Source organism: Hymenobacter monticola (assembly GCF_022811645.1).
Taxonomy (GTDB): Bacteria; Bacteroidota; Bacteroidia; order Cytophagales; family Hymenobacteraceae; genus Hymenobacter; species Hymenobacter monticola.
The window spans coordinates 396,629-511,672 of the sequence record NZ_CP094534.1; the positions used below are offsets into that span (position 1 = coordinate 396,629).

A 115,044-nucleotide genomic window follows, 5' to 3' on the forward strand; every position below is an offset into this window, starting at 1 on the left:
ATCTCACGTGCTATAGTGCCTGAACCGATTGGTTTACTGCCGCACGCGAGATGCCTCGGCTCCGCGCGGCACGACGTTCCGTAGGTTTTTGCAATTTCTACTTATGCCGGAGCCAGGCCGCTGGCGGCGGGGCCATTCAGCAGTTCGCCCAGCGCCGTGAAGCGGGAGCCGTGGCAGGGGCAGTCCCAGCTTTTTTCGAGGTTGTTCCAATGCACCACGCAGCCCAGGTGCGGGCATATGGCCGAGCACTCGTGGGTGGTGCCCTGGTTGTCTTTGTACACGGCCACCTTGCTCAGGCCGCGGCGTAGCACAGCCCCCTCCCCCACCGGGATTTCCTCGGTGGTTTTCACGTCGCCGCCGGTCAGCAGGTCGGTATACTCGAAGGCCACGTTCACGTTTTCCTTGATGAACTCCAGGGCGCTTTCGGGCTTCGCCGTGATGCGGCCCGGGTCGTACAACTCAGCCCAGGGATTGGGCCGGCCCTGAATAAGGTCCGTAATAATCATCGGGCCCAGCGTGCCGTGCGTCATGCCGTGGCCCGAGTCGCCGGTGATGATGAACACGTTGTCGGAATCGAGTGGGTTGCGGCCGGCGTAGGCAAGCCCGTCCTGCGGCTCCATCACCTGGCCCGACCAACGGTAGTCGAAGTCCTTCACCATCGGGAAACGGTCGCGGGTCCACTCCTCCAGGCAGCGCAGGCGGGCTTCGGGGTGCTCGTCCTGGCCGGTTTTGTGGTCTTCGCCGCCCACTATCAGCAGGTCGTAGTTGGCCGCGCCGCCGCGGGGGCCGGCTTCCACTTCCTGCAGGCGCACGTAGTGGTAGGGGTCGGCCGTGTCCCAGTACAGGGCTTTCGTGATGCTGCCTTTCGGCACGCGGGCGGCCACCACGTAGGTGCGGTAGGCGGCCTGCTTGGTGTGCATCACCACCCGGTCGTTGAAGGGCGAGTTGGTGGCTACCACAATGCCTTTGCGGGCCTTCACCTCGGCGCCGTCGGCGGTGAGTACGCGGGCGTTGGCCCCGCCGTGCACCTCACTCACGCGGGTATTGGTATGAATGCGCCCCCCTTTTTTGGTGATGGCGGCGGTGAGGCCCACTAGGTATTTGAGGATGTGAAACTGGCCCTGCGCTGGAAACTTCAGGCACTCGCCGGGCTCAAAGCCGGTGGTGCCGGCCTCGGAGAGGTGTTCTACTTTGGTAAGGCCCGCGCGGTGGGCGGCTTCCAACTCCTGGCTCAGTTCCTTGCTGCTGCCGTTGGCGGGCAGGAACAGGTAGCCATCGAGGCGGGTGAAGTCGCAGTCAATTTTCTCTTTTTTGACAATGCCCTCAATCGCGGCAATGGCCGTGGTGTGGCTGTCGGCGGCCAGGCGGGCGCCTTCCTGCCCAAACAGGTTTTCGAGGGTGGTGTACCGGTCGTCGAGGGCGTTGGAGAGGTGAGCGGTGGTGCGGCCGGTTTCGCCGCTGGCCAGCTCGCCGTCTTCGAGCAGCAGCACGTCGAGGCCCTCGCGCGTCAGCAGGTAGGCCGTGGTGAGGCCGGCGATGCCGCCGCCCACTATCACCACATCGGCCGAGGCGTTTTCGGTGAGGGGCTCGAAGGTGGGCAAGGTGGGCGCGGTGCCAAACCACGAAGTGGTGGTGGTGCCGGAGGTGCGGGCGGGATTGGGAAACTTATTGGGCATAGCGGAAAGGAAAAAGGCGTTTCCTTCTTACGCCCGGCCCGGCAGCAGCGTTAGGTTGAGCTTACTCGGCCGAGCGCTGAAATAGCCGTTTCCAGCCTATGGACGGGCTTTTTGCGCTTCCCGGCTGGCTGCCCCACCGAAAAGTGTGGGCCTCAACCGATACGGCCACGGTAAGCGGTGCATTGAGGCATGAAAATTGTCGTTGCTTAAACGTTTATTGTGGCTAATTTGCCCCCAGGTAGCCAGGTAACTGACTATTTTCTTCACCACCCCTTCATTCTTTCACCCCTCATCACCCAATGAGAACAAAAATTACGCAACTGGCCTTCCTTCTCGCCCTGCTGGGCCCGGGAGCGCTGCGCACCGCCCAGGCGCAAACCGTGTATGTGCCGGCTACCGTAACCGGCTACAACGCCGACGTGGTGGCCGAAGGCATCACCACAGGCCCTAATGCCGGCGGCCCCGGCACTGTGGCCAGCCAAACCACCAACACCGTGGACCGCGGCAACTCGTCGGTGCGCTGGTGCTTTGCCACCACCAACTACCAAAACCCCGCCGGCCAGCGCCCCACCCGCGGCCTGCCGCAGTCGGGCCTCATCACCAGCATCAGCACGCCCGGCCTCACCTACCAGATGGGCCCTTTTAGCGGCAACAACTCGCTGCGCATCGACGGCAATGGCTCGGGCACGCTCACGCTCACCAATCCGCAGCCGTGCAGCGAGGTGATGGTGCTGGCCACCGAAGGCAACGGCAGCAGCGCCCCCAAGTCATTCACCGTTTTCTTCACCGATGGCAGCCGGGAAGATTTCCCCAACATCGTAGTGCCCGACTGGTTTGGCGGCACCATCACGCCGGCCATCATCGTCGGCAGCCGTGTAAACCGGCCCGACGACGTGATTGACAACCAGGCCAACGACCCGCGCATCTACGAGGTGCGCTTGTCGTTGCCCGTAACCGCTTACAGCAAGTCGGTGGAAAGAGTGTTCGTATCTAAGCAGTCAACCGACCCGGTGCTGAACGTGATGGGCATCAGCCTGGGCTCGAACTGCCTGGGCGTGCCCACCGGCGGCACGGCCGTGGCCAACCCCGCCAGCGTGTGCCCGGGCCAGCAGGTGGTGCTGGGCCTCACGGGGGCTTCGGCCACGGGCGGCATCACCTACCAGTGGCAGGCCTCCACTGATGGCGGCACCACCTACACCAACATCGGGGGCGCCACCTCCACCTTCTTCACCGTGACGCCCTCGGTGACGACCCGTTACCGGGCGGTGGTGACCTGCCGCCTGCAATCGAGCAACTCCTCGGCCGTGACCGTGACGGTGCCGCCCACCGTGGCCACGGTGGCCTACCCGGCCGGACCTTTCTGCCAGGGCAACGCCGGCGGCCCCGTCCAGACGGTGACGCCCACCAGCTTTACCCCCATGGGCGGCACCTTCACCAGCGCCGCGGGCCTGGTGCTCAACGCCGCCACCGGCGCCGTGAACCTGACGGCCTCCACGTCGGGTACCTACACCGTGACCTACACCATTCCGAACTCCTGCCAGGCCGTGGCCACCACGTCCATCACGCTGGTGCGCACGGTGGCCGCGCTGGCCTACCCGGCCAGCACCTACTGCCGGGTGGGCAGCAGCGGCGCGCCCACGTTCCAGCCGGCGGGCGGCACGTTCACAGCCACGCCGGCCGGGCTGGCCCTCAACGCCAGCACGGGCCTCATCGACGTGGGCAACTCCACCGCCGGCACCTACACCGTGAGCTACACCAGCAGCGGCGCTTGCCCGGCCACGGCCACCACCTCGCTCACGGTGAAAAGCGACGCCGTGCCCAAATTCCCCAACGTACTCACCCCCAACGGCGACGGCCAGAACGAGGAGTTGAAGCTCAGCATCAGCGACGTGACCGGCTACCGCCTCCGCGTGTTCAACCGCTGGGGCCGCAAGGTATACGAAGGCAACGACGCCGCCAAGGGCTGGAAAGCAGAGGATAACAGCGCCGGCATGTACTACTACCAAGTGGAATACACCGACTGCGCCGGCCGTCGACAGGAAAACAAAACCTGGATAGAGGTGGTGAAGTAGAGAACTTCCTCCCTGAAAAAAGAAGACCCCGGAGCGCTGCTTCGGGGTCTTCTTTTTTCAAAGCAGTTGGCTGCTTAATAGAGTACGTCGTTTACGGGCACAATCTTGGGGGGCAGCTCGGTTTCTTCCAGCAGCTCGCGAATATCAATTTCGATGCTGCGGCAGATGGACGTCATGGGCACGTCGTAGAGGTCGTTTTCGAAGGGGTTTTCGCTGGTGTGGCCCACCAGCTCGATGACGTTGAACACCCACGACACCAGCACCGAAAACGGCACCATCAGCCACACGTGGTACTGGCCCAGGGCAATGCGGTGGTCGAATTCCTCGACCAGGCCCAGCGGCAGCACGGCCGCGAAAATCCAGACGAAGGCAAAGCTGAAAAACGCAAACTGGCGCGGGAAAGGCGTGTTTTTAATGCGCTCGCAGCCGCCTTGGGCATTGAACAAGTCCTGAATGGTCTGCATCAGGGCCACCTGGCGAAACTCGGTAAGCAGGCTCTGTTTCACCAATTCGCGCAGCTCCACGCTTTGGCGGCGCAGCAGGTGGGTGGGGGGGTTGCTGAGGTTTTTGGCCGTAGCGGCTTCGTCGGGGGGCAGGAAGGGCGCCACTTCGGTGTCCCAGAGCTCGGCGGTTTGGCGGCGCAGGTGCAGGCGCAGGGCGTTGCACCAGGCCACGTGGCGGTACGACAGGCGGCGGTGCAGGGCCGTCAGCTCGGGGTGGTCGCGGGGGTCGGCGTTGCCTTCGGGGTGCACGAAATCGAACACCCGAATGGCCCACACGCGGCTGGTGTTCACGATGCTGCCCCACAGCTGCCGGCCCTCCCAGAACCGGTCGTAGGAGCCGTTGCTCTTAAAGCCGATGTAGAAGGCCACGGCCGTGCCCAGCAGCGCCACCGGTTGCCACGGAATGTCAAGAAAGTGAAAGTCGAGTGGTCCGTAGAGCAAACAGACCAAGGTATTGTAAATGGTGAATATCACCAGGCTGCGCCAGGTAAGCCGCCAAACGACGCTCCACCGGAGGTTTTTACGTATGTACATTACCGACCTAAACCGGGAAAGAAGAGGGGTTGTTGCGCTTCAGAAATTAAAGTCCGATTAATTCGGCAGGGCCGCGATGCACTTCAGCTCGATGGCAATGGGCGTGGGCAGGCAGTTGATTTCGAGGGTGGTGCGGCAAGGCTGGGCCGTGGCGAAGTACTCGGCGTAGAGGCGGTTATACACCGGAAAGTCGTCTTTCATGTTGGTCAGAAACACGGTCACGTCCACGAGGTCGTCCCACTGGGCGCCGGCTTCCTCCAGAATGTAGCGCACGTTCTGGAACACGGCGTGGCACTGGCTTTCGAAGTCGTACTGCAGGATGTTGCCGGCTTCGTCCAGCTCCACGCCGGGGATGGCCTTCTGGCCGCGCTGCCGCGGGCCCACGCCGGAGAGAAACAGCAGGTTGCCCACGCGGCGGGTGTAGGGGTAGGCGCCCACGGGCTCGGGGGCGCGGGAGGTGGCGGCGGACTCAGCCATGCGAAAAGTAAAATATGATGTGACAAGGCGAAAGTAAAACGCCGGGCCGCACGTCAGCCCATTTAACGGCTTCGGCTGGCAAGGTTTTTTCAGTGGGCTGTGTTCTGCGTACCGTTATTTGCACACATCCCCGACGAATTTATTCAGCTATTCGCATGAAAATCCTGCTTCCTCTACTGCTTTCCTGCGCCCTCGGCTTCGGCGCCCAGGCCCAAAAGCTCAAGATGCCGCCCAAGCCCGCCAGCGGCACCGTGTACGACTCGGTGGCCCAGCCGGCCGTGCCCATCGGCGGCACCGAGCGCTACGCCCAGTTCCTGGCCGACCACCAGAAATACCCCGCCAGCGCCATGCAAAAGGGCATCCAGGGCACGGTGAAAGTGAGCTTCATTGTGGAGAAAACCGGCACCGTGAACGAAGTAAAGGTTGAAAAGCCTCTGTCGCCGGAGCTGGACGCCGAAGCCATCCGCCTCATCAAAAGCGCTCCGAAGTGGACGCCGGCCCGTCACCACCGCAACGAAGTGGTGCGTCAGCGCGTGGTGGTGCCCGTGTCGTTCGTGATGTCGCCGGGCAGCACCGTCACGGTGGGCGCGGCCAGCAAGGAGCGGCCCATCCTCACCTCGGCCGCTGATATTGCCGCCTCGGCCAACCCCAACGTGCGGCCCGTGGTGGCCCCCGACCGCCCCACCCAGCCTGTGGGTGGCACCCAGGCCTTCTTCGATTGGATTGAGAAAAACCAGAAATACCCCCTGCTGGCCAAGCAGCGCAAGATTCAGGGCAAGGTGATGGTGGAGTTTATGGTGCAGCCCGACGGCAGCCTCACCGACGTGCGCGTGGCCCGCAAGATGGGCTCGGGCCTCGACGAAGAAGCCCTGCGCCTCATCAAAGCCGCGCCCAAATGGGAGCCCGCCATGTTTCAGGGCAAGCCGATAAAGCAAAAGATGCTTTTGCCTGTTTTATTCCAGTTGTAAGCAACTCCCCTCCTTTTTTTGAGGAGGGGATGTTCGCGCGAAGCGCGGACGGGGGTGGTGAAATCGTTGAACGATGGCCGAACGACGTGCGATGGCCTTGTTCGGATGTCGTTCAACGAGCGTAACCACCCCAATTTTTGCTACGCAAAAATGTCCCCTCCTTAAAAAAGGAGGGGAGTTTGACGTTCTCAACTTCCTGCTTCCCATGATTCCCTCGCTCATCCTCGCCACCTCTCCCACCCTGCTCTGGGCCCACCAAACCCGCTACCGCGAAGCTGCCCAAAGCCTGGCGAACGACCTGTTCGATTTCCTCGACGACGACCTAAAGCCGTATGTGCTGCTGCTGGCCCTGCCCGCCGACCCCACGCAGTGCGCCCGCTGCCTGGAGCCCGAAGACTGCGGCCTGCCCAGCGAGCCGTTTGATGGGGCCGTGGCGCGGGGTAGGGTCATTCAGCTCACCACGCCCCCACCCTACGTGGAAAGCGCCGACGTATCGGCCGACATGGTGCGGCGCAAGCACGAGGTAATCGGCATTCGGGAAGCCGTGCAGGAAACCCTGGACCTCTTAGACGAGAGCGCGCCGCACCAGCACTTTGCCGGCTGGCCCGTGGAGATGCACGGCCATTTTGTGGTGACGGTGCTGCGCCTGCAGCGCAAGCCGCTGCGGGCCTACCCTTCGCTGCGCCCGCACCGCTTCTATACCAGCGGGCGGCCGCTGGCGCCTTCGCTGCTAGTGGCGGCCATGCACCGCTTCAACGACGAAACCGTGAAGGCGCTGAAGGAAGCAGCCGCCGGCATGGGCTTTTTCGTGCGGCCCCGCGAGAGCGAGGAGCTTCTGCGCAGCGCCGGCAAGGCCCTGATGGACACGCCCGCCCAGGCCTTGGGGCTCGACCCGGCCGTGACGCAGCTCTTCAGCACCTGCAATACCATCAGCAGCCTGCGCTACGAGGGGGCCGAGGGCGTGGGCAAGCTGCTGCTGGCCCGCCGCGGCCACCCCAACCTGGAGGAAATCTTCGCCCTCACCTGCCCCACCGACCTCACCGACTTCCGCGCCGTGCGCAAGCTGCTGGAGATGACCACGCCCGACGTGCACCTGCTGGCCGACGGCAACAGCGTGTACGCCCTGGGCCGGCAGGTGGGCCACTACGACGCCGAGCGCGAAGACCTGTTCGTCATCAGCTTCGTGACGCACTACGCCTGGGAGCTGCAGCACGCCGGCCACGTGCTGCTGCGCTCGCACTACGGCCTGCCCGGCCTGCCCCACACCCGCCTCAACCGTACCGGCTTCCGCAAGGCCCTCAAGCGCACCTTCGCCCTCACCGACCACACCAAGGTAGAACGCCTCTGGGACGTAGTGCTCGAAGCCAGCCGCCAACCCCACGGCACGCTGCTCGTCATCACCACCGAAGCCCTGGCCGAAGCCGACCGCCTCAAGCTGCAGTGCACGCTCATCGAGCCCGTGCCGCTCACGCCGCTCATCACCCGCCTCGTCACCAGCATCGACGGCGCCGTGTTGCTCGACCCCGAGGGCTACTGCTACTCCATCGGCGTGATTCTGGACGGCCGTGCCTCCGGCCGGGGCGACGGCGCCCGCGGCGCCCGCTACAACTCGGCCCTGCGCTACGTGGAAAGTTCGGAGCATCCGTGCATTGCCATCGTGGTGAGCGAGGACGGCTTGGTGGACGTGATTACGTCGGAGAAGGAGTAGGCGCGGGGCCACCTGTCATTGCGAGGCGAAGCCGAAGCAATCCGTCCTGTTCTCAGCGACCAACCTAATAATGTGACAAAGCCCTCTTAAGCTACCAATTCTTCCCAGGCCGGATTATTCGCACTAATCAACGCCAGTTTTTTTAACTCTAGAGCCAGCCTTAAGCTGTTTCTCGCGCGCTATGGCATCGGCATCGTGCCGTACGTTTCAAAGTATACCAGCTTGTGCACGTTGTATTTCTTGGTAAAGCCTTCGTGCGTTCCTGCTTTGTGTTCTGCAATGCGTCGCGCTAAATCATTAGTCACGCCAATGTAGAGCACAGCGTGGTTGGCGTTGGTCAGCAGATAGACGTAATAGGTGTGCATGTCAGGGCTTTGTCACCCTAGAAGGCTGGTCGCTGAGAACAGGACGGATTGCCACGGGCTGCGCCCTCGCAATGACAATTCCGTCCCCTACCGCTTCGCCCGAAACGACCAGGTGAGGCGGAACACGGCCACCACGTCGCCGGCCTCGTCCACGCCGGTGCTGGTGCACTCCACGGTGCGGCCTTCACCGGTGGCGCGGCTTTCGGCCACGGCCTGGGCGATGCGCGGGCCGTCGGGGCAGGTAAAGGAAATCAGGCCCACGGCTTTCTTTTTGAAGTCGCCCTGCAGGCCCACCACCAGCATCGAAACCGGGCCACCGGCCTGCACGTGCATCATGGCCTGAATGCCGCTGGCCAGCTCGGCCGCCATGGCCAGGCAGGCGAAATAGATGCTGCGAAACGGGTTTTGCGTGAGGTACTTGTAGCGAACGGTGACGGTGGCGGCCTCCGGCGTGAGCTGCGTGAGGCGCAGGCCCGCCAGCCAGGCCATGGGCAGCTTTTGCAGCAGGAATAACCGCAGCTTCAGGGGATTGAGCACCTGGCGGCGGAAGGCAGCAGCTTGCGGGGTATCGGCGGAGGCGGTGGGCATGGAGCGAAGGTACGGGTTTGTCTTTGCGAGCGCAGCGCAGCAGCTGAAAGCCAGCGCAGCTAACCCATCCTGCCAAAACCAGCACCACTACATGCCAATCGGCCGAGTTATTCACCCCGGCGCGGCAGACTTAATCGAAGGCCAAAGTGATACAGCCGGCCGCTTAGGAAAGGCGTTCTGCTCACTTGTTTTTGGCTTTGGACTGCCCTCTTTTCGGCGGCGTTGCAACCGGCTCTGGCTGCGCGGCCGCGGCCGGGTAAACGGCCAGCTCCTGGTAGCCAAACGTAGGGTCAGGCTCGCGGCGAAACTCCAGCCCGGCCAGCTCGCTGAGCACGATTTCGGCCGTGGTGTACACCCGGCAGCCATCGAGCAAATGCCCACCGATTGTGCGGCCGGTGCTGTCGCTCACGGCCAGGTGCAGGTGCGAGCCGTTGACGGACAGCGTGCCTACCAGTGACACAATCTCGAAGTGGCCGCGGTACACGCTGGGGCCTTCCTGGTTGGCCAGCCGCAGCGTGGCCACCGTGAGGCTGCCCACGCACGTCACCATGGCGCCCGCCCGGATGTTGTGGGCTTTGGCAAAAGCGTTGAGGCTTTGGCGTAGGTCGTCGCCCGGTCGCAGGCGCAGGGCGTGGGTTTTCAGCGCGGAAGTGGAAGCGGCAGACACGGCGGGCGCAGTTTGGGCCAGCGCAGGGCTAGCCAGAAGGCAAAGGAGAAGCAGGCGAAACACGGGGCAAGGTAAGAGTTAGCCGCGCATATGCTTCGTTCAGGCATGAGACCTCACCCCCGCCCCTCTCCCCAGGGAGAGGGGTGCCAGTCGACTTCTTTTAAAGCAAAACCGGTGCCCCCTCTCCCTATGGAGAGGGGGTCAGGGGGTGAGGCGCCCGTGAGAACGAAGCCCACTACTTGATAAACCGCACCGTGCCGTAGCGCACCTTAATATTCACATTCCCGGCGTTGCGGGCCGGCACGGCACCGCCGAATACGCCCAGCACGTCGCTGGTTTGGGGGCCGTTTTCCTGCGAGAGCACCCGCACGAAGTTCTTATCCACCAGCAACTGCCCCTGCTCGGTGCTCACATCGAAGCGGAAGCCCGGCGCCTCGGCAAAGCCCAGGCGGATAGTGCTGAAACCGCCGTCGAGGTTTACCTGGCGGAAGTTGGCACCCATGTCGCGCACCACGAAATCGGGGCTGTAGCGCACGGCCATGTCCAGGCCTTCGCTCAGCCTATCCACCGTAAAGCGGGAGTAGCCCGACGAGCCGCGCAGGTTGCGTACGGTGCCCAAGGCCACGTCGCCGTACTTGCTGTGCACGGTGAGGTCCTGCACGGTGCCGATGTCAATGTCGGAAAAGTTATTGCGCAGGTCCACCGTAGTGCCTTCGTCGAGGCGCAGGCGGGCATAGCTGGCGTCGATGCTGGCGCGGCCGGCGAAGGCCACGGTGCAGTCGCCGTTGCCGATGCGCAGCAGGTTACGCGGCCCGTCGAGGCGGCCGGCGCGCAGGGTTCCGTAGTCCACGGCCAACTCGGTGGGCCCGGTCAGGTCGCCGGCAATGGCCACCTCGCCGAAGTTGTTGTGCACGCGCAGGGCAGTGGTGCGGGGCAGCCACACGGTGTAGTTCACCTCGTAGCGGCAGCCGCCCGGCCGGCCGCGCAAAGCCGGGCCAAACTGCGTGCTTACGGCCACGCCACCGGTGCGGGCGTCGTAGTCGAGCCACTGCACGCCCAGCGCGTCCAGCACCTGGCGGGCACCAGCCTCGGTTTCGGAGCGCGCCACCAATTCGGCGTCCACTTTGATTTCGCGCTTGTTCCAAGTATTCACCTGCACCCGACCGTAGCGGGTTTCGAGCGAAAAGGAACGGCCGGTTTTGGGCACAGCATAGCTGCGACTCAGGCGCCGCCGCTGCTCGGCCTGTAGGATGCTGCTGGCCTGCTCTGTGTCCTGGACGGGCAGCGGGTTTTGTTGGCCGCTTTGCTCGTACTCGGCCACCACGGCCACGTAGGTCTGCATCCGGGTGAAGGCCTGCGGCCCCACCACCCACTGCGTGGCCTGGGCGCGGCCGGGCAGCGAGCCCAGCAGCCCCAGCAACCCCACCATCAGGCCCAGCACCCAGCCCGGCGCGGCGTGAACGGACTTGCTCATTCGGCCTGGCGCCGGCTGTCGGCCAGCACGTAAGAACTGGTGTTGCGCTCTTCGGCGAGGGCACCCGCCCCCAGGTGCAGCTGCTGGTCGAGGATGTCGAGGCGCACCTGCAGGTTGCGGTTCATGGCCGTGAGCACGGCGTCGGGCTGCGGGTGGTTCAGCAGCTCGGCCTTGAGTTGGCGGTAACTCGAATCGAGCGACACCAGCTCCAGCTGCCAGTCGGCGGTCACGCTGGCCATGCCGGGGCCTTTCAGCTCACTTAGTTCTTGCTGGCGCCGGGCCAACTGGTTGGTGTAGTAGGCTTCCATGCCCCACACGGCCCGCACGAGCTGGCTGTCGGCGCCGGTGGTGCGCTCGGCGGCGGCCATGGCCAGCGGGTTGCCGCCCTGGTAGAGCGCGGCGTCGGCTTCGGCAGTTGCATTACTGGTGCCCGCTTGGGCCGGGACTGCGGCTACTTCTGCCGCAGGAGAATGCGATTTCCAAGCCTCGCTGGCGCCGGCGGCAAATACCAGCAGGGCCAGCGACGCGGCCACACCGTAGCGCTGCAGCCAGTTGGCGCGGGGGGCCACTGCCGGGATTGCGGCGGGCTCCGTGGCTAGGCGCAGGGTGGGTGCGGCCACGGGTTCGTTGAGTTGCTGCTCCAGCGCGGCCCACAGGTCGGGGCGCGGCTCGTGGGTGTCGAAATCGGCGCGGTGCCGCTCGACGAAGTTTTCTAAAGAATTTGGCTTATTCGTGTTCATGAAAGGGTTACAGACGCACGGTTCTTCCAGGTTTCAGGGGGCTGCGGAGGTATAATGGGTGGCCGCTGCCAGGCGAAAAAGGATGAAGAGTAGGTGGAAATAGGTAATAAATAGGTAACGGTATTGGCTTAACTCAGGCCGCGCTGGGCGGCCAATTCGCGCAGTCGCACCCGGGCCCGGCTGTACTGCGACTTAGAAGTAGATTCGGAAATGCCCAGGATGCCGGCAATTTCGAGGTGGTCGTAGCCTTCGAGCAGGTACAGGCTCAGTACTACGCGGTAGCCGTCGGGCAGTTCCTGAATGCAGCGGCGCAGCACGTCGGCGCGGTAGTGGGTGTCGGCCTCGTCGTCGGGCGAAAGGCCGGCGGCTTCGGCGGGCTCCTCGTGGTGCTGCTCGCCCAGTGGCACCAGCGCCAGCCGCCGCTGCCGCAGGCAGTTGATGCTTTTGTTGACGACGATGCGCTTGAGCCAGGCCCCGAAGGAGGAGTCGCCCTTGTAGCTGCTCAGCTCCCGGAACGCGCTCAGAAACGACTCTTGGAGCACGTCCTCGGCCTCGGCGTAGTCGCCGGTGATGCGCAGGGCCGCGTTGAACATGGCCTTGGCGTAGCGCCGGTAAATTTCGGCCTGGGCCTGGCGGTCGTTCAGGCGGCAGCGCTCCACCAGCGGGGCATTGATGTCAACGTAGGCAACGGCGGCTTCCATGTGCAGAGAAAGGCGGGGTTTGAAATGCTTAAGCGGGTGAAGGACTCCGGCCCGGGCGGCAGGGTTGCAGGGCGGCGCAGACCAGCGGAGGCGAAGTGCAATTTACTGGTTCTTTACCTTTGACGTCTTATCCCTGCTCATTTCCTTTCCCATGCGCCCCCGCCGACTTCTCTCCCTGCTCCTGCTGCCTGCCCTGTGGAGCTGCAGCACCTCCGACACCAACCCCATTGTCGACTTCGGCGAAGGCGAGGGCATCACTTACCGCGACGGCAATAATTTCCCGATGGGCCCGCGCGACTACACCGACTGGACGACGGACGCCACCTGGAACAAGCCGGAGCGCGACCTGTTTGCCGACGCCAACGTGGACCTCAACGGCGCGCAACGTACGGCGCTGATTTCCTTTGCCACCGCTTACCCCAATCCGGCCCCGGCGGGCGTGGCAACGTGGACGTTGCAGACCCAACGCGGCGCCGGCAGCGGCGTCAATCCATTCACCGTTCGGGCCGTGGTGGTGAACCGGCAGTATCAGGTGCTGCAGCGGTTTGGTCCCCTTGGCTTCGGGTTTGCAGCAAGTTTCCGGCTCGATTATGCCGCTATCGGCCTCAGCCCGCGCGAGCTGTACCGGCTCTACTATGTGGTAACGGACGCCAGCGGGCTGGTGTACAAAGGCCACGGCGACGTGCGCCACGAGCCACAACAGTAGGGCCGGGCGCCCGGCTTGGCTGCAGCACGCCCGCTTTTCGCTGGTTTGTTGCCAATTTTACAGTCGAATTATTCGCTATGCCCCTCAAATCCCTACTTATTACCGGCGGCGCCGGTTTCGTGGGCTCGGCCCTGGCCCTGCGCTTCCGCGAGGCTTACCCCGAGTGCCGCATCTTCGCCCTCGACAACCTCAAGCGCCGCGGCTCGGAGCTGAACCTGCCGCGCCTGCGCGAGGCCGGCATCGAGTTTGTGCACGGCGACATCCGCAACAAGGAGGATTTCGACGCCCTGCCCGCCGTGGAGGCCGTCATCGAAGCCTCGGCCGAGCCCTCGGTGCTGGCCGGCCTCACCTCGGCGCCCGACTACCTGATAAACACCAACCTGGCCGGCACGGTGAACTGCCTGAACTACGCCCGCCAGCACAACGCAGCGTTCGTGTTCCTGTCCACGAGCCGGATTTACCCGATTAACCAGATTGACAAAATCCGGACTGTGGAGGCCGACACCCGCTTCGAGGTGAGCTCCGAGCAGCCCATTGCCGGCATCTCGCCCCGCGGCCTGGCCGAGGACTTCCCCCTGGAAGGCTACCGCTCGCTCTACGGCGCCACCAAGCTGTGCTCGGAGTACCTGATTCAGGAATACCACCACTTCTACAACCTGCGCACGGTCATCAACCGCTGCGGCGTGCTCACCGGTCCCTGGCAGATGGGCAAGGTCGACCAGGGCGTGGTGGTGCTGTGGGTGGCGCGCCACTTCTGGCAGCAGCCGCTGGGCTACTTCGGCTTCGGCGGCACAGGCAAGCAGGTGCGCGACATTCTGCACGTCGACGACCTGTTCGATTTGGTGCAGTACCAGCTCGAAAACCTCGACCAGGTGAACGGCCAGACCCTGAACGTGGGCGGCGGGCGCGATATCAGCGTGAGTTTGCAGGAACTGACGGCCATCTGCCAGCGCGTGACGGGCCACACCGTGCCCATCAGCTCGCAGGTGGAGAACCGGCAGGCCGACATCCAGCTCTACCTCACCGACAACTCCCGCGTGACCAACCTCACCGGCTGGGCGCCCAAACGCTCGGCCGAGCAGATTGTGACCGACGTGTATCACTGGCTGCGCGACAACGAGGCGCAGCTGAAACCTATTTTAGGCTAGCCCCCTTTTCTGACATCGTATGAAAATAGCACTCATAACCGGGGCCGGGGGCCTGATTGGCAGCGAAGCCGTCGAGTTCTTCGCCGACAAGTTCGACCTCATCGTGGGCATCGACAACAACCTGCGGAGCTACTTTTTCGGTGAGCATGCCAGCACCGACTGGAACCGCGCCCGCCTGCAAAGCACCTTTGCCAACTACCGCCACCACGCCGTCGATATCCGCGACCAGGCCGCGCTAACGGCCATTTTCCAGGAGTATGGCACCGATATCGCCCTTGTGGTGCACACGGCCGCCCAGCCCAGCCACGACTGGGCCGCCCGCGAGCCCTTCACCGACTTCACGGTGAACGCCAACGGCACGCTGAACCTGCTGGAAATGACGCGCCAGCACTGCCCGGAAGCCGTGTTCATCTTCACCTCTACCAATAAAGTGTACGGCGACAATCCCAACTTCCTGCCCCTGGTGGAGCTGGAAACCCGCTGGGAAATCGACGAAAGCCACCCCTACTTCGCCCACGGCATCGACGAAAAAATGAGCATCGACCACACCACGCACTCGCTCTTCGGGGCCAGTAAGGTGGCGGCCGATGTGCTGGTGCAGGAATACGGCCGCTACTTCGGCATGAAAACCGCCGTGTTCCGCGGCGGCTGCCTCACGGGGCCGCGCCACTCGGGGGCGCAGCTGCACGGCTTCCTGTCGTACCTGATGAAGTGCGCCATCACCGGGCAGCACTACACCGTGTTTGGCTACAAGGGCAAGCAGGTGCGCGACAACATCCACTCCCACGACCTGGTGAACATGTTCTGGCACTTCTACCAGCAGCCGCGCACCGGCGGCGAGGTGTACAACGCCGGCGGCGGGCGCTTCGCCAACTGCTCGATGCAGGAAGCCATTGTGCTGTGCGAGGAAATCACGGGCAACAAGATGAGCTACTCCTACTCGGAGCAGAACCGCGTGGGCGACCACATCTGGTACGTGTCGGACGTGCGCCGCTTCCAGCAGCACTACCCCGGCTGGCAGTTCGAGTACGGCCTGACGGCCACCCTCACCCAGATTTTCAACGAGCTGCGCCAGCGCCAACCCGCCCCTTCGGCATGAGTGAGCCCACGTCTCCGGTCGGGCTGCCCGATGTAGCCGCAGCCGCCACGGCCGCTCCGCTGCTGAGCGTGGTCATTCCGGCCTACAACGAGGAGGAAAGCATCGGCGAAACCCTGCACAGCCTGCACGCCGCGCTGCTGGCCGAGGGCATTGCCCACGAAATCGTTGTCACCAACGACAATTCCAAGGACAACACCCTGGCCCGACTCGAAGAGCTAGCCCGCGAAATTCCGACGCTGGTGTACTACACCAACGCCGGCCCCAACGGCTTCGGCTACGCCGTGCGCTACGGCCTGGAGCGCTACCGCGGCGACTGCGTGGCCGTGATGATGGCCGACCTCTCGGACGACCCCGCCGACCTGGTGCGCTTCTACCGCAAAATGCAGGAGGGGTACGATTGCGTGTTTGGCTCGCGCTGGGGCAAGGGCGGCCGGGTGGTCGACTACCCGCCCCACAAACGGGTTATCAACCGCATGGCCAACGCCATCGTGAAAACGGTATTCCGGCTGAAATACAACGACTGCACCAACGCCTTCAAGCTCTACCGGCGCCACACCATGGAAGGCCTCAAGCCCTTCCTCTCACCGCACTTCAACCTCACGCTGGAGCTACCGCTCAAGGCCATCGTGCGCGGCTACTCCTACGCCGTAGTGCCCAACTCATGGACCAATCGCAAATACGGTGAGAGCAAGCTCAAAATCAAGGAGATGGGCAGCCGCTACTTCTTTATCATGATGTACTGCCTGATTGAAAAGTATTTCTCGCAGGGCGATTTCCGAAAGAAGCAGGAATAGATTTCTCAACGTGACGCCTCACCCCGGCCCCTCTCCAAAGGGAGAGGGGCGCCAGACGCCAGGAGCAAGACCGGTGCCCCCTCTCCCTTCGGAGAGGGGGTCAGGGGGTGAGGCCCCACACCCGGACAAGACAGCTCTCTTTACAAAAAAAGGCCGCCCGGTTTCCCGGACGGCCTTTTTTTACGTCGAAGCCATCATTAAATATCAAACTTAATGCCCTGCGCCAGCGGCAATTCAGTGGAGTAGTTGATGGTATTCGTCTGGCGGCGCATGTACACCTTCCAGGCGTCGGAGCCAGACTCGCGGCCGCCGCCGGTTTCCTTCTCGCCGCCGAACGCGCCACCGATTTCGGCCCCGCTCGTGCCGATGTTCACGTTGGCAATGCCGCAGTCGGAGCCCGCAGCGGCCAGGAAGGCTTCGGCCTCGCGCATGTTCAGGGTGAAAATACTGCTGCTCAAGCCCTGGCGCACGTCGTTTTGCAGCTCAATAGCTTTCTCCACGCCGCCGCTGTACTTGATGAGGTAGAGAATGGGCGCGAAGGTTTCTTCCTGCACCGTGTGGTAGTGGTTTTCTACCTCCACCAGCGCGGGCTGCACGTAGTGGCCGCCGTGCAGCTCGGCGCCGCTCAGCACCTGGCCGCCGGTGAGCAGCTTGCCGCCTTCGGCCTGCACTTTCTCCAGGGCCTCGCTGAACATCTTCACCGCATCGGCGTCGATGAGTGGGCCCACCAACGTGCCTTCCTGCAGCGGGTGGCCGATGGGCAGCTTGGGGTAGGTGGCCAGCAGGCGGTTTTTCACTTCCTCAAACACGCTGTCCTCGATGATGACGCGACGGGTGCTGGTGCAGCGCTGCCCGGCCGTGCCCACCGCCCCAAACACGATGGCGCGGATGGCAATGTCGAGGTCGGCATTCTTAGTGACGATAATGGCGTTGTTGCCGCCCAGCTCCAGCAGGGCGCGGCCCAGGCGGGCGCCTACCACCTCGCCTACTTTGCGGCCCATGCGGGTGCTGCCCGTGGCCGATACCAACGGCACGCGCTTATCCGCAGCCATGGCCGCGCCAATGTCGGCCCCGCCCACAATCAGGCTGAATACGCCTTCCGGGATGTCGTTTTCTTCGAGCACCTCGCGGATGATGTGCTGCACGGCCACGGCCGTAAGAGGCGTTTTTTCGGAGGGTTTCCAGATGCTCACGTCGCCGCACACGGCGGCCAGCATGGCGTTCCAGCTCCACACGGCCACCGGGAAGTTGAAGGCCGAAATGATGCCCACCAGGCCCAGCGGGTGGTACTGCTCGTACATGCGGTGCGCCGGGCGCTCCGAGTGCATGGTGAAGCCGTGCAACTGGCGCGAGAGGCCCACCGCAAAGTCGCAGATGTCAATCATCTCCTGCACCTCGCCCAGGCCTTCCTGCAGGATTTTGCCCATCTCGGCGCTCACCAGCTTGCCCAGCGGCTCCTTGTATTCGCGCAGCTTGTTGCCAATCTGCCGCACGATTTCGCCGCGCTTGGGCGCGGGCACCAGCCGCCATGTTTGGAAAGCCTCCTGCGCGGTTTTGATGACGGTGTCGTAGTCGTCGAGGGTGGCGAAGGCCACGCTGGCAATGCGGCGCCCGTCGGCGGGGGCGTTGATGACGCGGCGCTCGGCGTTGGCCTGGCCGCCCCAGGTGCGGCCGGTGCTGTAGGCGGCGTTTTCAGACTCCACGCCTAGCTGGCGCAGCACGTCCTGAATGCCGTGGGGGTCTTCGTGGGGATGCGCCACGGTAACGTCGGGCGCGGTGGCTTCTTCGAGGGCCTGCTTCATGTCGATGAGGGGGGTGGGATGATGCAGGCGCAAAGCTACAGCTTGCCAACGAACGGGGCAGCCTATTCGCTGCCCGTGCTTCCGTCCCTCGATTTCCTTTGCCAACGGGTCAGCCCGGCCGCTCTTTTTACTCGTTGGAAGGCAGCATGCCGGCCCGCTCCTGCTGGTCGTGCAGCCAAGCCATGGCTTCAGCCTCGTCGTCGTAAAACAGGGGGTACGAGTCGATGGTCGCAGAATGGCGCAGGTGCTGCTCCATCTCGGCGCTTTGCGCGGCCTGTCGCTGGTGCGGCCCCGACAGGTACGCCGTGAACAGCGGCCCACCCAGTTCGGCGGCCACCTTCGGCGAAAACTGGTCGCGGAACCACTCGTTCAGGTCGGGCCCATCCAGGGGGCGGCGGCGCAAATCCAGCAGCCAGAAGCGGCAGTTGCCGTGCTCCTTGGCCGCGGCCAGCATCACCCGATAGGTTTCCTGCACCTCGGGCGGCGGCATGGCCTGCAACCACCGCCCAATGAGAACCCCTAAATCGGAACGGTATTCGAGCGAAAAGGCATTGGCGGGAAAGGCAGGCACGGCAGGATGGGAATGGCGAACAGTGCTATATACGCCAAGCCAAAGACGAGGTTAACGCCCGGGCATCCTCCCGCCTACTGCCTGTGGCCCTGGCCGGCCATAAAAAAGCCCCTTTCTGTGCCAGAAAGAGGCCTTCGCTTGGACAAGGCAGGGCACGTACTATCCCACTTTTCGCAGGGCCACCCGCTCCTGCTCCAGGTCAACGAGGTTGTTGAAAACGTCCAGGCTGTCGCGCCGCAGGTTGCGCACCTCCTCATCGGAGAGCTGCCGGACTTTGGTTTGAAAATCTTTGTAATAAGCCACAAACACGGCCAGTTCGGGCACCCGGTTTTCGTAGGGCACCATGTTTTCGAGCACTTCGCTGAAGAAGTGCGGGCTGTGCGTGGTCACAAAAAACTGGTTTTCCTGCTGCGTGGCGATGCGCTCGGCCAGTTGCGACACGTACTGCGGATAGGAGTGCGCCTCGGGCTCTTCCAGCAAAATCACCGTGTTGCGGTTCGATTCCATGGCGGCCAAGTAGAAGCCGTAGCGCTGCAGCGTGTCGCCGCTGCCCGAATACGGGTAGGCAAAGCTGAGGCCGTCCACCTCTTTCATCACCTCGAACCGGCCGGTGTCGGGGCGCACCCGCATGCGCAGGCCGCGCTCGGCAAAGAGGCTGGCAAACTCGTGGCGCAAGGCGGCGTGCTGCTCCAGCACCTGCACCAGGTTGTTGCCGTGCGGCGGGCGCAGCGAGACGTCGGGGTAATGACGGTCGATATGGCCGCCGGGCTTGTAGCGGTACGATTTCACCGCGCGCGGCTGCCAGGTTGGGCTCGATGCCACGAAGTGACCGTCTTCGCCGGGCTGGTCCAAGTGGCCGTGGCGGTCAAACTCGGTATAGAGAAACCCCGGCTCGGGCATGGGCGTGGCCGTGGCCAGGTGCGGATACAGCCGGTCAAGCAGCAGGGCGTCGTCGCCGGAGCGGGTTTTGCTGCGGCCTTCTAGCAGCGGCAGGCCCAGCTTGGCCCGTAGCAATCGGTACATGGCCTGGCTAAACACGCCGTACCGGAATCGTTTGCTTTTGCTTTCATGCCCCAGCAAGCAGATATCGCGGTCAGTCTCAATGCGTACGGGGTGCGTCATTACCCCGTCATGAAAGAGGTGCGCCGGCTTCTCATAGCGCACAAAGCTGCTCAGGAATTTCTTCTTCTTTTCAAACGGAAAACTACCCAGCAGGCTCATGGCCTCCAGCACCGTCGATTTTCCCACATTGGGCTGGCCAATGATGAGGTTGACGCGCCGCGGATGCAACACGGCGCTCCGAATCGACTTGAAATTCTGGATATAAAGGGTGTTAATGACGTTTTCCATTCACTTGTGTTGGCCAGCAAGCCAATGCGCTTACCGTTTGAAACCGGCAGTAAAATTTCCCAAGTTGGGACTAATACTTACGATAAAAATCGGCTAACAGACTTGAACTGCTAAGCCAATTGCCAGTATTTCAACGGAAATTTGTCGAAGTTATGCCTATTATTTAGTCTTTTCTATAAGTGTTGCCAAATAAATTTTTACCAATAATTTTAGCCGAAAAGCTCTTCGGAAAACCGTCCTGCCTTAGTGCAAAAAAAAGCCCCTACCGGTTTGGCAGGGGCTTTTGCAACGCAGAAAGATGTTATTCAGCGCCGATGGGGTAGTAAGCCTTGCGGCCGTCCGGGTACATGCCTTCTACCAGCACGCCCGAGCCGTTGCGGCCCTGCTCCAGATACGCTTTCACGTCGGAAGGCTTGGTGACCGGGTTGCGTTCAATGCGGGTAATGATGAAGCCATCGGCCATGCCCGTTTCGCGCAACGCGCTGCCCTTGATGCCGCTCACCTTGGCGCCGCCTTCCAGGCCCAGCTTGGCCAGCTCACGGGCCGGCACAGCCGAGATGGTGGCGCCCTCGTACTTGATGGACGCCACGGCGTCTTCGCGCACCACGGCGGTGGTGCCGGTTGTGTTGCGCAGCACCGCCTCGGTGGTATTGGGGGTGCCGCCGCGCAGGTAGCTCACCTTAATCTTGTCGCCGGGGCGGAAGCGTGCCACTTGCTCTTGCAACTGCGATGACGTGTTCACGGCCACCCCGTTGATTTGGGTGATGATGTCGCCGGTTTTCAGGCCGGCAGCGGCGCCAGCGCTGTTTTCGCTCAGGCCCTGGATATACACGCCGTTCAGGGTGTTCAGCTTCTTCTCGGAAGCCAATTTGGCGTCAACTTCCTGAATCTGCACGCCGAGTAAAGCGCGCTGCACCACTTTGTATTTCAGCAGGTCGTCCACCACTTTGCTGGCCAGCGCGCTGGGAATGGCAAAGGAGTAGCCTTCGTAGCTGCCGGTGTGCGAGGCAATGGCCGAGTTGATGCCGATAAGGTCGCCGTTGAGGTTGACCAGGGCACCGCCCGAGTTGCCGGGGTTCACCACGGCATCGGTCTGGATGAACGACTCCAGGCCCATGTTGTCCTTGCGGTTCAGGATGCCGATGTTGCGGCTCTTGGCCGAAATGATACCGGCCGTCACAGTCGAGTTCAGGTTGAATGGGTTGCCCACGGCCAGCACCCACTGGCCCACCTTCACGTCGTCGGAGTTGCCGTACTTCACGAAAGGCAGGTTGTCGGCTTTCACCTTCAGCACGGCCAGGTCGGTGGTGGGGTCGGCGCCCACCAGCTCGGCGTCGAACTTGCGCTTGTCATCGAGCACTACCTCAATCTTGGAAGCTTTGTCGATGACGTGGTTGTTGGTCACGATATAGCCGTTGGCGGCAATGATAACGCCCGAGCCGGAGCCCTGGCCGCCACCCTGGGGCTGCTGCTGAAACTGGTCAAACTGGTCGCCGAAGAACTGGCGCAGGAAAGGGTCCATCTGCTGCCGGCGCGTGTCGGTGGGCGCGGCGGCGTATTCGGTCATCACGTGCACCACGGCCGGCGTCACGGCAGCGGCGGCGGCCACGAAGTTCAGGCCTTCGGGCACGGTGTAGGGCGTGCTCCGCATCTCGGACGTGTAACGCACCTGGGGGTTGGCGGCTACAGCCTGGGGCGCCACTTGGGCGGGCTCCAGCAGCTTGTACCCCCCCACGGCCACACCGCCGCCCAAAATGGCGGAACCGAGCAGGCCGAGCATCATTTGTTTTGCTTGCATGGGGTAAGGGAAAATGGAAAAAGGTGAAACCAGGTATTGTGAGGGCTAATTTAACGAGAACCGCATGAAAAGCGGATGAGTCAAACCAGCAATATTGCTATCAACGCAGAAAGGATTCGCTTTAGCGCTCCAAGGTTGCTTTTAGCAGAAAATAGGCCAAATCAGGTTAGATATGAGCTTAACACCAGCACCGGCAAAAAAGGCACCCCGTGGGGTGCCTTTTTTGCGTAAGTGGCCGGCAATTAGCGAATTTCAATGTGCTGCTTGGTCACTTTGTCGGTGTCGAAGGGCAGCGTGACGCGCAGGATGCCGTCGGTCAGCTCGGCGCCAATGGCCTTCACGTTCACCGTGTCAGGCAGGCGGAAGCTGCGGCTGAAGGTGCCATAGTTGGTTTCGAGGCGCCGGAACTTGGGCGCGGCGGGTGCCTCGGGGGCTACCACGGCGGGCTTGTTCTCGTCGGCTTTGTTTTCATCGCCGGCGTTGGCTTCGGTGGCGGTAGCGGCGGCTTCTTTGGCAGCGGCGGCCGGGTTGGCGCGCTCGCCCGAAATCACCAGCTGGCCGTCGTGGAATTCAATGTTGACCGCTTCCTTCTTCAGGCCGGGCAGGGCCAGGTGCAGCTCAAAGCCTTCGGCGGTTTCGAGGATGTCGGCAGCCGGCGTGAAGGCGGGGGCAGGCTGCGCCGCGTTGGTTTGCGGGGCTTGCAGCATGTCGGCCAGCATGGCGCTCAGGGCACGGCTGGGGCGGAGAGAAGGGCGGGTGTTATACAGCAGGGTTGCCATGGTTGATATAGAAGTTTGAAGTGAAAGAATGACTGCCGGCTAGCGGCGTACACTCGCTTTCATTCAAATCTGTACCAAACCAATTTTCATCGCATTTTCAAGACAAAATGTCTATTTCTGCGATAATCATTCACTCAATCTTGCTGCACCCAGTGCAAGAAAGACAGCCCACACCTTCCAAACCGCATAAATCCGAAAAACATCAGCCTGAAAATATGTCACTACGACGAGCAGCCGTTAGCTAGTGCTGCGTGGGCAGTTGCTGCCGGCTGGCAGCATCCTGGCCGTTGAGGAAGGTGAAACGCACCTCCAATCCCACCACCGGCGACACGGCATTGGCCCGGCCGGCCGGGATGGTCACGTTGCCGTCGATATCGAACTGGTCTTGCCCAAACGAGTAGCCCGTCTGGCGGGCCACCCACGGCGTCGCATCGAGCCAGTTGGTGAGGCGCACGCCCACTTCGCCGCGCAGGCTGGTGTAGTCAATGGTGCGCTCTTTGGCATCGGTGTCGGCGCGCAGCAGGCGCACGTGGGCAAGGGCCTCGTAGCTCAGGCGCGGCCGAATGGCGAGACGGCCAAGCGAGACGATTTTTTCCAGGTCGACGCGCAGGCGGGCGTTGGTGCGGCCACTGACGCCGGTGGCACCCGGAATCTCGCGCTCCAGGCTCAGGCGCTGGCCGAAGGTGAGCGGCCCGATGGGGCTGCGGTGGCGCAGCAGCACCTCCGGCACCAGCGTATAGGTTTTGTAAGCCGAAACGTAGGCCGCGGTGGCACCGATGCTCCAATGCTCGTTCCAGAAATGCTCGTAGCCCACGGCAAGGCGGCGCTCATCGAAGCCCAGCACCCGGCTGGAATTGGGCAAGCCGTTGTTGTCGGTGAGGTTCTGGCCGCGCAACGAGAAGAGAAGGTAGTCGTTGCCGGGCAGCGCCACTTCGGCCTGCGCCTCCGGCCACAGTTGCCAGCCGAAAACGCTGCGACGGGTTTGAGCGGCGGCCGGCAGGGCGAGGAGCGCGCCCAGCGCGGCGCCGATGAAAAGGTGCTTCATGGGAGGGCTTACAGTTGTAAGAATTAGAGCTTGGATTCGTCCAGAACGATGTAGAGACGCATATTTGCGTCTCGTCGCCTGCGCCTTATGGGCCGTTTGGTTTCGGGTGCCATCGTTCAACGACGAGACGCAAATATGCGTCTCTACCTCTTTCAAGCCAGTTCGACCAACTCTTACTGGTTAGCGGCCAGCTCCTGCACGGCCAGCCAAGCCATGAGGCCCGGGCCAGTGGCGAGGGCCTGCTCGTCGATGTCGAAGGTGGGCGTGTGCACCGAGGCGGCAAAGCGGCCGTCTTCGTGGCGGGTGCCGAGCCGGTAGAAGCAAGCTGGCGCGGCCTGCGAGAAGTAGGCAAAGTCTTCGGCGGCCATCCACTGGTCGAGCTCCACCACGTTCTCGGGGCCCAGGTACTGCTCGGCGGCCGCGCGCACACGGGCCGTGAGGGCGGGCTCGTTTTCGAGGTAGGGGTAGCCGTGCCGGATTTCGAGTTCGCACACGGCGCCCATGCTCGCGGCCAGGCCCTCGCAAAGCTGGCGCAGGTGCTGGTGAGCTTCAGCGCGCCACTCCTCGTTGAGGGTGCGGAAGGTGCCTTCGAGGTACACCTCGTTGGGAATGACGTTGGTGGCGCCGTTGGCGATGACCTTGCCGAAGCTGAGCACCGACGGAATCTTCGGGTTGGCGCGGCGGCTGACAATCTGCTGAGCGGCCACGATGATGTGGGCCGCTACCAGCACGGGGTCGAGGTTCATCTCGGGCATGGCGCCGTGGCCGCCCTTGCCTTTGATGGTGAGATAGAGCTCGTCGGTGCTGGCCATGTAGCGGCCGGGGCGCAGGCCAATTTTCCCGGCCGGCAGGTGCGGAAACACGTGCTGGCCCAGCACGTGGCCCACGGCTGGGTTTTCGAGCACGCCTTCTTGTATCATCAGCGAAGCACCGCCGGGCAGCCGCTCCTCGCCCGGCTGAAACATCAGCTTGATAGTGCCCTTAAACTCCCCCTTTAACTCGTTGAGGATGCGGGCAGCGCCCAGCAGGGAGGCCGTGTGCACGTCGTGGCCGCAGGCGTGCATCACGCCGGGGTTGGTCGATTTGTACGGCACGTCGTTGGCCTCCGTGATGGGCAGCGCGTCCATGTCGGCCCGCAGGGCAATGGTGGGGCCGCCGGGCTGGCCTTCAATCAGGGCCAGCACACCGGTGTTGGCAATGGGCTGCGGCGTGAGGCCCAGCTTCCGCAGCTCCTGCGCGACGAAGGCAGCGGTGTTGGTTTCCTCGAACGACAGCTCCGGGTGGGCGTGCAGGTGGCGCCGGATGGCCACGGTGTCGGCCGCGTACTGGGCGGCGAATGCTTGAATGCGGGGGATGAGGTCGGACATGGCGAGGTTGAGCGGTCAAACTCCCCTCCTTACCAAGGAGGGGATGTTTCAGCAAAGCTGAAACGGGGGTGGTTGTGGGCGTTGAACGGTTTGTGTGGGAGTCGTTCAGGCGGGTCGTTCAACGCCCACAACCACCCCAGCGTCCGCTTTGCGGCCGCGTCCCCTCCTTGGCTACGCCGACCTTCGGTTGGTAAGGAGGGGAGTTTTCGTTCTGCTTCTCCCCTACGGGTTCTTGTTCAGCAGCACCTGGGTGGGCTCCAGCTCCAGCTTGGGGGTGAGGCCGCGCAGGCGGGCCAGGCCGCGGGCGGCGTCGAGCTTGGTGAGGTAGTCGCCGATGTAGAGGCGGTACACCGGCGACTTGAACACGATGTAATCCGTTTCGTCGGGGTAGCGGCCGATGATGGTGCGCCGAATGGCCATCACCTTGTCGCGTTCCAGGCCCAGGTACACCAGGATGCGGTAGCCCTGGGCATACTTCACATTCTGGTTGGTGTAGGCCTGGTCACGCAGGCGCTGTTCCACCTGTGGGTTCACGTGGGCGGTGGGCGGCACGGCCGTTTTGGGGGCGGCCGGCGCGGCGGTGGCCGCGGCCGGCTTGGGCACCGCAAACACCGGGCGGTACTTGCTCACGTCTTCGGCCGGCATGGGCGCGGGTGCCGCTGCCGTAGCCACGGGCTTGCGGGTGGTGTCGGGCGGGGTGCTGGCCTGGGGGGCCTGCTGGGCTGTGCTGGCGCAGGCTACCAGCGAGAGCAGCGCGGGCAAAAGCAGCACTTTAAGCAACGGTCGGGTCATTATTTTCAGCAATGAGGGCCACACTGTTGGACGAGCCGATGCGGTCGGCCCCGGCAGCTACCAGGGCCTCGGCCGCCGCGCGGGTGCGGATGCCGCCGGCGGCCTTGATGCGCATGGTTTCGGGAAGCACCCGGCGCAGCATCTCCACGTCGGCCACGGAGGCCCCGCGGCTGGCAAAGCCGGTGGAGGTTTTCACGAAATCAGCCTCGCCGGCCACACAGAGCCGGGCGGCTAGTTCCATTTCCTCCTCGGTGAGCAGGGCGGTTTCGATGATGACCTTGAGCAGGGCCGAGTGCACGTGGCAGAGGTCGGCCAAATCCAGGATTTCATCCTGAATGGCGGCCGTGCGACCCGATTTCAGGGCCGAGATGTTCAGCACCATGTCCAGCTCCGTGGCCCCATCATAGAGCGCTACCTCGGCCTCCTTGAACTTGACGCTGGAAGCTGAATAGCCCAGCGGAAACCCAATCACTGTGCAAATGCCCACGGCCGTGCCGGCCAGCTTGCCGGCGGCCAGGGCCACGTAGCACGGCGGCACGCACACGGTGGCAAAGCCGTGGGCCACGGCCTCGTCGCAGAGCTGGAGTATCTGGGCCTCCGTCGCGTCGGGGCGCAGCAGGGTGTGGTCGATTTGGGCGGCAAGGTTCATGGGGCAAAGGTAACGGGTAAGGCCGCCCCTCCCCTACTCCACCACGAGGCGGCGGGTTGCGGTGGCCGCGCCGGCCTGCACTTGCACGGCGTAGAGGCCGGGCGCGAGGCCCGTCAGGTCCAGTTCAGCTTTGATACCGGTAACTGTAAGGATGCGCACGGGACGGCCCAGGGCGTCGAGCACGGTGAGCGTGGCCGGGCCGGTGCCGACGGGCAGCAGCACGGTGGCGCGGCCGTGGGCGGGGTTTGGAAAGAGGCTTACAACCGCCTTGGCAGGTGCAATGACTGTCGCCGAAGTCAGCGATGCATCGGTGAGGGTCGCCAAAAAACCCAGGCTTCCGTTCGCTGGGCCGGACAATTGTAGCGGGCCAAAGCTGGCCGGCAGTTCGGAACTGCCGCCTAAGTAGAGCAGGCCGGTGCCGGCCGCAACTATGGGGCCGGCAAAATCGAACCCTACTCCCCCGAACTGCTGGGCCCAGGCGAAGCTCGCCGTGGTGCCAGCGTCTGTGAGCTTGGCAATGAGGCCATCGGTGCGCATGGGCGTATTCAGCACAGTGCTGCCAAAGGTGGCCATCCCACCGATTGTTCCGGCCAGATACACACTGTTACCGCTGATGGCCAAGCCGGCTGGGTCGTCATCGCCGCTGCCACCGCCACCCACGGCCCAGGCAAACCGGCCCGTAGGTCCGGCATCAAGCAGTTTTGCCACAAATATGTGACGACGGCTGGTGATGGGCGGGGTGAACAACTGAATGTTGCCGAAATCGGTGGGCCCGGTGTAGTTGCCTGCCACATACAGCGTACCGCGGCCATTGGTGACAAGTACGGTGGCGTTCTGGTGGTCGGGGCCGCTTATCGGCTGAACCCAGACAAAACTGGCAGTAGCGCCCGCATCGGCGAGCTTGGCCACAAAGCCGTCGTGAAACTGCACGCTGGTCAGGCTGCTGGCGCCGAAACCAGCCGTCCCGTTAAAATAACCCGCGATGTACACGCTCGGGCCATCGACAACCAAAGCCCGGGCGTCGGTGAGGGAAGCCCCGGAGACTTGCCGCACCCAAGTAAATGAGCTGGACGCCCCGGCGTCGGTGAGCTTGGCCACGAAGCCATTGGGCAGCACGTTACTGCCGGAGCCGGTCGTCAGCACGGTGCTGCCAAAGCGCGCCGCGCCGTTGAACTGGCCCGCCAGGTACACGTTGTTGCCATTTGCCGCCAGCGCGTAGGCCCCGTCGCTGTAGGCGCCGCCGAAACCTTGTGCCCAGCCGAAGGCAGCCGTAGCGCCGGCATCGGTGAGTTTGACCACGAAGCCATCAGAATTGCCCGAGCTGACATTCACCAGCCCAACGGACCCAAAACCCGCATTGAGACTGTTGAAATACCCCGCCAGATAAATGGCATTGCCTTGCACGGCCAATGCCACGGCCCGGTCTTCGGCTGCGCCACCTGCCCGCTGCGCCCAAATGAAAGAACCGGTGGCCGGGCTCCATTTGGCCACAAACACGTCGGTATTGCCCGCACTGGTTAGCGTTGTGGCTCCGAAAACGGCCGTGCCGGTAAAGGAGCCGGCCATCAACACATTGCCATCTCCATCGACGGCGGAAGCACTCACGCTCGTGTCGCTGCCCGGGGCCTGACCGATGGCTACCGCCGTTTGCCAGGTTGGGCCCTGAGCGTGTGCCGCCGGTACGGCTAACGGCAGCGCTCCAAAGCCCAGCAAAACACCAATAACGAATCGAAGCAAGTACCAATGTTTCATCGGGAACAGGACGCAAAAAAAGAGGCGAGCAGCAGCGCCAGCATTGCCAAAGCTACACGGAGCCGCTGGAACCTGGAACGCCCCAACCAAACGGCCGAGACGTGCCAACTTTGGGGCTTGCCTACTCTACTACCAACCGCCGGGTGGCCGTGGTGCCGCCCGCTTGCACCCGCACGGCGTAGAGGCCGGGCGCGAGGCCAGTCAGGTCGAGGTCGGCTTTCGAGGCAGTGGCTATTTGGGTGCGCACGGGGCGGCCCAGCGCGTCGAGCACGGTGAGGGCGGCCGGGCCGGCGCCGGCCGGCAGCTGCACGGTGGCGCGGCCGTGGGCGGGGTTGGGGAAGAGACCGATGCTCTCGGGGCGCAGAACAGCCGTGGTGGCCGTGAGGGTGGGGTCGGCAATAGATGCCAAAAAGCAAAATGGAGTGCCCGGTGGTGTAGTGACTGGGCCGTTGAGTGTCAAGTTATCAAAATTGGCTGTTCCACGTGCCGAACCGGCCACATACACTTTACTGCCGCTCAAGACAACGGCGTATGCTATATCACTGTCCACACCGCCAGCCCGCTTTACCCAATCATAGGTACTACTATTGCCTGCATCCGTGAGCTTGACTACGTAGGCATCCAACGAGCCCGCACTTGTCGAGTTAATAGCTCCAAAAGAGGCGGTTGCACCAGAAAAACTCCCACATACATACACGTTGTTTCCCTGCACAGTTATGGCGTTGGCATCATCGTAAGTGGGGCCGCCCGCCCGCTGGGCCCAAGTATACCCGTTGCTGCTGCTGCCCGCATCGGTGAGCTTTGCGATGAATGCATCGGAACCGGTAATACCGCTACTATTTACCAATACGCTGTTTCCAAACGTCACGGTACCAGAGAAGCTTCCAGCTACGTATACCTGCGAACCAGTCACCGCCAAGGCATATGCCGTAGCTCCCCCCCTATTTGCCGAAGCGGCACCTGCTGTGCCGTCCACCCACGTAAAAGCGCTGGTGTTGCCTTGGTCGGTCAATTTTGCGACGTACATGCTCCGCCCGGTCAATGCAATGGCATCAAATGACGTTGAAGCGCCTTCGAATAAACCGATTATATACAAGGTGGTTCCGTTAGCCACTATTCCAGAAGCATTGCAATCTGTTGCGCTCCCACCGGCCGTTTTAGTCCACACAAAGCTGCTGGTGTTTCCCGAATCGACGATTTTAGCGACGTACATACTATACTTAATACTAGATACCGGAACCACGGTTATACTGCCAAATGCGGCCGAAGCCCCAAGCAACTGCCCAGTTATGTACACATTGTTCCCGCTTACGGCGATGCCATTGGCGTAATCTAGCCCTCGGCCGCCTGCCTGCTGCACCCAAACGAAGCTGCTGGTGATGCCCATATCGATTAATTTGGCCACGTAGATATCAGAGCCTGAATAAGCGAGGTAATTATTCAGCGTGATGCTACCGAATGTAGCGACAGGCCCAGTGAAATACCCCGTTATGTATATGTTATTTCCATTTACCGCTATTGCTTTAGCGTAGTCATATCCGACACTACCCGCCTGCTGTGCCCAAACAAAACTACTGCTGCTGGTGCTCCATTTGGTTACGAAAATGCTGGTGGTAGTAGATGCAAGCGTTGTGGTGCCAAAACTGACGGTACCGGTGAATGTCCCCAGAATATATATGTTTCCATTTGCATCGACGGCTGTGGCATTGGCGACTGAATAACTTCCGCCAGCTTGGCTACTCGCCGCAGCAGATTGCCAACTTGGCGTTTGTGCGAATGCGCTTGACCCGATTAACAATAAGGCCCAAAGCAATAGGGTGAAAAGGTAATTCATTAAAGGTCAGACAAAAACCAAGGTGGTGGAATAGCACTGCTGGTAAATATAGCAACTCGTTATGTTTAAAGTAATTCAAACAAAAACGCCCCGACCAACCGGCCGGGGCGTTCCCATTTTCAGCAATTAAGTCCGCTTAATCCACCAGCACGGCGCGGCCGCTTTCCACGTCCTGCTCCACGGCTTTGTACTTCACGTCGCGCACCACGCGGCCGTCCATGTACTGCACGTTCACCTTGTCGTTGCGGTTGGCCACTTTCTGGCTGCGCACGGGCACCTGCTTTTCGGCGGGCAGGTCCTGCGGGCCCATGTCTTCGGGGCCGGCGCCGAGCGAATCGAGGTTGCTTTCGTGCTCCACGGTGAAGTTGGTTTGCTGCTCCTCGTCTTCGAGGTAGTAGTCCTGCTCCTCGTTGGTGCCCACGGCACCTTGCTGCACCGGCACGTCGGCGTGGAAGAGGAAGGTGGTGGTTTCCTCGTTCACCTTGGCAATCATGCGCTTAAATAGCTCGAAGCTCTCGAACTTGTACACCAGCAGCGGGTCTTTCTGCTCGTACACCGCGTTTTGCACCACCTGCTTCAGGTCGTCCATCTGGCGCAGGTGCTGGGTCCAGGCCGTGTCAATCACGCTCAGCACCACCACTTTCTCCATCTGGCGCAGAATGTCGTGGCCGCCGGTGGCCTGGGCGCGGCGCAGGTTGGCAATGGCCTGCACCTGCTTCTTGCCGTCGGTGAAGGGCACGGCAATGTTCTCGTAGGGCGAGCCGTTGCTCAGCAGGTCGTTCACCAGCGGCAGGTTGGTGGCCGCGATGTGCTCGTTCTTGCTCTGGAAGTAGCCCAGGGCTTCGTCGTACAGCTTCTGGGTAAGGGCCGGCAGTTGCAGGCTGCTCAGGTCCTGCGCCGTCAGGAAGGTGTCGTAGCCAAACACCTTGATGACGTTGAGCTTGAAATCCTCGAAGTCGCCCGTGATTTTGTGGCCGCTGGCGATGTCCTCACTCACGTCGTAAATCATGTTGAGGATGTCGACTTCCATGCGGTCGCCGTGCAGGGCGTTGCGGCGGCGCTTGTACACCACTTCGCGCTGGGCGTTCATCACGTCATCGTACTCCAACAGGCGCTTGCGCGTGCCGAAGTTGTTTTCCTCCACTTTCTTTTGGGCGCGCTCAATGGAGTTGGTAATCATCGAGTGCTGAATCACTTCGCCCTCTTCCATGCCCATGCGGTCCATCAGCTTCGCAATCCGGTCGGAGCCGAACAGACGCATCAGGTTGTCCTCCAGGCTCACGAAGAACTGCGAGGTGCCCGGGTCGCCCTGGCGGCCGGCGCGGCCCCGCAACTGGCGGTCGACGCGGCGGCTTTCGTGGCGCTCGGTGCCGATGATGGCCAGGCCGCCCGCCTCGCGCGAGGTTTCGCGCAGCTTGATGTCGGTGCCGCGGCCGGCCATGTTGGTGGCGATGGTCACGGTGCCGGGGTAGCCGGCGGCGGCCACAATCTCGGCTTCGCGCTGGTTCTGCTTGGCGTTGAGCACCTGGTGCTGGATGCCGCGCAGCTTGAGCATGCGCGACATCAACTCAGAGATTTCTACGGAAGTCGTACCTACCAGCACCGGGCGGCCGGCTTCCACCAGCTTCTGGATTTCCAGGGCCACGGCGTTGTATTTCTCACGCACCGTCTTGTACACCTGGTCATCGGAGTCTTTGCGGCTGATGGCGCGGTTGGTCGGAATCACCACCACGTCGAGCTTGTAGATTTCCCAGAACTCGCCGGCCTCGGTTTCAGCCGTGCCGGTCATGCCGCCCAGCTTGTGGTACATGCGGAAGTAGTTCTGCAGCGTCACCGTAGCGTAGGTCTGCGTCGCGTCTTCCACACGCACGTTTTCCTTGGCCTCGATGGCTTGGTGCAGGCCGTCGGAGTAGCGGCGGCCTTCCATCACGCGGCCGGTTTGCTCGTCCACGATTTTCACCTTGCCGTCGTCGGTCAGGATGTACTGGTCGTCCTTCTCGAAGAGCGTATAGGCCTTCAGCAGCTGGTTCACGGTGTGCACCCGCTCGCTCTTCTCGTTGTAGTCGCTCATCAGCTTGTCTTTCTGCTGGAGCTTCTCCTCGGCCGAGAGGGCGGCGTTTTTCTCGATGTCGGCAATGGCCATGCCGATGTCGGGCATGATAAACAGCTGCGGGTCTTCGCCCTGCGCCGTAATCAAATCCAGGCCTTTTTCGGTCAGCTCAATCTGGTTGTTCTTCTCATCAATGGTGAAGAACAGCGGCTCGTCGGCCTTGGGCATCTGGCGCGAGTTGTCGGCCAGGTAGTGGTTTTCGGTGGCTTGCAGCACCGCCCGGATACCGGGCTCCGACAGGTACTTAATGAGCGGCTTGCTCTTGGGCAGGCCGCGGTGCGCGCGGAACAGCATGAGGCCGCCCACGCCGTTTTTGTCGCCTTCCTCCACGCCGGTTTTGCCTTCGGCGATGAGCTTACGGGCCTGCACCAGGTAGTTCTGCACCACCTTCTTCTGCTCATCCACGAGGCGCTGAATGCGCGGCTTGAGCTGGTAGAACTCGTGCACGTCGCCGCGCGGCACCGGGCCCGAGATGATGAGCGGCGTCCGCGCATCGTCAATCAGCACGGAGTCCACTTCGTCCACCATGGCGTAGTGGTGCTTGCGCTGCACCAGCTCCTCGGGGTCGCGCGCCATGTTGTCGCGCAGGTAGTCGAAGCCGAATTCGTTGTTGGTGCCGTAGGTGATGTCGGCTTGGTAAGCGTTGCGGCGCTCCGGCGTGTTGGGTTGGTGCTTATCGATGCAGTCCACGGTAATGCCGTGGAACTCGAAAAGCGGCGCGTTCCATTCCGAGTCGCGCTTGGCCAGGTAGTCGTTGACGGTAACGAGGTGCACGCCGCGCTTCGACAGCGCGTTGAGGAACGACGGCAGCGTCGAAACCAGCGTCTTGCCCTCACCCGTGGCCATTTCGGCAATTTTGCCCTGGTGCAGCACCACACCACCAATCAGCTGCACGTCGTAGTGCACCATGTCCCAGGTGATTTCGGCGCCGGCAGCCGTCCATTTGTTGGCCCAGATGGCCTGGTCGCCCACAATCTGGCAGTTAGGGTGCGTGGCGGCGTATTCGCGGTCGTGGGCGTTGGCCGTCACCACCAGTTGGCCGTTTTCCTTGTAGCGGCGGGCCGTGTCCTTCACGATGGCGAAAGCCTGCGGCAGCACCTCCAGCAGCACGGCTTCGAGGTCTTTGTTGCGCTGTTTTTCCAGCGCGTCAATCTGCTCGAAGATGGCTTCTTTGGAGGCCACATCGAGTTGGGGCTGGCTGTCGATTTGCTGGTGCAGGCCGCCAATCTGCCCATCGAGGCCGGCGAGGCGCTCGGCAATGCGGGCGCGCACGGCGTCGGTCTGCTCGCGGAGCTGGTCGTCGGTGAGGCCGGCCAGTTTGGCATATTCGGCATTAATCAACGCCACGTAAGGCGTGATTTCTTTCAAGTCACGCTCTGCTTTGGAGCCGAATATTTTGGCGACGGTCTTGCCTAGGAAGTCAAACATCAGGTAGTATTTTAGCGAATAGCGCCGGAGCGCACCCCAAATTTACGGAGGCTTCCGCTAAAACCGTCCCAAAAAGGAAATTGTGCCATGCTGGCATGATGTAGCGCGGACTCTGCGAGTCCGCGCATGGCAGAACGTTCGCCCGAGCGCGGACTCGCAGAGTCCACGCTACACTAGTACACGGTGATGCCCTATTTCCCGAATACAGCGGCTCAGCGCGTCTTCCAGCGACGGCAGCACCATTCCCTTCTCGCTCCGTAGCATGCTTTGCAGCGGCCGGGTCGCAGACAGGCCAAACGCAGCCATGGGCCGCGGCACCACGAAATCAGTCGAGAAGCCGGCCCGCTCGGCGGCCATTCGGGCTAATTCGGCCCACGTGCAGGCGCCATCGTTGGTAACGTGCCAGATGCCGCTGGCTTCATCCAGAAGCAGGTCCAGGGACGTATTCACCAAATCGGGCACGTAGGTGGGCGAGATGCGCACATCATCGGCTGCTTCGAAGCGTTGCTTGTCGCGGGCCGCTTCCAGGGCGAAATGCACGAAGTTGAAAGCATCCCAGCCGCTGAAAAAGGCACTGGTGCGCACCACCAGCGCCTGCGGGTGCACGGCCAGCACGCGCTGCTCGGCAGCCAGCTTGCTGCGGCCGTACACATTCAGCGGGTTGGGCTTGGAGGACTCGGTGTAGGGTCCCTCCTGCTGCCCATCGAACACCAAATCCGACGAAAACGTGAGGAAAGGCAAGCCGCGTGCGGCACAGGCTGTGGCAAGTACCGAGGGGCCAGTTGCATTCTCGCTAAAGCACTGCCCCGCGTCACTTTCGGCCTCATCAACGCGCACGTAGCCGGCTGCATTCACCACGGCCCAGGGCCGAATGGTGTCGAGGGCTTTCTCCACCGAAACCGGGCTGATGATGTCCAGCTCGTCGCGGCCCAGCGCCACCGTAACCAAGCCGCGGGTGTGGCATATGCGGCCGAAGGCCCGGCCCAGCGTGCCGTTGGCCCCCGCAATCAGCAGGGGCCGGATATTTTCTTCAGGAACATGCTCAGGAACGAAATCAGGCCGCATAACGCAGTTTTTCTTTGGTGAGAGGCCGCACGTCTTTCAGCGTTTTAACCCGGCTGTGAGGCTGTGGCTCGATGGATTTAGCGGGCGCGGTGCTGGACTGGAAATGCACGCGGCCGGGGCGTTGCCACCAGCCCATGCTTTGCAGCACCGGATGCCCGAACGGCTGGCCGTGCGCCAGGCTGCGCACCAGCTTGGCCAGCAGCGTGGGGCGCAACTGCCCGCTGCGCACGTCGAAAACGCCGGTTTCGTAATGCCCGACGTTGCGGGTGAGCAGGCTGTTCCAGTCGAAGGCGCCAAACAGCGACCAAACCGTGACGGCGCGCACATCGGCCCCTTGCTCGCGGGCCTCCTGGGCCGATTCCCACACGTAGTGCAGCCAGCGCACCTGCTCCTCGCGCGTGCAGTTGAGGTGGGCCTCGGTGATGGAAACCGGGATGTTGTAGCGCTGCCAGGCTTGGAGCAGCAGGCTGGTCACGCCGGCCAGCGACACGCGGCCCACCCGCACGGCCTCGATGTCGGAATAGCGCTGCCTGCCATTGTCGGCCACGTGGCAAGGCCAGTAGTTGTCGACGGCCTCGTCCAGAAACCGCTCGCTCGTGAGGTAGTGGTTCAGGCCCAGCACATCGGGCGGGCAGGGGTTGTCGAGCCAGCTTTGCAGCTCGGCTTCGGTGGCGCCGTGCTGGCGCAGGTAATGCCAGAAAAAATGTGAGGGATTGACGCGGCCGCACAGAATGTCGAAGCTCAACCAGCGGCGGTGGTTTTCGAAATTGGCCTGGTAGCGCATGGCAGGCGTGCTGTGCACCTGGGCCAAGTCCTCGGTTTGCACCAGTTGGGCGTGCGGAATGATTTCGCGGATGGCCGCCATAGCCTGCCGGGTAGCATCGAGTTGGTTGAGCAGGGCGCGCACGAAGGTGCGGTCGTCGGTGGTATGTGGGTACCAGTGGCCGTAGAGGGCGCTGAAGCGGGCCGTGGTCAGCGGCTCGTTCACGGGCGTGAAGTGCGTGAGCCAGGGGTAGCGCCGGGCCACATTGGCCGCGTGCAGGGCCAGGCCCGGAGCAAAGCTGTCTTCGTGCAAAGCCGTGTGGCGGGGGCCGCTGCCGTGGTGCACCAGGCCAATAATAGGGTTGATGCCCAGCTCACGCAAGCGCGGCAGGCGGGCATCGGCCCAACTCCAGTCGCAGGCGTCGGGGTTGTCGGGGCAGGTGTGCTCCCACAGCACGGGGTAGCGCAGGGTTTTCAGGCCGAGGTCGGCCAGGGCGTCGAGGTCCGACACCCGGTCCCAATGGCCGCTGCGGCTGAGTTGGTCCGAGTAGGTGTCGCCCACGCGGCAGTGGCTGCACTCGACGCCGCCCCATAGTTCAAGTCGATTCATAGCAATGGGAATAGGTAGAACAATGGCTCGAAATAGCGTTCAGCTTGGTTCGGGCTTAAATCAAACTGCCACCCCAACGCAGATGCGCGGGGTGGCAGCTTGGGCTTGGAAAGGCGGAATTCTTGGTTTCTATTCCTGTTTCGGCGAGCGGCTTACCAGCTTCTCAACCAAAGCAGTGCTGCCCGAGATGGCCGGACGAACGGGCTTGGCGGCGTCTTCTTTCTCTGTCAGCTTTTTGTAAAGCGTCAGGGCCTGGGCCACTACCTGGTCCATGTTGTAGTACTTGTAGGTAGCGAGGCGGCCCACGAAGTGCACATTCGGCGTCTCATCGGCCAGCTTCTTGTACTTGTTGTACAGCTCGGCGTTTTCCGGCATTGGAATGGGGTAGTACGGGTCGCCTTCGGCTTGCGGGTACTCGTACACGATGGCCGTCTTGGGGTGGTCCTGGCCGGTAAGGGCTTTGAACTCCGTGATGCGGGTGTAGGGGTGCTCGTTGGGGTAGTTCACCACAGGCGCGGCCAGGTGCTTCTCCTTGTTCAGCGTCTCGTGCTTGAACTCGAGCGAGCGGTAGGGCAGCTTGCCGAACTTGTAGTCGAAATACTCATCCACCGGGCCGGTGAAAATCATTTCCTTGAAGGGAATGAAGTCGATTACCTCGTGGTAGTCGGTGTTCAGCATCACCTTGATGTTCGGGTGGTTGAGCATGTTCTCAAACATCCGGGTGTAGCCGTGCAGGGGCATGGCCTGGTAGGTGTCAGTGAAATACCGGTCGTCGCGGTTGGTGCGGGTAGGCACGCGCGAGGTCACCGACTTATCCAGCTGCGAGGGGTCGAGGCCCCACTGCTTGTTGGTGTAGTTCTTGAAGAACTTGTTGTACAGCTCGCGGCCGACTTTGCTCACCACCACGTCTTCCGACGTTTTGATGACCGGCACCGCCTCGGCCACCGAAGCGAAGAATTCTTCCACTTCAAAGCTGGTCAGGTTCAGGCCGTAGAGCTTGTTGATGGTATCGAGGTTGATGGGCATCGGCACGTGCTGGCCGTCGACCGAAGCGAGCACACGGTGCTCGTAAGGACGCCAGTCGGTGAAATTGCCCAGGTAATCAAATACGTCCTTCGAATTGGTGTGAAAGATGTGCGGACCATACTTATGCACCAGAATGCCGTCCTCGTTGTAATGGTCGTAAGCGTTGCCAGCAATGTGGCTGCGCTTGTCAATCACGAGGACTTTTTTGTTGCTGCGGGTGGCCAGCCGTTCGGCAAGCACACTGCCGGCAAAACCGGCCCCAACGATGAGGTAGTCGAACATAGTGCAGGGGTATGGAATGTGGTAAGGAAGGAATTATTTGAAGGGATGTATACGGGAGGGGCTTGCTAAGCGGGCGTGACCGGGGGCAGCTCGACCTCCGATACTTTGGTGGCAACCAGCGGCTGGCTGGTTCCGACGGTGGTGGAGGCGTCGTCTTTTTTGGCGGCGAGGCGGTCCTGCATCAGGTCCACCATTTGTTGCCAGGTCTGGTCCCAGGAGATGGTGGCCAGGTAGTCGTCGGTGCGCTTCCGCCAGTCGGCATCTTCGCGCTGGGTGAGGGCCTTTTCGATGGCCTTGCCGAAATCGGCCGCGTTGTCGGCAATTTGAACGAGGTTCAGGTCGCCGTAGGGCCGCACCACGTCGCGGATGGGCGTGCTCACCACGGGGTTGCCGGCGGCGAGGTACTCGGGGGTCTTGGTGGGCGAAATGAACTTAGTGCTTTCGTTGTCGGCGAAGAGCAGCGTTGCCACATCCCAACCTTTTAAATAGGAAGGCAGTTCCTTGTAGTCCTTACCGCCGAGGTAATGCACATTGGCCGTGCGCGGTAGCGTGGCGGGGTCAATCTTGACTACCGGCCCGATGATGACAAATTGCCACTCCGGGTGCGCCTGTGACAGTTGGCGCAGCAACTCTATGTCGAGCCGCTCATCTACCACGCCGAAGAAGCCGATGCGCGGGTGCGCAATGCCGGCCTGGTCGGCAGGCTCGGCCAGCGGGCCGCGGGCCTGACCGAAGTGGGCCTTGTCGATGCTGCTGGGGAAGGGGTGCGCGTCGGGGTGCTGCTCGCGCTTCGACTCGTAGAGGGTGTGGCCGCCGGTGAATACCAGGTCGGCTTTGGTGAAGAGTTCCAGCTCGCGCTTTTTCAGCTCGGGCGGGGCAAACTTGAAGGCTGCCAACTCGTCCATGCAATCGTACACGGTGAGCTTGGGCGTGAACTGGCGCGACTTGCCGAGGGCCATCGGCGTGTAGTACCAGAAAATGTAGTTTGTAACGCCTTGTTCGTTAAAATAGTGGCTTAGAACTTCAAATTGGGCTTGGTCGGCGGCGGTTTCGTCGGCGCGGAGGCGTTGGGGCAAATGCACCACCACCACCTTCACGCCGTTGTCGCGGTTTTTGATTTCAACGTGCGGCTCAATCAGGTCGTCGTTGTGGTAAAAAGCATCTTCGACGTAAAAAACCCGGCCGTGCTGGGCAAAACGCGAGAGCAGATGCTGCGGGCGTTGCCAAACAAAATCCCAATGCAGGTGTGCGAAGCAAACCAAATCGGGCAGGGTGTAAGCAGTAGGGGTTTCGGCGGCTGAGTCGCTGGGCCGGGCAGCGTTGGCAGAAGCGCGCAAAGGCGTTTCCACCGTCGAAGAAGGTGGCATGAAAGTGTAGCAGGAAGAAAAGGAGTTTCGCGCCGTGCCGGAATAGTGCAGGGAAAACCCGTCCGGGGTGCTTGCCTTCTTATACGTGGCCCCCGGTAAAAGGATATAGCTGCCCGGAGTTCGGCTCAGCCAACACTACTACTCATCAAATCTTCATTTTACATACGCGCAGCCCTATTCCGATGTTCATTGCGCTACAACAAACACTGCCATTCCACCGCGTCGGCCCACCCGCCGGGGGTGCGCAACCACTCTTGCCGGGTGCCCACCTGTCGAAAACCTGCTGCTTGGAACAGCCTCATACTTGCGCCATTAGTATGCTCTACCGTAGCATAAATCTGGTGCAAGCGCAGCACCTCACGCGCATGTTTTTTCAACAGTTCGAGCGCCTGTTGAGCGTAGCCACGCCGCCGCTCGCTGGCCAGAATGGTGATGCCCACACCGGCCCTTTGGTGTAGCGGGTCGTAGTCGAAAAGGTCGACCACGCCCACCGGTAGCCCATTAATTTCAGTATTAACCACCTGCCGCAGCTGCCGCACTACGTAGAAATCCGCAGATGCATGAGCCAAATACTCACGCAAGGCGTGCCGCGACACCGGCGCCAAGGTATCCGACACGCCCCAAATGTCCCGGTCATTCTCCAATTCATAGAGAAAGTCAAGGTCATCTGGCTCAAGTGCGCGGAGACAAGTCATTGTTTATAATAACTATTTAGCAAAAACGTCATATTGAGCAGCTACTCAGTATGACGCCCTGAATTCTTTATTCCACTTCGCCGCTGAACACCCGCTTGGCCGGACCACTTAGCCACACGTTGGTGAAGCCGCCATCGGCCCGGTGGTCAAAAGACACTTCCAGCTCACCGCCCATGGTTTGCAGGCGCACGGGCGATGCCGCGCCGCGCTGAGAAGCGGCCAGCGCCACGGCCGTGACGCCGGTGCCGCAGCTCAGGGTTTCGTTTTCGACGCCGCGCTCGTAGGTGCGCACGGGCCAGGCGTGGGCGGGGTCGGCGGGCACTTCCACGAAGTTGACGTTGGTGCCGGCGGGGTCGTAGGCCTGGTCGTAGCGGATGTCGTGGCCGGCGCTGTACACGTCGAACTCAGCCAGCTTGTGGCCTTCTTCGGGGTCGAGGAAGTGGACGTGGTGGGGCGAACCGGTGTGCAGGAATACGTCACCCTCCTCCCCTACCTCGGCTTCGATGGCGGGGTTCACGTCAATCATTCGGAGGCGCACGGTGCCGTCGGCCTCGATGCGGGCATCGTGGGGGCCATCCACGGCCAGGAAGTGGGCTTGGTCGCCGATGAGGCCGAGAAATTTCGCGAAAGCCACGGTGCAGCGGCCGCCGTTGCCGCACATGGAGCTGGGCCGGCCATCGGCGTTGAAGTACACCATTTCAAAATCGAAATCCGGCTTGTTGCGCAGCAGAATCAGCCCGTCGGCGCCAATACCAAAGCGGCGGTCGCAGAGGCGGGCAATGAGGGGCTGGTTGGTTTCGTCGAAGGTGCGTGCGCGGTCGTCAATCATGACGAAGTCGTTGCCGGTGCCCTGGTATTTGTGGAAGTGCATTTGTTGATTTTAAGCCTGCAAAATTAGCGCGCTCCCACAGGCTTTTGGTTGTCCTGTTTGCCTGTGGTGTCCTACCGGTGCTCCCGCTCATACGCCAAACCCCGGTATTTCATGCGGCGCTCCCAGTGCTTGCGCTTGGGGGCGATGCTGCCGCGCAGGTGCTTTTCGATGACCAGGGCCGCGACCGGAGCGGCTTCCGTGGCCCCGAAACCGGCGTTTTCGAGGTACACGGCAATGGCAATTTTGGGGTTGTTGGCGGGCGCGAAGGCGACGAAGGTGGCATGGTCGTCGCCCTCGTCGTTTTGCACGGTGCCGGTTTTGCCGGCAATGGTGATGCCCACATCGGCCAGGTTGGAGGTGGCGGCGGTGCCGCCGCGCTGCATCACGGCCATCATGCCGGGCACCAAGGCTTCGAAGTTGGCACTGTCGATGAGGGTGTGGTGCTTTTCGAGAAAGCGCGGCAGCGGGCCGCTACTGCCCACGCTGCGCACAAAATGCGGCGTGTAGTACCAGCCCCGGTTGGCGATGATGGCCATCATATTGGCCATTTGCAGGCCGGTGAGGTTGATTTCGCCCTGCCCTACGCTTAGCGAGTAGATGGAGCGAAACTTCCAGTAGCGGGTGCGCCGGGCCTTGTCGTAGAAGGCCGGCGTGGGCAGGAAGCCGGCCTGCTCGCGGGGCAAATCGACGCCCAGCAGCGTGTCGAGGCCGAAGGACTTGGCGTAGCGCTGCCAGGCGGCCAGGTTGCGGTGGCGGGCGGTGGTGGTGTCGGCCACCAGGCTATCGGGCACGTGCTCGATGAGCTTGCGCATCACCTGGTAGAAATAAGGGTTGCAGCTGTATTGCAGGGCCAGGGTCAGGTTGCGGGGCACCGGGTGGTGGTGCACGCAGTTGATGAGCGACTGGTCGCAGCGGAACCCGGTGGTGGGCTGGATGGCCCCGAGCTGCAGGGCCACGGCTGCGTTCACCAGCTTGAACACCGAGCCGGGCGGGTTGGCCAACGTGGCCGAGCGGTTGAGCAAGGGCATGTCTTCGTTGTAGAGCAGCTTGTTGCGCGTGCCGGCGCGGTCGGGCGCGGTGAGGACGCCGGGCGCGAAGGTGGGGGCCGACACAGCCGCCAGCACTTCGCCGGTGCGCGGGTCGAGGGCCACGAGGTAGCCCTTGCGGCCCGCCAGCAGCTTTTCGGCGTAGGCCTGCAAGTTGGCATCAATGGTCAAATGAATGTCCTGCCCCTGCTGGAAAGCCGTGTCGGTGGCCCAGGTGCCGTGGGGCTGGCCCAGCGTGTCGACGAGTGGGTGGGCGTAGCCGCGGTGGCCGTTGAGGAGGCCGTTGTAGTAGGTTTCGACGCCACCGTTGCGCACGCGGTAGAACCGGCCGCGGCGGTAGCGCTGAATCAGGCTCAGGAAGGACTGGGCGTTGCTGTAGGCGTAGCCCAGCACCGGCGCGCCCGTGCTGGTGGTGTAGCTGCGCAGGGTGCGCTGCTCCAGCTTCAGCATGGGCCAGTCTTTTTGGTTGTCCTGAATTTTTTGGGCCTCGGCGTTGGTCAGCAGCAGCTTCACGCCGCCTTTGGGGCGGGCGCCTTCGTAGGGCAGGGCGGCTTCGATGCGGCGCCAGAGCAGGCTGTCGCGCCAGCCGAGCAGGCTGCTGAGCTTGAGCGAATCGAGGGGCGGGCGCTGGGGCAGCGTGAGCACGTACACGGGCCGCGTGGCGATGAGCACCGAGTCATTGCGGTCGAGCACGCGGCCGCGGCGCAGCGGCTCGGTAGAGGCAAGGCGGCGCGGCGTGAGCGGCCCGAACGTGGAATCCTGCACGGGCGGCGGTGCCCCTGCCTCCTGCCCCGGTGAGGAACAGGCATTGAGCAGCAGCGCCAAAACCAGGAGCAAGGTTTTCCAGGGAAGAGCTTTTTGCATCGGGTAAAGCTAGGGAATCAGAAGTAGGTAGGCGCGCGCTCTTCGATCAACTGGCAGGCACACCGCTTGAATACATCTGCAAAAAGGATAAGTAATTATTTCTGGTTAAGCTTATATATTTAGCCCTCCTTTCTCTTCTACCATGCCTTACGTCGACTACCGCAAGCTCTTCAGCCCCGAACGGCCTTCTGCAGCCGTGCGTTTGCTGCGGAGCCAGAACGCGCCGCTGGTGCTATGCTTCCTACAACAGAGCTTCAAGGCTGGCAACTACTCGCCGGTGCTGGCGAGCGAGGAGCTGGCCCGGGACTTGGCTGAGTTTTTAGAAACCGAGCAAGCCGGCGACGCCGAGGAGGGCGACCTGACCACGCTGGGCCTCCCCTACGACGAACAAGCCGCGCAGCTGCTGAAGAAATGGGTGCGCCACGGCTACCTCACCCTCTACACCGACGAGCACGGCACCGACCAGCACACTCTCACGCCCGAACTGGAAAGCGTGCTCGACTGGGTGCATTCGCTGCTCGACAAGCCGGCTCACGTGGGCACCGAATCCCGGTTTCTGGACATTATGCACAAGCTGCGCGAGCTGGTGCAAAACTCCGACGACGACTGGCGCAATAAACTGGCGGAGTTGGAAAATCAGAAAAGCAACCTCGAAAAGCAAATTCGGGAGCTGAAGCTGAGTAAAACCGTGGTAACCTACGACGACGTGCAAATCACGGAGCGTTACCAGAACGTGAGCGGGCTGGCGCGCGGGCTGCTGCGCGATTTCCGGGAGGTGGAGGGCAATTTCCGGGAAATTACGCAACGAATTTACCAGCAGCAGTCGGCCGCCGGGCACACCAAGGGCAGCTTGCTTAGCTTGGCTCTCGATGCGCTCGATGCCCTGCGCGACACCCCCCAGGGCCGCAGCTTCTAGGCCTTTTACCAGCACCTCACCAACCCGCGCCAGAAAGCCGAGCTCGACCAGTTGGTGAAGCAGGTATTTGAGCTGTTGCAGGCGCGCGGGCTGGCCAATGGCGACGGCTTTCTGCGCAAAATCCGGTTTTACCTGCATGGCGAGGGGCAGAAGGTGAACGAGTCGTTTCACGCCTTAGCCCGCAAGCTGGAGAAAATAGTTTCGGAGAAAAACCTGCGTGAACGCCGCCGCTCGCTGGCCCTCATTCGGGACATTCGCCAGCTGGCGTTTGACGCCATGGAAGCCCCACCCGAAGACGCCGTGTTTCTGGAAATCGACGGGAGGGCTGATTACCAGGCCAGTGAGCTGCGGGAGCTTGTGGCGCTGGAGGAGCGCGAAAGCGGCATCGTGGCCCGGCCACTGGCGGTGGCGCGGCAGGAAGAAGCCGATTTTGTGCCGCTGCTGGGGCCGCGCGTGGTGGAGAAGGCGGTGCTGTTGGCCAACATCGACCAGTTGCTGCGCGCCCGGCCGCAAGTGAGCCTGCGCCAGGTGGTGGACGCCCACGCCCTGCAACACGGCCTGGCCGAGCTGATGACCTACGGCAGCATTGCCGCCGCCTCCGACAAGCACCTGCTCAACGACCAGCGCACCGAGGTTTTCGTGCTCGGGCCGGGGCGGGCCTGCGAGTTTCCCGAAATCATTTTCTGCCGCTAGCCTTTCTACTTTATGCCCAAACCTTACGCCTCGCTGCTCATCAAGCTGCTGCAAACGCACGCGCTTTACTCCGACGACGACCCGCAGTACTGGCAGCAGTTACAGGACTATGAAGTGCCTGTGCGGGATTACTTCGAACAGATTGGCGTGAGCCTGGACTTGAACCGCGCCGAGGGCTACGCCCGCCTCACGCAGCCCGAGCCCGCCGAGGACGACCCGGCCCCGCCCCGGCGCCTGCTGCGCCGGGTGGGCCTCAGCTACGAGCAAAGCTTGCTGTGTGTGGTGCTGCGCGAGTGGCTGGAGGAGCACGAAGCCAGCGCCCAAACCACCACCCGCCGGCTGTTTGCCACCCGCGCCGAAATCCGGGAGCGGGTGGAGCTTTTTTTCAATCAGCCTACCAACCGCAAGGCCTGGCTCGGTAAGCTGGACGCCGTGGTGGAAAAGCTGGAGCTGCACGGCCTGCTGAAGCTGCATCAGCGCGACGACAACCAGCCCGACCAGACGAAATACGAGGTTAAAGCCCTGCTCAAGGCCAAAATCAGCCTGGAGAAACTCGAAGAATTTAAAGAAAAGCTGCTCCGCCATGCTGAATCTGTTTGATGAGCTGACCGGGCCGGCGGGCTACCGCCTCCGCCGCCTGCAGGCGTTCAACTGGGGCACGTTTCACGAGGGCAGCACGCAGAACGACATCTGGGAGCTGAAGCCCGATGGGGAAAACACGCTGCTGACGGGCGCCAACGGCTCGGGCAAAACCACCCTCGTGGATGGGCTGCTGGCCTTGCTGGTACCGCCCACGAAGCGGTTTTTCAACCAATCGTCGGGGGCGCAGAAACGGACCGACCGCAGCGAGGAATCGTACGTGGAGGGCCACTACGGCCGCACGCAGGGCGATGAGCAGCAGAAGTCGCGGGTGGAGCAGCTGCGCAAGCGCAGCGACAACCCGTATTCCATCATTCTGGGCGTGTTTGCCAACGCCCAAAGCCTGCCCGTGACGCTGGTGCAGGTGCGCTGGTTCAGCAGCGCGGGCCTGCAGCGCCGCTACCTGGTGGCCAAGGCCGAGCTTAACATCGCTGAACACATTCAGTTCAGCACCAGCGGGCAATGGGTGAGCCAGCTGAAAAAGAAGTTCCCAGACCGCGTGGTGGAAGAATTCGACAGCTTTCCGCGCTACGCCGACAAATTCCGGCAGCTGTTTGGGATGCGCAGCGACAAGGCGCAGACCCTGTTCAACCAAACCGTGGGCATGAAGGTGCTGGGCGACCTGGACGAGTTCATTCGCACCAACATGCTGGAAGAGAGCACCGCGCAGGCCGAATTTGACAAGCTGCTCGGCAACTACCAGACCTTGCTCACGGCCTACTGTGCCCTCGAAAAAGCCCGCGCTCAGCTCCAGCTGCTCCAGCCCGTGCACGAGCTGAGCGCTGAGTACGAGCAACTGCGGCAGACATTGCAGCAGCTGAAGGCGCAGCAGCGGCTGCTGGAGCCGTGGTTTGCCGGCCATCAGGTGGCGCTGTGGGACGACGAAACCGCGCGCCAGCACCGGGAGTTGGACCAGCTCATCGACCAGCTGGGACAGCAGGAAAAAGGTCACGATGCCACCAATGAGCAGCGCGTGGCCCTGGAAGTGCAGGTGGCCAACAACCAAGTGGCGCAGCAAATCCGCGACTTGAGCCGCGACATCAGCGACCTGACCAAAACAAAAAACGAGAAGGAAAAGAGCCTGCGCGGCTATAACACGCTGGCCCGCGGGCTGGGCCTGGTTGAGAACCCCGACGCGGGCACCTTCGCTGCCAACGTGGAGCAGGCGCTGGCCCTGCAACGGGAAGTGCGCCAGACCCGGCAGGACCTGGAGCAGCAAAAGCTGGACGACTACGCCCACCTAAAGGAGCAGCAGAAACGGCACACCGAGGTGCAGGCCGAGGTGGACCAGCTGGAAAGCAGCAAGGGCAAAATCACGCGTCGGCCGGCCGAAATCCGGCAGGAGATATTGGAAGCCGTGGGCGCCACGGAGGCTGAAATACCGTTTCTGGCCGAGGTGGTGCAGGTGAAACCCGATGAGCGCAAGGTGTGGAACGACGCCCTGGAGAAGCTGCTGCACAGCACCGGCCTGAGCTTGCTGGTGCCCGAGCGGCTGTATTCGGCGGTGCGGGCCTACGTGCACGAGCAGCGCGACCTGCGCGGCAAGGTGGTGTTTCACCGCGTGGAGCGCCGGGCGCCGCCTACTGTTTTTCAAAATGATGACTCGGTGTGGGGCAAGCTTGATCTTAATGACAAAAGCGAGTATGCCGCCTGGGCCGAGCACCACATTGCCAGCCGCTTCGACCACCTTTGTACCGAGGACGCGGCCAACTTTGAGCGGGCCGATAAGGCACTGCTACCTTCGGGCTTGGTGCGCAACAAAAACCGCCACGAGCGCGACGACAGCCGCCGCCAAGACCACATTCTAGGCTGGGACAACCGCGAGCTGCTGCGCGAGCGTACCCGCCAGGCCCGCGACCTGAGCGAGGCCATTGCCAAAGCCGAAGCCGGCCTGCGCCGCCTGAGCAAGGAAATTGCGCAGGCCGAGGACCGCGAAAAAGCGTGCGCCAACTTCCTGCTGGCCGAGCATTTCTCCAAAATCGACTGGCAGGCCGACGCATTCCAGATTCAGGCGCTGACCGACCGCCGCGATGCGCTGGAAAACGACAGCACCGCCCTGAAAACCATGCAGGAACAGCTGCGGACGCTGAAAACGGAGCTGCAAAAGCAGGCCGATGAAATCAAGGCAACCAACCAGCGGATTACACGCACGGAAGACTTGCTGAAAAGACTTCGGGATGAGCGACAAGCGGCCCGGCAACAACTGGACAGCTTCGACTCGGCCAACACGGCGGCCGACCTCGCCAGCCTGGACGAACCGACGCGGGAGTTGCGCGGCCGCCTCAGCTACGCGCAGTTTGCGGCCCAGAAAGAAGCGTTTGGGCAGGACATGGGCCGGCGCGTGTTCCGGCAGGACGAGCAGGTGCGGGCGCGGGCCAAGGAGATTTGCGAGGCGATGTACCGCTTTCTGCACCCCGGCCCGGCCGTCACGGCCAAGTTTACCGACTGGGAAAGCGACAACCGGGAACTGCGCCCCGAGATTGAGCGACTGGCCGAGTACGTGGACCGCTACGAGCACATCAAAAACGACAACCTAGCCGAGCTGGAAACCCGCTTTCACGACGAGTTCAAGCGGGGCGTGACCAAGGCCCTCAGCGACTTCGTGACCTCACTGGAGCAGCAGCACGACCTCATTTGCGAGACCATCGGGCAGATAAACGAGTCGTTGCGCGGCATCCCGTTCAACCTCAACCCCGACACCTACATCCAGCTGGAGCAAACCGACTCGACCGAGCCGCTGATTCATAAGTTTCGGCATGAGCAGCTGCGCAGCTGGCAGCCCGACTACACCGTGCACGGGCTGGCCAGCAACCAGCGCGAAATCGAGCTGGCTCACTTTGCCGAGGTCATTCAGCCCTTCATTCTGGAGCTGCGCGACCAGGAAAAGTGGCGGCAGTACGTCACCGATGTGCGCAACTGGTCACGCTTCAAAGCCCGCGAAAAATACCGACACGACGACACATCGAAGCAAGTGTACGAAAGTTCGGGTAGCCTGTCGGGCGGCGAAGGGGCGCAGCTGGCCTACACGGTGCTGGGGGCAGCCATTGCCTACCAGTTCGGCATCAACCGCGAATCGGGCGGGCACCGCTCGTTCCGGTTTATCGTGATTGACGAAGCCTTCAGCAAGCTAGACGAGGACAAGTCGGCCTACCTGCTCAAGCTCTGCGCCAGCCTGGGCCTGCAGCTGATGGTGGTGACGCCGCTGACCTCGCTGCATTTGCTCGAAAAAGACGTGCGCGTGATTCATTGGGTGACCAAAGCCAAGCAGGACAAGCGCCGCTCGGTGGTACGCGACATTCCCATTCGCGTGTATCAGGCCGAGAAGGAAGCCTTGCTCACGGCCGAAGCCAGCCATGATTAGTCTGCCCGAGTTGCGCGCCAAAGCCATGCGGCAGTACATGGCCGTGCTGCGGGCGCACCTGGAGGGCGAAAACATATTCCCGCTGCCAATCCGGGCCAGCAAGGCGCTGGACCGTACACAAGGCGGCGCTCATATCTATGAGCAACTAAAAGAACTAGTCGAGCACTCTAAAAACCGCACGGGTTCCGGCTATTGGCTATCCACCAAGCCCAACCGCAAGACCGGGCAGAGCGAAGTCAGCCGTATTGAATTTGAGACGCGGGCCGATTTTCTGGGTTTCATCGATAAGCAAACGGAGTTCGACCTGCTTGAAGCCAATGCCCGCCGCACCGCCAGCGAGGTGCCTGAGCTGCTGCCGCTGCTCCAACAAACGCCGCGCCTGCTGCTGGATAACCTCGCTGACTGGCCCGGCTTGCTCACGGTGTGCGCTTATTTCCAGGCAAACCCGCAGCCCAATGAGTACGTGCGCAGCCTGGAACTGCCGCTGCCCACCAAGTTTGTGGAGCAGCACCAAGTCGCCCTACGCCCGCTGCTCGACTGGCTGATTCCCAACTTCGTGCGAGCCGAGGAAACCGACTTTTTCCGGCGATTTCACCTCTTGCTGGAAGAGCCCGGCATCAAGGTGCGCTTTTTGGACGCGGCGCGGCGGCTGCACCCGGCCGTGTCGCAGTGCAGCGTGTGGGCCAGCGAGTTCCGACAGCTTAATCTGCCCGTGCGCCGGGTGTACATCATCGAAAACCTGACTTCTTTTCTGGCTTTTCCGCCGGTGGCGGAGGCGCTGGCCGTTTGGGGCGGCGGCTTTGCGGTGAGCCTGCTGGCCGGGGCCGACTGGCTGCGCGACAAGCCGCTTTTTTACTGGGGCGACCTTGACGTGCACGGTTTCCAGATTCTGGCGCAACTGCGGACGCATTTCCCGGCCGCGCAGTCGCTGCTGATGGATGTGGGCACGTTTGCGCGGTACCACGGCGGCGGCACGGGCGGCAATTTTATGCCCCAAATACTCCCCAACCTGACCAGTGCCGAGCAGCAGCTGTACCAAACCCTGCTGCAAACCAACGCCCGCTTGGAGCAGGAGCAGCTGCCGCCACGCTACGTGGCCGCCGCCGTGCAGGCCACGGTGTCGGGCGGCCGTTAGCAGCGCCCGCCCCGCCCCTACCTTTGCAGCCTGCTTATGTACGACTTCCTCACTACCTCGCCCTGGCCCGACTACGAGCTGATTGATTCCGGCAACTTCCAGAAGCTCGAACGCTTCGGCAAGTACGTGCTGGCCCGCCCCGAACCACAGGCCATCTGGGACCCACACCTGCCGCTGAAAGAGTGGGAAAAAGCCGATGCCGCCTTCGCCCGGGCCCCCGGCAGCACCGAAAAAGGCCAGTGGCGCCTCAAGCCCAGCATGCCCGAGCAGTGGGTGATTGCCTACGAGCGGCCCGATGGGCTGCGGCTGAAATTCCGCCTCGGCCTGTCGTCGTTTAAACACGTGGGGCTGTTTCCGGAGCAGGACCCCAACTGGCAGTTCATCTTTAACCAAACCAAAAAACGCCGTGCCAAGCTGCCGCGCGTGCTCAACCTGTTTGCCTACACTGGGGCCGCCACACTGGCCGCCCGCGCCGCCGGGGCCGACGTCACCCACCTCGACTCGGTGAAGCAGGTGAACTTCTGGGCCCGCGACAACATGGACGCCAGCCAGCTCGACGGCGTGCGCTGGCTGGTGGAAGACGCCATGAAGTACGTGCGGCGCGAGGTGAAGCGCGGCAGCAAGTACCAGGGCCTCATCCTCGACCCGCCCGCCTACGGCCGCGGCCCCAACGGCGAGAAGTGGCAGCTCGAAGACGAGCTGAACGAGATGCTCAAGCTCAGCCAGCAGCTCCTCGACCCGGAGGACCATTTCTTCGTGGTGAACCTGTACTCGCTGGGCTTCTCGGCCCTGATTCTCGACAACCTGACCACCGCTGTTTTCCCCGGCCCGAAGGCCGTGCGCGAGCTGGGCGAGATTTACCTGCACGACGCTGGCCAGCGGAAATTGCCGCTGGGCACGTTCTGCCGGTTTGCCAACTGATTTCTTCGGTCATTAAAACCGCCTTTCATCCTGAGCGCAGCGAAGGACCTTCTCACATCAGAATATTAAATGCGCTGATGTGGTAAGGTCCTTCGCTGCGCTCAGGATGAAAGGCGAATAAAACATCCCTATGCACACCTCGCACGCCCATCGCCGTGTCGCCCTCATCGACATGGGCACCAACACCTTCCACTTGCTCATTGTGGAAATGCCCACCCAGCCCGGCGGCAAGCCCCACATCCTGCTGCGCACCAAAGCCGGCGTGCGCCTCGGCGAAGGGGGAATCAGCCGCGGCATCATTGCGCCTGAGCCCTACGCCCGCGCCCTGCACACGCTGGCCGGCTTCAAGGAAGAAATAGAGCTGCACGAAGTGCAGGAGGTGCGCGCCACGGCTACCAGCGCCATGCGCGTAACCAGAAACGGGCCGGAGCTGGTGCGCGACATCTTTGAGCAAACCGGGATTCAGGTCAACGTCATTCCCGGTGAGCGGGAGGCGGAGCTGATTTGCGAAGGCGTGCGCCAGGCCGTGGATTTGGGCCAGGAGCCGCAGCTGATTATGGACATCGGCGGGGGCTCGGTGGAATTTATTGTCGCCAACCAAACCACCATTTTCTGGAAGCAGAGCTTCGAAATCGGCGCCCAACGCCTGCTCGACAAGTTCTTTCCCGACCCCAGCGGCGTGTTTCCGGCCGAGGCAGTAGAAGCCGAGCAGCAGTACCTAGCCACGGTGCTAGCCTCACTGGTGGAGGCCGTGCAACGCTACCGGCCCGTGGGCCTGGTGGGCGCTTCCGGCAGCTTCGACAGCCTGGCCGACATGCAGCTCGGCCGCCTGCGCACCGAAAGCGAGCTGCCACCCAGCACTGAGCTGGCGGTGGAATCGTTCCAGGAAAGCTACCGCCACCTGCTCAGCGGCAACCACGCGCAGCGCCTGGCCCTGCCCGGCATCCTGCCCATGCGGGCCGACATGCTGGTAGTGGCATCGGTGCTGATTGACTACGTGCTGGGCATCACCGAAATCACGCGCATCCGCACATCGGCTTATGCCTTGAAAGAAGGCGTACTGGCAGAAATGCTGGGCCGGTAAAACCACCGAAAGTCTCTTTGGCTCTATGACAAACGAGAGGCATTTCCCGCGGGGAAATGCCTCTCGTTTACTTAGAATCAGCTTGAACTTGATTTAGGGTAGGACGATGTGGAGGTGGGGCTGGCCTTCGCCCTGCTACTTGCGCCGTTCCAACGAATCGTTCAACGTCCGGGCGGGGGCCAGCCCCGCCCCTACGTCGTTCTGTTATTCTACCACCACTTTGCGGGTCAGCGTCTCGGCACCGGCTTGCACCAGCAGGGTGTAAAGGCCCGGGGCCAGGCCGCGGGTGCTCACCTGCTGCTCAGGTGCGGCGGTCAGCGCCTGGGTGCGCACGGCCTGGCCCAGGGCGTTGAGCAACTGGAGGCGGCCGGTGCGGGCGCTGCCGTCGGCCAGGCGCAGGGTGAAGGAGCCGGTGGCCGTGGGATTGGGGAATACCGCGAGGGCCGGGGCGTTGGTTTGCGGGCGGGTGCCGAGGGGGGTGAGGCCAATGGTGAAGGGGCCCGTGGGGTCGTTGCTGGCGTAGCCGCTTACGGCCAGGTAGTAGCGCGTGCCGGCTGTGAGACCGGTGAAGGCCACGGCGCCCAGGCTGGTGTTGGGACCGGCGCTGGCGCGGCAGGTCACTTGTACAAACCCGGTGGCGCAAGTAGCGGCCGTGAACACGCGCACCAGGCCCGCCGCGTTGCCGCCGAAGTACAACGTGGGGTTGCTGACGGTGGGCGTCCAGGTAAACCAAGCATCCTTGGGTAGCTGCGCGTTCGAGCAGGTAGGTAGCGAGTTCACGATGCCGCCGATGGTGCTGGTGGTGCAGTTGGCGGTGGTGCTGGTGAGCTGGCCGGTGAGGGCCAGGGCGCCGCAGGGCTCGTCGTTGGCCGGCTGGTTTTGGTCGAAGGTGATGGTTTGGAGGTTATTGCTGGCGTTGCCGTCGGGCTGGCCGTTAGGCAGGCTGCCGGTTACGGTGAGGGTGAAAGTGCCAGCTTGGGCGAGGCTAATGGGCGTGGTGAAGGTGAGTTGCTGGGTGGCGCGGTAGCCCAGGCTCAGGCCATTGAAGGTTTGGGAGTTGGTGGCGGGCGTGGCACCGTTGTTCACGGTGTACGTCAGCGTGGCCGAAGTCAGCGTGGCCGTGCCTTCGTTGCGGATGGTTACGGTCACGGGGTTGGTACCAAGCACGGCGGGCGTGGCGGGGGCGTTGATGCTCACCACGGCCACGTCGTTGGGCACTACGGTCATTTCATAGGCGCCAGGGTCGGGCAGGGCCGGGCGCAGCACGCCCACGATGTCGCGCGGCACGCGGGCCAGCAGCGCGCTGGTGCCGGTGCCGTCGAGGGCCACGTTCAGGGGCAGCAGGTTGCCGGTGGCCACGTCCACAAACTGCGGGGCTATCTGCACGCTGTTCTGGTCGTAGGCGGCGCTGTTCACGGTGCGCCAGTTGGCCAGGGTGGCCTGGTTGCTGCCGTAGTAGCCGGTGTAGCTGGTGGCGCCGCTCACGTACAGGTCGTTGTAATCCGACGTGATGGCGGAGCCTGCCGTGCCGAAATACAGCGCGTATTTGCTGCCCGTGCCGCCGCGCGTCACGCTCACCAGGTTATTGCGGAAATCAATAAAGTTGGCCACCCCCGTCTGGTAGAAGCCGTAGCAGCTCGACGTGCCGGTGTACGTCGTTTGGTCCAGCGATACGGTGTTGTGGTAGTAGCGCGTATAGCCGGTGCTCGAATTGTAGATGCCGTAGTCGATGCCCGTACCAGTGAAGTTGTACACCACGTTGTTCACCACTTCGTTTTCAGTCCCTAGCGTGCCGCTGTTAGACGCATAGTAGATGCCGTAGGCGCTGGCGTTGGCCCCGCCCGTGGGCGACCCCGTGAAGGTGTCGTGGACGCGGTTGCTTTCGACCACCGACGACAGGTTGTTGAAGCCGTAGATGCCGTAGAAGACCGTCGTCACCGAGCGGCTGGTGCGGTGCACGTTGTTGCCGATTACCCGCGCGCCGGTGCTGTTTTCCACATCGATGCCGCGCTGGTAGAAGTCGCGCACCTCGTTGCCAATGGCCCGAAACCCTGCGGCCCGGCTGGCGCTGGTGTAGCCGATTAAGGCCATGCCGGTATAGCCGCCGCTGATGACGTTGCCCGTCACCCGCAGGTTGTTGGCGTTGCCGGGGGGCACCAGCGTGCCCGAGTTGCCGGGCGCTACGGAAATGCCCACACAGCCGCCCGAAGTGGTGGTCAGCGAGGCCAGTATCACGCAGTTGGCAATGCGGTTGTTTTCGGCCGCGCCCTGCAGCTGCACGCCCGTGCCGTAATTAATAGTTGCCCCCAGGGCACCCGCCACGTCAATGGTCAGGTTTTGCAGGGTTACGTAGTCGGTATCGAGCAGGGAAATGGCCGCCGACTGCGACACCGTGCCGTTGTAAGTCAGGGTTTGCTTGGCGGTGCCGCCGTCCACCACCACCGTGTCGGTGGCGCTCACGCCGGGTATCACACCCAGGATGAACGGGTCGTTGGTGTAGGGGCCATTGAGCACGTTCAGGCGCACGGGGCCGCTCACGCCGCCGCCGTTCAGCGCCGCCGCGGCCGTGCCAAAGCTCACGAAGTTGGTGGCGCTGGCGGGCTGCTGCTGGTTGATGGTGTAGGTGCCGCGCAGGGCGGTGTAGGCCACGGTGGTCCGGGTGTTGTTGGCGGCGTTGGCATCGGGCTGGCCGTTGGGCAGGCTGGCCGTCACGGTCAGCGTGTCGGCACCGGCCACCAGGTTGGCGGGGGTGGTGAAGGTCAGGCTTTGGGCGGTTCCCGGGGCCAGGTTGCTCAGCGTGAAAGTTTGGCCCACGGCGGTGCCGCCGTTCAGCACGTACTGCAGGCGCACCGACGTCAGGACCGCGCTGCCGTTGTTGAGAATAGTCGTCGTCACCGGCCGGGGGCCGGGGGCCAGCGGCGGGGCCAGGGCATCGATGCTGAGCACGGCCACATCGAGGGCCGGGGGCGTGAATTCGTAGGCGCCCAGGTCGGGGGCGGTGCCACGGGCCACGCCGGCAAAGTCTTGCGGCACGCGGGCCAGCGGCGTGCCCTTGCCGTCGAGGGCGCTGGAAGTGGGGCGCAGGTTGCCGGTGGCCGCGTTTTCAAAGCCCGGCTCGGCGTTGGTGCTGGCCTGGTCGAAGGCGCCGCCGTTGGCGGTACGCCAGGCAGCAAAAGTCGGGAAGCTGGTCAGGGCGTAGGAGCCGGTGATGTAGTTGGCGCCCTGCCCGCTCAGGTCGTTGTAGTTGCAGATGGTGGAGCCCCCGGAACCCGTCGAGAGAAACACCCCGAACTGGGGCATGCCTCCGCCCTTGTTAATGCGCACGATGTTGTTCAGGAATTCCACATTCGGCCCCAGCAGCTGGTAGAAGCCGTAGGAGCTGTTCACGGACGTGCTGGTGGGGTCGTTGATATCAATCGTGTTGTGGTAGTAGCGGGCGTAGGCCGAGCTGTTGTTATAGATGCCGTACGTCGCGCCCGAGCTGGAAATGTCGTACACCAGGTTGTTCACCACGTCGTTGGTAGTGGTGGCCGTAGCCGCCGTGCCCGTGCCCACGTAGATGCCGTAGGCCACGCCGCCCAGCCCCGGGGCGTAGGCGCCGTGCAGACGGTTGCGCTCCACCGCTGCGCCGCTCACGCCGGTGGTCAGGTAGATGCCGTAGTAGGTGGTGACGGAGGCGGCCGTGGGCCGCGTGGCCTCATTGCCCGTAATCTGGGGCGCCGTGAGGTAGCCCGCGTACACGCCATACTGGTAAAAGTCACGCACCGTGTTGTTGCTGATGACCACGCCCGGCGTGGGCGCGGCGGCCGTGTTGCCCATCACGATAATGCCGTAGTAACCGCCCTGCACCGTGTTGCCGCTGATGGTCACGTTCTGGTTGGCCGTGGCGCCGGCCCCGGTGATGCTCGTGGTGGAAGCCCCCGACACGATGCCGGCGCAGTTGAAGGCCACGCCGGCAGTCACGGTGCAGTTGCTCACCACGTTGTTGTCGGCGTTGTTCACCAGCTGCACGCCCCAGCTGGCCGTGCTGCCGGTCAGAGCCGTCACGTTCAGGTTGTTGATGGTCACAAAGTCGGCCCCGTCCAGCGTCACCACGGCCGGCGCAGCCGCTACCGTGGGCGTAAACTGAATGGTGCGCCCACCGCCGTTGAACGTGACGCGGTTGGTGGCGCTGCTGCCCGTGATGGCCGGCAGGCGCAGCTGCTCGGTGTAGGGTCCGCCGCTCACTGTGAATGTCACCGGGCCGCTCACGCCGCTGGTGGTCAGGGCCGTGGCCGCCGCTCCGAAGCTGGCGTAGTTGGTGCCGCCCGTGGGCTGGGCGCTGTTGATGGTGTAGGCGCCGCTGAGCTGGGCCAGGGCCGCCGGGCCGCTCAGCAGCAAAGCCAGTAGCGCGCCACTTAGGCGAAACCAGCGAGTGGACCGGGACAAAGTAGTCGTTTCAGGCATAGGTAAAGCTTTAGAGATTTGGGATGGGCAAGAGGTTGGTGGAAAAACCTCGGATGGGGCTAACGCCGGATGGGGCACCGGCCCCGGATTCCTTGCTGCACAAGGTATACCCACCGACTGCCCGCCGAAACCCTCCGGGCGCGAGTGCAGCGGTTTTGGGTGCGAGTCCGTGGGTTCGGAGTGCGAGTCCGCGTTGGCCGTTTCAACCCGGCCACTGTATCTTGGGTAATTCCGTCTGTTTCATCCGGCTCGTGCGCTTCCTTCGCCTCCTGCTTTTACTAGTGTTGCCCTTGAGCGCAGGGGCCCAGACGTCGCCCATTGACAGCCTGCGGCAGCGTTTGGCCGCCGCGCCGCCCGACACCAACCGCGTGCTGCTGCTCAACCACTTGTGCTGGCAAACCAGCACCCACAACGTGGCCCAGGCCTTGGCCTATGGCCAGCAAGGCCTGACGCTGGCCCGGCAGCTGCATTTCGGCCTGGGCGAAGTGTACCTGCTCAACGCCCTGGCCCGGGCCGCCTACCTGCAGCACGACGAGCTGACTGCCATTCGCTACTACCAGCAGGCCGTGCGCCGGTCCGAAACCACGCCCCGCGCCGACCGCCAGCTCATGCTGGCCCTGCTGGGCCTGAGCCGGGTGGCCATCCAGCAGCAGGACTTTGCCGAAGCCGAGAAGTACGGCCGGCTGGCCCTGGCCCACCTGCAGCGCCGCCGCCCGGTTTCGCTCACCGACCAGGGCCTGAGCCAATACAGCCTGGCCTCGCTCTACTACGGCTGGCTGCGCTCCGGACAGCCCGCGCCCGATTCTGTCGACCGCCTTTGCACCCATTACACCCGCCAGGCCTTGGCCACCTTCCGCCGCCTGCCGCCCGACGCCAACCAAGCCTCCTGCTTCGGCGACATGGGCAAGGTGCACGCCCTGCACCGGCAGTACGACTCGGCCGAGTATTGCTTCCACGAGTCGTTACGGCTCTACCAACGCTTCGGCGACCGGTTCGGCCAGACCGAAACGCGCCTGAACCTGGCCGAGGTGCTACTGGCCCGCCACCGCCCCGCCGAGGCGGCTGCGCTGTTGCGCCCCGCCGTGGCCTGGGCCCGGCAGCTCAAAGCCACCGGCCTCGAAGCCCAGGGCGATAAGCTGCTGGCCGCTGCGCTGGCCGAAACGGGCCAGGGCCTGGCCGCTTACCGCCTGGCCTACACCGGCCAGGCCCTGCTCGACAGCCTGGAATCGGCGGAGCGGAGCCAAACCCTGGCCCGCCTGCGCGTGCAGTTCGACACCGAGCGGCAGCAGAGCCGCGTGCGCGAACTCACCCACCGCACCCAGCTGCAGCAGCAACAAGCCGCCAAACAGCGGCAGTACCTCTGGCTGCTCGGGGGCCTGCTGCTGGCCGTGGCCGCCGGCCTGGGCGGGGCCGGCCTGTTGGCCTGGCGCCTGCGCCTGAGCCGGGCCCAACTGGCCCGTCAAAACACCGAGCTGCAAGCCACCCGCACCGAGCAAGACCGCCTCTATGCCCTCATTGCCCACGATTTGCGCAGCCCCGTGGTGGCCTTCTCGGCATTGGCCGACCTGCTAAAGCGATACGTGGAGCGGCACGACACGGCCCGCCTGCTGGGCCTGGGCGAGCGTATGCGACAAGCCGCCGAGGGCCTCCGCGGCCTGCTCGACAACCTGCTGAGCTGGGCCCTTACCCAGCGCGGCGAACTCACGCCCCAGCCCGAAACCCTGGACGCCGCCACCCTGCTGGCCGAAGCCGCCGAGCTCTACCAACCCGGCGCCGAAGCTGCCGGGGTGCGGCTCACCGTGGCCCCCGGCGCCACCGGCCAGTTGGTGGCCGACCGCAACATGACGCACACCATCCTGCGCAACCTCATCAGCAACGCCTTGCGCGTCACCCCAGCCGGCGGCACCATCACCCTCGCCGCTGAAGCCGGGCCGACCAACTACTTCAACCTGGTGGTGCGCGACACCGGCGCGGGCATGGACGCCGCGCAAGTGCAGCGGCTGTTGGCCGAGGCACCCATCGCCTATCCGGCCGGGCGGCGCGGCCCGGCGGGCCTGGGCTGGCGGCTGAGCCAGTCGTTTGCCAGCGCCCAGGGCGGACAACTGGGGCTGACGAGTGCGCCCGGGCAGGGCACCACGGTGGTTGTCGCGCTGCCCGCAGCCGTGAGCACGCGCGTTGGGGTTGCGCAATTGGCAGGCGAGGTGGCTTGAACAATGTTGGGGCAGGCCCCGCCCCTACGTCGTTCGGACTGCGTACTTTTCGGCAGAAACCCGAAAAAACTATGGGCGATTTAGCCATTCGTGTGCTGGTGGTGGAAGACGAGCCGATTTACGCCGACCAACTCGAAGCCTACCTGCAAGACCTGGGCTGCGAGTTCATCGGCCCGGCCACGGACGCGCGCACAGCCCTCTCGCTGTTTCGCACCGAAGCCATCGACCTGGTGCTGCTCGACGTGCACCTGCGCGGAGCGGTGGATGGCATCGAGCTGGCGGGCCAGCTGCAGGAATTGCGCGCCGTACCCATCATCTTCCTCACCTCCCGGGCCGACGACGAGGCCTTTGACCGCGCCCGGCCACTGGGCCCGGCCGCCTATCTTATCAAGCCCGTGGCCTTCGATGCCCTGAAACGAGCCATGGCACTTGCCATCGACAGCTTCAGCGGCGCGGCGGCTGACTCTTCGGCTGCCCCAGTCGCGCCGCTTCCGGTCAAAGCCCCGGAAACGCTGTTCATTAAAGAGAACGGCTTGCTGGAGAAAATTCGCGTGAGCGAAATTCAGAGCGTGGAAGCCGACAACAAGGTGTGCCGCCTGGTGCTGGCCGGGCGCACGGTGGTGGTGCGCATGCCCCTGCGCGAGGTGATGCGCCACCTGCCGCCTGACCGCTTCGTGCAGATTCAGCGCAGCTACCACATCAACCTCGACTACCTGGAGCGTTTCGACCCGGTGCGCAACCTGGCGCAGGTAGGCGAACAGGTGCTGCCCGTGAGCCAAACCTATCACCACGAGCTGCTGCGCCGACTGTATAAGCTGGATTAGCGCCGCGCACCGCTTCGGCCCGGGCCGCTCGTAGCAAGAAGCCTGGGGAAACCGGGGCCGCGGGACGTCACGCCGCAGCCGCCCTTAATTTTGCCGCCATGACCTTTTCCTACAGCCAACTCTTTGCCTTCACGGAGGCCGTTTTTCGCAGCATCGGCTGCCCCGAAGAAGACGCCACCCTCGCCACAGAAACCCTGCTTTCGGCTGATTTGCGCGGCGTGGACTCGCACGGCGTGGCCCGCCTCGTGGGCTATGTGCGGCTGTGGGAGGCCGGCCGCATCAACGCCGCGCCGCGCGTGGGCGTGACGTATGAAACGCCCAGCACCGCTGTGGTGGACGGCGACGGCGGCCTGGGCCTGGTGGTGGGGCCCAAGGCTATGCGCGTGGCCATCGAAAAGGCCGGGCAAGTGGGCACCGGCTGGGTGTCGGTGAAGAACTCCAACCACTTCGGCATTGCCGGCTACCACGCCATGCTGCCCCTGGCCCACGACATGATAGGCGTGGCCATGACCAATGCCTCCCCTCTCGTAGCGCCTACCTACTCGCTTGACCGCCTGCTCGGCACCAACCCCATTGCCGTGGCCGTGCCCGCCGGCGAGCAGCCCGATTTTGTGGCCGACATGGCCACCACCACCGCCGCCAACGGCAAGCTCGAAATAGCCCAGCGCAAGGGCACGCCCCTGCCCGAAGGCTGGGCCCAAACCGCCGACGGCCAGCCCAGCACCGACGCCAACGCCGTAAAAAACGGCGGGGCCCTCCTCCCCCTCGGCGGCGCCACTGGCTCGCACAAAGGCTACGCCCTGGGCAGCATCGTCGACATTTTCTCGGCCGTCCTCTCCGGCGCCAACTACGGGCCCTGGGTGCCGCCCTTCGTGGCCTTTCTGCAGCCCTCGGCCAACCCCGTGGGGCAGGGCCTGGGCCACTTTTTCGGCGCCATGCGCGTCGATGCCTTTCGGCCCGCCGACGAATTCAAAGCCCACATGGACAACTGGATTTCGACTTTCCGCAACGCGCAGGCCGTGGAAGGCAAGAAAGTTCTCATCCCCGGCGACCCGGAGCGGGAAATGGCCGCCCATCGCATTATGGACGGCATTCCGCTGCTCGATGCGGTGGTGAAAGACCTGGAAGGCGTGGGCGCGAAGTTTGGTGTGAAACTCTGAGACTGGCCTATTGGAGGCGGGCCAGTTCGGCGCGTAGCTCGGCCATGGTGACGGGATGGAAGCGTAGAGTCTCTAGCGCCATGGGCTGCACCAGCACTGAGCGCGTGGCCAGGTACGTCACGCCGGCTTCGCGCCGAAGGGCCACCACGGTAGCACTTTTGCCCAGGGGCACCCTATCAAACAACACCTTGAAGCCGCCAGTGTCCTGGCCGCGCATTACGGAATTCATTTCTTTGAAGACCAGACTGGTAATAGCGTCCGATTCGGGCACCCGCACTTTGTAGGCCACACGGGCCACAGCATTCATGAACCGGTCGCAGTTAATCAGGTTCAACCCCTGGGTGCTCAATTCGTTGTATACCCCGGCCGACGTCACGGCTGCCCGCGAGGTATCGGTGAACTGCGTGCGCAGGCGGGCCCGCTCCTGCTCGGCCAGTGCACCTTGCCGAGTTTGCTTAAGCGCTTCCAGCGAGTCCAGGTCTTGCCGGTAGCGCTTCCGAAAGCCGGTTTCGGCCAGCAGCGAATCCAGCTCGTGGCGCAGGGCTTTCGCCCGCTTCCGGTTGGGGCTCGGTAAGCTCCAGGCAGATAAGTAAACCCGGGGGTTTCCCACCTTGGGGAACGCCAGGTTCAGCCGGCACACCGCCGGCGTATTTTCCGTCCGCACGTGGCCTTTGAGGGCGCGCGGCAGTTCGGCAGGATTCCACGCTTTCATCTTCAGGAGGGCCTGGCTGGCAATGGCGCCCAGCTCAGGGTCGGTGCCGGGGTCGGGCACGGCCCGCGTCACGGCCCCGCTGGAATCGACGGTGAAAGCCACCGTGGCCCGCCGCACGATGCGCACGTCGTAGGTCTGCGACAATTCTTCCAGGGTCATTTTTTCACGGAAGGAGGCGTCGGGCACGCGGTGCAGGCGGCGGCGCGTACCCGACGGGGCACGGAAAGCCTGGCGCATTTCCTCATGGAGCTCTTCATATTCGGGCCACTTCATTTGGGGGCGTGGCACGTCCTCGAAATGGGACCGGTCGGTGCTCTCCTCTCTCGCTTTCCGGGCCTTGCCGGCGGGCTCTACGCGGGCCACGGAGCCGTGCCCGGTGGGCAGCCGCCAGTCCACGCGCTGGTCGTGGCCGCGCACGGTGCCTGTGAACAGCTGCATGCCCGGCTTTTTTTCTTTGGCTGGCATACGCAAATGCACGTAGCGGCCCGGCCGCAGCTGCACCGGCCGCCCTTTGGCCGTGGCCGTGACGCGCAGCATGCCGCCGGTTTCCAGCAGTTCCGTGCCCGAGGTGGTGCTCAGGCCGGCGAGTATCATGTCGGCAGGGCTATAAAACTCCTGCACTTCGAGCTGCACGGTGGCCGCGCTGTCGGGCAGGTCCCAGGCATTGCCCGGAATGAGCAACTGGGTGCCCTGCGCGCCAACAATCATCGTATCGCGCCCAGGCCGGATGCTGAAGGCCTGCGCCGCGGGCAGCCCGGCCCGCAGAAACTCCTGCAGCTCTGCCGTGCGGGCCGAATCGACAGCCGGAGCGGGGCTTTCAGCCGGCTCCTCATCGGGTACATCGGCAAAGGAGGTGGCGCCGCGCTTGGGCCGGGGGCTAACGGTTGCTGGCACATTAGAGGCCCGAGGTGGTGCTGCGGCCACCGCTTCGGCCGGCAGGGCAGTGGGTGGCGCGGCCGGACGGGTTGCGAGTGGGGCGGTTACAGTTGCTGCGGGCGGCGCAGCCGTTTCCTGCGGGCTGCGCTCGCGGCCGCAGCCCGCCAACAACAACCCAGCAAGTCCAATTACAACGGGATAAATTTTCAGCATAAGCAGCAGGTGAAACGCGAACGGCACGCCAACCAAAGTTAGCGCGCCGTTCGCTTTATCAGGCAATAATTTAGAACCAATTGGCTGGGTTATAGCAATTCGTGAGCCCACCCTGGTCGGCCCGGGCCCAGCCCCGCGTTATCGCTGGTTCCTGCAACAGCTCAACGCAGCAGCAATACCTTTTGCCGGGCCACGCCGCCCGCAGTTTGCAGCACCACCACGTAGAGGCCGGCAGGCCAGTCGGCCGCATGCAGCGCTGCCTCGTGCCGGCCGGCAGCCTGTAGCCCTTCCGCTAGCACGGCCACTTCCCGGCCCGCCAGGTCGATGACGCGCAGGCTGACGGGGCCGGCGGTGGGCAGCGTGAAGGCCAGGCGGGTTTCGGCGGTAAAGGGATTGGGCGCGGCGGGCTCGAACAGGGCCAGCGCGTTGGCTTGCGCGGTGGCTGTCAGCAGGAACACGGACACGTTGGCGGGGGCGCTTTCGTTGTGCAGCCGGTCGAGGGCCGTCACGGCGTACACGTAGCGGGCAGGGTCGGGCGGGCCACCAATGCGGTACGCCGTGGTATCGGTGATGCCCAGCAGGTTGGCGGGGTTGGCCAGGTCGGCGGCGGTAATGGGCGTGGTGCGGCCCGGAAAGCGGTAGACGGCGTACCAGCGCGCCGTTTCGCCATCGGTGGCGGGCAGCGGGGCCTGCCAGCTCAAGCGGGTTTCGGCCTGGGCGACGTCGTTGTACTGGCTTACCTGGCGCGGGGTTAGCGGCGGCACGGCATCTTTCCAGGGCATGGTGGGCACCAGGGCCGGGAAGCGGTAGAAGCTGGTGCGCAGCGAATCGACAAACCCCATGGGGTTGGCCAGCAACGTATTGGAACTATAGAAGATACTGCCCTGCACGTTGGGCTGCTGGCGCAACAGCCGGATTTGGTTCGGCAACTGCGTGGGCAGGCGGAAGCCCGGCTCGGTGGCCGTGGCGCTCACCCGGTACGCGCCCTGGCCCACGTACACGTGGCGCACGGTGTCGGGGTTCACCTGCTGGCTCCACCACGGCACAATCAGGCTGTAGTTGGCGGCCGTCTGACCGATGGCGAAGTACACCTGCGGCGCCAGGTAATCAACCCAGCCGCGCTTGAGCCACTTGCGCGAGTCGGCGTAAACGTCGGTGTAGCTCTGGAAGGCCGTGGTGGCCGTGCCGCCCACGCTGGTGCCGTTGCGCCACACGCCGGGCGGCGAAATGCCGAACTTCACCCACGGCTTGGCCGCCCGAATGCTGTCGGACACCATTTTCACGAACAAATCCACGTTGCTGCGCCGCCAGTCGGCCAGCACCGTGAAGCCGCGCGGGTAGGCCGCAAACGTGGCGGCATCGTTGAAAGTAACGCCCGTTTGCGGGGCCGGGTAGAAGTAGTCGTCGAAATGAATGGCGTCCACATCGTAGCGCCGCACCACGTCCATCACCACGCGCACCAGGTACTGGCGCACGGCGGGCAGGCCGGGGTCGAGCACGCGCAGGGTGCCGTAGGGCACCACCCAGTCGGGGTGCTGCACCGTGACGTGGGTGGGCGCCACGCTGGCCGTGGCGCTAGTGAGGGCGCGGTAGGGGTTTATCCAGGCGTGAAATTCCATCTCGCGGCGGTGCGTTTCGCGCACCATGAAGGCCAGCGGGTCGTAGGCCGGGCTGGGGGCCTGGCCCTGCGTGCCGTTCAGCCACTCGCTCCAGGGCTCCAGGGTGCTGGGGTAGACGGCGTCGGCGGCGGCACGCACCTGCACCACCACGGCGTTGATGCCGTTTTGCCGGTGCCGGTCGAGCAGGCTCACGAACTCCTGGCGCTGCTGCACGGGCGTGCGGGTGCGGGCGCTGGGCCAGTCGAGGTTGAAAACGTGGGCTATCCAGGCGGCGCGCATCTCGCGCTTGGGCGGCGCGGAGAGGGTTTGGGACTGGCCTGAAAAAGCCAGAGCCAGCAGGGCTAGCGCAAGACTAAGCCCGCGCCAACATTGTGTAGAAAAAACCATAGAATGTGGAAAGGGTGGGAATAAGAAATGAGGCTTGGAAGGTACCGCTTTTGCCTGATGCTTTACCCATTCTCTCCAGTGGCCTTTCACGAAGGCAAAAAAAAGAGCGGCGCCTCCCGGAAAAATTCCGGTGAGGCGCCGCTGGCTAATCATAAATGCGGTGCTTTATACCTACGACACGTGCCCAGTGGCAGCCGGCACCAGCGCCGCAATGGCCACGTCCTGGTTCAGATACTGCGAGGAGTAGCCGGCGTCCGACTTGTTCAGGAACAAGCAGGTGCCGCCATCCACGGCGTCAATAATCTGGGCGTATTGGTCCATGGGCAGGGCGGGGCAGCCCAGGCTACGGCCCAGGCGGCCGTTCTGCTTGATGAAGTCCTCGCTCACGTAATCGGCGCCGTGCATCACCACCGAACGCGCTTCGGCGTTGGTGTTAAAGCCTTCGTCGAGGCCCTCCAGCTTGAGAGAACGGCCGTGCTTGCCCACATACTCGCCGCCCGTGGCATAAAAGCCCAGGCTACTCATGTTGCTCTGGTCGGTGTTAGAGAAGTTGGTGGCTTCGTTCTCGCCCGAGTTGTGGCCGTGAGCCACGAGAGTGTGGAACAGAATTTCGTTTTTGGCCAAATCGAGCACCCACAGGCGCTTTTCGGTGCTGGGCAAGTCGAAGTCGACCACTGTCAGGGTCTGCTTGTCCTCGGCCAGCTTGCCGGCCTGACGCAGGTTGAGGTAGCCGGTCATGGCCTTGGCAAAGGTTTCGAAGCGCAGGCCTTGCTGCTCGGCCCCGAGGGCGTCGTAGGTGGTGCGCAAAGTTTTGTCGAACTGCGCCTGGGGCGAGAAAGCGATTTTGGGCATTCGCACTTCACCACTGGGCGAGCCGCCGGCCATGGACTTCGTGACCGGGCCAGCCATGGGCGTAGCCAAGAACAAAGAGGCCAGGAAAGGCAGCACCCGCCGCGCCAGGCGCTGACGACGCAAGGACTTCCGTTTCCGCTGAATGATGCTGGTCTGGTGCATGATAGTGAGAGAATAGCTGGTGAATTAACCAATAAAGGGGCCTTTAAATCAGGCCGCCATTGGCTTAAGACATTATACGAGTGCGCTGCCCGAATGGGCAAGGTCAGAACGCATTTCACCGCCAAATAATTCCAAACCGCTATGCTCGGCTCCTCCCCTACCGCCAGCCCCGCTGCAAAAAGCGCCGTCCGGCCGCTGGCCCGTCGAGCCAGCGCGACTTGATGCCGGGGCCGCTAAGCAGCATCATGCTGCCCACGCGCATGGTGGCAATGATGTCTTTGAACTGCTCAGGCGGCAGCGCCGGACAGCCGCGGCTGTAGCCCAGGTGGCCGTACTTCTCGATGTACTTCGGGCTGACGTAATCGGCCGCGTGCAGCACCACGTAGCGGTCGAAAGCGTTGGCGTTTTGGCCCTTATCTAGCCCCTCGATGCGGCGCGAGTAGCCGTGAATGCCGTCGTAGGTGCCGGCCGTGCGGTAGAAGCCCAGCGAAGTGCAGGCCGATTTTTCCTCGTTGGAAAACCGCTTGGCGCGCAGGTGGCCGGAGCCCTCGCCGTGGGCCACGTAGCTGCGGTGCAGCACTTTGGCTGCTTTCAGGTCGATGACCCAGAGGCGCTCGGTGGTGTTGGGCAGGTCCATGTCGGCCACGGCCAGCAGGCCGGCCCGCTCGATGCGGCCGGTGGGGTGCAGCGTGAGGTATCCCACGCAGGCCTGTTCTAGCACCTCGGGGCGCAGCTCGGCGGCCGTGGGTCCCAGGGCGGCGTGCAGCTGCCGGATAGCCTGGCGCAGCGTGTCGGGCACACCGGGCGTGGCGGTCACGGGCGTGAGGCGGAGCGAATCGGGTACGGGCGCGGCGGACACCACAGCTGTATCAACCACCGGTGGTGGCGCGGCGGCAAGCGCTACTCGCGGAGCCTGCGTTTCACTGGCCCGTAGCTGGCAACCGGCCAGCAGCAGGCCGGCTGCTGCTGGCCAAAGCACTGTCTTTATCGCCCTGTTTATGGCTGGCAAATAGCCATCAATCATCCCAAACATGCCCTAAAATTACCACTAAACCGCTGGTTGGTGCCGCTTAGAGGCCCAGCCAATCAGAAAAAGATGCTGGCGTTCAGCTTGGCGTAGAACGGGGTGCCGGGTGTGAAGTGCAGCTCATCGACCGGCACGGTTTCGTTGCGCAGGCGGGTTTCGGTGGCAAACTGGGCCTGGTTCCAGGCTACATTGAGCAGGTTTTCGGCAGTGGCCCCGATTTGGAAGCGGGGCGTGGTGTAAGCTAGCACAGCATCGAAGAGGAAGTAGCCGCGGGCCGTGATGCTGCCATCGTCGTTGGCCGGGCGCGAGTCGATGTGGCGGTAGCGTAGGCTGCCGCTCAGGCCCCGCGGCGCCTTGTAGGTGAGGCCGCCGGTGCTGGTGAAGGTGGGCGCGAGCGGGATGTAGTTGGCTTCGGCGGGCGCGTCGAGCTGGCGGCCGTGGTTGTAGTTAAAGTCGCCATCCAGAAACAGGCGGCGGCTGAGCTGGTAGCGCAGGGACACGTCCACACCATAGCGCTGGGTGGGGCCGGTGCTCTCCACCACGGCCTCGTCGCCCACGTACACCAACTCGTCCTGCAGGTGAAGGCTCCAGAGGGCGGCATTTACCACCAGGCTGGGCAATGGCTTGAAGGTGCTGCCGATTTCGGAGCCCAACGCACGGGGCAGCACGTTGGCATTGGCGTCGCGAATCACGCCCCGCGCATCATTCGAATGGAAGCCAAAGCCCGAGCGCGCAAACAGCTGCACGGCGGGCGTGAGCTGATAGTAGAGGTTGAGCTTGGGCGACACGCGGGCGTGGCTGACGCGGCCCCGTAGCGGGTCCAGGTCGCCGTTGTTGTCCTTGTTGGCGAGCTGGCCGCGGAAATCGAAGGTGAAGAAGTCGGCTCGCACGGCGGCGTTCACCGTAAGGCGGTCGGTCAGGTTCAGGGTTTCGTCGAGGTAGGCGTTGATGTTGCGCTCGTACAGCTTGCCCTCGGTAGTGGTGCCCAGGCGCTGGCGCTGCACGGCCGCGTAGAGGCCCAGGTTGGAGAAGTCGTTGCGCGTGCCCACGCCTAGGGTGCTGTGCAACTGGCGGGCGCCGAGCTGGTCGTCGCGGTCGTAGGTGGCGGTGTAGCCGAAGAGGTGGCGGTCGTCGGTCTGCTCAATTTCGTCGCCGTTCACCGAGTCGCGCAGGAAGAAGGTGAAGTTGGAAAACAAGCTGAAATCGTACTTCGAGTAGTAGGCCTGCTGGCGCAGCACGCCGTCGTGCGGTAGCGCGGTGGTGAGCACGGCGCTGGCGTTGGTGCGGCCGGTGCGGCCGCCCTCGCTGGGGTCGATGCTGCCGTAGCGCGAGATGCTGCCGTCTTCCACGGCGCGCTCGGGAATCTGCCCGCTGGCGTCCCAGCGCGAGGCGAAGTGCGAACCCAGCAGCGTGAGCGAGGTGCGCTCCGACAGTTGCCCGGTGTATTTGGCCAGGCCGTTGAAGCGCTTGAAGTGCTGCGGCTGGTCGAAGTAGGCATTGGTGAAGTTGTACTCGGCGGCCACGTAGGCGCTTTCGGGGCGCTTACTCAGCAGGTGGCGGCCGCTGCCCAGTAGGTCAAGCATCACCAAGGCCCGGCGGGTATCGAATTGGCCCAGCTCCAGCTTCACCTGACTGTGCTCCAGCCGTGTTTTGGTGCTGAACTCGCCTGCGCCGGCCGTGGCGAAATCGCCAAAGCGCGCCGTGTAGGGTCCTTTGTACACCTTCAGCTGCTCCACCGTTTCGGGAATCACAAAGTGAAAATCGGCGTAGCCCTGGCCGTGGGCGTGGCTCACCATGTTCACCGGCAGCCCGTCGATGCTCACCGCAAAGTCGGTGCCGTGGTCCACGTCAAAACCGCGCAGGAAAATCTGCTCGGCCTTGCCCCCGCCTGCGTGCTGGGCAATGAACAGGCCCGGCACCAGCCGCAGCAGGTCCTGGGCCGAGTTCACGGGCCGCAAGGTTTGGTCGATGTGCGAGATGGCGGCCAGGCTCTGGTTGGGGTCGCGCGGCTGGCTCACGGTCACTTCGGCCAGGCTGAGCGTGGTGGCGGCGGCCCGCAGTTTCAGGTTTTGCGTTTCGCCGGCGGCCAGGGTCACGGGCACCGTTTGGGCGCGGTAGCCTAAAGCGCCGATGCGCAGCGAATACGCGCCCGGCGCGAGGCCATTGAGGCGGAAATTGCCCAGCGCATCGGTGGCGGTGCCGCCGGGCTGGCCCTGCAGGGCCACGCTCACGCCCGCCACCGGCAGGCCGGAAAGAGAATCGGCCACGGTGCCGCGTAGCGTGGCGGCAGTCTGGGCCGCGGCGGGCAAACGCAGCCCCAGCCCGATGAGCAAAGCCAGTAAAAGAGTAACGAGTTGTTTCATTTGATGCAGAAGAAAGCAGGCGGCCCCGCCGGAGCAGGGCCGCCCGTTCAGGTTAGAAATTGGCTTTGCTCATGCAGTTGGCCCGGCATTGGGCGCGGTGCTGGGCCCGGTGCTGGCCCGGGGCCCCATGCAGCTGGCGGTGCGCAGTAGTTTCAGTGGGCAAGGCCACGCGGCCGTGCAGGCCCAATGGATTGGCGGCAAGGCGACCCGTGGCTGGCAATTGCACGCAGGAAACAACGCCCGCAGCAGCCGCTACGGGTTGGAGGGAATTAGCCCGGAAAATCATAGGAATAAGAGTTGAACGCGCCCGGGCACCACGGCCCGGCAAGCAGCGTCGGATGGTTGGATAAGCAGAAGCGGCGCCGTTGCTTTGGCGCAAACGCACGCATTGGCCCCGTTTGGATTCGAACCAAAGACTGAATGGTTCGAAGGCCAGGACCCTACTTACCCCCGACAAGGCGGCAACTCAACTTCTCCCCCATACCCCGTGGGAACAGCCACTACGCGGGCCGCCAGCCGGGATTGTGAGGTAACAAAAACGGGCCGGGCAAACGCCACCTGCACATCGGACAGGCAGTGCGTATCCAAGCCCTTAAACGAACTGAGCAGCTGCTGCAAAGGCAGCCGCTCGCCGGCTTTTTTCACCGTGTACTGCACCCCGTTGCAGTCGTCGAAGCAGGCCAGCCGCAGGGTGTGCTTGAGCTGGCAATCCTGGCTGTGCACGTAGGCAAAGGGCCGCTCGATGGGCCGCGCCGGACGCTCCACGAGGCCCGCACCCACTACCAGCAGGTAGTTGAGCAGCAGCAGCAACGTGAGGAACTGGCGAGGCATAGGGTTGGGAGAGTAGTCAGCGAAACCACCGTGGGCAAAAGCCCGGCCGTGGCCGTGTCAATCAGTTACGAGAATCAGCCGACGAACAGACTGACTTAACGAAATTTATTAAGTAAAAAAGACGCGCTCCACGGTCCAGTAAGCGGCCACCAGCCCGATGACTACCGACACCGGCACCACCACGCGCTGCTTATACCAGCTTTTGTGGGCTGCCCAGCGCCCCACCAGCGCCCAACACAACATAATCACAGCCACTTGGCCTAATTCCACGCCCACATTGAAGGAGATGAGCGAACCGAAATAGTCCTGCTGCGGCAGCCCCAGCCCCGTCAGAGCTGAGGCGAAGCCCATGCCGTGCACCAGCCCAAAACCGAACACGATGAGCAGGCGCCAGGGATTCAGCCGGTCGGTAATGATGTTCTCGATGGCCACAAACAGGATAGACAGCGCAATAATGGGCTCAATCACCGCCGAGGGCGGCGAAATCAGCCCATACATGGCTAGGCCCAGCGTGATAGAATGCGCCACCGTGAAAGCCGTGGCCTGCATGAGCACCGGCTTGAGGCGCGGCTCCAAGATGTAGAGGCTGACAATGAACAGGATGTGGTCGAACCCCAGCGGAATGATGTGCGTGAAGCCCAGCTGCAGGTAGGTCCAGAAAATCTCCGTGCGCGAGAGCTTGCTCAGGTCCGTGTTGAGGACGTGCGCGGCGGCCGGCTGGGTCAGCAACAGCAGCAACGGCAGCGCCGCCAGGGCGCGGCGCGTGAGCTTTTGCAACGGTCCTCGGGTAGGGTACATTTTAGCGGGCCGCCAGCATCTTCTTGCCTTCCGCTTCCACCTCGGGGTTGAGGTAGGGCGCGGTGCGCAGCGAGTTCTCAATCAGGGCCTGGCCTTCGGCCGTTTTGCCCAGCTTGCTGAGTATGAGGCCAGCGCGGCACAGCAGCACCGAGTTCTTCGAGCCGGTGCGGCGGGCCACCTGCATGTACTTCTGGGCCTCGGCAAACTCGCCGCGCTTGTAGTGAACCCAGGCCATGGTTTCGTTCACATCGATGTTGTCGGGCCGGCGCTCGTACTCAATTTTGGCGTGCTCCAGGGCCTTGTCCAGCTCGTTGGTTTTCACGTAGGCGTAGGCCAGCTCGCGGTCGGCGTAGTGTCCCATCTGTTCGTTGTCGTCGGCCTCTTCGGCGGCGCTGGCCAGCATCTCGATGGATTCCTTGGCCATTTTATCGGCTTCCGCAGGCTGGCCGTTCAGTCGGTACAGGTCGGTCAGCTCGTCCGAGAAAGCGTAGTCCTTCACCGTTACGCGGGCCTGTTGATACAGCTTGATGGCCTTTGCATAGTCCTTGTGTGCCGCCGCAATGCGGCCCAGGCCGGCCAGAGCGTAGGCGTAGCCGGGGCGCGCCAGCAGGGCCATTTGGTAGTGGGCGCGGGCGTGGGCGGTATCGCCGCTGATTTCGTAAAGGTGGCCGAGCGCTACGCGGGTCCACTCGGTTTGCTCAAGGCCGATGTAGCCGGCTTTGGCCGCCATGTCCATAGCTTCAATGGCGCCGGGTACATCACCATAAATTTCGCGCAGGTAGCTGGCGCGGGCGTACGACGCCAGCTCTGGGCGCAGGGCATTCATCTTGTCGGCCATCTTGATGGCTTCCTCATAGTGGCCCATTTCCACGTTGGCGTCGGTCAGCAGGCCGTACACGAAGCCGCTGTTGGGGTTCAGCTTCACGGCTTGCTCGGCCAGGGCCAGCCCCTGAGCAAAGTGGTGCTGCGTGAGGCAGAGCGACGACTTGCAGCACAGGGCCTCAAAGTTTTCGGGCTCGGCTTTCAGCACTTCGTCAAGCAATTCCGTGGCGGCACCGTCGTAATACGGGTGGTCGCCGGTCACGCGGGCTTCCTGCATGTAGGCCTGGGCCAGCAGCAGGCGGCTTTTCTGGTCGTTGGGGTCGGCGCGCAGCTTGGCCAGCAAGCCTTCAATCGCCGCTTTGGTGTTCAGCCACTCGCCGCCGGCGGCCAGGTCGCCGTGGCGCTCTTTCAGCTGGGGCGTGCGCGGCGCCGGTTTCTTGAATACAAAAATGGCGGCGGCCAGCAGGCCAAAAACCACCAGCAAGGACGGGTATAGGTACTTTCTCAAAGCAGAAGGGTACTTAAAAAGTCAAATGCACTACGTAGATAAAAATACTGAAAAAGAGCCGCCGCTAGTCCCATACGGGTCCAACGACGGCTCAGTTTTTCAAGCGTTAAAACCGCTTATTGGCGCTCGATGCGAACCGATTGCACCATCGTCTTACCGTTGTACAGCGTGGCGATGTACTGGCCAGGGGCCACGTCGCGGCCCGGCTGCCAGGTTAGTTCGTTCACGCCCTGGCCGAAGACCCGGTCTTTGGCTACGGTAGCCACCCGGCGGCCCGCTGCGTCGCTGATTACGATGCTCATCGTGCCTTTGACGGGCAGTTCAAAGTGCAGCGTGGTGCTCCCAACAAAGGGGTTGGGGTAGGCTTGGGCCACGGTCAGGCTGGGCGAAAGGCCGAGGCCGGTCGAGCGCTGGGCCAGGGCCACGCGCTGGGCATTGGTGCCGCTCCAGGGCGTTTGCACATACGGGAAGGCCGTGCGGAAAGTCGTGTCGTTGCGCTCCACATTGGTAGTGAAGCCTACCACGTTGGTCAGCTGCGTCGTGAGGGGCGAGGGCGAGGTGCCTACGGTGTAGTCGTCGTACCACAGGCCAATGGCGGCCAGCACCGCGCCGCTCACGGCTTGCAACTCAATGCGGGTCACGTCGTCTTCGAGGCGGCGGCCGTTCGGGAAGCCGTCCATGTTCGGGATGGCAATGTAGTTGGCGCCGCTGGCGGTGTAACGGGCATCGGTGAGGCCGAGCACGGCGGCTGCGAGCAAGCCTTCCGAGCTAAAGTCGGCCGAGGTACGCGACGTGGGCGGCACGGCCAGGTTGATGCGCAGCATGTCGCCGAAGGTGGGCAGGAAGTTGTTGATGAAGGGCTTGCCAGCCGTCAGCGGGTTGTTGCCGGTTTTGCCGGTAGCCAACTGGTAGGGGGGCAGGTTGGGCACGCCGGTGTGGAAGATGGGCAGCAGGTCGACCGAACGTGGGGCACCGCTCACGCCGCCGTTCAGCAGCACTTCGCCAAAGCCACCCTGTGCCTGGGGGGCCAGGGCCGTCCCGTTCGTCAGGGCATTGTTGAAAATCGGAGCCAAGCCCGGAGCGCCGTTCCGGAAGTCGAAGCCACCGGCCAAAGGCGCGGGCAGCAGGCCAGCCAGCGACTTGGACTGAATGCGCAACAGGCCCAGGCCACGCGTCGGACCTACCGGACCTTGGATGGCTTCGCCATAGTACGTCTGGTTGGCCGGCTTGGGGGCCGCGCCGTTCACGGGCACGTTGTCGGCCATGTACAGCCCCAACTCGGGGTTTTTCAGGTTGGCTTCAAACATGGCCTGCCGCGAGCCGGCGGCCGGTACGGCCACCCCATACGGCGAGTCGTTGTTCCAGGCATCCTTCATGCCCACGGGCTGCACCACTTCGTTGGTGAGGGGCATGCCCAGGCGCGATACCTGCACGTAAGTACCCGTCTGGGTGCGCGTGCCATCAGCGTTGATGGTGCGCAGCGACAGGCGGCTGGCCGAGGCCCACACGCCAATGGTGTAGGGCGACACGGGCGACGCCGGCGAGGTGGTGCCCGCCAAGGGGTTGGTAGTGGCCGTGAGAGCGGGCGTGCCGCTGCGAACCAAGGCCGCTACTGGAATCTGCATCACGATGCTGTGCACGTTCTTGCGGGCCAGGCCGTCGCGGGCGCTGCTGGGCGCACGCACCGCGCCCAGGTCGAAAATAGCGCCCAGGTCGGTGAAGAAGGCGTCGTCGGAAGGGCCGCAGAATACCCGCATGTTGCCCCCGGTAGTTGCCACCGACTGAATGGTGCTTTCCAGGTAAGCCTGGTAGTTGGGCCGGCTCAGGCCAGCCGCGCTGTTGATAGACCGGGGCCCGATGTTAGGCGCCGGCACCAATCCGTTGGTTACCAGCGTCGTGAAGGCACCACCAGCCAGGCTTTGCTCCAGCTGGTAGGTGGTTTTCAGGTTTTCCTGCCCCAGTCGCACCCGGAAGAAAGTCGTCGGGTCCTGGTTGGTGCGGGTGAAGGTGAAGCGGTAGGTGATGTCGTCGCCCGTCGTGGCGGGGTTGTTTTTGACGTGTATCTCGTAGCGGATGTTCTCGCCAAACGAGTTGAAGTTGGGGCCGCCCTGTGGCAGCTCAAACGGGATGTAGTTGGCAATGATGGTGGCCGTGGCGTTGGCGTCGTTGGCGGGCGCGTCGGGCGAGCGGAACACGTAGAGGTCGGTGTTGTCGGCCAGCGGGTCATCGGCGATGAGCGGGGCTTCGCGGTGGCTGGAAGCTTCGAGTATGTTGTGCTGACCACTCCAGGCCAGCATCCCTCCTACCGCAGCGGCGAATACCGCAGCCGGAACCAGAGGACGAGTAAGCAATTTTTTCATGTGAAAGAAAGGGGGGGTAAAGTGGTGAAAAAAGAGGCAAAGCGGTGCCTGACACTAGTTGTTGTAACAACCAGATAATGAGACAACCCAAATGTGTTTATGCATTTGTTCTTCCCTTACGAGCCCACCGTTCTTTTCGGTTTGGATGCCGCCCGAAAATGTCCAATAAAATTTGGGCTTTTGTCTTCTTCCGCAGCCGCGCTTGCATCAATTTATAGCCTGCTTGGTTTAGGGGCTACTTTTGTACCGCGCTTTGCGCTATTATTTTTTTATTTCCCGGGCAGCGTTTGCACCGCCCCCTCCTCCTATGGCTACAGTCGCTATCAACCTTGCCACCGGCAGCCTTCAGCAAGAAGAACTCATTGTGGGCATCGACCTGGGCACCACCAACAGCCTGGTGGCCTACGTGCACCCCGAAACCCGCCAGCCGGCGGCCATCAACGACCTGGGCCGCGGCACCATCGTGCCCTCGGTGGTGCACTTCCCGGCCGATGGGTCGGGCCCCGTGGTGGGCACCGAGGCCCGCGAGTTTCTGCTCACCGACCCGCAGCGCACCATCTACTCAGTGAAGCGCCTGCTAGGCAAAAGCTACCGCGACCTGGGCCAGCACGCCCAGCAGCTCGGCTATAAAGTCATCGACGATAATTCCGAAGGCCTGGTCAAAATCCGGGTTGAAGACCGGTTTTATTCGCCCATCGAGCTGTCGGCCGACATCCTGAAGGAGCTGCGCGCCCGCGCCGAGCACGCCCTCAAAACGCCGGTAAACCGCGCCGTCATCACCGTGCCGGCGTATTTCAACGACTCGCAGCGCCAGGCCACCCGCGACGCCGGCCGTCTGGCGGGCCTCGAAGTGCTGCGCATCGTGAACGAGCCCACGGCCGCCGCGCTGGCCTACGGCATCGGCCTCGACCCCGACGAGGAGAAAACCGTGGCCGTGTACGACCTCGGCGGCGGCACCTTCGACATCAGCATCCTGCGCATTCAGCAGGGCATTTTTGAAGTGCTGAGCACCAACGGCGACACCTACCTGGGCGGCGACGACCTGGACCGCGCCGTGGTGGACCACTGGACCGCCACTTTCGGCCTGCCCGAAACCTTCGCAACCAACCCGCACCTGCAGCAGCAGCTGCGCCTGGCCGCCGAGATGGCCAAGAAATACCTGAGCCAGCACGACGACTTCACCACCCACCTCACCGACGAAGCCGGTCAGAACACCACCGTCACACTCACCCGCGCGCAGTTCAACGACCTCATCCGCCCGCTGGTGGACCGCACTATCGCCGCCTGCCGACAGGCCGTGGCCGATGCCAAGTTGGGTGAGGTGGGCAAGGGGGTAAGAGGGTATGAGGGGAAAGAGGAAACTGAAAACACCTCCTACCCTCCTCCCCCCCTGCCCTCCTACCCCAAACTTGACGCCGTGCTGCTGGTAGGCGGCTCCACGCGCGTGCCGCTGGTGTACGAGGCGGTGTCAGAATTTTTTGGGCAGCCGGCCAACAACTCGCTCAATCCCGATGAAGTGGTGGCGCTGGGCGCGGCCATCCAGGCCGATATTCTGGCCGGCAACCGGCGCGACGTGCTGCTGCTCGACGTGACGCCGCTCACGCTGGGCATTGAAACGCTCGGCGGCCTGCTCGACCCCATCATTCCGCGCAACTCCAAAATTCCGACCAAGGCCGGCCGCCAGTACACCACCAGCGTGGACGGGCAGGTGAACCTGAAAATTGCCGTCTATCAGGGCGAGCGCGACCTCGTGAGCCAGAACCGCAAGCTGGGCGAGTTCGTGCTCACGGGCATTCCGGCCATGCCGGCGGGCCTGCCCAAGGTCGACGTGAACTTCCTGCTCAACGCCGACGGCATCCTGAAAGTAGAGGCCATTGAGCTGCGCTCCAACACGCGCCAGCAGGTCGAAATCAAGCCCCAGTACGGCCTCACCGACGAGCAGGTGGAGCAGATGCTGCTGGATTCGCTGATGAACGCCAAGGACGACGTGGCCGCCCGCCTGCTCATCGAAGCCCGCACGGCCGCCGAGCAGCTGCTGTACCAGGTCGAAAACTTCACCCGCAAGAACCGCCAGCACCTCACTGAAACGGAGCTGGCCGACACCGAAGCGCAGGTTGCCAAGGTGCGCACGGCCCTGGCGGGGTCCGACCGCGACCCCATCCTGAAAGCCATGGACGAGCTGGACGAGCTGACCCGACCCTATGCCGAGCGGGTGATGAACATTTCCATCCAACAGGCCATGGCCGGCAAAAAAATCGGCTAACCACCTTATTGCGACGCGCAACGGCGCACTTTTTAATTACCGCATGACTCCTTCGCTTTTCCGAAGCCGGCTGCTGGGGCTATTTTATGTAGCGCTGGCCAGCGTGCCCTTGTCGGTGTCCTGGTTTTCGGAGCGGTGGCGTTTTGGGTTGCTGCTGGCTTCAGAGCCGCTGATGGTCCTCACGGTGGGCGTGCTCGGCCTGGGGCTGCTGGCGGGCTGGGTGGCCTGGCCCCGCACCGCCCGGCGCCTCGACAAACTCATTGGCCTGCACGTGGGGGCGCTTTTTCTCTCCACGGTTTTTTCGGGCAATGTGCTGGTATCGGCTAAGTACTTTGCCACGATACTGCTCTACATCGGCTTTGGCTACGGGGTGCAGCGCGTGCTGCGGCTCGAGCGCGCCGAGTGGTTTCGGGCCCTGGGTGCGCTGGCGCTGGGCACCGGCCTGCTGGCGGCCTACGCCCTGCTGCAGCACGCGCAAATCGGCATTTCGTACACGTTTTCCTATTTCGTGGCCCGGCCCTTTCTGGAGCACGGCCACACCAACCTCACCGTCATTTTGGAGCCGCTGGTGCTGGTGCTCAACATGATATTGCTGTACCATGCGCGGGCGCAACAGCAGCGTGGGCGGTTTATGGTCACGATGCTGCTCACGGCCGTGCTGATGGTGGTAGCATTCTCGTATTCGCGGGCGTCCTACATCTCGCTGCTGGCCCAGGCGCTGCTGCTGCTGGCTTTCTCGGGCCGCGAGGCGGGGGTGCGGCTGCTGCTGCCCTGGGCGGTGGCCGGTGGCCTGGTGCTCAGCGCCTGGCAGGTCATCAACATCGTGCACCCGCACCCACCCACGGCCACCGAAACCAACCTGCTGCACGAGTTGGGCTCGGTGAGCGACTTTTCTTCGGCCAACGAGTCGAACGCCGAGCGCATGAGCCGCTGGGTGTTCAGCCTCGACCTTTTCCAGCAGGAGCCCGTGGTTGGCGCGGGCCCCGCCACCTTTCCCGACCGCTACTTGGAGTTTGTGCGCCACGACCCGGCCCATCCCAACTACACCCCCACCCTGCGCCGCATGAACGCCCACAACCTTTACCTCGACTGGCTGGCCGAGTCCGGGGCGTTGGGCCTGCTTTCGGGGCTGCTGCTGCTGGGCTATCTGCTGGTGCGGCAGCTGCGGTGGGTGTTTCGCGGGCAGCAAACGCCGGCACAGGTGGGCTTCACCGTTTACCTGCTGTTTTTCCTGCTGCATTCCTTCACCCAGGACTTTTGGCAGGAGCCCCGCGTCATTGTGCTGTTTTGGCTGGCCATTGGCTTGCAGCGCCACTACGCCCGGGCGGCCATGCTCCCCAGCGCCACTGACACGGCGGCGCTGCAGCCTTCCGTAGCATCAGCAGACGTTTCGTCCCGCTAAAGAAATCAGTTTGCCTGAGGACGCCCTTTAGCGACCATTTGAACGGCTGCTTTCATTGCATTAGCACCATTCATTTGCGGGGACCTGCTTTAGCCGTGCTGCGCAAGCCAAAGCCCAGCACGGACCGCGCCGCCGTATCACGAAAAGTTACTTCTAACAGCTCCGAAGGGCTTTTCATGGCCGAATCGGCGGCGAATGAGAAGGTATAAAACAACCGCGAGCCTCCGCGGTCGCCCAGGCGTACGCCCAGTTTGTAAAGCTCAATGCCCGTTCCATGCCGCTGCCCGCTTTTCCAGATGGGCTGGGCGGCAGCGGCAAATTGCCTCAAGTTAAGGCCCTGGCGCACCTCGGGTGCCAAGCGCGCGTAGGCCGCCGGGTAATTGGCGCGCAGCACAGCCCGCAGAAACAAACCCGCGGCCTGCGCCTGCCCCAGCCGGGGCCTGGGCTGCACTGCAGGCGCCGTGCTGCCCAAGCCAAACCCCGCACCCGCAGCCACCGTCATCAGCACCAAACCCCGGCAAAGCTTCTTTAGCATGGCCCAAAATAAGCGAAGGCGGCCGGTCCGGCGCTGATGCCGGGCCTGCCGCCTTCGTTCCGGTACCGTGGCACCGGCTTCTGCTAGTCGTTATTCAATCACCACGCGGCGCGTCACGCTCAGGCCGCTGCCGGTGAGGCGCAGCGTATACACGCCCGTAGCCAGGCCCTGCGTGGGCAATTCCGCTTGGTTGACCCGGCCGCTGCCCAGTTGCATGGCCTGGGTCAGCACGCGCTGGCCAAGGGCATTGTAAAGGTCAGCCGAGGCCGGGCCGCTGGTGCCGGCACCGCTCAGCTGCACGCGCATCACGCTGCCGTTCGCCACGGGGTTGGGTACTACGGCCACAGTGTAGCCGGCCGTCTGGTCGCGGGCGGCCAGGCCACGGGTCACCGTCACGGCCAGAGCAGCCAGGTTGTTGTTCTCATTGGCTTCCGTTTCCGCGTTCAGCGGGTCAGCCACGAAGAGAACATAGTAGGCGCCCGGCGCGGTGGCGGCCGGCACGGCCGCCGTCAACTGACGGTTGGCGCTCACATTCGAGACCAGCGTCGAGCCGGCGTTGCTGCCCAGCAGCACGTCGCTGGCGTCCAGCGTCTGGTTGGTCGAGAGGTAGTAGCCCACGGCCGACGTTGCGGCCGTGCCCGAGCCTTGGTTAAGCACCGTGGCGCTCAACGACAGGTTGCCCCCGGCAGGCACCGACGACGGCGAAGCCCCAATCTGGGTCAGCAGCAGGTCGGACAACAGCACCGGCGCCGCCACGCACGACACCGTGGCGTCGAAGCCGGTGCCCGTCACGCTGCCGTCGCTGGTAAATACCAGCGTGAGCGCGCCCGTGGTGTTGGTGGGGCTGGCCTGGATGGGCAGCGTGGGCAAGTAGTTCAAGGTGGCCAGCAAGGGCGACTGCGCGTTCGGGCCATCGTAGATGCGCAAGGCATCGCAGCAGGATTCCACGGCAAACGAGTTGAACGCCAGTTGCACGCGGCTGCCGGCCGTGCCGGGGTTGATGACGAGGGTACCGTTGGCGTTGTCCGAGTAGGGGCCGAATCCGCCGTGGTCGTATACCGTTGTGTTGCAGGTGGTCACCGTGGCGGTGCCCGTGTACGGCACCACCGTGCCCGTAAACGGCCCCGTTATCGTGAATTGGTAATAGGCCACGTTGTTGTTCTCGTTGGTTTCGCTCACCAGGTTGGTGGGGTCGGCCACGGCCAGCATGAAGTAGTTGCCCGCCGTGGTGCCCGTCGGAATCGTAACGCTGCCGTTGGAAGTGGTATACTGGTAGCTGCCCAGCACGCCACCGGTGGTGCTGGTGAGCAGCACGTCGCTGGCATCGAGGATGGTGTTGGTCGAGAGGTAGTAGCCCACGTTGCTGCTCGCCGCACCGGTGTTGCCGGCGTTGAAGACAGACGACGAAACCGACAGCGTACCGCCGGGCGACACCGGTGCGCCGCTCAGGTAAAACTGCGAAATCTGCAGGTCGATGGACGGGGCCGTCACCTGAATGGTGGCGTAGGCCACGTTGTTGTTCTCGTTCGTTTCCGTTACGGCGTTCGTGGGGTCGGCCACAAACAACACGTAGTAGTAGCCGGCCGTGGTGCCGGCCGGAATGGTGGCCGTGGCCGTGCGGTACGAGCTCAGGCCAGCCGAGAGCGAAGTGCCCGCTGTAGTGGTCAGCAGCACGTCGCTGGCGTCCAACGTGGCGTTGGTCGAGAGGTAGTAGCCCACGGTGCTGCTGGGCGATACCAGCGTGCCCGTATTGTAGATGTACGAGGTCATGCTCAGCGTGCCGCCGATGCCTACCGTGTAAGGGCTGGCGTACGTCTGGCCCATCTGCAGGTCGATGCCCGGCGCCGTTACCAGCAGCGTGGTGTAGGCCACGTTGTTGTTCTCGTTCGTTTCCACCACCAGATTGCTGGGGTCGGCCACAAACAGCAGGTAGTAAGTGCCCGAAGCCGTAGCGGCCGGCACCGTGACGCTGGAGTAGATGTTGACGTAGTTGTTGCTCGTCAGGGTGGCCGTGTTCTGGCTGCCCACCAGCACGTCGCTGGCGTCGAACGTGGTGTTGGTCGACAGGTAGAAGCTCAGGTTGGCCGGGCTGGCGGGCGCGTTGCCCTGGTTGTAGAGGTAGCCCGAAACGTTGGTCGAATTGCCCGCGGCCACCGTACTCGGCGACGCGTAGGCCGACGACACCGTCAAATCGATGGAAGGCGCCAGCACCGTGAAAGCCAGGCTGCGCACGTTGTTGGTTTCGTTGGTTTCGCTCACCAGGTTGGTGGGGTCGGCCGCGAACAGGATGTAGTACGTGCCGGGCGTGGTCCCCACCGGAATGGTCAGGTAGCCCGAGCGGTACGATGCCAAGTTGGGGCTGAGGGCGCTGCCCGTGGCCGTGTACAGCAGCACGTCGCTGGCATCGAGCGTGGTGTTGGTCGAGAGGTAGAAGCCCAGGTTGCTGCTCGTGGCCATCACGTTGCCCTGGTTCAGAATGGAAGCCGAAGCCTGCACCGTGCTACCGGCCGCGCCGGAATAAGGATACAGCGTTTCCTGCTGCACCACCAGGTCCACACCCGGAGGCGCTACCGTGATGGCCACCGCGGCTACGTTGTTGGTTTCGCTGCTCTCGCTCACCTGGTTCTGGTAGTCGGCCACAAACAGGATGTAGTACGTGCCGGGCGTCAGGCCCGTGGGAATGGCCGCCGTGCCGTAGCGCGACGACGAGTACGTCGTCGAGAGCGCGCCGCCGTACTGCGAAGTCAGCAGCACATCGCTGGCGTCCAGCGTGGCGTTGGTGGAGAGGTAAAAGCCTACGCTGCTGCTGGGCGACACCGCGTTGCCCGAGTTCAGAATGTAGCAGCTCATGTTGATGGGCGTGCCCACGGCCGTGTTCAGCGGCGACACCGCGGCCTGCTGAATGGTCAGGTCGATGCTCGGGGCCACCACCGTCACGTTCACCGCCGCCACGTTGTTGCTTTCGTTGCTCTCGGTCACCTGGTTCTGGTAGTCGCCCACAAACAGGATGTAGTAGTTGCCGGGCGCCGCCGTAGCCGGGATGGTGGCGACACCCGAGCGGTAAGAGCTCAAACCCGGGTTCAGCGCGTAGCCCGTCGAGGAACTCAGCAGCACGTCGCTGGCGTCCAGCGTGGCGTCCGTCGAGAAATAGAAGCCCACGTTGCTGCTCGCTGCCGCGCCCGCCCCGATGTTGTAGACGGAGCAGCTCAGCGAAACCGAGTTGCCGGCCACCGTGCTCAGCGGGCTCACCGAAGCGCCCTGCACGGCCAGGTCGGCCAGCGGCACGCTCGTCACGCAGGAAATAGAAGCCGCAAAGCCCGCCTGGTTGTAGTAGTTGTCGCTTTGCAGCACCACCGTGAGCGAGCCCGATGCGTTGGTGGCGTATAGCGACGTCGGCGGCTGGTTGTAGCTCGTGTACTCGCCAATCAGCGGCGCCGAGGTCGAGTTGCCATCGTACACCCGCACCACGTCGTAATAAGGGTCCACGTTGAGCGAAGAGAACTGCAGCCGAATCTTATTGCCGGCCGTGGCTGGCACCAGCGTCGTCCCGCCGAAGGCGTTCGACGAATAGCTGCCCGTCGCGCCGCCGTCGTCGTACAGCGTCCCCGAGCAGGTCGTCACCGACGTGATGCCCGTGGTGGGCAGGTTATACGTTTGGGCCCGGGCCGCCTGGCCCCACCACAACACTGCAGCAAGCAGCACCAGCCACGTTTTGCCCCGTAATAGCAAATGGTAGTTTTGTTTCATATGAGAAATTTGATGAGAAAAGTATGAATATTAAAGTGCAAAAACCAAGCCACCCCGCCCACTGCAAAGAGTGGAAATTCGGGCGGCTTGGTTTTCCTTTTTAGTTATCGTTTTGGGGCACCAGCACGAATACGTCCTCTCCGGGACGCTTCATGAGGTATTTCTCCCGCGCAAATTTTTCCAGCAGGGCCGGCGAGCTCATCAACTCCGCCCGGTCTTTCTTTACCACCTCAATGTTGTCGAGGTAGTATTGCTTCTCGTTGCGCAGGTCCTGCCACTTGCGGTAGATGTCGAACTGCTTGCCTAAATCATTGGCGTCGAACACCAGCATCCAGACCAAAAAGCCCATGCCGGTGAGAAAATAAAAGCTGCGCAACACCCGAAACAACGGGCTAATAAAATGAGGTAGATTCATTGGGATAAAGGTAATACAAAAGGCCAATTCCACTACCGCAGAATTGGCCTTTTATGCAACTAAGACTCAGCAGGATTACATCTTCTTGCCGGGGAAATAAGCCACCTCGCCCAGCTCCTCCTCAATGCGGAGCAGTTGGTTGTATTTGGCCATCCGGTCCGAGCGCGAAGCCGAACCCGTCTTAATCTGGCCGGTATTCAAAGCCACGGCCAGGTCAGCAATGGTGTTGTCCTCCGTCTCGCCCGAGCGGTGGCTCATGATGCTCTTGTAGCCGTTGCGGCGGCCCAGGTTGATGGCATCAATCGTCTCGGTGAGCGTACCAATCTGGTTTACCTTGATGAGGATGGCGTTGGCAATGCCCTCGTCGATGCCGCGCTGCAGGCGGTTCACATTGGTAACGAACAAGTCATCGCCCACCAACTGGGTTTGCTTGCCCACGCGCTCCGTCAGCGCCTTCCAGCCACTCCAGTCATCCTCGTCCATACCGTCTTCCAGGCTGATGATGGGGTACTTCTTCATCCAGTCGGCCCAGTAATCCACCATCTGGCTGCTGGTCAGCTTGTCGCCGGTGCTCTTCTTGAAGTGGTACACGCCATCCTCATAGAACTCCGACACGGCCGCGTCCATCGCAATGAACACGTCCTCGCCCGGGCGGTAGCCAGCCGTTTCGATGGCCTGCAGCACAATTTTAATGGCGTCCTCGTTCGACTTGATGTTCGGCGCAAAGCCGCCCTCATCGCCCACGTTGGTGCTGAAGCCTTGCTTCTTCAGCACGTTCTTCAGGTGATGGAAGATTTCCGTGCCCCAGCGCAGCGCCTCCGAGAAGGAAGATGCACCCGTCGGCATAATCATGAACTCCTGGAAATCGATGGAATTATCGGCGTGCGAACCGCCGTTCAGGATGTTCATCATCGGCACCGGCAGCGTCGAAGCCCCTACCCCGCCCACGTAGCGGTACAGCGGCATACCAGCATCCTGCGCCGCCGCGCGGGCCGCAGCCAGGCTCACGCCCAGAATGGCGTTGGCACCAAGGTTCGCCTTGTTGGGCGTGCCGTCCATCTCCAGCATAATCTTGTCGAGCAGCGCCTGCTCGTACACCGAGAAGCCTACCAGTTCCTCCGCAATGCGCGAATTCACGTTCTCCACGGCTTTCAGCACGCCTTTGCCCATGTACATCGACTTATCGTCGTCACGTAGCTCTACGGCCTCGTGTTTGCCCGTGCTGGCACCCGACGGAACCGCGGCCCGGCCTACCACGCCCGAATCGAGCGTTACGTCAACTTCTACCGTCGGATTACCGCGGGAATCAAAAATCTGGCGAGCGTGAATTTGCGAGATGAAGCTCATAGCAAGTCGGTTTGTAAACGGTTAAATATGCCGCAAACGTACGCGAATCGGCCGGCATAAGCACATCTTGTTTAAAAACAAAAAGGGACGCCCCTTACGGAACGTCCCTTTCAACTTTGCAGAAACTGCTACAAATTAAGCACCAGCTTCGTCAGCTTTAGCTTCTTCGCGGCTCTCGCCGTTGTGCAGGGTTTCGGTAGCCGTATCAGCCGGAGCCGATTGCTCAACTACAGCGGCGGGAGCTACAGCCTCACCCGATACTTCGGTAGCCGAAGTACCAGCTTCGTTGGTAGCATCCGTAGCCTTTTTGCCACCACGACGCGAACGACGGGTAGTCGTAGTCTTCTCGGCAGCAGCTTGCTTCGACTCGAGCAGGGTCTCGTTAAAGTCCACCAACTCGATGATGCACATATCAGCGTTGTCACCCAGACGGGTAGCGCTCAGCTTCAGGATGCGGGTGTAGCCACCGGGACGGTTGGCAATTTTGCCCGAAATGTTGCCAAACAGTTCCTTAATCGACTCTTTATCTTGCAGGGCAGCAAACACCATGCGGCGCGAGTGCGTCGTGTCTTCCTTCGACTTGGTCAGCATCGGCTCCACGTACTTGCGCAGGGCTTTGGCTTTGGCCACAGTCGTAGTCACACGCTTGTGCAGGATGAGCGACGAAGCCATGTTCGACAACATGGCGTGGCGGTGGGCGGTAGTCCGGCCCAATTGGTTAACTTTTCTTCCGTGACGCATCGGTCGTTTGAAAAAATGTGTGCTTGCGGGCGGCGACCACGGCGGGCTATTTAAGCCTCATTAGAACCGCTGCCCCTGGGGCACACTGATGAAAAATAAAAAAGTAGTCGGTAGTAAGTACTCAGTAGTCGGACGGATGAGTCTGCTTACTGACTACCCACTACCGACTACTCAGCAATGGCTATTCTTCGTCGAGCCGGTACTTGCTCAGGTCCATGCCGAACTCCAGGCCACGCTCTTCCACGAGGTTTTCAAGTTCGGTGAGGCTCTTCTTACCGAAGTTGCGGAACTTCATCATGTCGGCGATTTCGAGCTGCACCAACTCACCCATCGTCTTAATATCAGCCGCCTTGAGGCAGTTTTTAGCGCGTACGCTGAGCTCCATGTCCTCCAGCGGAGTCTTAAGCATCTTGCGCATCTGCATGGTCTCTTCATCAATCGGCTCGTCTTCGGTCACACGCGGACCTTCGAGGGTCATCGTGTTGTCCGAGAACAGCATGAAGTGCTGAATGAGGATGTTGGCCGCACCTTTCAGCGCGTCCTCCGGGTGAATCGAACCGTCGGTCTGAATCTCGATAACGAGCTTCTCGTAGTCGGTCTTCTGCTCCACACGGGTGTTCTCGATGCTGTACTTCACGTTCTTGATGGGCGTGTAGATAGCGTCGATGGCAATCTGACCGAAAACCTGGTCAGCCGGCTTGTTCTCGTCGGCGGGCACGTAGCCACGGCCGCGCGCAATCGTCAGCTCCATCTCCAGCTCCACGCTGGGGTCAAGGTGAGCAATTACGTGGTCGGGATTCAGTACTTCGAAACCGCTGGCGAACTTGGCGATATCAGCACCCGAGAAGGTATCCTGGCCTTTCACGCGCACCGTAATTTTATCCGAGATGGCGTCGCTCACCTTCTTGAAGCGGACCATCTTCAGGTTCAGGATGATTTCGGACATGTCCTCAATCACGCCTTCGATGGTCGAAAACTCGTGCAGCACGCTGTTGGTGCGCACCGAAGTGATGGCGAAACCCTCCAGCGACGACAACAGAATGCGACGCAGCGCATTGCCGATGGTGACGCCGTAGCCCTTCTCGAGCGGCTTAAATTCAAACGTCCCGGTGAAGTCGTCGGATTTCTCCATCACCACTTTCTCCGGCATCTGAAAAGCTAAGATTGACATATATGGGGCGTAAAAAATGTAAAAAAAGTTGGTGAAGTATAAGCACAAGTGCGGCCCGGCAAATTGCCGGGCCGCTACCAGTAGCGCTATTTACTTCGAATACAGTTCGACGATGAGCTGCTCCGTGATTTTCTCCGGAATCAGCTCGCGCGAAGGAGCGTTGGTGAATTTACCAGCCAGCTCCTTGCCGTCCCACTCCAGCCACGAGAACTGGCGTGAGTTGCGAACCGACAGGCTCGTGGTGATGGCTTCCAGCGACTTCGACTTCTCCCGCACGGCCACGATGTCGCCGGGACGCAGGTGGTACGAAGGAATGTTCACCACTTCACCGTTAACCGTGATGTGCTTGTGGCCCACCAGCTGACGAGCCGCGCGACGCGTCGAGGCAATGCCCAAACGGTACACGGTGTTGTCCAGACGGGCTTCCAACAGGGCGAGCAGGTTGTCGCCGGTGATGCCGGGCATGGTGGCAGCCTTGTGGAACAGGTTTTCGAATTGCTTCTCCAACATGCCGTACATGTACTTCACCTTCTGCTTCTCCATCAGCTGCACGGCGTATTCCGACTGCTTCTTGCGGCGGCCGCGGCCGTGCTGGCCCGGAGGATATGCTTTCTTGTTGAGCGCCTTGCTCGGGCCGAAAATCGGCTCGTTGAAGCGACGGGCAATTTTTGAGGTAGGGCCGGTATAACGTGCCATCTTATTATCCTAACTGAAGTGAAAAACTAAACGCGACGACGCTTGGGGGGGCGGCAGCCGTTGTGGGGCAGCGGCGTTACGTCGCGGATGGTGGTCACCTCAATGCCCACGTTGCCGAGGGCGCGGATGGCCGACTCACGGCCCGCACCCGGGCCTTTCACAAATACTTCGGCTTTGCGCATGCCCAGGTCGTGGGCCACTTTGCCGCAGTCGCTCATCGCCATTTGAGCGGCGTAGGGCGTATTTTTCTTCGAACCACGGAAGCCCATTTTGCCGGCCGAAGCCCACGAAATAACTTGACCGTTGTTGTTGGTGATGGAGATGATGATGTTGTTGAACGAGGCACGAATGTGTACCTGGCCCACCTGCTCCACCACGACAACGCGCTTCTTGGCTTTGTCTTTTCTTTTTTGTGCCATTTGGTTATCGCAAAAAATGCGGGAGGTGTTGGCGCTGGCTGCGCGAGTATGCTACTCGCCAGAGCCAGCGCCGATTCCCGGTTAAGTTTATTTCGTTGCCTTCTTCTTGCCGGCCACCGTTTTGCGCTTGCCCTTGCGGGTACGCGAGTTGTTCTTGGTGCGCTGACCACGAACCGGCAGGCCTTTGCGGTGACGCAGACCACGGTAGCAGCCGATGTCCATCAAACGCTTGATGTTCGTCGTTACTTCCGAGCGCAGCACGCCTTCAGTCTTGTGCTCGGCGGCAATGATGGCGCGGACAGCACCCGACTCCTCGTCGGTCCAGTCCTTCACCTTCTTGTTGACGTCGACGCCAGCTTTTACCAGAATCTTGCTGGCATTGCTCCGGCCGATGCCGAAGATGTAGGTCAGCGAAATTTCGCCGCGCTTGTTGTCCGGGATATCAACCCCTGCGATACGAGCCATTGTGTGTGGTTATGTGTTTGCGGACAGAAACCCGGCAACTACTTGGAAGGCGGGCCGAAGGCTAGTAACCAACGACTCAGTACCCAAGGTTCCGGGGTTCTAAAAATTTGAATTAACCCTGACGCTGCTTGAAGCGGGGGTTTTTCTTGTTGATGACGTAGAGCTTGCCATTACGGCGGACCAGTTTGCAGTCCACGCTACGCTTTTTCACCGAGGTTTTTACTTTCATGACCTGTGAAGGGAAACGGGTTTATTTATAACGATACTTAATCCGGCCCTTCGACAAGTCGTAGGGCGACATTTCCAGTTTCACCTTGTCGCCGGGCAGAATCTTGATGTAGTGCATCCGCATCTTGCCCGAGATGTGGGCAATCAGCTGGTGACCGTTTTCCAGCTCCACGCGGAACATGGCGTTGGAAAGGGCTTCGAGGATGGTACCGTCCTGCTCAATCGAGGCTTGTTTTGCCATAAGGGCTACTGCTGCAATGCTTTTTCGATGTATTCAAAAGAGGTCAGAATTTCTGCCTTCTCTTTTCTAACTACTACGGTGTGCTCGAAGTGCGCCGAGGGCTTGCGGTCCTTGGTGCGAATAGTCCAGCCATCCGCTTCCTGCACCACGTCCTTCTTGCCCAAGTTCACCATCGGCTCAATGGCCAAAACCAAACCCGTCTGCAAGAGCGGCCCGGAACCCCGCTTGCCGTAATTCGGCACCTCAGGCTTCTCGTGCAGCTCAGCGCCAACTCCGTGACCAACCAACTCGCGCACCACCCCGTAGCCCAACCGGCTTACATGGTTCTGGATAGCATAGCTGATGTCGCCCACGCGGTTGCCGCTCACGGCTTGTTCGATGCCTTTGTACAGGGCCGCTTTGGTTTCTCGCAGCAGGGCCTGCACTTCCGGCGCCACCTCCCCGATTGGATAGGTGTAAGCACTATCTGAATGAAAGCCATTCAGGAAAACGCCCCCGTCCACTGTCAGAATATCGCCGCTTTTCAGCGGCTCGTCGGTGGCGAACCCGTGCACCACGACCGCATTTGGCGAGAGGCACAGGCTGTAGGGAAAACCGTATAATCCTTTGAAGGAAGGTACTCCGCCATGGTCTCGGATGAATTCCTCCGCGCGGTTGTCGAGTTGGCGCGTTGTTACTCCTTCCTTGATAAGGCTCGCGACTTCGCCGTGAGCCTTGGCCAGCAGTTGAGCGCTGGCCCGCATGAGGTCAATTTCCTCTTCGGTTTTGTATTGAATCGGACCCTTTGCCATTGCTAATTACGAGGCAATGGAAATGGGCTGGGCCGTGCGACCGCGCAGCTTACCCGATTTCATCATGCCGTCGTAGTGCTGCATCAACAAGTAGCTCTGCACCTGGTTCACCGTGTCGAGCACTACACCCACCATGATGATGAGCGACGTGCCGCCATAGAAAGCCGAGAACGGACGTGTTACGCCCAGCAACAAAGCCAGTGCGGGGAAGATGGCGATGAGGGCCAGTGCCACGGCACCCGGCAGGGTGATGCGCGTCAGGATTTCATCGATGTATTCCGAGGTATCGCGGCCAGGCTTCACGCCGGGTACGAAACCACCGCTCCGCTTCAGGTCATCGGCAATCTGGTTAGGGTTAACGCTGATGGCCGTGTAGAAGTAGGTGAAGATGATAATCAGCAGGCCGAAAGTCAGGTTGTACTGCCACGAGGTGTAGTCCGAAAACTTCACGCCGATGTAGCTGGCGGTATCACTCTGGTTTTGCCATACCGACGCCACAATGGCGGGCACGAACATCAACGACTGAGCGAAGATGATGGGCATTACGCCAGCCGCATTCACCTTAAGGGGGATGAACTGACGCTGGGCATCCAGCTGCGTAGTGCCACCCACTTGCTTAGCGTACTGTACCGCGATGCGGCGAACCGCTTGCGTGAGTACGATAACCGCCATTACCACGAGGAACAGCACCACCATTTCCAGCAGGAAGATGAGGGACTTGTTCACGCCTTTGGCAGCGGCTTCGCCGATGATGGCACCGGGGAGACGCGACACGATACCAATCATGATAATCATGGAGATACCGTTGCCGATGCCTTTGTCCGTGATTTTCTCGCCCAGCCACATGCAGAACAACGTGCCGGCCGTGATGATAATCATGGTCGAGACGGTGAAGAACGTGCCGGGGTTGATGATGGCTTCGGCGTTAATCGTGGCGATGAAGCCAACCGATTGGGCCAGCACAATCGGAATTGTGAGAATCCGGGTGTACTGATTGATTTTCTTACGTCCCGACTCGCCTTCCTTCTGGAGTTTTTGGAAGTAGGGCACGGCGATGGTGAGCAGCTGCAACACAATCGACGCCGAGATGTACGGCATAATGCCCAGCGCGAAGATGGACGCGTGGCTGAATGCGCCGCCAAGCAGCGTATCCAGAATGCCAAACAAGCCTTGGGCGCCGGTCTTGAGTTGCGTGGGGTCAACGCCCGGCAACACCACGTAAACGCCTAGGCGATAGATGGCAATGAAGAAAAGCGTATTGAGGATTCGCGTACGCAAATCCTCAATCGCAAAAATGTTTTTTATCGACTCGATAAACTTATTCATTGCCGAAGGTAGCTATTAGAGCGTTACCGCTTTGCCGCCGGCCTTCTCGATGGCTTCAACAGCCGACTTCGAGAACGCGTGAGCATGAACTTCTACAGCCTTGGCGATTTCGCCGCGGCCGAGAACTTTGATTTTGGCGTTTTTCGACACCAGACCGTTTGCCACGAAGTAAGCGGCATCCATGGTCGTGGCCGAAGCGTCTTTGTCGAGCAGCGAGGTCAAAGCATCGAGGTTGATGGCTTTGTACTCGACGCGGTTCAGGCTCTTGAAGCCGAACTTAGGCACGCGGCGCTGGAGGGGCATCTGTCCACCTTCGAAGCCGGACTTGCGCTTGTAGCCCGAACGCGACTTGGCACCTTTGTGACCACGGGTCGACGTGCCACCGCGGGTCGAGCCTTCGCCCCGGCCGATGATTTTCTTGCCCTTGGTAGAGCCGACGGCGGGTTGGAGATTGCTGAGATTAAGCATGACGAATTACGAGTCTTACAGTTCGGTTACTTCGAGCAGGTGTTTCACGCTGTTCACCATGCCCATGATGGACGGGTTCACGTCGTGCTGCGCGGTGCTGTTGAGTTTGTTCAGGCCCAGGGACTGAACGATGCGCTTCTGACGCTCGGGGCGGTCGATGGCGCTGCGCACGAGCTTTACTTGAATTTGTGCCATGTTCAATTAACCGTTAAAAACGCGGGCCAAAGAGATACCACGGGCTTGAGCGATTTGCAGCGGGTCGCGCATTTTGGCGAGGGCAGCAAACGTAGCTTTTACCACGTTGTGAGGGTTCGACGAGCCTTTCGACTTCGCCAGCACGTCCTTGATGCCGGCGCTCTCGAACACGGCGCGCATGGCACCGCCGGCGATTACGCCCGTACCAGCGGCAGCGGGCTGCACCAGCACGAAACCACCGCCGTAGCGGCCTTCCATGAGGTGGGGAACGGTGTGCTTGTACATCGGTACTTTCACCACGTTCTTCTTGGCGTCGTCAATGCCTTTGGCAATGGCGTCGGTCACTTCGTTGGCTTTGCCGAGGCCGTAGCCCACGTTGCCGTTGCCGTCGCCCACTACCACGATGGCAGAGAAGCTGAAGCGGCGACCGCCTTTCACCACCTTCGCTACGCGGTTGATGGCTACTACTTTTTCTTTGAAGTCGGAATCAGCGCCCATGCGGGAGTTGTCCTTGTTCCGGTCGCGGTCGTTGCTGCGCTGACGGTCGCCCCCGCCCCGGTTGTTGTTGTCGCGTTCTTGCGCCATGATAGTTTAGAAATTGAGGCCGCCTTCGCGGGCACCTTCAGCCAATGATTTTACGCGACCGTGGTAGAGGTAGCCCGAGCGGTCGAACACCACTTTCGTGATGCCTTTCTCCTTGGCTACTTCGGCGATTTGCCGGCCAACGGCAGCGGCCAGGGCCACACCGTTACCACCTTCGGCGGTTACTTTTTTCGAGGAAGCGGCAGCCAGCGTGCGGCCAGCCGTGTCGTCGATAATCTGGGCGTAGATGCCCGTGTTGCTGCGGAACACCGACAGGCGCGGACGCTCCGAGGTGCCGGACACTTTCGTGCGGATGATGCGCTGAATCCGCTTGCGGCGAGTTGCTTTATCAAATGCCATGATGCGAATTTATTTAGAAGCCGTTTTACCAGCTTTGCGACGGATAACTTCACCCACGAAGCGCACACCTTTGCCTTTGTAGGGCTCCACTTTGCGCAGCGAACGGATTTTGGCGGCCACTTGGCCAAGCAGCTGGTTATCGATGCTGGTCAGGGTCACGATGGGGTTTTTGCCTTTTTCAGTAACGGCCGTGGCGGCTACTTCTTTCGGCAGGGCCAAGTACACGTTGTGCGAGTAACCGAGGGCCAGCTCCAGCGTGCTGCCGGTAGCGGTGGCTTTGTAGCCTACGCCTACCAGTTCAAGCTGCTTGGTGAAGCCGGTGCTCACACCGGTTACCATGTTGTTGATGAGCGAGCGGTAGAGGCCGTGCATGGCCTTGTGGCGCTTCTGCTCGGTGGGACGGGTTACGGTGAGGGTACCGTCTTCGATAGCAACGGCGATGTCGCGGTCCACCGGGGTGGTCAGCGTGCCCTTGGGGCCTTTCACCGTCACCGTGTTGTCTTTGTCGACCGAGATGGCGACCCCGGCGGGGACGGCAATCGGCAGTTTACCAATACGTGACATAATTGAATTTGCTAAAGCGGTTCCGGACTAGTACACGTAGCACAGCACCTCGCCGCCCACGTTCTCGGTTTTGCACTCTTTCTCGGTCATCACGCCTTTCGAAGTCGAGATGATGGCGACGCCCAGGCCGCTGAGGACGCGGGGCAGGTTGTCGGCGGCCACGTACTGACGCAAGCCGGGCGTCGAAACGCGCTGCAGCTTGGTGATGGCGGGGGCCTTCGTGGTGGGGTTGTACTTCAGGGCGATTTTGATGGTGCCCTGAACCGACGAATCATCAAAACGGTACGACTGGATGTACCCTTTGTGGTACAGCACTTTCGTGATTTCCTTTTTGATGTTGCTGGCCGGGATTTCTACCACCCGGTGGTTCGCCTTGATGGCGTTGCGCACCCGGGTCAGGTAGTCGGCAATGGGGTCAGTGTTCATTGATAATTAAATACGTCCGCTTTTTTCGGAGCGCAAAGATAAGAAAATTTCGCCCGGCTGCCAATGGCGCCCAGCGAAATTTCGGGTTAAGACTACTTGGCACGTCCGGCGACGGTCCGGCCAATGGTTTCTTTCGGCAACCTGCCAAATATTTTTGAGGCACGCCTCGGGTTTGGGAGTGCAAAGGTAGCAGGCTTCCAAGGGCTTTTGCAAGTGCCTGACAGAATTATTCTTGGACACAGCACAGCCGCTACCCCAAAACCGCCAAATCCGCAGCGTCGCTATTACTGCTGCAAATGCTTGAGAATGGCAATCACGTCTTCGTCGCCGTGCGTGGCTTCAGCTTCCTGAAAGGTCTGATGGGCTACATTGGCCAGCGGGGTATTCGAGCCCTCGGCTTTGGCTAGGCGCAGGTCTTTGGCAAGTAGCTTAAGAGCGAAGGCGGCTTGGTAATTCTCATTGAGAATGGCCTCGCCCTTGAGGTTGATGAAGACGCTGGCAAGGGCGCTGCTTTTGATGAGATTGAGCAAGTCGGCCGTTTCCAGCCCGTGCTGCTGAGCGAAGAGGACGGCTTCGGCCAAGCCCTGGGCCTGGAAGCCGAGCAGGGTGTTCATGGCCAGCTTGGCGGTGTTGCCGGCGCCGGTGGGGCCCACGCGCAGGGCGAGCTTGCCGAGGTGGGCGAACAAGGGTTCGGCTTGCCGGAAGGCTGCTTCCTCCCCTCCCACCATGATAGCGAGTTGGCCAGTTTCGGCTTGCTTCACGCTGCCGGATACCGGCGCATCGAGGTACTCGTGGCCGTGGGTGCGGCTAAGCGCAGCTACATCCTGACTGACGCCGGGCGAGACGGTGCTCATGTTGACGATGAGCTTGCCGATGGCGCCGGATTGTAGCAGGCCGTGCTCGCCGGTGAACAGTTCCCGGATGGCTTGGTCATCCGATACCATGATGAAGATGACTTGTGCGGCATCGAGCACGGCGGCGGGGGTGGGCGCGACTGTGGCCCCTTCGGCGCGCAGGGCTTCGGCTTTGGCGGGGCCGCGGTTGTAGGCGGTGAGAGGGAGGCCAGCGGCGAGCAGGCGGCGCGCCATGGGCGTGCCCATGTTGCCGAGGCCAATCCAGCCGGTGGTTGTGGTGGGTTGCATGTGTAAGTAAAAATGGATGGGGTGAATGGCGATGCCAGAGGCTTCAACGGCAAACCTTGCGGCGCGGGTACCACAAGCACGCGTTTGCTGCAAATGGCGCCCTGAACAGCCATTCAGAAAGGGGCTCCATTGTTGCGCTTTTATGCTTATGGTGTGCCTCCGGGCAACGTCGCCCGCGGTTTATCTACCCTATTTCGCATGGCTAAAAAACCCACCAAGCTTTTCAGCACCAAGTTTCGCAACTGGTTTCTCTACCTCGTGGTGTCGCGGCAGAACCTGAAAGCGGTTGCCCGCTACACCATCCAGGCCCTGGAGCAGGACGGCCCGCTGTTCAAAACTCAGCTCGACCGCCTCCGGCCGCTTTACGAGGGCTTCGACGCCGGCCTCACCACCTCGGCCGGGGCCAGCGCTGGGCGCGGCTCCCAAACCCTTATGGCCGATACCGTCTTCGACCTGGTTCAGCAGTTCATGAAGCGGGCCTACAAGCGCAACTTCGCCGCGCTGGAAGAAGACAACCCGGCGCTGTTCAAGGAATTCTTCCCGGCCGGGCGCACCGAGTTTTCGTCGGCCTCGCGCAAGGGCATGGGCACGGCCTTCGCCCGCTTCGTGAAAACCCTGACCGAGCACAAGGCCGACGTGCCCGGCGGTGCCGACCTGCTCAAAACCGCTCATCCCCTGGCCGAGCAATACACCGACGCCCGCGACGCGCAAGCCGCCCGCAAGAAGCAGGTAAAAGCCGCCAGCACCGACCTCGACGCCGACGAAACCGACCTGCTCGTGGAGCTCTTCGGCGCCTACACTGCCTTGCTGGCTCACTACTACAAAACGCCCGAGCGCGCCGCCACCTACTTCGATTTCTCCATGCTGCCCCACAACCAGCCCGAAGCCGCCGCCCTCTCCTCCGGCAGCATTCCAACGAAGCCCTAGGCTTTTTCCCTAGTGGTCTGTCGGACGTCCGACAGACCGACAAAAAAAATGTGAAGGCCCGTTGGACGTCCAACGGGCCTTCACATTTTTCTGTAGTGCCGCGTTGGAAAGCCAGCTCGGCACTAGCTTTTTCTAGGATGGCCCGTTGGACGGTTTTTGGGCAACGGCAGCTGTTCGCCCCTCCCCCACCCCCCGCCGCCCCAGCAGCTAAGGAAATAGGAGTGGCTCCCTAACCTTGGTGCCAAACGCATTGGTAGTTTCCGGCCAACGGTTCGGCTGAAAAGGTCCCACAACCAGCCGGACGCCGAAGATTTGGGAACGGCGACATAATCCTTAATCCGCTAAATAGGCAACAAAACCATCAACTGTATGCTGAATATCCTCTTTGTGTTCAGTATACTCAGGGCATAGCTCAGGATGTTGTTGCACGTCATTCCATTTGGCTTGAATAGTATGTAGGTCATCCGAATCGAACTCGAATATCTGTTCATCTAATATGCTCATTGCTCCCATTTTGACTTCGGCATTTCCGTAAAATAGCAAGTCAAACATTTCAACTAGTAGGTGAGAACAGTTCAAATTTTCTAGGGCATATACCATTGTACCCCGATAGTTTTCATTTTCCTTTTTGGTAATTGCCTGCATCAGGGGCTTCACAGCACGGCTATCTTTTAAATCGTGCAGAGCAATGGACGCGCGATTTCGCAACGTAGTATTAGTCCCGGGAAGAAAGGAAATGAGAAATTCAAATACTTCGTCCCCGCCAATGCTTACTAGCTTATCTAGAGCAGGCTGAGCAATGGTCCAATCCGATGATAGAAAATCCATTTTAAGAGTCGTTAAATCCATTGCCGTATTCTGTTTTCCAGTTAGAAATTACTCTAGTAGTCTTGTGAAACGAAAATAGGCGTCCCTACCGAAGTAGAGACGCCTATTCTTTCTTCTATAATCGTGCTGATACTACCAGCTCGACTTGGTCACGCCGGGGATTTTGCCGGCGAGGGCCATTTCGCGGAAACGCACGCGGCTGATGCCAAACTTGCGCATGTAGCCGCGGGGGCGGCCGTCAATCATGTCGCGGTTGTGCAGGCGCACGGGCGACGCGTTTTTGGGCAGCTTGTCGAGACCTTCGTAGTCGCCGGCAGCTTTCAGCGCCTTACGCTTCTCAGCGTAGCGGGCCACGGTGGCAATGCGCTTGCGCTCCCGTGCTTTGATGGATTCTTTAGCCATGAGTTCGGAAGATTAAGCGTCTTTTTTAGCGTTGGCGAAAGGCATGCCGAACGCCTTGAGCAGCTCGTAGCTCTGCTCGTCGTTCTCGGCCGTGGTCACGAACGTGATGTCCATGCCCGAGATGCCTTTGATTTTGTCAATCGAGATTTCGGGGAAGATGATTTGCTCCTTCACGCCGAGCGTATAGTTGCCACGGCCGTCGAAACCTTTGTCGTTGATGCCCTTGAAGTCACGTACGCGGGGCAGGGCCACCGTCAGCAGACGGTCCATGAACTCGTACATGCGTTCGCCGCGCAGGGTCACTTTTGCACCGATGGGCATGCCTTCGCGGAGCTTAAAGTTCGACACCGAACGCTTGGCGATGGTCGGAACGGCTTTCTGACCGGTGATGGTCGTGAGCTCTTCCACGCCGTTATCCACCAATTTCTTATCGGCTACCGCCGCGCCAATGCCGCGGTTGATGCAGATTTTGGTGATGCGCGGTACCTGCATGATGCTCTTGAACTGGAATTTCTCCTGGAGCGCCGGTACTACGTCTTTCTGATAAATATCCTTGAGTCGTGCCATGATAGGTGCGGATTAAGCGTTGGCCGAATCAACTTTCTTCACGTTGGAAACGTGAATCGAGCCTTCGATTTTGGTGATGCCGCCCTGGGGCGACTTTGCGCTCGGCTTGTTGTGCTTGGTCATCAGGTTGAGACCTTCCACCACCACGCGCTGGGTTACCCGGTTCACCGACTTAATCACGCCGGTTTTGCCCTTCTCGTCGCCGGCAATCACCTTCACGGTATCGCCCGACTTCACGTGCAGTTGCACGGGGTCTGCTTTCTTGATAGCCATGGTTTAGATTACTTCGGGGGCTAGGGATACGATTTTCATGAACTGGCGCTCACGCAGCTCGCGGGCCACGGGGCCGAAGATGCGCGTGCCGCGGGGCTCGTCGTTGTTATTGAGCAACACGGCGGCGTTGTCGTCGAAGCGGATGTACGAACCGTCTTTGCGGCGCACTTCCTTCTTCACACGCACCACCACGGCCTTGCTCACGGTGCCTTTCTTGGCGTTGCCCGAAGGGATAGCCGACTTAATGGCCACCACAATCTTGTCGCCAACGCTGGCGTATTTCTTGCCCGTGCCACCCAGAACGCGGATGCAGAGGACTTCCTTGGCGCCGCTGTTGTCGGCCACCGTCAGGCGGGATTCTTGCTGTATCATCGGACTGAATTATTTAGCGCGTTCAACAATTTCAACCAAGCGCCACCGCTTGGTCTTGCTCAGCGGACGGGTGCTCATGATGCGCACCGTGTCGCCTTCGCCGCACTCGTTTTTCTCGTCGTGGGCGTGGAATTTCGTGGTTTTGGTCACGAACTTGCCGTACTTGGGGTGCTTCTGCTTTTGCACCACAGCCACGGTGATGGATTTGTCCATCTTCGAGCTCGTTACCGTGCCGGTGATTTCCTTGCGCATGTTGCGCGAGTCTTCAGCTACGGCTTGGTCTTGGGTTGTTACGTCGGTTGCCATCGGTTATTGAGCGGAGTTAGTGGACTGCTCGCTTTTGCGACGGTTCTGCTCGGTGAGCAGGCGGGCGACAGTCTTACGGTTGGCCTTCAGGCGGGCGGGGTTTTCGAGGGGCGAAATCGCGTGAGCGAAACGCAGCTGCTGACCCGTGGTCTGCTCGGCTTTAATTTGCTCTTTCAGCTGGTCAGCCGAAAGGCCTTTGAGGTCGGTCTTGTTCTTCATCGGAATTAGGCGGCTTCAGTGTAGTCGCGGCGAACCACGAAAGAAGTTTTCACCGGCAGTTTCTGGGCAGCCAGACGGAGCGACTCCTTGGCTACTTCCAGCGAAACCCCGTCCGACTCGAACATGATTTGGCCGGGCTTCACGCAGGCTACCCAATACTCGGGCGAGCCTTTACCCTTACCCATGCGCACCTCAGCGGGCTTCTTGGTAATCGGCTTGTCGGGGAAAATGCGAATCCATACTTGCCCTTCGCGTTTCATGGCGCGGGTCATGGCGATACGGGCAGCCTCAATTTGGCGAGCCGTAATCCAAGACACTTCCAGCGACTTGATAGCGAACGAACCGAAGTCTATGGAGCTGCCGCGGTAGGCCAAGCCTGTTACGCGACCCTTTTGCATCTTGCGATACTTGGTCCTTTTCGGTTGTAACATTTTAGTTTATTGTAAAAAGAGTGTTCTTAAAAGAGAGGGGCGAACAGCCAAATATTTCGCTTCGTTCACCTGAAGCGGCAAACGAAGCGAAATAACTGAACTTTGTTCTAGCGACGCGGGCCACGGCCAGCACCGCCGGCGGCACCACCACCTTGGGCGGGGCCGTTGCGACGGGGACCGGCGTTGTCGCCAGCACCACCGCGGGGGCCACGGTCGTTGCCGCCACGGCCACCGGCACCACCGTCACGACGGGGGCCACGGTCGCCTTCGCGACGCTCGCCGCGGGGGCCGCGGTCGTCACGACGACCACCGCCACCTTCGCCACCACCGGGGTTGGTGAGCTGCTGGTTCGGCGAGAGGTCGGGCTTGCCGAACACCTCACCGCGCATCACCCACACCTTGATGCCGATTTTGCCATACACGGTCTGAGCTTCCGACAAAGCGTAGTCGATATCAGCGCGCAGCGTGTGCAGCGGCGTACGACCTTCTTTGTACTGCTCCGAACGGGCGATTTCAGCACCGCCGAGACGGCCACCGCACTGAATCTTGATGCCTTCGGCACCAACACGCATGGCAGCCTGAATCGACATCTTCATGGCGCGACGGAAGGAGATACGAGCGGCCAACTGCTGGGCGATGCTCTCGCCTACCAGCTTGGCATCCAACTCCGGACGCTTGATTTCGAAGATGTTGATTTGAACGTCCTTGCTGGTGATTTGCTTCAGCTCGTCCTTAATCTTGTCTACTTCCTGGCCGCCTTTGCCAATCACCACACCCGGACGAGCCGTGTTGATGGTGATGGTGATGCGCTTCAGGGTGCGCTCAATCACAATGCGGCTGATGCCGCCTTTCTGAATGCGTGCGTTGATGTACTTGCGGATTTTCTCGTCCTCCACCAGTTTCTCGGCGAAGTCCTTGCCGCCGTACCAGTTAGAGTCCCAGCCTTTGATAACGCCGAGGCGGAAGCCAGTTGGATTTACTTTCTGTCCCATACTAAATTAGGATTTGGCGTCGGCCTTGGGGTTTTCGGTAGTGCCAACTTGCTTAGCGTGCTCGGTAGTTTTCTCAGCTTGAGCACGAGCGGCTTTCGAGCCAGCCTTCTCAATTTTCGTGTCGATTTTCAGCGTCACGTGGTTGCTGCGCTTGCGGATGCGGTGGCCACGGCCCTGGGGGGCGGGGCGCAGGCGCTTCAGCTGGCGTCCTTCGTCCACGAAGATTTCGCTGATGTAGAGGTTTGCGTCCTCAATCCGCTCTTCTTCGTTGTGCTGCTGCCAGTTGGCCAGGGCCGACAGGAGCAGTTTCTCAATCTTCTCGGCGCCGATGTTGGCTTCGAAGCGCAACAGGCCGAGGGCCTGGGTCACTTTCTTGCCGCGCACGAGGTCGGCCACCAAACGCATCTTGCGAGGCGAGGTCGGCACATTGCGGAGTTTTGCTACTGCTTCCATCTTAGCGCTTGCCTTTATCTTTTTTGGCGATGTGACCGCGGAAGTTGCGCGTCGGGGCGAATTCGCCCAGCTTGTGCCCTACCATGTTCTCGGTCACATACACCGGGATGAACTTATTGCCGTTGTGAACAGCGAACGTGTGGCCAACGAAATCCGGGGAAATCATCGAGCGGCGCGACCAGGTCTTCACCACCGATTTCTTACCAGCCGTATCGAGTGCCGTGACTTTCTTTTCCAGCCGGAAATCAATGTACGGCCCTTTTTTTAGTGAACGTGCCATCTATTACTTCTTGCCTTTGCGGCTCACAATGAGGTTCTCCGAATACTTGTTCTTGTTGCGGGTCTTCTGACCTTTAGCCAGAATGCCGTTGCGGCTACGCGGGTGACCACCCGACGACTTGCCTTCGCCACCACCCATGGGGTGGTCAACGGGGTTCATTACCACACCACGAACGCGGGGACGACGACCGGCCCAACGGTTGCGGCCGGCTTTGCCCATGCGGGTGTTCATGTGGTCGCCGTTCGAAACGGTACCAACCGTGGCCATGCAGGTCACGAGGACCATGCGCATCTCACCGGAAGGCAATTTCAGCGTGGCGTAACGGTCTTCGCGGGCTACGATTTGAGCGTAGGTGCCGGCCGAGCGAGCCATTGCCGCGCCCTGGCCGGGCTGAAGCTCGATGTTGTGGAGGATGGTACCGAGGGGAATCTCGCGCAGCGGCAAGGTGTTGCCCACTTCGGGAGCTACGCCGGGGCCCGACACAATCGTCGTGCCTACCTGCATGCCGGCGGGCGCGATGATGTAACGCTTCTCGCCGTCAGCATAGTTGAGCAGGGCGATACGCGCGGTGCGGTTGGGGTCGTACTCGATGGTCTTCACGACAGCCGGCACGCCGGCTTTGTCGCGCTTGAAGTCCACGATGCGGTACTGGGTTTTATGACCACCGCCGATGTAGCGGTTGGACATTTTACCGGAAGAGTTCCGGCCACCCGTTTTGTTGAGGGAAGTCAAGAGCGACTTCTCCGGGGTCGACGCAGTAATCTCGTCGAACGCCGGCGCAACGCGGAAGCGCTGCCCTGGGGTTGTTGGTCTGAGTTTTTTAAGTGCCATTACTAGCTAGTTGTGCTTTTGCGGCGGAAAAATTGAAGAGGCCTACAGGTTGCCGTAGAAGTCGATAACGTCGCCTTCTTTCACGGTCACGATGGCTTTCTTACCGTGGGCCCGACGGCCGGTCACCTGACCGCCTTTGGTGCCACGGGTTTTCATTTTGCCAATGGTGCGCATCGTGTTGATTTCGGTCACCGTCACGCCGTACAGGGCTTCGATGTCCTTTTTGATTTGCACTTTATTGGCGGTGCGCTCCACTTCAAAAGTGTAGCGACCTTTTTCGTTGAGGCCGGTGGCCTTTTCGGTCACGATGGGGCGTTTCAGCGTGCTCATTATTCGGCGGTGCTATAGAGTTGAACCAATGAAGCCATGCCGTCTTCCGAAATCAACAAGGTATCCGTGTTGAGCAGGTCGTGGGTGTTGAGGCCGATGGGCGTCGACACCTTTACTTTCTCTAGGTTGCGGGCGCTGAGGATAACATTCTTGTTTACCTCACCGGTAACCAGCATGGTCTTTTTGCCATTGTTCAGCTTGAGGCCGTCGAGGATGGCAACGAAATCCTTGGTGCGGGGAGCGTTCAGCGAGATGGTTTCTACGAGGGAAATCTTGCCGTCTTTCGCCAAGCTCGACAGAGCCGAGAGGCGGGCTACACGCTTGGTCTTCTTGTTGAGCTTGAAACCGTAGTCGCGGGGCTGGGGACCGAAAATGCGGCCACCGCCTACGAATACGCCCGATTTCATGCTGCCGGCGCGGGCGCCGCCCGTACCCTTTTGCTTCTTCAGCTTCTTGGTGGTACGGTTGATTTCAGCGCGCTGCTTGGACTTGTGCGTACCCTGGCGCTGGTTGGCCAAGTACTGCTTCACGTCCAGGTACATCACGTGCTCGTTTACTTCGAGGCCGAAGATGGCGTCAGACAGGGTCACCTTGCGGCCGGTGTCTTCGCCTTTGATGTTATATACTGCGAGTTCCATCGTACTAGTCTATTTCTCGATTACCACGTAAGAGTTCTTCGCGCCAGGAATCGAGCCGCTCACCAGAATCAGGTTCTTGTCGCCTACTACGCGCATCACCTTCAGGTTCTGCACTTTGACGCGGTCATTACCCATGCGGCCACCCATGCGCATGCCTTTGAATACGCGCGAAGGCCACGAGCAAGCACCGATAGAACCGGGGTGACGCAGGCGGTTGTGCTGGCCGTGGGTCTGGCCACCAACACCCTGGAAGTTGTAACGCTTTACAACGCCCTGGAAACCCTTGCCTTTAGAGGTGCCTACTACGTCCACAAACTCGCCCTCTTCGAACAGAGTAGCATCGATGGTGGCGCCAGCGGCGTAGATCGATTCAGCGTCGAGGCGGAATTCAACCAGTTTTTTCTTGGGGGTCGTACCGGCTTTGGCGAAGTGACCAGCCAATGCTTTGGTGGTGTTCTTGGCCTTTTTCTCGCCGTACCCGATTTGAATGGCGGTGTAGCCGTCATTCGCGATAGTCTTAACCTGCGTCACTACGCACGGACCCGCCTCGATGAGCGTGCAGGGAATGCTTTTCCCGTCCGGAGTGAAGAGGCTTGTCATACCGATTTTCTTACCGATAATGCCAGGCATTCTGTTAATGATTAAATGACACAAAAAGAAAACGGCCGAGTGCCGTTTTCGCTAAGGGAGTGCAAAGCTAAGAAAAAAGGCTGAGCAATCCCAACCCATCGCATAAATATTTTCGCAGTGAGGCTGTTAGCTCGGCGAAAGGCCGGTTTTGTCATCCGAATTAGGCCGGACGCCAAACGGGGTCTTCGTCGTCGCTGGGCAGGGAGCCTTGTAGGGCGAGTAGCAGGAAGAATACCGCGAATGCGAGACCAATCTGCGTTTCCAGCGTGTATTCAACCAAAAACGACAGGCCGACGCTGACGTATTGGGCCAGCAATAATGGAGCACACTTTCGCCGGGCCCACCAAGCGGGGTAAAACAATCCGACCATAAACACCAGCAACCCGATTGCACCGTAAGCCGCCAGATTGTAGAGATACTGATTGTGGGGCAGAATGTAGTACTCTTCGGTCATCTCAGGGTAAATCCTGGCATATTCCTGCGCCATTTCACTTTCCAAATCGGCCTTTCCAACGCCTACCAGCTTGTCTTGTTGCCACACAGCTATGGCCGTTTTGTAAGAGTACAGTCGTCCCGAGATTGAAAATTTCTTTCCCTCGTGGGCCGTCTTCTGGGTGGCTTTGCTGACGTCTGTTTTGGTGTTGCTGATTTTGTTGCGGAACGTAGGAAAAGCTATATAGCTGAAGGCTGGCAGCAGAAGCAATGCCGCTGCCAGCGCACCAGCCTTTCTCCATTGTCCTTTGCGGAGCGCTAGCCAAAAAATGGCTATGCCGCCAAGTGCGTAAAATGTCATTTCGCCGCTGCGCACAGCCAGCAAATGCAAGAACAGGGCAAGCACTATTACGGAAGTAATCACCCACGGACGCCAATTGCGCTGTACAGCATCATGTACCAATAAGAGTACCCCTGCGACAATGGCCATTGTGATAAGCAGACTGAAGCGGATGTGCTCAGGCTCGGTTGGCATCACCTTGGAGCGGAAGTAGGACTCGTTAATCTCCGCGAAGTGCTGCAAGTAATTGATGGTGGCACCCGCAGCTGCCACAGCTGCCACTACTATTAGCAGAAACCAAAGCCAGCGCAGGTATCGCCCCGGCATGGCTGGGAGCAGCCAGAACCCGAGCGGCAGCAAAAGAAAGGGAAGTTGCATTACTACATCTCGACCGTAGTCTGCTAAGTGGCGAGCTTCTGTATGCAGGCCCGAAACCACGTGCAAGCCAAATACTAGCACCAAGCTTCCGAATACCGGCCATAACTGCCAGTTGGCTACCCGACGGTGAGTAACGGAATATACGATGCCGGTAAGAGTAATGCCAGCCATCCCAATACTGGGCAGTATCCGAAACCAATTGGCAACGAAAATGCCCACGATGATGCATCCGCAGAAAAATAGAGCGGCGCGGTGCAGACGAGCTAAAGTGAAAACAGATGGCATGAAAGCTTAAGAGTGGCCCTGCAAGTTCCAAAGAAAAAGCCCCACCGCAACAGGTGCGGTGGGGCTTTAACTCAATTAAGACTGAAATCGGTGCCTCAGACTTTGATTTCTACGTCAACGCCGCTGGGCAGTTCCAGCTTCATGAGGGCATCCACGGTCTTCGACGAGGTCGAGAAGATGTCCACGAGGCGCTTGTAAGTGCAAAGCTGGAATTGCTCCCGGCTCTTCTTGTTCACGTGGGGCGAGCGCAGCACGGTGAACTTCTCCTTTTGCGTGGGCAACGGAATAGGGCCGCTCACGATAGCACCGGTGGCCTTCACCGCCTTCACGATTTTCTCGGAGGATTTGTCGACCAAGTTGTGGTCGTAGCTTTTCAGCTTAATGCGAATTTTCTGGTTCATTGTGTTGGGTAGGGGCCGATTGCCCCCATTGAGAAAAGCTTATTTACCTCCTTTAACTTTTGCCACGATGGCTTCGGCCATGTTGGCGGGCACCTGCTCGTAGTGCGAGAAGGTGAGCGAAGCCGAGGCACGGCCCGACGACAGCGTGCGCAGGTCGGTTACGTAGCCAAACAGTTCCGACAACGGCACATCGGCTTTGATAACCTGAGCACCGCCTTTGGTGTCCATGCCCTTCATCAGGCCACGGCGGCGGTTCATGTCACCCGTTACGGGGCCGGTGTACTCGTCGGGGCAAACCACTTCTACAGCCATGATGGGCTCAAGCAGTTTCGGACCGGCTTTGCGGGCGGCTTCACGGAAACCGTCACGAGCTGCCAATTCGAACGACAGGGCATCCGAGTCAACGTCGTGGTACGAGCCGTGGAACAGGCGCACTTTCATTGTTTCGATGGGGAAACCAGCCAGCGGGCCACGCTTCATAGCCTCTTCAAAGCCCTTTTGGATGGGGGCAATGAATTCGCGGGGGATAACGCCGCCTACGATGGCGTTGTCGAACTCCAGACCAGCCTTTTCGGGCTCCACTTCTTTCGGGCCAAGTTCAAACACGATGTCGCCGAATTTACCACGGCCACCGGTTTGCTTCTTGTAGGTTTCGCGGTGCTCAACCTTCTTGGTAAGGATTTCTTTGTAGGCCACCTGGGGAGCACCCTGGTTGATTTCTACTTTGAATTCCCGACGCATGCGGTCGATGATAATTTCCAAGTGGAGTTCGCCCATACCACGCAAGATGGTCTGGCCGGTCTCTTCGTCGGTGTTTACACGCAGGGTCGGGTCTTCCTCGATGAGCTTGGCGATGGCCATGCCCATTTTGTCAACGTCAGCCTGCGTCTTGGGCTCGATGGCGTAGCCGATTACCGGCTCGGGGAAGCTCATCGACTCCAGAATCAGCGGATTCTTCTCGTCGGTCAGCGTGTCGCCGGTTTTGATGTCCTTGAAGCCTACACCTGCAGCAATGTCACCCGCCTGGATTTTGTCAATCGGGTTCTGCTTGTTGGAGTGCATCTGCATGAGGCGCGAGATACGCTCCTTCTTGCCGGTGCGGTTGTTCAGCACGTACGAACCACCGTCGAGCACGCCCGAGTAGCAGCGGAAGAAGCACAGACGGCCCACGTACGGGTCGGTGGCAATTTTGAACGCCAAGGCGGTGAAAGGCTCCGAGTTATCGGGGTGACGCTCCACTTCCGCACCCGAGTCGGGGTCGGTGCCGATGATGGCGGGCATGTCGAGGGGCGAGGGCAGGTAAGCCATAACGGCATCCAGCATGGTCTGCACACCCTTGTTCTTGAAGGCCGAGCCGCACAACACGGGCGAAAACTTCATGTCGATAACCGCTTTGCGGATTACCACCATCATTTCCTCACGGGTAATGCTTTCCGGGTCCTCGAAGAATTTCTCCATCAGAGTGTCGTCGTACTCGGCAACGCTCTCGATGAGTTTCTCACGCCACTCAGCAACGGTATCAACCAGGTCCTCAGGAACAGGGATTTCGTCGTACGATTTGCCTTCGGTTTTGTCGTCCCACACAATGGCTTTGCCGGTGAGCAGGTCAACTACGCCTTTGAAGGTGTCTTCAGCGCCAATCGGGATTTGCAGCGGCACGGGGTTAGCACCGAGTTTCTCCTTGATTTCGTTAACGGCTTTGAAGAAGTCAGCACCGGCACGGTCCATCTTGTTGACGAAGCAGATGCGGGGCACGCTGTACTTGTCAGCCTGACGCCATACGGTTTCCGACTGGGGCTCTACGCCCGAAACGGCGCAGAACAGGGCCACGGCACCGTCGAGCACGCGCAGCGAACGTTCTACTTCTACCGTGAAGTCAACGTGGCCGGGGGTGTCAATCAGGTTGATTTTGTACTGCTTGGTTTCGCCCGTCGTGTTGCCTTTGGCATCGGTGGGGTAGTTCCAGAAGGTGGTGGTAGCGGCCGAAGTGATGGTGATACCACGCTCCTGCTCCTGCTCCATCCAGTCCATCGTGGCGGCACCGTCGTGCACTTCCCCGATTTTGTGGGTTTTACCCGTGTAGTACAGAATACGCTCCGACGTCGTGGTCTTACCGGCGTCGATGTGCGCCATAATCCCGATGTTGCGGAGGTATGTGAGTTCTTGGTTAACGGCCATTGTTACAATAAGTGAATTTGTGAATGCCTGAATGGGTGAATGAGGTAAATGGTTCCGCTTAGAAACATTCACTCATTCACCCATTCATTCATTCGCACTTGTTTAGAAGCGGAAGTGCGAGAAGGCCTTGTTAGCCTCAGCCATGCGGTGGGTGTCGTCTTTCTTCTTGACGGCAGCACCTTCGCCTTTGGCGGCGGCGATGATTTCGCCAGCCAGCTTGTCTTTCATGGTTTTCTCACCACGACGACGAGCATATTGAATCATCCACTTGGCGCCTACCGAAATGCGGCGGTCAGCACGCACTTCAATCGGAACCTGGAAGGTGGCACCACCTACGCGGCGGCTTTTCACTTCCACGGTGGGCATCACGTTGTTCAACGCCTTGCGCCACATTTCGAGGCCGCTCTCTTTGGTGCGTTGCTCCACGAGGTCGCAGGCATCGTAGAAAATGGTGTACGCCAGGTTTTTCTTGCCGTCGTACATCATGTAGTTCACGAAGCGGGTTACCAGCGTCTCCTTGTACTTAGGGTCCGGCAGCAGAACGCGCTTTTTCGGTTTTGACTTTCTCATGATAGTAGTAAGTATGTAGTAGTAAGTATTGAGTAACAAGTAGCAAGACCGTATTGGTCTCACTACTCAATACTTACTACTTGCTACTAATTCTATTTATTTCTTCTTACCGGGTGCTGGTTTTCCACCTTTGCCGGTTGCAGCGGGCTGACCGGGCTTCGGACGCTTGGCACCGTACTTCGAGCGGCGCTGCAGACGGCCGCTTACACCGGCGGTGTCCAAGGCGCCACGGATGATGTGGTAACGCACGCCTGGCAAGTCTTTTACCCGGCCACCACGAATCAGCACGATGCTGTGTTCCTGGAGGTTGTGGCCTTCACCGGGGATGTATGCGTTTACTTCCTTACCGTTGGTAAGGCGCACACGGGCCACTTTGCGCATAGCCGAGTTCGGCTTCTTAGGCGTGGTGGTGTACACACGGGTGCACACGCCCCGACGCTGCGGGCACGAATCAAGGGCGGGCGACTTTGACTTGGTAGTCAAAGCCTCACGGCCTTTCCGTACGAGTTGGTTAATGGTTGGCATTTAGAGAATGGTTGGTTTGGAGCCGTTTGCCCCTAAAATTTGGCTTGCAAAGGTAAGAGTATTCCGCCGCAATAGCAAACAGAGTGAGGATGTTAATTTTATGGTTATCCGTTATAGCCGAAAAACAAAAGCGCCTCCACTGGAAAATGGAGGCGCTTTCGCAGCTGGAGCTTCTGGTTCAGTTTAGCATCAGCCGTAATGAAAGCGACAAGATGCCACATAGACGTTGTTCGCATCAGTCCGATACACTAGCCGATGTTCCTGTGTGATACGCCGCGACCACAATCCGGCAAGGTTGCCTTTCAGACCTTCTGGTTTGCCCGTGCCTTTGAATGGGTCACGCTGGCACTCTTGCAGCAGTTGATTCAACTTCTTCAAAACCGCCTTATCGTTCTCCTGCCAGTAACGGTACTGCTCGAAAGCATCAGGTGAGAAAACTACGTTTCTCATTCTGTCGGAATTTCCACTTGCACGAACTCGCTACGCTCTAACTGCTCGATAGAGCGCCGTAAGTGTTCGGCATTTGCTTCGGAAGAAAGCAAGTATTCAGTAGTGTCCATCTCTACCGTCTTTGCCTTGCGGGCACGCCGTGGGCGCGGGTTGCTAACGTAGGTGATGCTGCGTAGCATTTCAAGCATGAATGCAGCCCGGTCTTCGGGTACTTCAAAGACGATTTCCATAGATACTAAAGATAAACGGGCGGTTAGAAATTCCCTACGCCTCCCCTACCGCGCCGCCGAAGTTCATCGGGTAGCTGGGGGCTTCGCTCTGCATCTTGATGGTGCCGAAAGCGGCTTCAAACCGCTCGATGTTCTCGGTGAGGGCCTGCAGCAGACGCTTGGCGTGCTCGGGCGTGACGACGATGCGCGCCTTCACCTTGGCCTTGGGCAGGCCGGGCATCATGCGGATGAAGTCAATCACGAACTCGCTGTTGCTGTGCGCAATCATGGCGAGGTTGGCGTATTCGCCCTCGGCCATGGCTTCGGAAAGCTCGATGTTGATGGCGTTGGGGTCCGGGTTTTGGTCGGTTGGTTGCATCTTCTAATGATGGTTAGTTGCTCATAGTTGATTCTATGAAATCCATTACTTCAGCTACTGTCAAACTGAATATACCTGCCTTGCCTTCCAGAAAGGCCTCGCGCCACATCATATAGCCTTCTTCAAAGTCAGGCAATACTACAACGTGGTCTACCATATTTGTCACACTGGCATCAAGTGCTTCTTCTGAAAAGGGCAAATGCGAAGCAGTCGTACCGGGAATACCACCGGGGTCGGCTGGCTTGAGATTCAAACCGTCTACGTGGATGTGTACTGCAACTGCTGTACCGTGCTGCAATTCTACTTTGACAATTGTTATTACCGAGTGAGGTTCATTAGATCGCGTTTGATATGCCCACACTTGCCCAACCTTATACTTAGAAGTAGTTATGTCTTGTAATGGAGCGACTGAATGGTCTGACATATTACATGATGAGTTGACTTTCAACAAAACAGAAAAAGCCGACCGGGTCACCCCAGTCGGCTTTTCCATTACAAACCTACGACTGATTACTCAGCCGACACTTCGCGCTTGCCAGCACGGCTGGGGCGCTTGGCGGGAGTGGCGGCTTCGGCGGTCTGGGCGGCTTGGGCAGCCTCCATTTCCTCTTTCGAACTCACCACCTGACGCGTGTACTCGCGCAAGCCAGTACCGGCCGGGATGAGGTGACCAACGATTACGTTCTCCTTCAGACCCAGCAGCTGGTCGGCCTTGCCGCGGATGGCGGCTTCGCTCAGCACCTTGGTCGTTTCCTGGAAGGAAGCGGCCGAGATGAACGAGGCCGTACCCAGCGACGCCTGCGTGATGCCTTGCAGCGTGGGGCGCGAAACGGCGGGCTGGGCATCGCGTACTTGCACTAAGGCAAGGTCGCGGCGACGCAGGCTGCTGTTCTCGTCGCGGAGGCGACGGGCCGTCACAATCTGACCGGGCTTCATGTTGGTCGAGTCGCCGGCTTCGGTCACCACCTTCATGTCGATAATCATGTCGTTCTCGGCCATGAAGATGATTTTGTCAATCACCTGGTTCTCGAGGAACGACGTGTCGCCGGCATCCAGAATCACGACTTTCTGCATCATCTGGCGGACGACCACCTCGATGTGCTTGTCGTTGATTTTCACACCCTGCAAGCGGTACACTTCCTGAATCTCGTTCACGAGGTACTCCTGCACGGCGCCGGGGCCCTGAATGTTCAGGATGTCCGAAGGCGTGATGGCACCGTCAGAGAGTGGCGCGCCGGCGCGCACGAAGTCGTTGTCCTGCACCAGAATGTGCTTCGACAGCGGCACCATGTACTTCTTCTTCACGCCGTCTTTCGACTCCACGAAGATTTCGCGGTTGCCCCGCTTCACGGTGCCGTAGGTTACCACGCCATCGATTTCCGATACCACGGCGGGGTTCGACGGGTTGCGGGCTTCGAAAAGCTCCGTTACACGCGGCAGACCACCGGTGATGTCGCGGGTTTTGCCCACTGAACGCGGAATCTTGGCCAGGATGTGACCAGCAGTGATTTTATCACCATTTTCCACGTTCAAGTGCGAGCCCACCGGGATGCTGTAGCCTTTCTGGCCTTCCACATCGCCTTTTTTGCCGGGGCGCACGATGATGGACGGGTTCTGGTCCTTGGCCTTCGATTCGATAATCACCTTCTCGCGGTGACCGGTCTGTTCGTCCGATTCCTCGCGGAACGTGATGCCTTCGGTGATGGCGTCGAACACCACGGTACCGTCGAACTCGGCCAGAATTACGGCGTTGTAGGGGTCCCAGGTGTTCAGCTCGGCACCTTTCTCCACTTCCTGGCCTTCTTTCACCAGCATGAACGAGCCGTAGGGCACGTGGTTGGAGGTAAAGATGCGACCGGTGCCTTTCTCCACGATGCGGATTTCGCCCGAACGGCCCATCACCACATCAGCCTTGCGGCCTTCAGCGTCGGTGGACGTCACGGTGCGCACATCTTCGAATTCAACAACACCGGCGAATTTGGCTTTGATGCTCGATTCAACGGCGATGTTGGAAGCCGTACCACCTACGTGGAAGGTACGCAGGGTCAGCTGCGTGCCGGGCTCACCAATCGACTGAGCGGCGATAACACCCACGGCCTCGCCACGCTGCACCATGCGGCCCGAAGCCAGGTTGCGGCCGTAGCACTTGGCGCAGATGCCGCGCTTGCTTTCGCAGGTCAGCACCGAGCGGATTTCCACCGACTCAATACCGGCCACGTCGATGCGGCGCGTCGTGTCTTCCTTGATTTCCGAGCCCGAGGGCAGCAGCACTTCGTTGGTGTTCGGGTCCACGATATCGTGCACCGTCACACGGCCAAGGATGCGCTCCGACAGCGGCTCCACAATGTCCTCGTTGTCTTTCAACGCGAAGGTCTCGATGCCGCGGAGGGTACCGCAGTCCTGCTCGTTCACAATCACGTCCTGCGACACGTCTACCAGACGACGGGTCAGGTAGCCGGCGTCAGCCGTCTTCAGAGCTGTATCGGCCAGACCTTTACGGGCACCGTGCGTCGAGATGAAGTACTCGATTACGTCGAGGCCTTCTTTGAAGTTCGACAGAATCGGGTTTTCGATAATCTCGCCAATCGAGCCTTGCAGCGACTTCTGGGGCTTGGCCATCAGGCCACGCATCCCGCCCAGCTGACGAATCTGCTCGCGCGAGCCGCGGGCCCCCGAGTGCATCATCATGTAGATGGAGTTGAAGCCCTGGTTTTCCTTCTCCAGACGGCCCATCAACGTTTCCGTAATCTGGTTGTTGATGCGCGTCCAGATGTCGATAACCTGGTTGTAACGCTCGTTGTCGGTAATCAGACCCATCTGGTAGTTCTGCGTCACCGCGGCCACATCGGCCTGGGCTTGCTTCACCAGCACGTCTTTTTCCATCGGGATGTTGATGTCGCCGAGACCCATGCTCAAGCCGCCTTTGTAAGCCGACTGAAAACCTAGAGTCTTGATGTCATCGAGGAACTGCGCCGTGCGGGCCATGCCCGTGCGCTTGAACACCAGCGAGATGATTTGCTGGAGCTTCTTCTTGGTCAACAGCTCGTCCACAAAGCCCACTTCCGTCGGCACCAGCTGGTTGAACAGCACGCGGCCAGCCACGGTCTCGATGACTTTCGTCACGAGGTCGTCGTTCTCGTCGCGTACCTGGGTCCGCACCTTAATGAAAGCGTGCTTCGAGAGCTGGCCTTCGTTGATGGCGATAACTACTTCCTCGTCGGAGTAGAACACGCGGCCTTCGCCGGCGATTTTCTCATTGTCAGTGCTGCGCTTGCCTTTGGTCACGTAATACAGGCCCAGAACCATGTCCTGCGACGGTACCGCGATGGGCGCGCCGTTGGCGGGGTTCAGGATGTTGTGCGACGCCAGCATGAGCATCGAAGCTTCCAGGATAGCGGCCGGGCCCAGGGGCACGTGCACAGCCATCTGGTCACCGTCAAAGTCAGCGTTGAAGGCCGTACAAACGAGCGGGTGCAGCTGGATAGCCTTGCCCTCAATGAGGCGCGGCTGGAACGCCTGGATGCCCAGACGGTGCAGCGTAGGAGCACGGTTGAGGAGCACCGGGTGGCCTTTCAGCACGTTTTCCAAGATGTCCCACACCACGGCGTCCTTGCGGTCCACAATCTTCTTGGCCGACTTCACCGTCTTCACGATGCCGCGCTCGATGAGCTTGCGGATGATGAACGGCTTGAACAGCTCGGCCGCCATGTTCTTTGGCAGACCGCACTCGTGCAGTTTTAGCTCCGGACCTACGACGATTACCGAACGACCGGAATAGTCAACACGCTTACCGAGCAGGTTCTGACGGAAGCGGCCCTGCTTGCCTTTCAGCATGTCGGACAGCGACTTCAGGGCGCGGTTGCCTTCGGCGCGCACGGCGTTCACCTTACGCGAGTTGTCGAACAGCGAGTCCACGGCCTCTTGCAGCATGCGCTTCTCGTTCCGCAGAATCACCTCGGGCGCTTTGATTTCAATCAGGCGCTTGAGGCGGTTGTTGCGAATGATAACGCGACGGTACAGGTCGTTCAAGTCGGAAGTGGCGAAACGGCCACCATCCAACGGCACGAGGGGGCGCAGTTCCGGCGGAATCACCGGCACCATGCGGATGACCATCCACTCGGGCTTGTTCTCGATACGGGTAGCGGCGTCACGGAAAGCTTCCACCACGCGCAGACGCTTCAGGGCCTCAGCCTTACGCTGCTGCGAAGTTTCGTGGGCAGCGGAGTCGCGCAGCGAGTAGCTCAGTTCGTCCAGGTTGATGCGCTCGAGCAGCATTTGCAGCGCGTCGGCACCCATCTTGGCGATGAACTTCTGCGGGTCCTCGTTGGGCAGCATCTGGTTTTCGCGGGGCAGCTTGTCAATCACGTCGAGGTACTCGTCCTCGGTCATGAAATCGAGTTGCTGCACGCCTTCCTCAGCCATCGTGCCGGGCTGCACCACTACGTACCGCTCGTAGTAGATAATCTGGTCGAGCTTCTTGGTGGGCAGGCCCAGCAGGTAGCCGATTTTGTTCGGCAGGCTCTTGAAATACCAGATGTGGGCTACGGGCACCACCAGTTCGATGTGGCCCATGCGCTCACGACGCACCTTCTTCTCAGTCACCTCCACGCCGCAACGGTCGCAGATGATGCCCTTGTAGCGAATGCGCTTGTACTTACCGCAGTGGCATTCCCAGTCCTTCACCGGACCGAAAATCCGCTCGCAGAACAAGCCACCCATTTCGGGCTTGTAGGTGCGGTAGTTGATGGTTTCAGGCTTCACCACTTCGCCGGTGCTCCGCTCCAGAATTGCTTCGGGCGAGGCCAGCGAGATGGTGACTTTGGAGAAGTCCTGAACTACTTTCTTGTTTTTTGCAAAAGCCATTTGATTGGTTTTAAGCGTTTAGCTGTTGGCTTTGTTGCTGTTTGAGCCTTCGCACATCGCCAGATGGGCGCAAGAGTTTCAAACAGTTCGACGCTTAAAAAAGTGCCCTTGCGAAACAGATAGGTATGTCGAGCAAAGGCACTTTTAAGAAGGTCTATATTATTAATCTCACCGTCAGAGCAAAGGATGGGAAGGCCTTCGATTAAGATTCGCCGGGGTTTGTCGCTGTTATGACCATATCTCGGAACAGCCCCCGCTCCTCTTTCACCGAAGCGTTTTCGCATCCTCATTTACCGGAGCCGCTCAATCAGCCGCTCGTCCTGCCTGCCGGTAAGCAAGCTTGCGGGATACTGAAGCAGCTTTCGCCTCAGCACCCCGCGTTTCTCACTATTCCATCGTGATTTCGAGTGCCAGACCACGCAGTTCGTGGAGCAACACGTTGAACGACTCGGGGATATTCGGCTTGGGTAGCACGTCGCCTTTCACAATGGCTTCGTACGCCTTGGCGCGGCCCACCACGTCGTCAGATTTCACGGTCAGGATTTCCTGGAGGACGTTGGAAGCCCCGAAGGCCTCCAGTGCCCACACTTCCATCTCGCCGAAGCGCTGGCCACCGAACTGGGCCTTACCACCCAGCGGCTGCTGCGTGATGAGCGAGTACGGCCCGATGGAACGAGCGTGCATCTTGTCGTCAACCAAGTGACCCAGCTTGAGCATGTAAATCACGCCCACGGTTACCGGCTGGTCGAAACGGTCGCCCGTTAGACCATCGTGCAGGTAAGCACGGCCCCAGTCGGGCAAGCCAGCTTCGGTCAGCTCGCGAGCCACTTCGTCCTCGGTTGCGCCGTCGAAAATTGGAGTCGAGTAAGTACGACCCATTTTCAGACCAGCCCAGCCCAGCACCGTCTCGTAAATCTGACCAATGTTCATGCGGCTTGGTACACCCAGCGGGTTCAGCACGATGTCCATCGGCGTGCCGTCGGGCAGGAAGGGCATGTCCTCATCGCGCACGATGCGGGCTACTACACCCTTGTTACCGTGGCGGCCGGCCATTTTATCACCCACCTTCAGCTTGCGCTTCTTGGCGATGTAAACCTTGGCCAGTTGCACGATGCCAGCGGGCAGTTCGTCGCCTACTTCCAGCGTGAAGCGGTTGCGCTTGAAGCGAGCCGTGATGGTGTTACGGCGCTTGGCGTAGTTTTTCACCAGCTCCTGCACCAAACCATTCACGCGAGCATCAGCGGTCCACCCTTCCATCACCAAATCCTTAAACAGGTTGGCTTCTTCGGGCACGGCGTAGTTGCTCTCGTCCTTGTAAGGGTTCTTCTCGGGGAACAAGCCTTCCATAATGTTCTTACGGTTGAACTTCACACCCTTCGAAATCATCTCTTCACCAAAGCGGTGCTTGATGCCCTGCGACGTTTTGCCTTCCAGCAGCTGCACCAGCTTGTCGACCATGATGGCCCGCACGCCGCGTAGCTCCTGAGCATATTTATCCTTTAGGTCTTCCACTTCCTTCTTCGACTTAGCCCGGAGGTTTTTGTCTTTCTTAGGACGCGAGAAGAGCTTGGTACCGATAACCACACCATTCAAAGAGGGCGGCGCCTTAAGCGAGGCATCCTTCACATCGCCGGCCTTGTCGCCGAAGATGGCGCGGAGCAGCTTCTCTTCCGGAGTCGGGTCCGTCTCACCCTTCGGCGTGATTTTACCAATCAGGATGTCGCCTTCCCGCACCTCAGCGCCGAGGCGGATGATGCCGTTGTCGTCGAGGTTGCGTACGGCTTCTTCGCTCACGTTCGGGATTTCCGAGGTCAGCTCTTCTTCGCCGCGCTTGGTCTCACGCACTTCCAGCTCAAACTCCTCAATGTGAATCGAGGTGAAGATGTCGTCGCGAACCACACGCTCCGAGATGACGATAGCATCCTCGAAGTTGTAGCCCTGCCACGGCATGAACGCCACCTGCATGTTGCGGCCCAGGGCGAGTTCGCCTTGGTTGGTGCCGTAGCCTTCGCACAGGGGCTGGCCTTTGGTTACCCGCTCGCCGCGCTTCACGAGCGGCGTCAGGTTGAGGCAAGTGTCCTGGTTGGTGCGACGGAACTTGATGAGGTCGTAGGTAATTCGCTCGGCGTCGAAGCTCACCATGATGTCGTCCTCGGAGAGGTCGTACTTCACGACAATCTTGTTGGCATCCACGAAGTCAATCACGCCTTCGCCTTCCGACACTACGAGCACACGTGAGTCGGTAGCGATGCGGCCTTCCAGACCCGTGCCCACAATGGGAGCCTCGGGGCGGAGCAGCGGCACAGCCTGACGTTGCATGTTCGAGCCCATGAGCGCACGGTTGGCGTCATCGTGCTCCAAGAACGGAATTAGCGAAGCAGCTACCGATACAATCTGGTTCGGGGCCACGTCCATGTAAGTGTACTCCTCGGGGCTAACCACGGGGAAGTCACCTTCAAAACGGCCTTTTACCAGTTCCTGGGTCAGCTTACCGTTGTCGTCCAGCAGCGAGTTGGCCTGGGCGATGTGGTGCGTGTCCTCTTCCTCAGCGGTCAGGAACTTCACGTTCTCACTCATGTCCACCTTACCCGACTTAACATCACGGTAAGGCGTCTCGATGAAGCCCATCGAGTTCACGCGAGCGTGCACGCACAGCGACGAAATCAGACCGATGTTCGGGCCTTCCGGCGTTTCGATGGTGCAAAGACGACCGTAGTGGGTATAGTGAACGTCACGTACTTCGAAGCCAGCGCGCTCACGCGACAGACCTCCCGGCCCGAGAGCCGATACGCGACGCTTGTGCGTCACTTCGGCCAGCGGGTTCGTCTGGTCCATGAACTGCGACAGCTGGTTCGTGCCGAAGAACGAGTTGATAACGCTCGACAAAGTCCGGGCGTTAATCAGGTCGACTGGCTTGAAGTCCTCGTTGTCGCGCACGTTCATGCGCTCCTTAATAGTACGGGCCATACGGGCCAAGCCCACGCCGAACTGGGCGTAGAGCTGCTCGCCCACGGTGCGCACACGACG

At 61.3% G+C, this 115,044-nt stretch carries 104 protein-coding genes and 1 pseudogene (1 of these 105 running past the window's edge); 20 read left to right on the forward strand and 85 right to left on the reverse strand.

Features of this window, described 5'->3' with window-relative positions; genetic code table 11:
- Positions 1-101 precede the first annotated feature (101 nt).
- Entirely contained in the window at positions 102-1,676 is a 1,575-nt protein-coding gene (locus MTP16_RS01800; protein ID WP_243515446.1) for an FAD-dependent oxidoreductase, read from the reverse strand.
- Between the two features lie 299 nt (positions 1,677-1,975).
- Between MTP16_RS01800 and MTP16_RS01805 the strand changes: the two genes are divergently transcribed.
- Positions 1,976-3,748, forward strand: coding sequence for a gliding motility-associated C-terminal domain-containing protein (locus MTP16_RS01805; protein WP_243515449.1), 1,773 nt, complete (start codon positions 1,976-1,978; stop codon positions 3,746-3,748).
- 74 nt (positions 3,749-3,822) lie between these two features.
- Here MTP16_RS01805 and MTP16_RS01810 read toward each other — a convergent pair whose 3' ends face one another.
- Together MTP16_RS01810 and MTP16_RS01815 are read right to left on the reverse strand one after the other, a co-directional pair.
- Positions 3,823-4,785: a bestrophin family protein gene (locus MTP16_RS01810; RefSeq protein WP_243515452.1), complete on the reverse strand. Its 963-nt coding sequence runs from the start codon at positions 4,783-4,785 to the stop codon at positions 3,823-3,825.
- A 57-nt stretch (positions 4,786-4,842) separates the two neighbouring features.
- Positions 4,843-5,262, reverse strand: coding sequence for a RidA family protein (locus MTP16_RS01815; protein ID WP_243515454.1), 420 nt, complete (start codon positions 5,260-5,262; stop codon positions 4,843-4,845).
- Between the two features lie 155 nt (positions 5,263-5,417).
- On the opposite strand from MTP16_RS01815, the gene MTP16_RS01820 reads away from it, so the two are divergent.
- Both MTP16_RS01820 and MTP16_RS01825 read left to right on the forward strand, forming a co-directional pair.
- Positions 5,418-6,230, forward strand: coding sequence for an energy transducer TonB (locus tag MTP16_RS01820; RefSeq protein ID WP_243515456.1), 813 nt, complete (start codon positions 5,418-5,420; stop codon positions 6,228-6,230).
- A gap of 205 nt (positions 6,231-6,435) precedes the next feature.
- On the forward strand, positions 6,436-7,938 hold the full coding sequence (locus MTP16_RS01825; protein ID WP_243515459.1) for a DNA integrity scanning protein DisA nucleotide-binding domain protein: 1,503 nt from the start codon (positions 6,436-6,438) through the stop codon (positions 7,936-7,938).
- A 179-nt stretch (positions 7,939-8,117) separates the two neighbouring features.
- Here MTP16_RS01825 and MTP16_RS01830 read toward each other — a convergent pair whose 3' ends face one another.
- The 6 genes from MTP16_RS01830 to MTP16_RS01855 form a co-directional block, all read right to left on the reverse strand.
- Positions 8,118-8,303, reverse strand: a complete 186-nt coding sequence (locus tag MTP16_RS01830; protein ID WP_243515462.1) for a GIY-YIG nuclease family protein — start codon at positions 8,301-8,303, stop codon at positions 8,118-8,120.
- Positions 8,304-8,390: 87 nt separating this feature from the next.
- Positions 8,391-8,891 (reverse strand): PaaI family thioesterase, encoded by a 501-nt coding sequence (locus tag MTP16_RS01835; RefSeq protein ID WP_243515464.1) that lies wholly within the window; start codon positions 8,889-8,891, stop codon positions 8,391-8,393.
- A 181-nt stretch (positions 8,892-9,072) separates the two neighbouring features.
- Positions 9,073-9,558, reverse strand: coding sequence for a PPC domain-containing DNA-binding protein (locus MTP16_RS01840; protein WP_243515466.1), 486 nt, complete (start codon positions 9,556-9,558; stop codon positions 9,073-9,075).
- Positions 9,559-9,793: 235 nt separating this feature from the next.
- Positions 9,794-11,032, reverse strand: coding sequence for a hypothetical protein (locus tag MTP16_RS01845; protein ID WP_243515468.1), 1,239 nt, complete (start codon positions 11,030-11,032; stop codon positions 9,794-9,796).
- On the reverse strand, positions 11,029-11,772 hold the full coding sequence (locus MTP16_RS01850) for a hypothetical protein (RefSeq protein WP_243515471.1): 744 nt from the start codon (positions 11,770-11,772) through the stop codon (positions 11,029-11,031). Before MTP16_RS01850 ends, MTP16_RS01845 begins: the two co-directional genes overlap by 4 nt.
- Positions 11,773-11,900: 128 nt before the next feature.
- Entirely contained in the window at positions 11,901-12,473 is a 573-nt protein-coding gene (locus MTP16_RS01855) for an RNA polymerase sigma factor (protein ID WP_243515474.1), read from the reverse strand.
- Between the two features lie 151 nt (positions 12,474-12,624).
- On the opposite strand from MTP16_RS01855, the gene MTP16_RS01860 reads away from it, so the two are divergent.
- The 4 genes from MTP16_RS01860 (at position 12,625) to MTP16_RS01875 (ending at position 16,220) form a co-directional block, all read left to right on the forward strand.
- The gene (locus MTP16_RS01860; protein ID WP_243515477.1) at positions 12,625-13,179 is read left to right on the forward strand and encodes a hypothetical protein; all 555 of its coding nucleotides are present in this window, start codon (positions 12,625-12,627) and stop codon (positions 13,177-13,179) included.
- A 77-nt stretch (positions 13,180-13,256) separates the two neighbouring features.
- The gene (locus MTP16_RS01865; protein WP_243515479.1) at positions 13,257-14,327 is read left to right on the forward strand and encodes an NAD-dependent epimerase/dehydratase family protein; all 1,071 of its coding nucleotides are present in this window, start codon (positions 13,257-13,259) and stop codon (positions 14,325-14,327) included.
- A gap of 19 nt (positions 14,328-14,346) precedes the next feature.
- Positions 14,347-15,426 carry an NAD-dependent epimerase/dehydratase family protein gene (locus MTP16_RS01870; RefSeq protein ID WP_243515481.1) on the forward strand — a complete coding sequence of 360 codons (1,080 nt, stop codon included), beginning with the start codon at positions 14,347-14,349 and terminating at the stop codon, positions 15,424-15,426.
- Entirely contained in the window at positions 15,423-16,220 is a 798-nt protein-coding gene (locus MTP16_RS01875) for a glycosyltransferase family 2 protein (protein WP_243515484.1), read from the forward strand. The genes MTP16_RS01870 and MTP16_RS01875 overlap by 4 nt, the downstream gene beginning before the upstream one ends.
- A gap of 197 nt (positions 16,221-16,417) precedes the next feature.
- Here MTP16_RS01875 and amaB read toward each other — a convergent pair whose 3' ends face one another.
- The 11 genes from amaB to MTP16_RS01930 form a co-directional block, all read right to left on the reverse strand.
- On the reverse strand, positions 16,418-18,022 hold the full coding sequence (gene amaB / locus MTP16_RS01880; protein WP_243519945.1) for an L-piperidine-6-carboxylate dehydrogenase: 1,605 nt from the start codon (positions 18,020-18,022) through the stop codon (positions 16,418-16,420).
- Between the two features lie 127 nt (positions 18,023-18,149).
- Positions 18,150-18,593, reverse strand: a complete 444-nt coding sequence (locus MTP16_RS01885) for a hypothetical protein (protein ID WP_243515485.1) — start codon at positions 18,591-18,593, stop codon at positions 18,150-18,152.
- A 159-nt stretch (positions 18,594-18,752) separates the two neighbouring features.
- Positions 18,753-19,943, reverse strand: a complete 1,191-nt coding sequence (locus MTP16_RS01890; protein WP_243515486.1) for an AAA family ATPase — start codon at positions 19,941-19,943, stop codon at positions 18,753-18,755.
- 301 nt (positions 19,944-20,244) lie between these two features.
- Positions 20,245-21,741: a S1C family serine protease gene (locus MTP16_RS01895; protein WP_243515487.1), complete on the reverse strand. Its 1,497-nt coding sequence runs from the start codon at positions 21,739-21,741 to the stop codon at positions 20,245-20,247.
- Between the two features lie 242 nt (positions 21,742-21,983).
- Complete coding sequence (locus MTP16_RS01900; protein WP_243515489.1) at positions 21,984-22,520, reverse strand: Hsp20/alpha crystallin family protein; 537 nt, start codon at positions 22,518-22,520, stop codon at positions 21,984-21,986.
- A 241-nt stretch (positions 22,521-22,761) separates the two neighbouring features.
- Positions 22,762-23,565, reverse strand: coding sequence for a hypothetical protein (locus MTP16_RS01905; protein WP_243515491.1), 804 nt, complete (start codon positions 23,563-23,565; stop codon positions 22,762-22,764).
- A 173-nt stretch (positions 23,566-23,738) separates the two neighbouring features.
- On the reverse strand, positions 23,739-24,932 hold the full coding sequence (locus MTP16_RS01910; RefSeq protein WP_243515492.1) for a M20 metallopeptidase family protein: 1,194 nt from the start codon (positions 24,930-24,932) through the stop codon (positions 23,739-23,741).
- Positions 24,933-25,154: 222 nt separating this feature from the next.
- Entirely contained in the window at positions 25,155-25,724 is a 570-nt protein-coding gene (locus MTP16_RS01915; protein WP_243515495.1) for a sporulation protein, read from the reverse strand.
- The gene (deoC, locus tag MTP16_RS01920; RefSeq protein ID WP_243515497.1) at positions 25,705-26,373 is read right to left on the reverse strand and encodes a deoxyribose-phosphate aldolase; all 669 of its coding nucleotides are present in this window, start codon (positions 26,371-26,373) and stop codon (positions 25,705-25,707) included. The genes MTP16_RS01915 and deoC overlap by 20 nt, the downstream gene beginning before the upstream one ends.
- Positions 26,374-26,406: 33 nt before the next feature.
- Positions 26,407-28,125 (reverse strand): T9SS type A sorting domain-containing protein, encoded by a 1,719-nt coding sequence (locus tag MTP16_RS01925; RefSeq protein WP_243515498.1) that lies wholly within the window; start codon positions 28,123-28,125, stop codon positions 26,407-26,409.
- A 121-nt stretch (positions 28,126-28,246) separates the two neighbouring features.
- Positions 28,247-28,534, reverse strand: a complete 288-nt coding sequence (locus MTP16_RS01930) for a T9SS type A sorting domain-containing protein (RefSeq protein WP_243515501.1) — start codon at positions 28,532-28,534, stop codon at positions 28,247-28,249.
- Positions 28,535-28,898: 364 nt separating this feature from the next.
- Here MTP16_RS01930 and MTP16_RS01935 point away from each other — a divergent pair, with 364 nt between their 5' ends.
- Positions 28,899-29,456, forward strand: a complete 558-nt coding sequence (locus tag MTP16_RS01935) for a hypothetical protein (RefSeq protein WP_243515504.1) — start codon at positions 28,899-28,901, stop codon at positions 29,454-29,456.
- 639 nt (positions 29,457-30,095) lie between these two features.
- Here MTP16_RS01935 and secA read toward each other — a convergent pair.
- From secA to MTP16_RS01975, 8 genes are all read right to left on the reverse strand, one after another.
- The gene (secA, locus tag MTP16_RS01940; RefSeq protein WP_243515507.1) at positions 30,096-33,497 is read right to left on the reverse strand and encodes a preprotein translocase subunit SecA; all 3,402 of its coding nucleotides are present in this window, start codon (positions 33,495-33,497) and stop codon (positions 30,096-30,098) included.
- A gap of 168 nt (positions 33,498-33,665) precedes the next feature.
- Positions 33,666-34,562, reverse strand: a complete 897-nt coding sequence (locus tag MTP16_RS01945; RefSeq protein WP_243515510.1) for an SDR family oxidoreductase — start codon at positions 34,560-34,562, stop codon at positions 33,666-33,668.
- The gene (locus MTP16_RS01950; RefSeq protein ID WP_243515513.1) at positions 34,552-35,934 is read right to left on the reverse strand and encodes a family 1 glycosylhydrolase; all 1,383 of its coding nucleotides are present in this window, start codon (positions 35,932-35,934) and stop codon (positions 34,552-34,554) included. Before MTP16_RS01950 ends, MTP16_RS01945 begins: the two co-directional genes overlap by 11 nt.
- A gap of 129 nt (positions 35,935-36,063) precedes the next feature.
- Complete coding sequence (glf, locus tag MTP16_RS01955) at positions 36,064-37,242, reverse strand: UDP-galactopyranose mutase (RefSeq protein ID WP_317244087.1); 1,179 nt, start codon at positions 37,240-37,242, stop codon at positions 36,064-36,066.
- 65 nt (positions 37,243-37,307) lie between these two features.
- Complete coding sequence (locus MTP16_RS01960; RefSeq protein ID WP_243515517.1) at positions 37,308-38,609, reverse strand: glycosyltransferase family 1 protein; 1,302 nt, start codon at positions 38,607-38,609, stop codon at positions 37,308-37,310.
- A 194-nt stretch (positions 38,610-38,803) separates the two neighbouring features.
- The gene (locus MTP16_RS01965) at positions 38,804-39,304 is read right to left on the reverse strand and encodes a GNAT family N-acetyltransferase (protein WP_243515520.1); all 501 of its coding nucleotides are present in this window, start codon (positions 39,302-39,304) and stop codon (positions 38,804-38,806) included.
- Between the two features lie 67 nt (positions 39,305-39,371).
- Positions 39,372-40,175, reverse strand: coding sequence for a diaminopimelate epimerase (gene dapF, locus MTP16_RS01970; protein ID WP_243515522.1), 804 nt, complete (start codon positions 40,173-40,175; stop codon positions 39,372-39,374).
- Between the two features lie 71 nt (positions 40,176-40,246).
- The gene (locus tag MTP16_RS01975; RefSeq protein WP_243515525.1) at positions 40,247-42,085 is read right to left on the reverse strand and encodes a peptidoglycan D,D-transpeptidase FtsI family protein; all 1,839 of its coding nucleotides are present in this window, start codon (positions 42,083-42,085) and stop codon (positions 40,247-40,249) included.
- Between the two features lie 142 nt (positions 42,086-42,227).
- Between MTP16_RS01975 and MTP16_RS01980 the strand changes: the two are divergent.
- From MTP16_RS01980 to MTP16_RS02005, 6 genes and pseudogenes are all read left to right on the forward strand, one after another.
- Positions 42,228-43,694: pseudogene (locus MTP16_RS01980) on the forward strand (DUF3375 family protein).
- Between the two features lie 12 nt (positions 43,695-43,706).
- Positions 43,707-44,294 carry a DUF4194 domain-containing protein gene (locus MTP16_RS01985; RefSeq protein ID WP_243515527.1) on the forward strand — a complete coding sequence of 196 codons (588 nt, stop codon included), beginning with the start codon at positions 43,707-43,709 and terminating at the stop codon, positions 44,292-44,294.
- Positions 44,278-47,694 (forward strand): ATP-binding protein, encoded by a 3,417-nt coding sequence (locus tag MTP16_RS01990; protein WP_243515529.1) that lies wholly within the window; start codon positions 44,278-44,280, stop codon positions 47,692-47,694. Before MTP16_RS01985 ends, MTP16_RS01990 begins: the two co-directional genes overlap by 17 nt.
- Positions 47,687-48,829 carry a Wadjet anti-phage system protein JetD domain-containing protein gene (locus tag MTP16_RS01995; RefSeq protein ID WP_243515530.1) on the forward strand — a complete coding sequence of 381 codons (1,143 nt, stop codon included), beginning with the start codon at positions 47,687-47,689 and terminating at the stop codon, positions 48,827-48,829. Before MTP16_RS01990 ends, MTP16_RS01995 begins: the two co-directional genes overlap by 8 nt.
- A gap of 36 nt (positions 48,830-48,865) precedes the next feature.
- A complete protein-coding gene (locus MTP16_RS02000) occupies positions 48,866-49,750 on the forward strand; it encodes a class I SAM-dependent methyltransferase (protein WP_243515531.1) in 885 nt (294 codons plus the stop codon).
- 130 nt (positions 49,751-49,880) lie between these two features.
- Complete coding sequence (locus MTP16_RS02005) at positions 49,881-50,834, forward strand: Ppx/GppA phosphatase family protein (protein ID WP_243515533.1); 954 nt, start codon at positions 49,881-49,883, stop codon at positions 50,832-50,834.
- 204 nt (positions 50,835-51,038) lie between these two features.
- Here MTP16_RS02005 and MTP16_RS25840 read toward each other — a convergent pair whose 3' ends face one another.
- Complete coding sequence (locus MTP16_RS25840; protein ID WP_262922654.1) at positions 51,039-55,262, reverse strand: beta strand repeat-containing protein; 4,224 nt, start codon at positions 55,260-55,262, stop codon at positions 51,039-51,041.
- A 269-nt stretch (positions 55,263-55,531) separates the two neighbouring features.
- Between MTP16_RS25840 and MTP16_RS02020 the strand changes: the two genes are divergently transcribed.
- The 3 genes from MTP16_RS02020 to MTP16_RS02030 all read left to right on the forward strand — a co-directional run bounded on the left by MTP16_RS02020 (position 55,532) and on the right by MTP16_RS02030 (position 59,474).
- Positions 55,532-57,490, forward strand: coding sequence for a sensor histidine kinase (locus MTP16_RS02020; protein WP_243515535.1), 1,959 nt, complete (start codon positions 55,532-55,534; stop codon positions 57,488-57,490).
- A gap of 71 nt (positions 57,491-57,561) precedes the next feature.
- Positions 57,562-58,314, forward strand: a complete 753-nt coding sequence (locus MTP16_RS02025; protein ID WP_243515537.1) for a LytR/AlgR family response regulator transcription factor — start codon at positions 57,562-57,564, stop codon at positions 58,312-58,314.
- Between the two features lie 98 nt (positions 58,315-58,412).
- On the forward strand, positions 58,413-59,474 hold the full coding sequence (locus tag MTP16_RS02030) for an Ldh family oxidoreductase (RefSeq protein ID WP_243515539.1): 1,062 nt from the start codon (positions 58,413-58,415) through the stop codon (positions 59,472-59,474).
- 7 nt (positions 59,475-59,481) lie between these two features.
- Here the strand turns inward: MTP16_RS02030 and MTP16_RS02035 are convergent, their stop codons facing one another.
- From MTP16_RS02035 to MTP16_RS02080, 10 genes are all read right to left on the reverse strand, one after another.
- A complete protein-coding gene (locus MTP16_RS02035; protein WP_243515541.1) occupies positions 59,482-61,275 on the reverse strand; it encodes a hypothetical protein in 1,794 nt (597 codons plus the stop codon).
- A 161-nt stretch (positions 61,276-61,436) separates the two neighbouring features.
- Positions 61,437-63,281, reverse strand: coding sequence for a family 10 glycosylhydrolase (locus MTP16_RS02040; protein WP_243515544.1), 1,845 nt, complete (start codon positions 63,279-63,281; stop codon positions 61,437-61,439).
- 171 nt (positions 63,282-63,452) lie between these two features.
- The gene (locus MTP16_RS02045; protein WP_243515547.1) at positions 63,453-64,295 is read right to left on the reverse strand and encodes a murein L,D-transpeptidase catalytic domain family protein; all 843 of its coding nucleotides are present in this window, start codon (positions 64,293-64,295) and stop codon (positions 63,453-63,455) included.
- 157 nt (positions 64,296-64,452) lie between these two features.
- Entirely contained in the window at positions 64,453-65,172 is a 720-nt protein-coding gene (locus tag MTP16_RS02050) for a murein L,D-transpeptidase catalytic domain family protein (RefSeq protein WP_243515549.1), read from the reverse strand.
- Positions 65,173-65,381: 209 nt separating this feature from the next.
- On the reverse strand, positions 65,382-67,685 hold the full coding sequence (locus MTP16_RS02055) for a TonB-dependent receptor (protein WP_243515552.1): 2,304 nt from the start codon (positions 67,683-67,685) through the stop codon (positions 65,382-65,384).
- 52 nt (positions 67,686-67,737) lie between these two features.
- The gene (locus tag MTP16_RS02060) at positions 67,738-67,971 is read right to left on the reverse strand and encodes a hypothetical protein (RefSeq protein ID WP_243515556.1); all 234 of its coding nucleotides are present in this window, start codon (positions 67,969-67,971) and stop codon (positions 67,738-67,740) included.
- 158 nt (positions 67,972-68,129) lie between these two features.
- Positions 68,130-68,516: a hypothetical protein gene (locus MTP16_RS02065; protein WP_243515559.1), complete on the reverse strand. Its 387-nt coding sequence runs from the start codon at positions 68,514-68,516 to the stop codon at positions 68,130-68,132.
- Positions 68,517-68,624: 108 nt separating this feature from the next.
- Entirely contained in the window at positions 68,625-69,314 is a 690-nt protein-coding gene (locus MTP16_RS02070; protein WP_243515561.1) for a HupE/UreJ family protein, read from the reverse strand.
- Between the two features lies 1 nt (position 69,315).
- A complete protein-coding gene (locus MTP16_RS02075; RefSeq protein ID WP_243515564.1) occupies positions 69,316-70,644 on the reverse strand; it encodes a tetratricopeptide repeat protein in 1,329 nt (442 codons plus the stop codon).
- A gap of 116 nt (positions 70,645-70,760) precedes the next feature.
- Positions 70,761-73,004 carry a DUF4331 family protein gene (locus MTP16_RS02080; RefSeq protein ID WP_243515567.1) on the reverse strand — a complete coding sequence of 748 codons (2,244 nt, stop codon included), beginning with the start codon at positions 73,002-73,004 and terminating at the stop codon, positions 70,761-70,763.
- 307 nt (positions 73,005-73,311) lie between these two features.
- Here MTP16_RS02080 and MTP16_RS02085 point away from each other — a divergent pair, with 307 nt between their 5' ends.
- Together MTP16_RS02085 and MTP16_RS02090 are read left to right on the forward strand one after the other, a co-directional pair.
- Entirely contained in the window at positions 73,312-75,267 is a 1,956-nt protein-coding gene (locus MTP16_RS02085; RefSeq protein ID WP_243515568.1) for an Hsp70 family protein, read from the forward strand.
- A gap of 43 nt (positions 75,268-75,310) precedes the next feature.
- Positions 75,311-76,669, forward strand: coding sequence for an O-antigen ligase family protein (locus tag MTP16_RS02090; RefSeq protein ID WP_243515569.1), 1,359 nt, complete (start codon positions 75,311-75,313; stop codon positions 76,667-76,669).
- Between the two features lie 70 nt (positions 76,670-76,739).
- Here MTP16_RS02090 and MTP16_RS02095 read toward each other — a convergent pair whose 3' ends face one another.
- The 20 genes from MTP16_RS02095 to MTP16_RS02190 form a co-directional block, all read right to left on the reverse strand.
- Positions 76,740-77,204 carry a hypothetical protein gene (locus MTP16_RS02095; protein ID WP_243515570.1) on the reverse strand — a complete coding sequence of 155 codons (465 nt, stop codon included), beginning with the start codon at positions 77,202-77,204 and terminating at the stop codon, positions 76,740-76,742.
- Positions 77,205-77,294: 90 nt separating this feature from the next.
- Positions 77,295-80,951 (reverse strand): CARDB domain-containing protein, encoded by a 3,657-nt coding sequence (locus MTP16_RS02100; RefSeq protein WP_243515571.1) that lies wholly within the window; start codon positions 80,949-80,951, stop codon positions 77,295-77,297.
- Between the two features lie 100 nt (positions 80,952-81,051).
- Entirely contained in the window at positions 81,052-81,366 is a 315-nt protein-coding gene (locus MTP16_RS02105; RefSeq protein WP_243515572.1) for an FtsB family cell division protein, read from the reverse strand.
- Positions 81,367-81,441: 75 nt separating this feature from the next.
- Positions 81,442-82,713, reverse strand: a complete 1,272-nt coding sequence (gene eno, locus MTP16_RS02110) for a phosphopyruvate hydratase (protein ID WP_243515573.1) — start codon at positions 82,711-82,713, stop codon at positions 81,442-81,444.
- Positions 82,714-82,848: 135 nt separating this feature from the next.
- Positions 82,849-83,454: a 50S ribosomal protein L17 gene (rplQ, locus tag MTP16_RS02115; RefSeq protein ID WP_243515574.1), complete on the reverse strand. Its 606-nt coding sequence runs from the start codon at positions 83,452-83,454 to the stop codon at positions 82,849-82,851.
- Positions 83,455-83,635: 181 nt separating this feature from the next.
- Positions 83,636-84,625, reverse strand: a complete 990-nt coding sequence (locus MTP16_RS02120; RefSeq protein WP_196286037.1) for a DNA-directed RNA polymerase subunit alpha — start codon at positions 84,623-84,625, stop codon at positions 83,636-83,638.
- Between the two features lie 90 nt (positions 84,626-84,715).
- Positions 84,716-85,321 (reverse strand): 30S ribosomal protein S4, encoded by a 606-nt coding sequence (gene rpsD / locus MTP16_RS02125; protein ID WP_243515577.1) that lies wholly within the window; start codon positions 85,319-85,321, stop codon positions 84,716-84,718.
- Positions 85,322-85,347: 26 nt separating this feature from the next.
- Positions 85,348-85,740 carry a 30S ribosomal protein S11 gene (rpsK, locus tag MTP16_RS02130; RefSeq protein ID WP_196286035.1) on the reverse strand — a complete coding sequence of 131 codons (393 nt, stop codon included), beginning with the start codon at positions 85,738-85,740 and terminating at the stop codon, positions 85,348-85,350.
- 87 nt (positions 85,741-85,827) lie between these two features.
- The gene (gene rpsM / locus MTP16_RS02135) at positions 85,828-86,205 is read right to left on the reverse strand and encodes a 30S ribosomal protein S13 (RefSeq protein ID WP_196291020.1); all 378 of its coding nucleotides are present in this window, start codon (positions 86,203-86,205) and stop codon (positions 85,828-85,830) included.
- A gap of 112 nt (positions 86,206-86,317) precedes the next feature.
- Entirely contained in the window at positions 86,318-86,434 is a 117-nt protein-coding gene (rpmJ, locus tag MTP16_RS02140) for a 50S ribosomal protein L36 (protein WP_046246595.1), read from the reverse strand.
- Positions 86,435-86,455: 21 nt separating this feature from the next.
- Positions 86,456-86,674, reverse strand: a complete 219-nt coding sequence (infA, locus tag MTP16_RS02145) for a translation initiation factor IF-1 (RefSeq protein ID WP_035567874.1) — start codon at positions 86,672-86,674, stop codon at positions 86,456-86,458.
- A 5-nt stretch (positions 86,675-86,679) separates the two neighbouring features.
- On the reverse strand, positions 86,680-87,465 hold the full coding sequence (map, locus tag MTP16_RS02150) for a type I methionyl aminopeptidase (protein ID WP_243515580.1): 786 nt from the start codon (positions 87,463-87,465) through the stop codon (positions 86,680-86,682).
- A gap of 6 nt (positions 87,466-87,471) precedes the next feature.
- Positions 87,472-88,791 carry a preprotein translocase subunit SecY gene (gene secY, locus MTP16_RS02155; protein ID WP_196286032.1) on the reverse strand — a complete coding sequence of 440 codons (1,320 nt, stop codon included), beginning with the start codon at positions 88,789-88,791 and terminating at the stop codon, positions 87,472-87,474.
- Positions 88,792-88,806: 15 nt separating this feature from the next.
- Positions 88,807-89,259, reverse strand: a complete 453-nt coding sequence (gene rplO, locus MTP16_RS02160; RefSeq protein ID WP_243515582.1) for a 50S ribosomal protein L15 — start codon at positions 89,257-89,259, stop codon at positions 88,807-88,809.
- 15 nt (positions 89,260-89,274) lie between these two features.
- Positions 89,275-89,454, reverse strand: a complete 180-nt coding sequence (rpmD, locus tag MTP16_RS02165) for a 50S ribosomal protein L30 (RefSeq protein WP_196286030.1) — start codon at positions 89,452-89,454, stop codon at positions 89,275-89,277.
- 6 nt (positions 89,455-89,460) lie between these two features.
- Complete coding sequence (rpsE, locus tag MTP16_RS02170; protein WP_243519949.1) at positions 89,461-89,952, reverse strand: 30S ribosomal protein S5; 492 nt, start codon at positions 89,950-89,952, stop codon at positions 89,461-89,463.
- A gap of 93 nt (positions 89,953-90,045) precedes the next feature.
- A complete protein-coding gene (gene rplR, locus MTP16_RS02175; RefSeq protein WP_243515584.1) occupies positions 90,046-90,396 on the reverse strand; it encodes a 50S ribosomal protein L18 in 351 nt (116 codons plus the stop codon).
- Between the two features lie 9 nt (positions 90,397-90,405).
- The gene (gene rplF, locus MTP16_RS02180) at positions 90,406-90,960 is read right to left on the reverse strand and encodes a 50S ribosomal protein L6 (protein WP_243515586.1); all 555 of its coding nucleotides are present in this window, start codon (positions 90,958-90,960) and stop codon (positions 90,406-90,408) included.
- 27 nt (positions 90,961-90,987) lie between these two features.
- Positions 90,988-91,386 (reverse strand): 30S ribosomal protein S8, encoded by a 399-nt coding sequence (gene rpsH, locus MTP16_RS02185; RefSeq protein WP_068191741.1) that lies wholly within the window; start codon positions 91,384-91,386, stop codon positions 90,988-90,990.
- Between the two features lie 284 nt (positions 91,387-91,670).
- Positions 91,671-92,528 (reverse strand): NAD(P)-dependent oxidoreductase, encoded by an 858-nt coding sequence (locus MTP16_RS02190; protein WP_243515588.1) that lies wholly within the window; start codon positions 92,526-92,528, stop codon positions 91,671-91,673.
- Between the two features lie 198 nt (positions 92,529-92,726).
- Here MTP16_RS02190 and MTP16_RS02195 point away from each other — a divergent pair, with 198 nt between their 5' ends.
- Positions 92,727-93,455 carry a hypothetical protein gene (locus tag MTP16_RS02195; RefSeq protein ID WP_243515590.1) on the forward strand — a complete coding sequence of 243 codons (729 nt, stop codon included), beginning with the start codon at positions 92,727-92,729 and terminating at the stop codon, positions 93,453-93,455.
- A 333-nt stretch (positions 93,456-93,788) separates the two neighbouring features.
- Here MTP16_RS02195 and MTP16_RS02200 read toward each other — a convergent pair whose 3' ends face one another.
- The 26 genes from MTP16_RS02200 to rpoB form a co-directional block, all read right to left on the reverse strand.
- Positions 93,789-94,283: a HEAT repeat domain-containing protein gene (locus tag MTP16_RS02200; RefSeq protein ID WP_243515591.1), complete on the reverse strand. Its 495-nt coding sequence runs from the start codon at positions 94,281-94,283 to the stop codon at positions 93,789-93,791.
- 132 nt (positions 94,284-94,415) lie between these two features.
- Positions 94,416-94,685, reverse strand: a complete 270-nt coding sequence (rpsN, locus tag MTP16_RS02205) for a 30S ribosomal protein S14 (protein ID WP_035567891.1) — start codon at positions 94,683-94,685, stop codon at positions 94,416-94,418.
- 12 nt (positions 94,686-94,697) lie between these two features.
- Positions 94,698-95,252: a 50S ribosomal protein L5 gene (gene rplE / locus MTP16_RS02210; RefSeq protein ID WP_196291012.1), complete on the reverse strand. Its 555-nt coding sequence runs from the start codon at positions 95,250-95,252 to the stop codon at positions 94,698-94,700.
- 12 nt (positions 95,253-95,264) lie between these two features.
- Positions 95,265-95,525 carry a 50S ribosomal protein L24 gene (rplX, locus tag MTP16_RS02215; protein WP_196286024.1) on the reverse strand — a complete coding sequence of 87 codons (261 nt, stop codon included), beginning with the start codon at positions 95,523-95,525 and terminating at the stop codon, positions 95,265-95,267.
- A gap of 3 nt (positions 95,526-95,528) precedes the next feature.
- On the reverse strand, positions 95,529-95,897 hold the full coding sequence (gene rplN, locus MTP16_RS02220) for a 50S ribosomal protein L14 (protein ID WP_198067458.1): 369 nt from the start codon (positions 95,895-95,897) through the stop codon (positions 95,529-95,531).
- A gap of 9 nt (positions 95,898-95,906) precedes the next feature.
- Complete coding sequence (rpsQ, locus tag MTP16_RS02225; RefSeq protein WP_196286022.1) at positions 95,907-96,203, reverse strand: 30S ribosomal protein S17; 297 nt, start codon at positions 96,201-96,203, stop codon at positions 95,907-95,909.
- A gap of 3 nt (positions 96,204-96,206) precedes the next feature.
- Positions 96,207-96,422: a 50S ribosomal protein L29 gene (gene rpmC / locus MTP16_RS02230; protein WP_198067457.1), complete on the reverse strand. Its 216-nt coding sequence runs from the start codon at positions 96,420-96,422 to the stop codon at positions 96,207-96,209.
- Positions 96,423-96,427: 5 nt separating this feature from the next.
- Complete coding sequence (gene rplP / locus MTP16_RS02235) at positions 96,428-96,853, reverse strand: 50S ribosomal protein L16 (protein ID WP_196286020.1); 426 nt, start codon at positions 96,851-96,853, stop codon at positions 96,428-96,430.
- 107 nt (positions 96,854-96,960) lie between these two features.
- Positions 96,961-97,845, reverse strand: coding sequence for a 30S ribosomal protein S3 (rpsC, locus tag MTP16_RS02240; RefSeq protein ID WP_196286019.1), 885 nt, complete (start codon positions 97,843-97,845; stop codon positions 96,961-96,963).
- A gap of 6 nt (positions 97,846-97,851) precedes the next feature.
- The gene (rplV, locus tag MTP16_RS02245) at positions 97,852-98,298 is read right to left on the reverse strand and encodes a 50S ribosomal protein L22 (protein ID WP_243515593.1); all 447 of its coding nucleotides are present in this window, start codon (positions 98,296-98,298) and stop codon (positions 97,852-97,854) included.
- Position 98,299: 1 nt separating this feature from the next.
- Positions 98,300-98,578, reverse strand: coding sequence for a 30S ribosomal protein S19 (gene rpsS / locus MTP16_RS02250; protein ID WP_190925685.1), 279 nt, complete (start codon positions 98,576-98,578; stop codon positions 98,300-98,302).
- 3 nt (positions 98,579-98,581) lie between these two features.
- On the reverse strand, positions 98,582-99,409 hold the full coding sequence (gene rplB, locus MTP16_RS02255) for a 50S ribosomal protein L2 (protein WP_243515596.1): 828 nt from the start codon (positions 99,407-99,409) through the stop codon (positions 98,582-98,584).
- 42 nt (positions 99,410-99,451) lie between these two features.
- Entirely contained in the window at positions 99,452-99,739 is a 288-nt protein-coding gene (gene rplW, locus MTP16_RS02260; RefSeq protein ID WP_243515601.1) for a 50S ribosomal protein L23, read from the reverse strand.
- Entirely contained in the window at positions 99,739-100,377 is a 639-nt protein-coding gene (gene rplD / locus MTP16_RS02265; RefSeq protein WP_243515605.1) for a 50S ribosomal protein L4, read from the reverse strand. The genes rplW and rplD overlap by 1 nt, the downstream gene beginning before the upstream one ends.
- A gap of 9 nt (positions 100,378-100,386) precedes the next feature.
- Positions 100,387-101,007, reverse strand: a complete 621-nt coding sequence (gene rplC, locus MTP16_RS02270; RefSeq protein ID WP_243515608.1) for a 50S ribosomal protein L3 — start codon at positions 101,005-101,007, stop codon at positions 100,387-100,389.
- Positions 101,008-101,167: 160 nt separating this feature from the next.
- Positions 101,168-102,442: an O-antigen ligase family protein gene (locus tag MTP16_RS02275; protein WP_243515610.1), complete on the reverse strand. Its 1,275-nt coding sequence runs from the start codon at positions 102,440-102,442 to the stop codon at positions 101,168-101,170.
- A 95-nt stretch (positions 102,443-102,537) separates the two neighbouring features.
- Positions 102,538-102,843: a 30S ribosomal protein S10 gene (rpsJ, locus tag MTP16_RS02280; RefSeq protein WP_190925673.1), complete on the reverse strand. Its 306-nt coding sequence runs from the start codon at positions 102,841-102,843 to the stop codon at positions 102,538-102,540.
- A gap of 39 nt (positions 102,844-102,882) precedes the next feature.
- Positions 102,883-105,021 (reverse strand): elongation factor G, encoded by a 2,139-nt coding sequence (gene fusA / locus MTP16_RS02285; RefSeq protein WP_243515612.1) that lies wholly within the window; start codon positions 105,019-105,021, stop codon positions 102,883-102,885.
- A gap of 102 nt (positions 105,022-105,123) precedes the next feature.
- Positions 105,124-105,591, reverse strand: a complete 468-nt coding sequence (rpsG, locus tag MTP16_RS02290) for a 30S ribosomal protein S7 (RefSeq protein ID WP_196291002.1) — start codon at positions 105,589-105,591, stop codon at positions 105,124-105,126.
- A gap of 96 nt (positions 105,592-105,687) precedes the next feature.
- The gene (gene rpsL / locus MTP16_RS02295; RefSeq protein WP_243515615.1) at positions 105,688-106,116 is read right to left on the reverse strand and encodes a 30S ribosomal protein S12; all 429 of its coding nucleotides are present in this window, start codon (positions 106,114-106,116) and stop codon (positions 105,688-105,690) included.
- Between the two features lie 189 nt (positions 106,117-106,305).
- Complete coding sequence (locus tag MTP16_RS02300; protein WP_243515617.1) at positions 106,306-106,566, reverse strand: Txe/YoeB family addiction module toxin; 261 nt, start codon at positions 106,564-106,566, stop codon at positions 106,306-106,308.
- Entirely contained in the window at positions 106,563-106,796 is a 234-nt protein-coding gene (locus MTP16_RS02305) for a hypothetical protein (protein WP_243515618.1), read from the reverse strand. The genes MTP16_RS02300 and MTP16_RS02305 overlap by 4 nt, the downstream gene beginning before the upstream one ends.
- A 34-nt stretch (positions 106,797-106,830) precedes the next feature.
- On the reverse strand, positions 106,831-107,154 hold the full coding sequence (locus MTP16_RS02310; RefSeq protein WP_046245258.1) for a DUF3467 domain-containing protein: 324 nt from the start codon (positions 107,152-107,154) through the stop codon (positions 106,831-106,833).
- A 13-nt stretch (positions 107,155-107,167) separates the two neighbouring features.
- Complete coding sequence (locus tag MTP16_RS02315) at positions 107,168-107,647, reverse strand: hypothetical protein (RefSeq protein ID WP_243515620.1); 480 nt, start codon at positions 107,645-107,647, stop codon at positions 107,168-107,170.
- Between the two features lie 17 nt (positions 107,648-107,664).
- The gene (gene rpoC, locus MTP16_RS02320) at positions 107,665-112,017 is read right to left on the reverse strand and encodes a DNA-directed RNA polymerase subunit beta' (protein ID WP_243515622.1); all 4,353 of its coding nucleotides are present in this window, start codon (positions 112,015-112,017) and stop codon (positions 107,665-107,667) included.
- A 387-nt stretch (positions 112,018-112,404) separates the two neighbouring features.
- A protein-coding gene (gene rpoB, locus MTP16_RS02325; RefSeq protein WP_380286996.1) for a DNA-directed RNA polymerase subunit beta crosses the window boundary here: on the reverse strand, positions 112,405-115,044 show its 3' portion. Its footprint extends 1,206 nt past the window's final position; only the last 2,640 of its 3,846 coding nucleotides appear in the window; the start codon falls outside the window, past its right edge; the stop codon is at positions 112,405-112,407.

Coding starts and splice junctions, on each gene's coding strand:
- MTP16_RS01800 (WP_243515446.1), bottom strand. CDS start 1,676: ATGCCCAATAAGTTTCCCAATCCCGCCCGCACCTCCGGCACCACCACC.
- MTP16_RS01805 (WP_243515449.1), top strand. CDS start 1,976: ATGAGAACAAAAATTACGCAACTGGCCTTCCTTCTCGCCCTGCTGGGC.
- MTP16_RS01810 (WP_243515452.1), bottom strand. CDS start 4,785: ATGTACATACGTAAAAACCTCCGGTGGAGCGTCGTTTGGCGGCTTACC.
- MTP16_RS01815 (WP_243515454.1), bottom strand. CDS start 5,262: ATGGCTGAGTCCGCCGCCACCTCCCGCGCCCCCGAGCCCGTGGGCGCC.
- MTP16_RS01820 (WP_243515456.1), top strand. CDS start 5,418: ATGAAAATCCTGCTTCCTCTACTGCTTTCCTGCGCCCTCGGCTTCGGC.
- MTP16_RS01825 (WP_243515459.1), top strand. CDS start 6,436: ATGATTCCCTCGCTCATCCTCGCCACCTCTCCCACCCTGCTCTGGGCC.
- MTP16_RS01830 (WP_243515462.1), bottom strand. CDS start 8,303: ATGCACACCTATTACGTCTATCTGCTGACCAACGCCAACCACGCTGTG.
- MTP16_RS01835 (WP_243515464.1), bottom strand. CDS start 8,891: ATGCCCACCGCCTCCGCCGATACCCCGCAAGCTGCTGCCTTCCGCCGC.
- MTP16_RS01845 (WP_243515468.1), bottom strand. CDS start 11,032: ATGAGCAAGTCCGTTCACGCCGCGCCGGGCTGGGTGCTGGGCCTGATG.
- MTP16_RS01850 (WP_243515471.1), bottom strand. CDS start 11,772: ATGAACACGAATAAGCCAAATTCTTTAGAAAACTTCGTCGAGCGGCAC.
- MTP16_RS01855 (WP_243515474.1), bottom strand. CDS start 12,473: ATGGAAGCCGCCGTTGCCTACGTTGACATCAATGCCCCGCTGGTGGAG.
- MTP16_RS01860 (WP_243515477.1), top strand. CDS start 12,625: ATGCGCCCCCGCCGACTTCTCTCCCTGCTCCTGCTGCCTGCCCTGTGG.
- MTP16_RS01865 (WP_243515479.1), top strand. CDS start 13,257: ATGCCCCTCAAATCCCTACTTATTACCGGCGGCGCCGGTTTCGTGGGC.
- MTP16_RS01870 (WP_243515481.1), top strand. CDS start 14,347: ATGAAAATAGCACTCATAACCGGGGCCGGGGGCCTGATTGGCAGCGAA.
- MTP16_RS01875 (WP_243515484.1), top strand. CDS start 15,423: ATGAGTGAGCCCACGTCTCCGGTCGGGCTGCCCGATGTAGCCGCAGCC.
- amaB (WP_243519945.1), bottom strand. CDS start 18,022: ATGAAGCAGGCCCTCGAAGAAGCCACCGCGCCCGACGTTACCGTGGCG.
- MTP16_RS01890 (WP_243515486.1), bottom strand. CDS start 19,943: ATGGAAAACGTCATTAACACCCTTTATATCCAGAATTTCAAGTCGATT.
- MTP16_RS01895 (WP_243515487.1), bottom strand. CDS start 21,741: ATGCAAGCAAAACAAATGATGCTCGGCCTGCTCGGTTCCGCCATTTTG.
- MTP16_RS01900 (WP_243515489.1), bottom strand. CDS start 22,520: ATGGCAACCCTGCTGTATAACACCCGCCCTTCTCTCCGCCCCAGCCGT.
- MTP16_RS01905 (WP_243515491.1), bottom strand. CDS start 23,565: ATGAAGCACCTTTTCATCGGCGCCGCGCTGGGCGCGCTCCTCGCCCTG.
- MTP16_RS01910 (WP_243515492.1), bottom strand. CDS start 24,932: ATGTCCGACCTCATCCCCCGCATTCAAGCATTCGCCGCCCAGTACGCG.
- MTP16_RS01915 (WP_243515495.1), bottom strand. CDS start 25,724: ATGACCCGACCGTTGCTTAAAGTGCTGCTTTTGCCCGCGCTGCTCTCG.
- deoC (WP_243515497.1), bottom strand. CDS start 26,373: ATGAACCTTGCCGCCCAAATCGACCACACCCTGCTGCGCCCCGACGCG.
- MTP16_RS01925 (WP_243515498.1), bottom strand. CDS start 28,125: ATGAAACATTGGTACTTGCTTCGATTCGTTATTGGTGTTTTGCTGGGC.
- secA (WP_243515507.1), bottom strand. CDS start 33,497: ATGTTTGACTTCCTAGGCAAGACCGTCGCCAAAATATTCGGCTCCAAA.
- MTP16_RS01945 (WP_243515510.1), bottom strand. CDS start 34,562: ATGCGGCCTGATTTCGTTCCTGAGCATGTTCCTGAAGAAAATATCCGG.
- MTP16_RS01950 (WP_243515513.1), bottom strand. CDS start 35,934: ATGAATCGACTTGAACTATGGGGCGGCGTCGAGTGCAGCCACTGCCGC.
- glf (WP_317244087.1), bottom strand. CDS start 37,242: ATGTTCGACTACCTCATCGTTGGGGCCGGTTTTGCCGGCAGTGTGCTT.
- MTP16_RS01960 (WP_243515517.1), bottom strand. CDS start 38,609: ATGCCACCTTCTTCGACGGTGGAAACGCCTTTGCGCGCTTCTGCCAAC.
- MTP16_RS01965 (WP_243515520.1), bottom strand. CDS start 39,304: ATGACTTGTCTCCGCGCACTTGAGCCAGATGACCTTGACTTTCTCTAT.
- dapF (WP_243515522.1), bottom strand. CDS start 40,175: ATGCACTTCCACAAATACCAGGGCACCGGCAACGACTTCGTCATGATT.
- MTP16_RS01975 (WP_243515525.1), bottom strand. CDS start 42,085: ATGCAAAAAGCTCTTCCCTGGAAAACCTTGCTCCTGGTTTTGGCGCTG.
- MTP16_RS01985 (WP_243515527.1), top strand. CDS start 43,707: ATGCCCAAACCTTACGCCTCGCTGCTCATCAAGCTGCTGCAAACGCAC.
- MTP16_RS01990 (WP_243515529.1), top strand. CDS start 44,278: ATGCTGAATCTGTTTGATGAGCTGACCGGGCCGGCGGGCTACCGCCTC.
- MTP16_RS01995 (WP_243515530.1), top strand. CDS start 47,687: ATGATTAGTCTGCCCGAGTTGCGCGCCAAAGCCATGCGGCAGTACATG.
- MTP16_RS02000 (WP_243515531.1), top strand. CDS start 48,866: ATGTACGACTTCCTCACTACCTCGCCCTGGCCCGACTACGAGCTGATT.
- MTP16_RS02005 (WP_243515533.1), top strand. CDS start 49,881: ATGCACACCTCGCACGCCCATCGCCGTGTCGCCCTCATCGACATGGGC.
- MTP16_RS02025 (WP_243515537.1), top strand. CDS start 57,562: ATGGGCGATTTAGCCATTCGTGTGCTGGTGGTGGAAGACGAGCCGATT.
- MTP16_RS02030 (WP_243515539.1), top strand. CDS start 58,413: ATGACCTTTTCCTACAGCCAACTCTTTGCCTTCACGGAGGCCGTTTTT.
- MTP16_RS02035 (WP_243515541.1), bottom strand. CDS start 61,275: ATGCTGAAAATTTATCCCGTTGTAATTGGACTTGCTGGGTTGTTGTTG.
- MTP16_RS02040 (WP_243515544.1), bottom strand. CDS start 63,281: ATGGTTTTTTCTACACAATGTTGGCGCGGGCTTAGTCTTGCGCTAGCC.
- MTP16_RS02045 (WP_243515547.1), bottom strand. CDS start 64,295: ATGCACCAGACCAGCATCATTCAGCGGAAACGGAAGTCCTTGCGTCGT.
- MTP16_RS02055 (WP_243515552.1), bottom strand. CDS start 67,685: ATGAAACAACTCGTTACTCTTTTACTGGCTTTGCTCATCGGGCTGGGG.
- MTP16_RS02060 (WP_243515556.1), bottom strand. CDS start 67,971: ATGATTTTCCGGGCTAATTCCCTCCAACCCGTAGCGGCTGCTGCGGGC.
- MTP16_RS02065 (WP_243515559.1), bottom strand. CDS start 68,516: ATGCCTCGCCAGTTCCTCACGTTGCTGCTGCTGCTCAACTACCTGCTG.
- MTP16_RS02070 (WP_243515561.1), bottom strand. CDS start 69,314: ATGTACCCTACCCGAGGACCGTTGCAAAAGCTCACGCGCCGCGCCCTG.
- MTP16_RS02080 (WP_243515567.1), bottom strand. CDS start 73,004: ATGAAAAAATTGCTTACTCGTCCTCTGGTTCCGGCTGCGGTATTCGCC.
- MTP16_RS02085 (WP_243515568.1), top strand. CDS start 73,312: ATGGCTACAGTCGCTATCAACCTTGCCACCGGCAGCCTTCAGCAAGAA.
- MTP16_RS02090 (WP_243515569.1), top strand. CDS start 75,311: ATGACTCCTTCGCTTTTCCGAAGCCGGCTGCTGGGGCTATTTTATGTA.
- MTP16_RS02095 (WP_243515570.1), bottom strand. CDS start 77,204: ATGCTAAAGAAGCTTTGCCGGGGTTTGGTGCTGATGACGGTGGCTGCG.
- MTP16_RS02100 (WP_243515571.1), bottom strand. CDS start 80,951: ATGAAACAAAACTACCATTTGCTATTACGGGGCAAAACGTGGCTGGTG.
- MTP16_RS02105 (WP_243515572.1), bottom strand. CDS start 81,366: ATGAATCTACCTCATTTTATTAGCCCGTTGTTTCGGGTGTTGCGCAGC.
- eno (WP_243515573.1), bottom strand. CDS start 82,713: ATGAGCTTCATCTCGCAAATTCACGCTCGCCAGATTTTTGATTCCCGC.
- rplQ (WP_243515574.1), bottom strand. CDS start 83,454: ATGCGTCACGGAAGAAAAGTTAACCAATTGGGCCGGACTACCGCCCAC.
- MTP16_RS02120 (WP_196286037.1), bottom strand. CDS start 84,625: ATGTCAATCTTAGCTTTTCAGATGCCGGAGAAAGTGGTGATGGAGAAA.
- rpsD (WP_243515577.1), bottom strand. CDS start 85,321: ATGGCACGTTATACCGGCCCTACCTCAAAAATTGCCCGTCGCTTCAAC.
- rpsK (WP_196286035.1), bottom strand. CDS start 85,740: ATGGCACAAAAAAGAAAAGACAAAGCCAAGAAGCGCGTTGTCGTGGTG.
- rpsM (WP_196291020.1), bottom strand. CDS start 86,205: ATGGCTCGTATCGCAGGGGTTGATATCCCGGACAACAAGCGCGGCGAA.
- rpmJ (WP_046246595.1), bottom strand. CDS start 86,434: ATGAAAGTAAAAACCTCGGTGAAAAAGCGTAGCGTGGACTGCAAACTG.
- infA (WP_035567874.1), bottom strand. CDS start 86,674: ATGGCAAAACAAGCCTCGATTGAGCAGGACGGTACCATCCTCGAAGCC.
- map (WP_243515580.1), bottom strand. CDS start 87,465: ATGGCAAAGGGTCCGATTCAATACAAAACCGAAGAGGAAATTGACCTC.
- secY (WP_196286032.1), bottom strand. CDS start 88,791: ATGAATAAGTTTATCGAGTCGATAAAAAACATTTTTGCGATTGAGGAT.
- rplO (WP_243515582.1), bottom strand. CDS start 89,259: ATGCTTAATCTCAGCAATCTCCAACCCGCCGTCGGCTCTACCAAGGGC.
- rpmD (WP_196286030.1), bottom strand. CDS start 89,454: ATGGCACAAATTCAAGTAAAGCTCGTGCGCAGCGCCATCGACCGCCCC.
- rpsE (WP_243519949.1), bottom strand. CDS start 89,952: ATGGGCGCTGATTCCGACTTCAAAGAAAAAGTAGTAGCCATCAACCGC.
- rplR (WP_243515584.1), bottom strand. CDS start 90,396: ATGGCATTTGATAAAGCAACTCGCCGCAAGCGGATTCAGCGCATCATC.
- rplF (WP_243515586.1), bottom strand. CDS start 90,960: ATGTCACGTATTGGTAAACTGCCGATTGCCGTCCCCGCCGGGGTCGCC.
- rpsH (WP_068191741.1), bottom strand. CDS start 91,386: ATGAACACTGACCCCATTGCCGACTACCTGACCCGGGTGCGCAACGCC.
- MTP16_RS02190 (WP_243515588.1), bottom strand. CDS start 92,528: ATGCAACCCACCACAACCACCGGCTGGATTGGCCTCGGCAACATGGGC.
- MTP16_RS02195 (WP_243515590.1), top strand. CDS start 92,727: ATGGCTAAAAAACCCACCAAGCTTTTCAGCACCAAGTTTCGCAACTGG.
- MTP16_RS02200 (WP_243515591.1), bottom strand. CDS start 94,283: ATGGATTTTCTATCATCGGATTGGACCATTGCTCAGCCTGCTCTAGAT.
- rpsN (WP_035567891.1), bottom strand. CDS start 94,685: ATGGCTAAAGAATCCATCAAAGCACGGGAGCGCAAGCGCATTGCCACC.
- rplE (WP_196291012.1), bottom strand. CDS start 95,252: ATGGCACGACTCAAGGATATTTATCAGAAAGACGTAGTACCGGCGCTC.
- rplX (WP_196286024.1), bottom strand. CDS start 95,525: ATGGCTATCAAGAAAGCAGACCCCGTGCAACTGCACGTGAAGTCGGGC.
- rplN (WP_198067458.1), bottom strand. CDS start 95,897: ATGATACAGCAAGAATCCCGCCTGACGGTGGCCGACAACAGCGGCGCC.
- rpsQ (WP_196286022.1), bottom strand. CDS start 96,203: ATGGCAACCGACGTAACAACCCAAGACCAAGCCGTAGCTGAAGACTCG.
- rpmC (WP_198067457.1), bottom strand. CDS start 96,422: ATGAAGAACAAGACCGACCTCAAAGGCCTTTCGGCTGACCAGCTGAAA.
- rplP (WP_196286020.1), bottom strand. CDS start 96,853: ATGTTACAACCGAAAAGGACCAAGTATCGCAAGATGCAAAAGGGTCGC.
- rpsC (WP_196286019.1), bottom strand. CDS start 97,845: ATGGGACAGAAAGTAAATCCAACTGGCTTCCGCCTCGGCGTTATCAAA.
- rplV (WP_243515593.1), bottom strand. CDS start 98,298: ATGGAAGCAGTAGCAAAACTCCGCAATGTGCCGACCTCGCCTCGCAAG.
- rpsS (WP_190925685.1), bottom strand. CDS start 98,578: ATGGCACGTTCACTAAAAAAAGGGCCGTACATTGATTTCCGGCTGGAA.
- rplB (WP_243515596.1), bottom strand. CDS start 99,409: ATGGCACTTAAAAAACTCAGACCAACAACCCCAGGGCAGCGCTTCCGC.
- rplW (WP_243515601.1), bottom strand. CDS start 99,739: ATGAGCACGCTGAAACGCCCCATCGTGACCGAAAAGGCCACCGGCCTC.
- rplD (WP_243515605.1), bottom strand. CDS start 100,377: ATGGAACTCGCAGTATATAACATCAAAGGCGAAGACACCGGCCGCAAG.
- rplC (WP_243515608.1), bottom strand. CDS start 101,007: ATGCCTGGCATTATCGGTAAGAAAATCGGTATGACAAGCCTCTTCACT.
- MTP16_RS02275 (WP_243515610.1), bottom strand. CDS start 102,442: ATGCCATCTGTTTTCACTTTAGCTCGTCTGCACCGCGCCGCTCTATTT.
- rpsJ (WP_190925673.1), bottom strand. CDS start 102,843: ATGAACCAGAAAATTCGCATTAAGCTGAAAAGCTACGACCACAACTTG.
- fusA (WP_243515612.1), bottom strand. CDS start 105,021: ATGGCCGTTAACCAAGAACTCACATACCTCCGCAACATCGGGATTATG.
- rpsG (WP_196291002.1), bottom strand. CDS start 105,591: ATGAGAAAGTCAAAACCGAAAAAGCGCGTTCTGCTGCCGGACCCTAAG.
- rpsL (WP_243515615.1), bottom strand. CDS start 106,116: ATGCCAACCATTAACCAACTCGTACGGAAAGGCCGTGAGGCTTTGACT.
- MTP16_RS02300 (WP_243515617.1), bottom strand. CDS start 106,566: ATGAGAAACGTAGTTTTCTCACCTGATGCTTTCGAGCAGTACCGTTAC.
- MTP16_RS02305 (WP_243515618.1), bottom strand. CDS start 106,796: ATGGAAATCGTCTTTGAAGTACCCGAAGACCGGGCTGCATTCATGCTT.
- MTP16_RS02310 (WP_046245258.1), bottom strand. CDS start 107,154: ATGCAACCAACCGACCAAAACCCGGACCCCAACGCCATCAACATCGAG.
- MTP16_RS02315 (WP_243515620.1), bottom strand. CDS start 107,647: ATGGAAAAGCCGACTGGGGTGACCCGGTCGGCTTTTTCTGTTTTGTTG.
- rpoC (WP_243515622.1), bottom strand. CDS start 112,017: ATGGCTTTTGCAAAAAACAAGAAAGTAGTTCAGGACTTCTCCAAAGTC.